The organism is Microbacterium sp. Root61, assembly GCF_001427525.1.
Taxonomy (GTDB): domain Bacteria; phylum Actinomycetota; class Actinomycetes; order Actinomycetales; family Microbacteriaceae; genus Microbacterium.
In genome coordinates this window covers 226,948-338,526 of record NZ_LMGU01000001.1, presented here as the reverse complement: position 1 = coordinate 338,526, position 111,579 = coordinate 226,948, and the positions used below count along the sequence as shown (strand labels likewise).

Genomic DNA, 111,579 nt, shown 5'->3' with positions numbered 1-111,579 from the left:
CCGGACCTGACGCATGACGTCGGTGAACTCCTCGGACAGCGGATCCCGCGGGTACTGGATCGGCACGCGAACCTCGGCGGGAGCGCCGGCGGTGCCGTGGCTGAGCGCGATGACGCGATCGCCGAGATACACCGCCTCCTCGAGGCTGTGCGTGATGAAGAGCACCGTGCTGTTGGTCTCCTTGCGGATGCGCGTCAGCTCGCGGTGCATGATGCCGCGCTGGATCGCGTCCAGTGCTCCGAACGGCTCGTCCATGAGGAGGATCGCCGGCTCAAGAGCGAGCGCGCGAGCGATCGACACGCGCTGCTGCATCCCGCCGGAGAGGCGGTACACCTCGCGGTCGGCGGCATGTCCGAGACCGACGACATCGAGGTAGTGGCGCGCCTTGGCGAGTCGCTCCTGCTTCTTCATGCCCGCGATGCGCAGGCCGACGGCGACGTTCTCCAGCGTGCTCAACCAGGGCAGCAGCGCGTAGTCCTGGAAGACGACCGCCCGGTCGGGGCCCGGCCGGGTCACCGGTGCCCCGGCGACGGTCACCGTTCCCGAGTTCGGCTTGTCGAACCCGGCGAGGATGTTCAGCAGCGTGGACTTGCCGCAACCCGACGGACCGATGATGACGACGCACTCGCCGCGCTGGACCTCCAGATCGACGCCCCGCAGCACCTCGTTGCGGGTTCCGTCTGCGGCGGTGAAGGTGCGCACGATATCGGCGCAGTGAACGATCGTGTCAGCCATTCTGAATGCTCGTCTCTCTGTGCCACTTCAGTACTCGGTGCTGGATCAGGACGACCAGCCGGTCGGAGAGGAATCCGAGCAGCCCCAGCGTGATCATCGCGGCGATGATGACGTCGTACCGCCCCATCGAGTACGCGTCCATGAGCGTGTACCCGATGCCCGCTCGTACGGACAGCATCTCGGCGACCACCACGAGCACCCAGGACAGGCCCACGCTGAGGCGGATGCCGATGAAGATGTTCGGGAGGGATGCCGGCACGACGAAGTAGCGCAGCAGCTGGAAGGTGCTGGAGCCGAGCATCTTGCCGACGCGCGTCAGCGAGCCGGTGACGCCGCGGATTCCTTCCATCGTGTTCAGGAAGATCGGGAAGAAGGCTCCCAGGGCGATAAGGAACACCGCACCCTGGAACCCGAACCCGAAGAACACGAGCGTCAGGGGCACCCAGGCCGTGCTCGGGATCGGCCGGAGCATCTGGACGAACGGATCCAGGATCTCCCCGAAGGGGGTGAAGTACCCGGCGAGGACGCCGAGGGTCACCCCCAGGACCAGGGCGACACCGAACCCGAGCAGGACGCGGCCGCCGCTCGCAGCGACCGCCTCCCACCAGGTTCCGTCATACGGGCCGCCGCCGGTGCCGAAGAGCCAGGTGCCGAGTGCTTCGACCACCTTCCACGGCGACGGGAGCGAGGTACGGGGAATCAGTTCGAGTGCCGAACTGATCGACCAGACGGCCAAGAGGGTAACGGGGAGGATCGCCCCGTACACCAGCCGTCGCGCAAGACCGGGTTTCATGCCAATACCTCTGCTCTGTCGGCGGCCCGCAGGTGCGGAACCGGGTGCTACTTGGATGCTTCGTAGAACGATGCGTCGACGTAGTCGTCGACCTCGCCGCTCAGGTCGCGCTCCAGATGTCCGAGGTCGTAGAAGATCTTGGCGAAGACCTTGGTCTCCTCCACCCCCAGGTCCATCTCATAGCGGTTGTTCGACAGCGCCATCTCCGCGGTCTCGCGATCGATGCCCATCAGCTCCATGCCGACCTCGATGTTCAGCTCGTCGTCATCCGCGAGAGCGTTCGACGCTGTCGCGATCGTGTTGACGAACGCCTGCACGGCCTCGGGGTTGGCCTCGGCCCACGTGCGGTTGGCCACGAAGATCGTGTTGATGTCGCCCGCGGCGGTGTCGTAGGGCGTGGCGAAGAGGTTCGCGTAGCCGCCCACCTGCATCAGCGTGGCGAACGTCTCCATCGTGAACGCTCCGTCGAACTCGCCGAGGCGGATGCCCTCGCCGTGCTGCGAGAAGTCGGTGACGTTGACCAGTTCGATCGAGTTCGCGACATCGATGCCGTGGTGCTCGAACGTCGCGATCGCGAGCGCCTCGTTGATCGAACCGCGGGATGCCGCGATCGTGAGCTTGCGCTCCTCCAGGACATCCTTCAGCGCGTCCCAGTCGCCGTTCTCGATGCCCAGTTCACTGCTCAGCATGATGCCGGAGTTGCCGCGGGTGTTCCCCGAGATCTGCACCAGGTCCTGCCCCTGCTCGATCCCACGCAGCAGATGGACGGGAGTCAGCATCCCGATGTTGATCTGGTTGCTGTTCAGCGCGGTCTGCACGTCGACGGCCGTCTTGAACAACTCGGACTGCAGGTTGATGGGCTCGTCCTCCGCGACCGTCTCGGCGTAGTAAGCCGCGAGGTCTGCCGTGGACTTCAGCCAGCCGAACACGACTGTCGGGTTCGCCTCGGGTGCGGCGGACTCCTCCGTGGCCGCACCGGGGGCGCACGCGATCAGTGCCAGGGCCATGGCGGTACCGGTGACGACGGCGGCCGCCGCCTTGATCAGTGACTTTCTCATGATGCTCCTTGCGGGATGACGCTCTCGAGGATCGATGACGTCGCGAATATGGATCTCGGGTGTATCTCTGTTTCTCCTGAGCGGGTCAGGACGTTGCGGGGGTGTAGATGATGACCTTCATGGGGGTCGGGTTGTGGTTGTTGGTGACGGCGCGCTCGGACGGGCACGCCGAGGCGGACACGATGATGCGTCGCTCGGCGATGAGCTCGAAGACGTCGCCCGGCTTGCTCGGCGAGGGGTAGAGACGGGTTGTCCCGTCGTGGTCGTGCTCGAGCTTGAGGAAAGCGGTGAAGCATCCTTCTTCAAGATCGTCGGGGGTCATCCCATACTCGGCCATCGAGGCGACCAGGTTCTGCTTGCAGTTCGGGCTGCCCTCGATGCCGTAGCGCAGTTCGTTCACCGCGTCGCTGCAGTAGCCGCCGTCCGCCGCCGCCACGCCTGCGGTGTCCAGACCGACCGTGGCGAGCTTCTGGCCGTTCTTCGCGTAGACCGTCACACCGGTCGTGAGCTTGTTCGTGCCTCCGGCCAAGATCGTGTTGCTCATCGAGGCCACGTTCTTGATGTTGTCGGCGTCGTAGAGCATGACGTCCATGACCTGCTGGCCCGCCACGTTGACGATGCGGATGACATCGCCTGCCTCGACGACGCGGGCCCGGAGGAACCCTCGGGCGGGCACGACCACATCGTGGACGATCGTTCCGGGCACGTCCGCCGAGCCGAACTCGCGCAGCTGCCGGTCCCACTCCACGTGTTCTCCGGTGGCCCAGTAAGTCTTCAGATCCTGCTTCATTTCCATGACTCCATCGCTTGACTCCATGTGTTCCTCAGTCAAGCGAGAGGTTCGTTTCGGTGATGTTTCGATTTGGGGGTTCCGGGCAATCCGTGTCCGGGATCCCGGACTGCGCTCTAGAATCGACCCAGGGCGACCCGCCCGATCGCGAAGCGGAGTGACATGAGCGAGTCCAAGGCTCCGGCGGCGAGCGCGACCTTGGCGATCCTGCGTGTCCTCTCCCGGATGCAGCGCCCCACCGGCGCGAGCGTCATCATCGACGAGACCGGACTCCCCCGGTCGACCGTCTACCAGCTGCTGAAGATCCTCGTCGACGAGGGCTTCCTGGTGCGCTTGGACGGAACGCACCGGTATGCGCTCGGGATCGCCGCCTTCGAACTCGGCGCAGCATTCTCGTACCATCAGCCCCTCACCCGTCTGGGGCGTCCGGTCCTGAACCGACTCGTGCAGCAGACCCGGTTCAGCGCCCACGTCTGCGTCCTGCATGGACGGGACGTGCTGTATCTGGACGAAGTGCGCGATCCGTCCCAGTCGCCGCTGATCACCGATGTCGGCGTCCGCCTCCCGTCGCACCTGACAGCGAGCGGACGCGCCATCCTCGCCGAGCTTCCTCCGGCCCAGGTGCGCGCCCTCTACCCGGACAGGGGCGCGTTCACCACGCGCCATGGCACCGGACCGAACGGCCCGTCCGCTCTGATGCGGATCCTGCGGCAGGTGCGCACCCTCGGGTTCGGCTTCGTGGACGACGACGTCACCCCGGGCATCTCCTCGGTCGCGAGTGTGGTGCGCGATCCGCATGGCCACCCGATCGCCAGCGTTGCCCTCACCTTCGCCACCGCCGAGGTCGACCGTCCTGACGACGACTCGCCCGCCGAGGGTCTCAGCCGACGGCGACAGTACGCGGCGATGACGGCCGAGTGCGCACATGTCCTCGAGGAGCGCCTGCACGGCCGTCGCTGGTGACCCGGCGGGAGTCCCCCACGCCCACTTTCACCCTCCTGGGGTGATCCATCACGCGCGACCGTCGGCTGGTATTGACACCACGGGTCTCGTCTGGGAACTTCCAGATGGAGCCACGCCATCCGGGAAGGGGTTCGCGGTGGTCAAGAATGCCGAGAAGGCGTCATACCGCCATCGTGCACGGATGCATCCGCGCACGCCGGCGTCGGGACTGGCCGAGCGCTGGACCATGGTCGACGGAGTCGACATCTTCTACCGGGAGTCCGCCAATCCACCCGACGCGCGTGTGATCACACACCTGCACGGCTTCGGCCTGTCCGGGCGCTACCTGCTGCCGACCGCCGAACTGCTGGCGGACGAGTTCCACACACTCGTGCCGGATCTGCCGGGATTCGGCCGCAGCGGAAAGGCCGGTGTCGCGCTCGACATCCCGGATCTCGCGCACGCCGCGGCACGGTTCCTCGACGACCGCGGGATCGAGAAGACGAGTCTCGTCGGTAACTCGATGGGCTGCCCTGTCATCCTCGAGTTCGCGCATCATTTTCCCGAGCGCCTCGAGCGCGCCATCCTCGTCTCCCCCGCCGGAGGCATCCACAACCAGCCGCTGCGGCGGGCGATCGGCCAGCTGTCCAAGGACGGCGGGCGCGAGCCGATCAAGATGATCTCCGTCGCCACGCCCGACTACCTGCGCTTCGGGGTCCCGAGCACCTTCAAGATGTTCAAGGCGCTCACGCAGTACCCGACGCTGCAGCGCCTGATGGAGCTGAAGGTTCCCACCCTCGTCGTCCTCGGCACCCGGGATCCGCTGCTCCCCCACCCGACGCGCGTCCAGGAAGTCGCCGCGCAGGATCCGAACCACGTCCTGATCGTCGTACTCGAGGGCGCCGCGCACGCGATCAACTTCAGCCATCCGCACGAGCTCGCGCACCTCATCCGTCTTTTCATGGACGACAAGCCGATCGTCGACGTTCCCGGCCCGCATGGCGCGAAGGTCTTCGAGATCCACCGCGGCGAGCACCACCCGCCCGCGCAGACCGGCTAGTGCGGCGATGCCTCGGGCAGCGGGTAACGCCACGACCGGCGCGACGACTCGTCCTGCGGCGACTCCGCCCACACGACGGTGACGGTCGCGTCGGTCGTCAACGGCCCGATCTCCGCGCGGAACGCGGCGCCCTCACCCGGAGGCACGTCGAGTGACGCGGGCAGTCCGTCCGGCGTGATTACCGAGGCATCCGTCGACACCGTCGTCGCATAGGCGACGGCGTCACCGGTGTTCGTCAGCCGATAGACGTCGCCCGCGTCGTGCGTCAGTGACCAGGCTGCCTTCCCCGCCCGCTGTGCGAGAAAACCATACTCGGCGCGCCTCCGCTCGAGCCCTTCGATGCTCTCCGCGATGCGAGTCAGCGCGTCGATTCCCAGCGCCGCCGCGTGTTCCGCCCGCTCGGCCCCGGCTCGGGCACGCTCCGCCTCCTGCTGGGTGCGCTCGCGCTCACGTCGTTCCGCACGCAGCGACAGGTAGAACGTGAGCGCGACGCCCGCGAGGGCGATCACGGTCGCCACCGCCTGGATCAGCGTCGCTGTCGCTTCCCAGCTCCAGGCCTGCATCAGCCCGCCCCCAGCACGTCCACGAAAGACTCCGGCAGCACCACATTCGGCGGTGCGTCCGCGAAGAACCCGGCGACCTGCGCAGGCGTGTAACCCGCGATGCCGCAGCCGACCTCGGTCATGACGAATCGAAGTTCCGGATGCTGCGCCGCGAAGTCGACGAACCGTCGCGCCTGCTCGCGGAAGACCTCGAGCCCCGACATCGTGTCGATGCCGTACGACTGCCCCTGCAGCCCCTCGGACTGTCCCCACACCGCGCCGAAGCACTCGTAGGCGAACAGCGCCGCGCCACCGCCGTGGGCACCGGACGCGTTCGAGCCGAAGACGAAGACCTCGTCCGGCTGCAGCGTCTCGATGCGCATGATCGGCCTCGTTCAGCCCACCGACACCGCATTGACGTGGGTGGACAGGTGCGCCCGATAGGTGGCGGCGTTGCGGCGGATGCCGGCGCGCTCCTCCTCGGTGAGTTCGCGGCGCACCTTCGCCGGCACACCGGCCACGAGCGAGCCGTCGGGAACCACGGTGCCCTCAAGCACGACCGCGCCGCCGGCCACGAGGCATCCCGAACCGATCACGGCACCGGAGAGGATAACGCTCCCCATCCCGATCAGGGTGCCGTCCCCGATCGTGCAACCGTGCACAACGGCGTTGTGCCCGACCGAGACGTTCTCGCCGATGACGACGGGCTGCCCCATGTCGACATGGACCGCGACGTTGTCCTGCAGGTTGCTGCCGGCGCCGATGGTGATCGTGTCGCTGTCCCCGCGCAGGACGGCGTTGTACCAGACGCTCGCGCCCTCGCCGAGGGTGACCGCTCCGATCACCCTCCCCCCGGTCGCGACGAACGCGGTGGGATGGATGTCGGGGGTCTTGCCCGCGACGGACAGTACGGAAGCGCCTTCGGCAATCGTCATGCTCCGACCCTATTGCCGAGCGGCCGCCAATGCCGCCTCGATGGCCGCGGTGTACTGCGGCACGAGGGTGTCGACGAAGGTCACCGTGAGGTGGTCCTGGTCGCGATAGACGTTCGCGCCCCCCACCACGGGGAAGCACGAACTGTCGTCGCAGAACACGTCGGTGAAGTCGAGCAGGGTCACGCCGTCGAGGCCGGCCGCGGCGGCGCGCAGCGGGTCGTTCTCGACGAGCAGCTCGCTGCGGGGACCGTCGCACGCGCTCATGTCGCGCGTGCGCAGGCATTTGTTCGGATCGGTCTCCCACACGGGGTTGTCCACGACGGTGATGACGGGGATGCCGCGATCGAGCACCTCGCTCCACGCATCCTGATAGCCCGCGACGGCCGCGTCGTATGACGAGTCGAAGCCGGCAGAGGAGTACGGGGTCGTCGCGATCGCAGCCGTGAACACGGCGTCGAAGTCGCGATCCTGCATCGAGCGGGTCACGCCGTCGCGCCACTCGGTGCACGCCGCACCGAACGCTCCGGGCGTGGACAGCGGCGTCGTGTTCCAGGGACACGCGCCCTTGAAGTACGTCGTCAGGTGCCAGCCGTTCTCATCCGCCATCCGCTCGAAGGTGGAGAGCAGCTGGTACGCGTGACTGTCGCCGACCAGCGCGATGCGGGGTGCGTCGTCGGCGTCCGAACCGAATTCGCACGACACGGGCCGCGAGTCGTTCAGCTGCACGAAGCACTGCGCGTCCTCGGGCCGGTCGATGCCGGCGAAACCCGGCGCCGGCAGGATCTCGTCGCCGAAGTCGGTGCCGGCGCAGTCCGCGTCGAGCACGACCGCCGCACCGAAGCACGGCGGCGGGTCGGTGCGCAGCTGCGACAACGCCTGCTCGCCGGCGCGGTAGGCCGGGGCGTTGATCGCCCACGCCGCACCCGCGGTGCCTGCCACGACCAGCATCGCTGCCAAGGATGCCCACAGGGTGACCTTGGCGGGCCGGGAGGTGAGCACCTTCCAGCCGCGCATCGGATCTTCGACGAACTTCTTCGTGAGCCACGCCAGCACGAAGCAGATCGCCAGCAGTGCGACGCGGTGGTAGATCGTGAGGCCCCAGAACGGCACCGACGGCGCGATGATGATCAGCGGCCAGTGCCACAGGTACAGCGAGTACGAGATGTCGCCGGTGAACTGCATCGGACGGATCGACAGGAAGCGCGTCGGGTACCACCAGCGCTGCGTGTTCGAGGCCATCAGGATCGCCGCCGCAGACAGCGTCGGCAACGCTGCCGCGTAGCCGGGGAAGGTCGTCTGTCCGTCAAAGGTGAATGCCGTGTACACGAGCCCGACGATGCCCGCCCAGCCGAGCACGAAGCTGCCGATCGCGTTGCTGATCCGCAGCATCGGGATCAGGGCCACCAGTGCCCCGACGCCGAACTGCCACATGCGGCCGAACGTCACGAAGTACGCCGGTGCCGGGTCGGTCAGCGTGAAGACGACGCAGAAGATGAAGGATGCCACGGTCACGACGCCGATGGCGACGATGACGGCGCGGCGCAGCCCGCCCTTGAAGTACTTCACCGCGATCCATGCCGCCAGCAGCATGATCAGCGGCCACATCACGTAGAACTGCTCCTCGAGCGACAGCGACCAGTAGTGCTGGACGGTGGTCGGGTCGCCGGAGTTGTTCAGGTAGTCGGCCGAGTTGAGCGCGAGGAACCAGTTCTCGACGTAGAAGGTCGACGCGATGATCTCGCGCACCTCGTTCGGCAAAGCAGAGAGCGGCGAGAGGTACGGCGAGCCCGCCACGATCGCGCAGAAGAGGAGGACGAGGAGGGATGCCGGCAGCAGGCGTCGGGCGCGCCGCGCCCAGAACTGGCCGAGCCGCACCGTGCCAGTGGCGGTCAGCTCGCGCATCAGGTGTGACGTGATCAGGAACCCGGAGATGACGAAGAAGACGTCGACACCGACGTAGCCGCCCGGGAGGCGCCCGGGCCAGAAGTGGTAGAGCACGACCAGGAGCACGGCGATCGCGCGCAGCCCCTGCACGTGCGGCAGGAAGCGTGCCGGTTCGGCGTGTTCCGGGGATCGATCCAGCGGCTCGCGGCGCACACGGCGGCGGGGCTCCGAGAGATGCTGCGGTCCGAGGTCATGATCGGCAGAAGGCACCCCTCGACGGTAGTCGCTGAGCGGCTCCATCCTGGCATTCACGGCACCTCCGAGCGCGATTTAGCCGAGCCTCAGCTTGCTTGCGGAATGCGACGGCCTGAGTAGCGTTGTTCCTGCAGACATCACCCGCACACCACGGAGGACGAACAATGACGAAGTCACAGACCATTCCCGCCACCACGGCAGACCCGACGGTCGCCGCAGGTTCAGCGCAGTTCCTCGCGCCCGTCGTCATCGGACTCCAGGCGCTCGTCGTCAACGGCAAGCAGGCGCACTGGAACGTCCGTGGCGCGAACTTCATCGCGATCCACGAGCTGCTCGACTCGGTCGTCACGCATGCCCAGGACTGGTCGGACACCGCCGCGGAGCGCATCGTCGCCCTCGGCCTGCCGATCGACGCACGCCTCTCCACCGTCGCTGAGAAGGCCGGCAAGAGCGCCGTGCGTGCCGGCTTCACGCAGTGGGACGTCATGGTCCGCGACATCATCGCCGACATCGACGCCGTGCTCGTGGATGTCAAAGCCGCCGTCGACGGCCTGGATGAGGTCGACCTCACGAGCCAGGACGTGGCGATCGAGATCATGCGCGGCCTCGAGAAGGACCGCTGGTTCCTCGTCGCGCACCTCGCCGAATAGTCATTGCACAGACGAAGCCCCCGCCGATCCGGCGGGGGCTTCGTCGTTCAGGCTTTGTCGTTCAGGCGAGCACGTCGCGAAGTCGCGCGGCGAACCCGTCGGGGTCGCTGGGGAATCCCGGCTGGACGGTGAAGCCGCCGTGATTGCTCGGGAACTCCGTCGCGGGGATGCCGACGGCCGCTGCGATCGCTCGCGCTCCGCGCGCCGCCATCGTTTCGCCCGACTCGACGCCCGCAGCCAGCACGAGCCGGTCGCCGAGAGCGCGTAGGGCCGCGATATCCGGGCGGTAGGCGAGGATCGACGGCATGTTGCGCATGAGCGGATTGGTGCGCGAGCCGTCGTCGTCGCCCGACATGCCGAACATCGCCGGATCGGGGGCGGGCTGGTCGAGGTAGTCGTCCGGCACGGGCCCGTCGAACATCACGAACCCGATGAACTTCGCCATCGCCGCGCCATCGCCCTGCTCGGCATAGGTCCGCTTCATGTCTGCCACAACCGCGAGCACCGTGTCCGCATCGGGCAGCTCGGGCGCGCTGGGCGGTTCGTGTGCCACCACCTTGCGCACATCCTCCGGGTGCGCGGCGGCCAGCGCCAGCAGGGTCACCGCACCGCCGCTGCTGCCGAACGCGTCGACCGGCCCGACGCCGAGGGCGGAGATCACCCGGTGCAGATCTTCGGCGTGCTGTTCGGCGGTGATGTCGGCCGTCCCGACGGGATTGCGTCCCGCGCCGCGCGGGTCGTAGGTCACCACCGGCCGGTCGCTGAAGTGTGCGGCCAGTACCTGGAAGCCCGTGGCATCCATCGGCGCCCCGAAGAGGAACAGCGCCGGTCGCTCCGCCGTCGCGTCGGCGAGGTCTCCGTGAACGTCGTAGGTGATCGCGTCGTCGCCTTCGCCCACCACGTGCGTGGTGATGGTCATTTCCGTCATGTTCTTCCCTTTCTCGCGCCCACCTCACACGGAGGCGAGCACCTCGCGCTCAAGGCGCTCGTAGCTGGTTTCCATGCCGTCGAGCATGCCTGTGGCGAGCACGATGTCGCGGGTCGCGGCATCCGGGTACTCGATGAGCAGCGTGAGCAGCGTCGCGCCGTCCTCTTCGAAGAGCTGCAGGTCGTTCGTCGTCGACGGGTAGTCGGTGCCGGTCATGTGCTCGGTCGTGACGCTGCGACGCGGCCCATCCATGACGAGGTTCTCGCCATCGAATCCGAATGCCTGACCCTCCGTGCCGTCGACCGGCTCCCACGCATAGCGGTAGTGTCCGCCGACCGCCGGGTCGACTTCGCACACCGTCATTCGCCAGCCGTCAGGTCCGAGCAGCCATTGGCGGAGCAGGTCGGGCTCTGTGTGCGCACGCCAGACGAGGTCGCGCGATCCTTCGACCAGACGCGTGATGCGCACGTGCTGGTCGTCGAGCACCTCGAGCCGCGTGCCCTTGCCCTGGGCATAGTCGCGCAGGCTCTGCAGCACGGTGTCGAGCTGCGACATCGCCATCCGGGTGCCCTCGACCATGCCCATCGCGACGGACTGCTCGAGCGCCTCGAGCGACTCGAAGTGCGTGACGCCGTGAAGCCGTGTGCGAGCACCCTCGTCGACGAACGAGAACACCATGCGCATGGGCGGCATCTCGGTGAGCAGCTCCCCCGCCTCGTCCGCAAAGCCGTCGAGCACCTCGAAGGAGTCGGGAGCGTCGATACGGAGGAACTCCCAGCGGGCGTGGTGCGTCTCGCCGTCCGGCCCCGTCATCGAGTACTGGGCGAGCCCTCCGGGCGTGAAGTCGAACCGCGTGAAGGTGGCGGGCCACCCGGGAGGGCCCCAGAACCGCTCGAGCTGGCGCGGATCGGTGAAGACAGACCACACGCGATCGACGGATGCGTCGAACTCGGCGTGGATGTTCATCGTCAGTGTCGCGGGGTCACTGATGATCTCAGTCACGGGCATGGCTTCCTCCTGGGGTGTCAGGTTTCGGATCTGGCGTCTCGACCGGCTCGGCGAGGATCTCGTCGATGCGACGGATGCGGTGACGCCAGAGGTCCTGGTAGCGCTCGAGCAGCAACTGCGCCCGGGCGATCATGGCGGGATCGGTGCGCACGAGTCGCTCTCTTCCCTCGGCCCGCTTGATGATCAGGCGGGCGGCCTCCAGCACGGCGACGTGCTTCTGCACCGCCGCGAACGACATGTCGTACGCAGCGGCGAGCGTCGAGACCGACTGCTCGGCCTCGATCGTGCGGCGCAGGATGTCACGCCGCGTCGCGTCGGCGAGGGCCCGGAAGATCCGGTCCACCTCGTCGTCGCTGAGTTCAAGTTCTACAACCATTTGGTTGTAGATTATGAGCGGCGAGCGCGCCTGTCAACCCCCTCCGCTGATCGATCTGCGCGGGGGTACTCCCAGTGTGGGCACCATCCCCCTAGCCGCGGGCGACCTCGCTCATCGAGCTCGCCTCCGCAGCAGCCTCGAGCCGTTCGACCAAGTGATCGAGGAAGCCGTCGTAGTCGCGCCATCCGATGGCGACGTGCGCCGTGCGGCCCTCCGAGGCTTCCGCCACGACCCCGTCCTCGTCCACCACGAGAGCCAGGTCCACGATGTCTGCGGCGTCGTGGCGGTATGCGAGATAGACGGCGAGTGTGTCGAAGAGCACCGAGGTGAGCTCCTCCGGCGAGGAGATGACGGTCGAAGCGGTCGGGAACTCGCCCCACCACTCCCGGTAGTCGCGCATCACGAGCTGCAGCAGCGGGCTACGGGAGTCGCGGATGCGTGCGAACCGCTCCCCCTGGAGCTCGATGTCCCCGCAGCTGTCTACCGGCGTCAGGGTGAGGTCCCACTCGGATGCGAGGAGTGTCCGGAAAGCCGGGACATCGAGGATGACGTTGTACTCCTTCTGCGGTCCGTCCACGCCGGAGAAGACCCCGCCGCGCAGATAGGCGGCCATGCTGATCACACGGGACCGCGACGTGATCGCCGGCTCGCGGACCACAGCGGCCGCCACGTTCGTCAGGGGTCCGATCGCGATCAGCGTCACCGGCTCCGGGCTCGCCATGATCGTGTCGATGATGGCCGCGACGCCGTCCTCATGCGCGATGCCCTCGTACGCGGACAGCGGCATGGCCGCCGCGCCCGCCGGGATCGTCTGCACGGGGATTCCCTCGGGCAGCGCCGTCGCCGGACCGATCCCGATCGGGATGTCGGTGCGACCAGCCGCACTGAGGATGCCGGCGAGCAGCTGCGCGCGGTACGTCGTGTCTCCGGACGCCGTGGTGATCAGGCGCACGTCGAGCTCCGGGCATCCGAGGATCATCGCCACAGCCCAGTGATCGTCGATGTCGGTGCCGAGGTCGGTGTCCAGGATGACGGGGATCATGGGCCGAATCTATTGCGCAAGAGCTCCGATTCCCCTGTTCGGACCGCCAACTGCACGGCGTAGGTTTTGGCGTACAGCTCAGTCGGCTCGAGAAGCCGCCGACTGAATGACGTTGGCGAGGTCGCCGGGACGGCTCCACATGGGCCAATGGCCGGTCGGGAGATCGATGACGTCGAGGTGCTCGAGGTTCGCGACTTCGGCGAACATGGCGTGGCCTGCACGGGACAGCTCGAGCACCTGCGCGCTCGGGATCGAGCAGCACACCAGGGTGGTCCGGACTTTGCGGCGAGCGTCGTTCGTGAGTTCGACGGGCTGACGAAGCACGGGGCCGGGCTCGGGGACGGCCCGGGCCCGAAAACGCTCGAGGATCTCTGCGCTCAGGCCTTCGAGGCTCGCCTGTTGTCCGAGGACGTCGAAGGGCGGCAGCGGAACCTCCTCCACCCCCTCCGGGAGATCTGGGGCGAAGACGCTTCCCGTCGCCACAGGGCCGGAGTCGACCCACATCACCCGACGAACAAGCTCGGGGTGCCGGTCAAGGACGAGGCTGACGGGGGCGTTGGCCCCACTGTGAGCGACGACGATCGCGGGCTGATCCCCGGGAACCCGGAGCCGAGTGAGACCGTCGAGGATTGCTGCGGCTTGATCGTCGAGAGTCTTCTCTGCACGCTCGGGATCGTCCCCATCGAGACCGGGCAGCGTGATCGCGATGGCGCGAGAGTGGTGGGTGTTCAGGTGTTCAAGGACTTCGTCCCACGCCCACGCGCCCAGCCAGTGGCCGGCGATGAGGATGACGGTCGGACTGCTCGTAGTACTGGTCATGTCACTAGCTTCGTGGGCGGTCCGGGCAGGTGTATGTCACTATTTGTGTCATGAATTTGCTGCGGGCTGAACGGTGAAGCGAGCAGAACGACTCCATGCCCTGTCCGAGATGCTGCGCCGGAACGGATCACGGGGATGCTCCGCCGAGCGGCTGGCGAGAGAGTTCGGCGTATCCGTGCGCACAGTCAAGAGAGACCTCGCGGCGCTCGAGAACAGCGGCGCGCCGATATGGTCGCGTCCCGGTCCGGGCGGCGGCTACGGATTGGCCATCGGTGCATCCCTGCCGCCTGTCAGCCTGTCTCCCGCGCAGGCCGTCGCGCTCATGTCGGCCGTGTCCGCTGCACCCGATGCCCCCTACGCCGATCTGGCAACGGCCGGCATCCAGAAGATCCTGGACGTTCTCGACCCCAGAACCCGAGCGAGAGCCGAAGATCTGGCCGGCCGGGTCTGGGTCAACGCGGTCCCCTCATCCTCTTCGCGCGCGATCAGGTCGGCACTGGAAGAGGCGATGGCCGAGCAGCGCGTGATCCGCATGCGCTACACATCGGGAGACGGCGTCACGACCACCCGGGACGTCGAACCCGTGCTGTTCGCCTCCACGAACGGCCAGTGGTACCTCGTCGGGTGGTGCCGACTGCGCGACGCGATGCGCTGGTTCACGGTGTCACGCATCGAGCGAGCCAGCGTGACCAAGACGGCGTGCGTCGGCCACACCGTCCACGAGGTCGGAGAGCCCCCAGCGAACGCCAGACCGGTGCACGGTCGGGGCGAGCGAGTCACCCGATAGGCCTCTCCGGTCCGTGCTGCCGGCGAGCCGCCCCCGGCTCTGAGACCGGGAATGCTCGGCCGTCAGGAGCGCTGCAGGAACGCGAGGACTGCGAGGACCCGCCGGTGATCGGAGCCGGACTCCTCGAGGCCGAACTTCTGGAAGATCGAGCTCACGTTCTTCTCCACCGCACCGACGCCGATGAACAGCCGGGCCGCGATCGTCGCGTTGCTGCATCCCTCGGCCATGAGCTCGATCACGTCGCGCTCGCGCGGGGTCAGCGCCGACAGCGGATCGGGCCGTGCGGCCAGCAGCTGCCGCACCACCAGCGGATCCAGGACCGTGCCGCCCTCCTGCACCCGTCGCACGGCGTCGGTGAACTCCTCGAGTGACGTGACGCGGTCTTTGAGGAGGTAGCCGACCCCGCCCTCTCCCCCGGCGAGCAGCTCTCGCGCGTACACGCCTTCGACGTACTGGCTGAGCACGAGGATGCCGATGTCGGGCGCCTCCGCGCGCAGCTGCAGTGCCGCCCGGATGCCCTCGTCGCGGAACGAGGGCGGCAGCCGCACGTCGAGGATCGCGACATCCGCTCGGGCGTCACGCACGCGCTCGAGGATGTCCTCGGCGTCGCCGAACGCCCCGGCCGTGACATAGCCGGCCTCGTCGAAGAGTCGGATCAGCCCTTCGCGCAGCAGCACCGAGTCCTCGACGAGGACGACTCTGAGGGGATGCTCCGGCACGGTCATCCCCCCAGAATAGGTGTCGCTCATCCGGCGGTCGGCAGTGGCACGTGGGCGCCGACGGTGGTCGGTCCGCCGAGCGGGCTCTCCACCTTCAGCACGCCGCGCAGACCGAGGATGCGGTCGCGCAAGCCCTCGAGACCGTGCCCGGGCGCCATGTGCGCACCGCCGCGACCGTTGTCCACGACCCACACATCGAGCATCTCGGGCACGCCGGTCTCGGAGCGGCGGAGCGAGGCCTTGACCGTCGCCGCGGTGGCCCCGGAGTGCTTCACGGCGTTGGTGAGCAGCTCCGCCACGGTGAAGTACACCGTGCGGGCGATCTCCGGGCTGACGGCCTCATCGATCTCCGGGTCGAGGTCGGCCTGCACGGGCAGGCCGGCGAGCTCTGCGAGGCTGCTCAGCGCCGCGGTGAGCCCACGGTCCTGCAGCAGCGGCGGAGCGACCCCGCTGGAGAGGGCACGCAGTTCGTCGAGCGCGGCCTTGGCGTGGGTACGCGCATCGCGGGCGAGGCCGGCCGCGGCATCCGCGTCTCCCGACTCCGCGCGCCGCTCGAGGGCGGCCAGGTCCATCTGCAGACGCACGAGACGCTGCTGCGGACCGTCGTGGATGTCGCGCTCCAGGCGGCGCAGGGCGACGTCCTCGGCGTGCACGGCGGCGCTTCTGGCCCTCGCCTCGGCCCGCACCTCGACGGCGAGGTCATCGGAGCGCGAACGACCGAGCATGGCTGCGGCGATCGCGTGGTGCACGCGGGCCAGCCCGCCGAGCACCCACGGCATGGTCACGGTGAAGATCACACCGGCCACGAGGTACAGCACGACCTCGACCGCCCACGACGACCAGCCGCCGAACAGCCACGGAAGTGCGTCGGCGACATACACTCCCCAGTCGCCGTCGCGCCCCGCGATGTCGCCCCGCGGGAGGAAGGCACCCCAGAACCAGTAGGTGAGCCCACCGAGCCCGACGCTGAGCCAGACGACCGTCAGCGTGAACGTGACGGTGCTCACGATCGGGCTGACGATCATGCCGTGCAGCAGCGACCACCAGTAACGCGCAGTGCGCACCGGGCGGGTGAGCGTCATCCAGAACCCGGTCTTGTCGGGCGTGTCGTGGTTCCATTCCGGCTCGCTGATGGGCGGCAGACCGGTCAGCAGCAGGAGGAATCGGTCGGCGATGCCGAAGCCGCGGGCGATGAGCAGAGAGAGCACCACGATGGGCAGACCCACGATGATGACGAGCATGCCGACGCCCGCCCAGAACAGCGATGCGAGCACGCTTACGCTGATCATCGCCAGCGCGAAGACCAGCAGCAGGTAGGCGGCGCTGCCGGGCGTGCGCTTCCACAGTTCGCCGTAGGACCTCCACCCGGTCGGGCGGGTCTCAGTGGCCGTGATTGTCATCGTCGTCTCCCTCGATACGGTTCAGGGCGGGCTGCTGGCCCGGCTGGACGACCAGGAACTGTCCCATCATGCCCTGGTCTTCATGCCACAAGAGGTGGCAGTGGTACATATACGGCGTGGTCGGATCCGCGTAGTCCTCGAAGCGGACGAGCAGCCGATACTCGCGCTGCGACTCGAGCGCGATCGTGTCCTTCCAGCCCGCCAGGCGCGCCGGGGGTGCTTGGCCATCGATACTGACGACCCGGAATTGCGTGTCGTGCACGTGGAACGAGTGCGGCAGCGGATTCTCGTTCCGCACCGTCCACAGTTCGCTCGTGTCGACCGTCGCGACGAAGTCGACGCGATTCATCTCCATCTGCCGGTCGTTGATGTTGTGACCCGACATCACGAAGTTGCGCTCCTGGGCGATGTCGCTCAGATCCGGGGCGGGCACGTCGGCGAGCACGGTCGGCAGTTCCGCAGAGCGAGCAAGGGATGCCGCGGCACGAAGTTCGAAGACGTCGAAGGCCGCCGACCCGGCGTTCAGTGCAGGGTCCGGGGCGAGCGATCGCATCGCGACCGTCTCGCCGGGTCGCAGCGTCACGATGATCTCGGCTCGCTCCCCCGGTGACAGGGGCACCCGGTCGGTCGGCACCGGTGCGCTCAGCAGTCCGCCGTCGGTCGCGATGAGGTCGAAGTCACGGCCGTCGGCGAGCGCGAAGTCGTACATGCGCGCGCTGGAGCCGTTCAGCAGCCGGAGCCGCACCTTCTCCGTCGACACGTCGAGATACGGTGTCGTCGCACCGTTCACGAGGATCGTGTCACCGAGCGCCCCGTCAAACTGCGTGCCCAATCCACCCGAGAACGCGCCGTCGGTGCCGAAGCTGCGGTCCTGCACGATCACAGGGAAGTCGTCGACCCCGTAGGTGCACGGCAGAGCCAAGGCGCTCTCCGTGTCGTCACGGAGCAGGAACATGCCCGCCAGTCCGGCGTCCACCTGTGCGCGCGTGCGCTCGTGCAGGTGCGGGTGGTACCAGAGCGTCGCGGCGGGCTGATCGATGGCCCACTCCGGGTGCCAGGTGTCCCCCGGCGCGATCGGGTTGTGCGGGCCGCCGTCCATGGCGGCGGGCAGGTGCATCCCGTGCCAGTGGACCGTCGTGCTCTCGTCGAGGCTGTTGCCGACATCGACACGCACGGTCTCCCCGCGCTGGGCCACGAGTGTCGGCCCGAGATAGGAACCGTTGTACCCGAGGGTCGGCGTGCTCCCCTCCGGCACGAAGTCGGTGGTCCCCGTCTGGGCCTCCAGCGTGAACACCCGCACGCCGTCCTCGACGCGGGACTCGGCCAGCGGCGGGATCGGCATCGGCTGGGTGAACTCGACGGCGCCGGTGGCCGGCGGTGTGGGGCGCCCGAACGGTACGAACACCGCGATCAGGATGCCGACGACGACCACCAGCAGCACGATCGGGAGGGCGATGAGCATCGCGATCAGCGCACCGCGGCGGCGCGGCGGACGCACAGGCGTGCGTGGCGGCGCCGTCGGCGCGGCGGGGAAGTCGGGTGTCGATGTCACCGTTCCAGCGTCGCGAAAACGCCGGCCCTGCGGCATCCGACCGCCTACCGAGACGACCGGGGGGATAACCCCCTACGCGCGGTGCGTGAGCCGCCCGCCGAGCAGCGTCGCCACCACGGCCATGTCCCGCATCTCGGGCTCGGTCGCCGTCAGCGGATCGCGGTCGCACAGAGCCAGGTCGGCGAGCGCGCCGGGTTCGATGCGCGCCCCGGCGGTGGACCCGCCGTACGTCGAGGCCGCGAGCGCGGTCGCCACGTCCACGCCCTGCTCCGGCTGCCAGGCTTCGCGTCCATCGCGCGTGCGGAACACCGCTGCCGCGATCGCCGCCCAGGGATCCAAGGGCGAGACGGGTGCATCCGAGCCGAACAGCAGGTTGGCGCCGGTGTCGGCGAGCGCTCGCAGGGGATACGGGAGTCCGGTCTGCTCCGCCCACACCGTGTCGGTCAGGTCACGGTCATCGACCGCGTGCTCCGGCTGCACGCTGGCCCCGATGCCCAGCCGGGCGAATCGCGGGATGTCGACATGTGCGACGAGCTGCGCGTGTTCGATGGTGCCCCACGCGCCGGTCGCGGCAAAGGCATCGAGCGCGTGCGAGTTCGCGACGTCGCCGATGGCGTGGATGGCGCACGCCAGCCCGCCCGCCGTCGCGTCCGTCATCAGGGCGAGCAGTCGCTCGGGCGCCACCGTCAGCATCCCCCGGTTCGCGGGGTCGTCCGGGTATGCGTGCGAGCAGGCCGCGGTCCGCGTGCCGAGTGATCCGTCGGTGATGACCTTGAGCGATCCGACGCGCGCGAGTTCGGAGCCGCGCACCGGATCACCCGTGCGCAGTCCGGCGGCGAGGGCGCGCGGGAGGTACTCGGGGTAGATGCCGAACTCGACCCGGAGCGCATCGAAGCCCGAGGCCAGTCGCCGCGCCCAGGACTCCTCGTTCCAGGCCATGTCGAAGTCGACGAGCCCCACCACACCGCGGGTCGCGGCATCCTGCGCCGTCTTCGCCACGAGCGCATCGCCGATGACCGGATCGACGGCATTGAGGCGCCGCGAGATCTCGAACGCCGGCTCCTCGCGCAGCAGACCACTCGCATCGCGCTCATGTCCCTCACGGCGCAGGGCCGCTGTGTTGAGCCATACGCTGTGCACGTCCGCGTTGATCAGGTACGTCGGAATGTCGCCGGTGGCGGCATCGAGCAGATCCAGCGTCGGGATGTCGCTCCAGAACGCATCGCGGAAACCCGTGCCGATGCGCCGCCCGTCGGGCAGGACAGGTGCGTCCGCCATGATGCGCGCGGCATGGGCGGCCGACGTGGCCTCGCCCAGCGGCATGCGCTGGGCCGACAGCGCCCACTGCACGACGTGGACGTGGTGATCCCACAGGCCGGGGATGAGCCAGGTGCCGTCGGCGTCGACGACCTCGCCGCGTGGGCGGATCGCTCCCGCGGGCGCGATGTCGGCGATGACCCCGCCGTCGAGGAAGACGTCGTAGACGGTGTCACCGTCGGGCAGGAACTCCCGCCCGGCGCCGGCGATGCGTGTCCGGGTGATCGTGCCGATCTGGGCGCCGATCCCGCTCACGGACGCACTCGCGCGTCCTCGGCGCGACGCATCTCGGCGGCGAGCGCCGGGTTGGCGTGCGGCCCTTCGGCGGAGAGCTGGGCGATCACGGTCTCGATGACCTCCGGGGTCTTGTTCTGACTGAGCTTGCGCTTGGCGACGACCTTGGTGGGCGTGAGGCGGAACCCGACGGTCCCCCGTTCCAGCCGCTCCACGAACGCGGGGTCGTTAGGCGCCTGCCACATCAGGCGCGGCTCCGGCATGGGCTTCTCGAACCGCTCCACCAGACGCTCGAGCACGCGCAGGTTCTCCTCAGGGGCGAGGACCTCGGGGACGCCGGTCAGGTGGGCCGAGATGAAGTTCCAGGTGGGCACGGCCGCGACATCGCCGTACCAGCCGGGCGACACGTACCCGTGCGGTCCCTGCACGACGACGAGCAGCTCGCGCTCGCCGAGTCCGTGAACGAGGTCGTCCGGCTTGCCGACGTGGCCGACGATCGTCAGGTCGTCGCGGTCGGCGTCCAGCAGCACGGCGTAGTGGGACGCGACAAGCCCGTCATCGGTCGCACTCACCAGGGTCACCCACGGGTTGAGGTCGATCAGTCGACGCAGCTCCGCGACATCCGTCATCGCAAAGGAAGGGTTCTGACGCATGGGTTCAGCCTACGAGTGTTCGCCTCGGCTCAGGCCTGACAGGAGGGACACCAATAGAGCTTGCGGGCGCCCATCTCCTCCAGCACGATCTCGGTGCCGCAGATCCGGCACGGCAGCCCGGCGCGGTGGTACACCCAGTGCCGGTCGTCGCGGTGCGCCATCGCCTTGCGGTAAGCGGTCGGATCCAGGTCGTCCATCGTCATCATCTGGCCGGTCTCGACGCCGATCGACAACAGCCGCACCCAGTCGCGCCACAGCTCGCGCACGACCTCCTCGCGCACCTGCTTGCCCGGAGTGTGCGGGTTCTGGCGCGCGCGGAACAGCAGTTCGGCCCGATAGACGTTGCCGATTCCGCTGACGACGCTCTGGTCCATCAGCAGCAGCCCGATCGGGGTGGGCTTGCGCCGCACCACGGCGGTGAAGCGCTCCTCGCCCTCGGCGATGTCGTCCACCAGCGGGTCTGGACCGAGCTTGGCGATCGTCGCGGCGACCTCGTCGGGCGTCTGCAATTCGCACGAGGTCGGACCGCGCAGGTCCGCACAGGTGGAGTCGGTCATCAGCCGCAGCCGCACCTGACCGACGACCGGCGGCGGCCATTCCAGGTCATCGCCGGCAAGACCGGTGGTCTGCTCGGACATGCGCACGTGCACGCGTGTGCGCCGCGGAGCACCGATCGAGCTCAGCGAGTTCTCGCCCGCAGCATCCAGGATCGCGGCCTCATCCGTGCCGCGCTGGTTGGTCTGCCCCATCCGCCCGTTCGCCGAAGCGATCGTCGGGTCCACGAGGATCTCGCCGGCGAAGTCCCAGGCGCCGTACATGCCCAGATGCACGCGCAGCCACAGGTCGTCCTCGAACTCGAGGAACATCTGCTTGCCGACCGCGCGGACAGCGGTCGCGCTCGTGCCGTCGATCATCGCCGCGCCCTCGACGAACCGCCCCTGCGGACTGGATGCCGCGACCTGCCGACCGACGAAGTTGCGGTCGAATTGGCGGGCGATCCGGTGGACGGAATGGCCCTCCGGCATCAGCCTGCCTCGGGGTCGATCTGATCGACGTCCTCGCCGCCGCGCGCCACGAGCACCCGCGGGTCGGGCTCGAGCGAGCCGTCCGCCTCGAACGCGGCGATCTGCGCGATGCGGCGCACGTGGCGCTCCTCACCGGAGAACGGCGTGGCGATGAAGCGGTCGATGAAGGATGCCGCCTCCTCGAACGTGTGCTGGCGGGCACCGATCGAGATCACGTTGGCGTCGTTGTGCTCGCGGGCCAGTTCGGCGGTCGCGATGTTCCAGACCAGGGCGGCACGGATGCCGTGCACCTTGTTCGCGGCGATCTGCTCGCCGTTGCCCGAGCCGCCGAAGACGACACCGAGAGCCTCGATGCCGGCGGCCTGGTCGCGCACGACGGCCTGGGCGGCACGGATGCAGAAGGACGGATAGTCATCGAGCGGTTCGTACTCGAGGGGTCCGTGGTCCACGACGTCGTGTCCCGCCTCAGCGAGGTGGTGCATGAGCTGCGTGGAGAACTCGAGGCCGGCGTGGTCGGTCGCGATATGGATGCGCATGGCCCAATCCTAGAGTCGAGTCACGGGGCGACCCCCGCCGCGGCGGGCTTGAACCCCGCACGGATGTTCTCGCAGCACGCGGGACGACACACGTCGAACCACGGTCCGAGGTCGGTCGAGTGCGGGCGCTCACCGGGCGCGGTGCCGTTCAACCGCTCCTGGATGAGGTCGACCAGTCCCGAGACGAAGGCGGGATCCACCCCGGGCGTCGGGGTGCGCACGGCCCGGAGTCCCGCCTCGGTGGCCGCATCCAGCGCCTCGGTGTCGAGGTCCCAGAGCACCTCCATGTGGTCGCTCATGAAGCCCAGCGGCACCACCGCGACGGCCTGCATCCCGCGGCCGGGGAGCTCGCCGATCACGTCGCACACGTCCGGCTCGAGCCAGGGCTGCGACGCCGGGCCCGACCGGGACTGGTAGACGAGCTCCCAGCGCACTCCGTCGGCAACGGGCACCGCCGCTGCGACCTCCGCCATGACATAGGCGGCCACGGCGCGGTGCTGCGCCGCATAAGCGCCGCCCTCGCCGAAGTCCTGGTCGCGCGGGCCGGAACGCTCGGCGTCGGCGGTCGGGATGCTGTGGGTCGAGAACAGCACCGTGATCGCCTCGGGGGCGATGCCGTCGGCGAGGAAGCCCTGCACGGCGTCACGCACGCCTGCGACGAAGGCCGAGACGAAGCCGGGGTGGTCGAAGAACTGACGCACCTTGTCGATCGTCATCGGGGCCGGCAGCGACGGGTCGCCGAGTCCGGTGTCGGTCAGCACCCGGGCGAAGTCCTCGCGGTACTGCCGGCAGCTGGAGAAAGAGCTGTACGCGCTGGTCGCGACGGCGAGGAGGTTCGTGTGACCGGAGGCCGCGGCATCCGTCACCGCATCCTCCAGGTACGGCGCCCAGTTGCGGTTGCCCCAGTACACCGGCAGGTGCAGGTCGCGGCCGGCGAGCTCGGCCTCCAGCGCGGCCTTCAACGCACGGTTCTGCGCATTGATCGGGCTGATGCCGCCGAAGTGGCGGTAGTGGTGCGCGACCTCTTCGAGGCGTTCGTCGGGGATGCCGCGCCCGCGTGTGACGTTGCGCAGGAACGGGATGACGTCCTCCTGCCCCTCGGGACCGCCGAAGCCGGCCAGCAGCACCGCGTCATAGGCGACCGGCACCTCGACGAACGGCGCCCCGCCACGGGCTTCGGGTGAGGCGAACGGCACCGCTCCCCCACCGTCGAGGTCGGATCCGGACGGCTGCACATCGCTTTCACCCATGCGTCCATCCTGACACCGCCGCCGCCGCGTCAGGTCCCACGGGCGTCGACCCGGCATCGATCGAGCGCGGACACCAAGCGATATGATGATTTCATCATGCCATCAAGCAATGCAGAACGTCCGCTCTACGAAGTGAAGGCCGGGTTGTTCAAAGGCCTCTCTCATCCGTTCCGAATCCGGATCCTCGAGCTGCTCTCGGCGAGTGATGAGCTCACGGTCGGCGCGCTGCAGGAGGAGACCGGCCTCGAGTCCTCTCACCTCTCCCAGCACTTGTCCGTCCTGCGGCGCCACCGGCTGGTGGAGTCGGAACGGCGGGCGAGTCACGTCTACTACCGCTTGAGTTCACGCACGATCGCTGACCTGCTGGTGGTGGCACGTCAGCTGCTCGGAGAGGTGATGGCGGCGGAGCGCGACCGTGCGGACGGCGTCGGCGAGTTGCCGACGCTCCAGGTCCGTCGTTGAACAGGCTGCTGGCTTCGGCGCGCGCCCTGCTCCCCTCACTCGCCGACTATCGAGGCGTTCGGCGGTCCTGGCGGAGCGACCTCCTGGCCGGGCTGACGGTCGGCATCGTGGCCCTCCCCCTGGCACTCGGATTCGGAATCTCCTCGGGAGCAGGAGCCGAGGCAGGTCTGATCACCGCGATCGTCGCGGGTGTCGTGGCGGCCGTGTTCGGCGGCTCGCACGTGCAGATCTCGGGTCCCACGGGAGCGATGGTCGTGGTGCTCGCGCCGATCGTGGCCTCGCAGGGCATCGCGGCAGTCGCCCTGGTGAGCGTCATGGCGGGAATCATCGTTCTGGTGGCCGGCGTCCTGCGGCTGGGACGCGCCGTGTCCTTCATCCCGTGGCCGGTGATCGAAGGGTTCACCGTCGGCATCGCGATCATCATCTTCCTGCAGCAGGTACCCGCGCTGACGGGGCCGGACAGCCACAGCTCCGAGACGAATGTCATCCTCGCCGCCGTGGACTCGCTCGTCCATGCCGACGTGGGGTATCTGCTCTGGGCGCTCGGCGCCGTCGCGATCGTCACGGCATGCATGGTCCTTCTGCCGCGGGTTCACCGCGCGCTTCCCGGTTCATTGATCGGGATCATCGCAGTGACACTGCTGGCCGTGGTGCTGCCCTCGCCGCTGACGGTGATCGGCGCACTGCCGACCAGCCTGCCCGGCCTCGCCCTGCCCTCCTTCGACCCGGCCACGATTGCCGCATTGCTGCTGCCCGCGCTGACCGTCGCGGCCCTCGCCGCGATCGAGTCCCTGCTGTCGGCTCGGGTCGCCGCCTCCCTCGCCGATACGGGTGGCTACGACCCCGATCGCGAGCTGGTGGGCCAGGGACTGGCTTCCGTCGCCGCCGGGCTCTTCGGCGGGATGCCGGCCACCGGGGCCATCGCTCGCACCGCCGTCAACGTGCGTTCCGGCGGCCGCACGCGCCTCGCGTCGATCGCACACGCCGTCGTCCTCCTGCTGGTCGTGCTCCTTGCCGCCGGTCCCGTCGGCAGGATTCCCCTCGCCGCACTGTCCGGGGTGCTCATGGTCACCGCGGTGCGCATGGTGCACATCGGCACCGCGCGATCGATTCTGAGGTCGACCAAGGCGGATGCCGCGGGGTTCGTGATCACCGCCATCGTGACGGTCTCGGTGGACCTCATCGTCGCCGTGATCATCGGCATGATCGTGGCCGGCGCCTTCGCGATCCGCAGCCTGTCCCGCTCCACCGGCGTGCACCGGGAGGACCTCCCGGGCCCGCCCGTCGCGGGCGATGAACGGATCGCGGTCATCCGCATCGACGGGCCGCTGATCTTCGCGGCGGCCGATCGGGTGCTCGAGAGCGTGACATCGCTGCAGGGGGTGTCCGTCGTGATCCTCCGCATGTCGCAGCTCGAAGTCGTCGACGCCACCGGGGCGCACGTGCTCAGCGAAATCGTGCGGCAATGGGAGCGCCGCGGGGTCACGGTGCTGATCAAGGGGGTGCAGGAAGGGCATGTCGATCTGTTCACGACGGTGGGAGTGCTGCAGTCGCTCCGCCACCACAACCACCTCTTCGACGACCTCCCGACCGCCGTCGAACACGCGCGCAGCCATGTCCTTCGCGAGGATGCCGCCGCCGCGTAGGCTGTACGGGTTGCCGTCGGCGCCAGCAGCGCCATGCCCCGGCATCCACCCTCACCCCTTGGGAGCATCGCAGTGCCTGGAGAGAACCTCACCCGCATCGAGGCGCAGGAGCGCCGCACGATCGTCGACACCCACTCGTATGACGTCTCGCTCGACCTCACGAAGGGCGACGAGGTCTTCTCCTCCCGCACCGTCGTGCGCTTCAGCGCCGTCGCCGGCGCGAGCACGTTCATCGACCTGATCGCCCGCGACGTCCGCTCGATCACCCTGAACGGTCGCGACGTGTCGGTCTCGGCCTTCGCCGATTCGCGCATCGCGCTGACCGATCTCGCCGCCGAGAACGAGCTCATCGTCGACGCGGACTGCCTGTACACGAACACGGGCGAGGGCCTGCATCGCTTCGTCGACCCCGTCGACGGCGAGGTGTACCTCTACTCGCAGTTCGAGGTGCCCGACTCCCGCCGCGTCTTCACGGTGTTCGAGCAGCCCGACCTCAAGGCGACGTTCCAGTTCACGATCACCGCGCCCGAGCCGTGGAAGGTCATCTCCAACTCCCCCACCCCCGAGCCGAAGAAGCACGGCGACGGCCGGGCCACGTGGACCTTCGAGCCCACCCCGCGCATCTCCTCGTACATCACCGCGCTCATCGCGGGCCCGTACGAGTCCACGTTCTCGGAGCTGACCAGCACCTCCGGCCGCGTCATCCCGCTCGGCGTCTACGGCCGCAAGAGCCTGTGGCAGCACCTGGACGCCGACTACATCTTCGACAAGACCCGCGAGGGCTTCGCGTACTTCGAGAAGAAGTTCGACTACCCGTACCCGTTCGCCAAGTACGACCAGCTGTTCGTCCCCGAGTTCAACGCGGGCGCGATGGAGAACGCCGGTGCGGTCACCTTCACCGAGACCTACGTCTTCCGCAGCAAGGTGACGGATGCCGTCAAGGAGCGCCGCGTCGTCACGATCCTGCATGAGCTGGCGCATATGTGGTTCGGCGACCTCGTCACCATGAAGTGGTGGAACGACCTCTGGCTGAACGAGTCCTTCGCCGAGTGGGCCTCCACCATCGCCACTGCCGAGGCCACCGAGTGGACCGAGGCGTGGACCACGTTCAACGCGATGGAGAAGACCTGGGCGTACCGCCAGGACCAGCTCCCCTCCACGCACCCGGTCGTCGCCGAGATCAACGACCTCGAAGACGTGCAGGTCAACTTCGACGGCATCACCTACGCCAAAGGCGGATCGGTGCTCAAGCAGCTGGCCGCCTGGGTCGGCATCGAGCAGTTCTTCGCCGGCGTCTCGGAGTACTTCAAGAAGCACGAGTGGGGCAACACCGAGGTCGGCGACCTGCTCGCCGAGCTCGAGAAGACGAGCGGCCGCGAGCTGTCCGGCTGGTCGAAGAAGTGGCTCGAGACGGCGGGCGTCAACACGCTCACGCCGCTCATCGAGGAAGGCGTCGACGGCAGGATCACGCGCTTCGCGATCGTGCAGACCGCGCCGGCCGACTACCCGACCATCCGCCCGCACCGCCTCGGTGTCGGGTTCTACAGCCTGAAGGACGGCGCCCTGGTGCGCGTGCACCACGTCGAGCTCGACGTGGACGGCGACCGCACCGAGGTCACCGAGCTCAAGGGCATCGAGCGCCCCGACCTCGTGCTGCTCAACGACGAGGACCTCGCTTACGCGAAGATCCGCCTCGACGAGCGGTCGCTCAAGACGGCGATCGACCACCTCGGCGCGATCAGCGACCCGCTGGCCCGCTCGCTGGTGTGGGGTGCCGCATGGGATCAGACGCGGGATGCCGAGGCATCCGCCAGCGACTACGTCGACCTCGTGCTGCGAAACATCGGCGCCGAGACCGAGTCCACGACCGTTCGCACCACGCTCGGTCAGCTGCTGCTCGCCGCCAACGCGTATGTCTCCCCCGAGAAGCGGCATGCGACGCGCGTCAAGGTCGCCGAGGGCCTCTGGGCGCTCGCGCAGGCCGCCGAGGCCGGCAGCGACAGCCAGCTCCAGTTCGTGACGACGTTCGCCAGTGCAGCGGCGAACCCGGCGCAGTCGGAGCTCGTCCGCCAGGTCCGCGACGGTGACGTGACCTTCGAGGGTCTCGATATCGATACCGACCTGTCGTGGCAACTGCTCGTCTCGCTCGCGACGGCCGGCGTGGTCTCCGCGTCCGACATCGACGCCGCGCTGGCTGCCGACAACACGGCCAAGGGCGGCGAGTTCGCCGCTCAGGCGAAGGCCGCGCTGCCGACCGTCGAGGCCAAGCGCATCGCGTGGGACTCGCTCGTGGAGAACGACGACCTTCCCAACACGATCGTGCGTGCCGCCGCGGCCGGACTCGTCCACCCCGCGGGCGTGGACGTGCTGGACGCGTTCGTGCAGCCGTACTTCGACATGCTGCTGCCGATCTGGACGTCGCGGACCTACCAGATCGCGCAGTACCTGATCGTCGGGCTGTACCCGGCAGCGCTCGCGAACACCGTGCTGCGCGACGCCACGCGTGCGTGGCTCGCGGCCAACGGCGACGCCGCCCCGGCTCTCCGCCGCCTCGTGCAGGAGAACCTCGCGGGCGTCGAGCGCGCCCTCGCGGTGCAGGAGCGCGACGCCCAGTAGTACCCCGGTACCACCCGCACCACGCGAAAGACCCTCCTCCAGGCTGATGTGCCGGAGGGGGGTCTTTCCGTAACGTCGAAGCATGATCGTTGCAGAGAACCTCAGCAAGAGCTTCGGCAGTAAACACGCCGTCTCCGATGTCAGCTTCACCGTGCAGCCGGGCCTGGTCACCGGCTTCCTCGGTCCGAACGGTGCGGGCAAGTCCACCACCATGCGCATGATCGTGGGGCTCGACAAGCCCACGCAGGGCGGGGTCACCGTCAACGGCCGCGACTACTCCGGGCTGCGCTCCCCCCTCACCGAGGTGGGTGTGCTGCTGGACGCGAAGGCTGTCCACACCGGCCGCAGCGCCACCAACCACCTCCGCGCGATGGCCGCCACGCACGGTATCCCCCGTTCCCGTGTCGACGAGGTGATCGACATCACCGGACTCGCCTCCGTCGCGGGCAAGCGCGCCGGCGGCTTCTCGCTCGGCATGGGGCAGCGGCTCGGCATCGCCGCGGCCCTGCTCGGCGACCCGCACACCCTGATCCTGGACGAGCCGGTCAACGGCCTCGATCCGGAAGGTGTGCTGTGGGTGCGCCGCTTCGTGCGGCACGCGGCATCCGAAGGCAAGACCGTCCTGCTCTCCAGCCACCTGATGAGCGAGATGGCCCTGACCGCCGACCACATCATCGTGCTCGGCCGCGGACGGGTGCTGGCCGACCTGCCGGTCGACGAGATCGTGCAGCGCTGGACCCTCAGCACGGTGCGCGTCCGCAGCCCGCACGCCCTCGCCCTGTCCGAGTCACTGGCCCGCGACGGCGTGACGATCACCAACCTGGCCCCCGATCTACTCGAGGTATCCGGAGTCGCGGCACCCGTCATCGGCGATCTGGCCGCGGCACGCGGATTCGCACTGCACGAGCTGACCCCGGCATCCGGCACCCTCGAAGACGCCTACCTGCGCCTGACCGGCGACGACGTCGAGTACAAGACGAAGGACATCGCATGAGCACCCTGACCGCCGGATCGACGGCCGCACGCACCCACACCGTGGATGCCTCGCCCTACCGCCTCTCGTTCGCCCACCTGGTGCGCGGCGAGTGGATCAAGCTCGTGACGCTGCGCTCGACCTGGTGGTCGTTCGGCATGGTCGCACTCATCTCGATCGGCCTCAGCCTCTTGATGGCGACATCGATGAGCGCCTTCCTGGGCGACTCGGGGCCGCTCAGCGTCGCCGAGATCAATGCGCAGGCCGTGATGGTCGTACTGTTCAGCACCGTGCTGACGCAGCTGCTCGCTGTCGTCATCGGCGCAATCTCCGTCACGGGCGAGTACTCGACGGGCATGATCCGCTCGACGCTCACGGCTGCTCCGCAGCGCATCCCGTCCCTCCTCGCGAAGGCACTCGTCGTCGGGGTGAGCCTGTTCGTCAGCACGTTCGTGGTGTTCGTGATCGCCGCGCTGGTGACCGGCCCGATCCTCCCGACCGGAGCGATGGACCTCAGCGACCTCAACAGTTCGCTGATGCCCCTGCTCGGAGCGTCGTTCTACCTCGCGATCATCGCCATCCTGGGCGTCGGCATCGGGTTCATCATCCGCAACGGACCGGGGGCGCTGGCCGCCGGCATCGGACTCGTGTTCGTCGCACCGCTGATCGTCGGATTCTTCCCGCGCATCCCCGACCTGGAGTGGCTGCACACCCTCGCCAGCTACCTGCCGTCCAATGCCGGCCAGTCGCTGTTCATGGGATCGCCGATGTCGGGCGACGTCCTGGAGACGGTCCCGGCCGTACTGACGCTCATCGCCTGGGCCGTCGTCGCACTCGTGGGCGGCAGCACCGTACTGAAGACGCGCGACGCGTAGAGTCGAGCGAATGGCTCGATCGCGCAGACTCGTCCTCGACCAGGGTTCTTCCCCGGTCGAGGACGAGTTGCGTCTGCCCCGTCCCCCCGGGGTCATCCGGCGGTTCTGGGGGCGGCATCCGCTCTTCGCCGACATCCTGATCGCGGTCTTCGCGCTCCTGCTGACCATCCCCAGCCTCACCGTGCGGGCGACGATCCCCGAGACTGTCAACGGCGCGGCGATCGCACTGCTCGTGATCTTGACCGTCGCGAGCTGCGTCGCGCTGGTCTGGCGCCGACGCTTCCCGCGCACCGTGTTCGCACTGGCCATCCTGCCGAGCATCCTCGTCGACACCGCCTTGGCCGCGGGTATCGGGTTCCCCGCGGCGATCGTCGCGATCTACACCCTCGCCGTCTACCGCAGCGCGCGCTCCTGCTGGATAGGCCTCGGAGTCGCGTGTCTCGCCCTCGCGCTGAGTTGCGTGGCGCGCATCGGGGCAGACCCCGACAGCCTCAGCCTGTTCATCAACATCGCGGTCAGCACCGCCGTGGCGCTGCTGATCGCCGCTCTGATCGGCATCAACGTCGGAAACCGCAAGCGCTATCTCGCCGCGCTGATCGAGCGCTCCCGCCAACTGCTGGTCGAGCGTGATCAGCGCGGACAATTGGCCGCCGCGGCCGAGCGCACGCGCATCGCGCGCGAGATGCACGACATCGTCTCCCACTCGCTGACCGTCATCATCGCGCTCGCCGACGGAGCATCCGCGACCGACGACGCGGACCGTTCGCGTCAGGCAGCGCAGGCCGCCGCTCAGACGGCACGCGAGGCCCTCGGCGAGATGCGCGACATGCTCGGGGTGCTGCGCGACGACACGTCCTCCGACAGCCCGCTCGCACCGTCACTCGACGGGCGCGCGCTCGACGCGCTCATCGAGAGCGCCCGCACGGCGGGCCTGCCCGCGACGCTGGTGCGCAGCGGCGGGCCGGTGACCGAACCGCATGCGCAGCTCGCGGTGCATCGCATCATCCAGGAGGGTCTGACCAACGCCCTGCGCTATGCCCGGCAGCCGACCTACGTGCGGGTCACCCTCACCAACGACGATGAGGTCGTGACCGTGACGGTCGACAACGACGGGTCACGGCCCGACGCACCCTCGACCGGATCCGTGCTCGGGCTCCGCGGCCTCCAGGAGCGGGTCAGCTTTCTCGGCGGCGAACTGAGCTACGGCATCACGAACGGTTCGCGATGGCGGCTGTACGCCCGACTTCCGAAGGAGACCACGTCGTGACCGACATCCGCGTCCTGCTGGTGGACGATCAGCCGCTGATCCGGATGGGCTTCCGCATGGTGCTGGATGCCGCCCCCGGCCTCAGCGTCGTCGGCGAGGCCGGCGACGGAGGGGCGGCCATCGCGGAGGTCGCGAGCCTCCGGCCCGACGTGGTGCTGATGGACATCCGGATGCCGGGAGTCGACGGCATCGAAGCCACCCGCCGACTGGTGGCCGCGCAGTCCCCGAGCCGGATCCTCGTGCTGACGACCTTCGATGCCGACGAGTACGCCTTCGCCGCGCTGCGCGCCGGTGCCAGCGGCTTCATGCTCAAGGACGCCCTGCCGGCCGAGCTGATCGCCGCCATCCGGGCCGTGCACGAGGGCGACGCGGTGGTCGCGCCTCGGGTGACGCGACGGATGCTGGATCTGTTCGGCGACCGTTTGCCCGACGCGTCGGCCACCGGACCGGAGGACACCGGGCTGACGGATCGCGAGCGGGACGTGCTGACGGCGATCGCCGCCGGCATGAACAACACCGAGATCGCCGCGCACCTGTGCGTGACGGAGTCCACGGTCAAGACCCACGTGGGCCGGGTGCTGGCCAAGATCGGTGCACGCGATCGCGTGCACGCAGTGATCTACGCGTACGAGAACGGGCTCGTCGCGTAGCGATCCGCCGAGCATCCGCCCGCAAATTCTTCCAGCCGTTGCCGAGGCGCCCGCGGATAGGATCGTCCCGATGATGATCCCGCTTGGCACCTCTCCCGTGACTGACCCCACCCTGTGGGACAAGGTCCTCGCGTTCCTGGTCGGCGCGGGCCTCAACCTGCTCTCCGTCGCCGGCATCATCGTCGGCGCGATCCTGCTCGCGTGGATCCTGCGCATCATCATCCATCGCGTCGTCACCCGGATCGTCTCGGGCGCGAAGAACAAGGCCAACGTCGACGACACGCAGGCGTTGGAGCGCTCCCCGCTGTCCGCGGTTCGGCTCGTGCAGCGTACGCGCACGCTGGGATCGATCCTGCGCAACATCGTCAACGTGACGCTCGTGATCATCTCGAGTCTGCTGATCATCGGCATCTTCGCGCCGAACGCGCTCGGCTCCCTGACGCTGCTGAGCGCCGCCATCGGCGCCGGGCTCGGTTTCGGCGCGCAGAACATCGTGAAGGACGTCCTCAACGGCATCTTCATCGTCGCCGAGGACCAGGTCGGCATCGGCGACGTCGTCGACCTCGGTCTTGCGACGGGAATCGTCGAGTACGTCAGCGTCCGCGTCACCCACGTCCGCGATGTCAACGGCACGCTCTGGTTCGTCCGCAACGGCGAGATCACCCGCATCGGCAACATGTCGCAGGGCTGGTCCCGGGTCATCATCGACCTCGCCGTGCCCGCGGATGCGAACATCGACGAGGTCGAGAAGGCGATGCTGGATGCTGCGAAGAGCCTTGCGAAGGACCCGAAGTGGCGCACCCGCGTCCTGGAGATGCCCGAGATCTGGGGATTGGAATCCGTGTCCGGCGATGCCCTCGTCATCCGTCTCGTCATCAAGACGCGCGCCAACGCGAAGGACGACGTCGCCCGCGAACTGCGCATGCGCCTCAAGCACGCGATCGACGAACTCGGTCTGACGCTGCCGCAGCTCAACTCGATCATGCTCACGGGTCTCGAGGCCGCCGGACGCGTCCGCGGCGCCAACCCGCCCAAGACCCGACCCACGCCGGTCTCCCCCGCTGCCGCGGAGGGCGCCGTGTGGAAGCCCAAGAAGGGCCGCGGACGCGGCACGACCCCAGAAACGGATACCCCCGCATGAGCACCCCGGATGCCTCGCCCCTGAGCTACTACGACGAGATCGGCGGGCACGAGGTCTTCGTCCGCCTCGTCGACGTGTTCTACGACGGCGTCGCCGACGACGAGGTCCTGCGCCCGATGTATCCCGAAGAGGACCTCGGCCCCGCCAAGGAGCGCCTCACGCTGTTTCTCGAGCAGTACTGGGGCGGACCGTCCACGTACAGCGAGAACCGCGGCCACCCGCGCCTGCGCATGCGGCACGCGGCCTTCCATGTCAATCCGGACGCCCGTGACCGCTGGCTCGCGCACATGCGCACCGCGGTGGACGCGATCGAACTCCCGCCGCTGCATGAGGCGACGCTGTGGGACTACCTGCAGCGCGCCGCGTTCGCGATGGTCAACACCTTCGAGCCCAGTGGCATCGGACCGGCCGCCGATGGCCGGGCCGAGGCATCCCTCCCCGTGACCGCACAGACGACGAAGGAGTCGCCATGAGCACAGCCCCCACCCACTCGACGGACGTCCTGATCATCGGCTGGGGGCTCGCCGGCCTCGTCGCCGCCGGCGAGGCGCTCGCCGCGGGAAAACGCGTGACGATCGTCGACCAGGAGCCGCGCACGAACCTCGGCGGGCAGGCCTGGTGGTCGTTCGGCGGGCTGTTCTTCATCGACTCCCCCGAGCAGCGCCGCTTCGGCATCAAGGACTCGATCGAACTCGCGCGCCAGGACTGGTTCGGCACCGCCGGCTTCGATCGCGAAGAGGATGCCTGGCCGAAGCGCTGGGCCGAGGCGTACCTGCAGTTCGCCGCCGGTGAGAAGCGCGCGTGGCTGCGCAGCAAGGACGTCGGGTTCTTCCCGGTCGTCGGCTGGGCAGAGCGCGGCGGCTACACCGCCACCGGCCCCGGCAACTCGGTGCCGCGCTTCCACATCACGTGGGGCACCGGCCCGGGCATCGTTGCGCCGTTCCGTGCCGCCGTGGAGCAGGGCGAGGCCGAGGGCCGCCTCACGATCTTGCCGCGACACAAGGTCACGGCGCTCTTGAGCTCCGGCGGAGCCGTCACGGGTGCCGCAGGCGACGTGCTGGCGCCCTCCGGCGCGGCGCGGGGCAAGGCGAGCTCCCGCGAGGTCGTCGGTGCGTTCGAGATCCTCGCCGGTGCGACCGTCATCTCGTCCGGCGGCATCGGCGGCAACCACGACCTCGTGCGCAAGCAGTGGCCCGCGCGGCTCGGCACCCCGCCCGAGACGATGCTCACCGGCGTGCCCGCCTATGTCGACGGCTCCATGCAGCCCGTCAGCGAGGCGGCCGGGGCCCGGCTGATCAACGGCGACCGGATGTGGCACTACGTCGAGGGCATACAGAACTGGGATCCGGTGTGGCCGGATCACGGCATCCGGATCCTCCCCGGCCCGTCCTCGGTCTGGCTGGACGCGACAGGCACCCGCCTGCCCGTCCCCCTCTTCCCGGGCTTCGACACGCTCGGCACGCTGGCGCATCTGCGCGCCACAGGTCACGACCACTCCTGGTTCGTCCTGTCGCAGCAGATCATCGAGAAGGAGTTCACGCTCTCGGGCAGCGAGCAGAACCCCGACCTGACCGGCAAGGACCTGCCGCTGCTGGTCAAGTCCCGCCTCGGCAAGGGTGCTGCCGGTCCCGTGCAGGCGTTCATGGACAAGGGCGCGGACTTCGTCGTGCGCGACTCCCTCGGCGAGCTGATCGCCGGCATGAAGGCGCTCCCCGGCGGCGATGTGCTCGATGCCGAACGCGTGCGATTCGAGATCGAGGCGCGCGATCGCGAGATCGACAACGACTTCACGAAGGACGCCCAGATCGCGATGCTGCGCTCGGCGCGCGCCTATCGCGGCGACAAGCTGATCCGCACAGCCGCACCGCACCGCATCCTGGATCCGAAGTCCGGTCCGCTCATCGCCGTCAAGCTGCACGTCCTGACGCGTAAGTCCTTGGGCGGCATCGAGACCGATCTGGACGCCCGCGCCCTCGGTGCGAACGGCGAGCCGATCCCCGGCCTGTATGCGGCGGGCGAGGCCAGCGGCTTCGGCGGCGGCGGCGTGCACGGCTACCGGGCCCTGGAGGGCACGTTCGTGGGCGGATGCCTCTTCTCCGGCCGCATCGCCGGTCGGGCCGTCGCAGCCGCCCTGTAGGGCGTCTCGAGGGCCGGCGGTCCTTCTCCGCGCTGTCAGGTGTGCGTCAGGCGTGCGTTCCAGTGCGCCGGACGGCGGTCAGGCCGGTCGCGAGCGGGCCGCGCACCAGGACGTGCCCGCGGCTCAGACTCAGTCTCGTCCATGGTCCGCTCACGCGCACCCGCACCGGTTCCGCGCCGCTGATGAACCCGAGGGCGAACGCGGCGAACGCGACGCCGAGCGGCAACCCGGCCAGGTCGTCGTCGTTCTCGCCCCAAACCCGGGCCCGGACTGCACGCACGACGTCTTCTCCGGCATCCGTCGGAACCGTCTCCGCCACCTGCGCGATCCCGTGCTGCGCCTTGGCCGCCAGGGTCGCCGCATCGAGATCGGGCCGGTCGGCCCACCCTCCTCGCGGCGCCGATATTCCCGCCCATGCCGGTGCCAGTCCCGTCGCGGGCAGCACGAGCGCCCGCCGGTCATCGTCGCTCGCGGCCAGCGTCGACGCGGTGACCACGACGTCGCAGACCAGCTCGGGATCGGCATGCAGCGTACGCATGCCCAGCACGGTCGGCGTGGAGTCCCCGAGTCCCTTGGGCGCTAGAGGTGCGGCTGTCATCGCGAGCACCCCGCCGGAGGCCTGCAACCGCACCGCGTCCTCGGCGAGCAGGCTCGCGCGGCGCGCGAACGTAAGGGCATCGACCGCGGAGTCCGCGTCGGCGAGAAGCAGGCGATCGGACATCGTTCTAAGCTACCAAGGGTGACGATCGGGTGGCTGGTGCCCGCGGACAGGAGATGACGTGCCCGAGGCCGAACCCGTCCAGGACTCGATCGATGCGCTGCTCGCCGTGCTCGATCTCGCATCCTCCGATGCGAGGACCACGGAGGACATCTTCACCGGAGTGTCCCAGTCGATGCCGTTCGGCCGGGTCTACGGCGGACAGGTGCTGGCGCAGTCCCTCATCGCCGCCGAGCGCACCATGCCGCCGCAGCGGATGGCGCACTCGATGCACGGCTACTTCCTGCGCCCGGGCGATTCCACGAGGAGCATCACGTTCTCGGTGGATCGCATCCATGACGGGCGATCCTTCTCGACACGGCGCACGCAGGCGTACCAGGACGGACTGCCGATCTTCTCGATGATCGCGTCGTTCCAGGACGAGCACCCCGGCCTCGAACACCAGGCGCCGATGCCCGAGGGGCTGCCGCAGCCGGAGGATCTGCCGGATGTCGAGCAGCACTTGCTCGCCGTCGACCCGGCCCGCAAGCAGTTCTTCACGAACCACCCCGTGGAGCTGCGTCACATCCCCTCCCCCATCTACTTCTCCGTCGAAGGAGATCCGGCGCCATCACAGGCCGTGTGGATGCGCACGCGCGGTCGCCTCCCTGACGACCCCGCGATCCACCGTGCGGCGCTGGCGTATCTCAGTGACCTCAGCATCCAGGAATCGATCCTGCGCGCCCACGGTGTGGCCTGGGTGACCCCGGGATTGAAGGTCGCGAGCCTCGACCACGCCATGTGGTGGCACCGTCCCGGACGGGTCGATGAATGGATGCTGTACGTCCAGGAGTCGCCCAGCGCCCGCGGCGGGCGCGGCTTGGGCACGGGTCGCATCTACGCGCGCAACGGCGCACTCATCGCCAGCGTCGCGCAGGAGATCATGGTCCGGGTCCCGGACACGAGCTGATTCGGGCGGCGCTCAGCGCCGGTGGGCGTACACGATCGGCGCGCCGAGGTACGGCGCCCAGGCGGCCCGTTCTTCGGTCGTCAGTCGCACGGGGCGCCCGGTCGTGGCATCCGTCTTGACGACCACGGTCGTCGCCCGCGCGTACACGGTCTGGACTTCGTCGACCGCGGTCTCACGAGGACTGCGCACCTCGTAGCAGACCTCGATGCTGGACCCGCCGAGCTTGCCGAACCACAGCTGCACGTCCAGCGGATGCCGCTGGTACGGCACCGGGAAGAGATACTCGATCTCCTGGCGGGCCACCAGCGTCAGCATGCCGCTGGTGATGCCGGCATCCATCACCGCTGTCGGCGGTGCGTCCTCGCCGGCGGCAGGCCGCCAGAACGCCCGCACGCGCACCTCTTCGAGGAGCTTGAGCATCGCGGTGTTGTTGACGTGGTTGTACGCATCCAGATCGCCCCAACGGAGCGGGATCGGGATGTGCAGGCGCGGTGCGGATGCTGCGGCCGCCGCCCTCTCGTCAGTCACGCGTGAGCTTGCGGTAGGTCGACCGGTGCGGCTTGGCGGCGTCCGCTCCCAATCGCTCGACCTTGTTCTCCTCGTACGCCTCGAAGTTGCCCTCGAACCAGTACCAGCTCGCCGGGTTCTCCTCGGTGCCTTCGTACGCCAGGATGTGCGTCGCGATGCGGTCGAGGAACCACCGGTCGTGCGTGATGACGACGGCGCAGCCGGGGAACTCGAGCAGCGCGTTCTCCAGGCTGCCGAGGGTCTCGACGTCCAGGTCGTTCGTCGGCTCGTCGAGGAGCAGGAGGTTGCCACCCTGCTTGAGCGTCAGCGCGAGGTTGAGGCGGTTGCGCTCACCACCGGAGAGCACGCCGGCCTTCTTCTGCTGGTCCGGGCCCTTGAACCCGAACTGCGAGACGTACGCGCGGGATGGAATCTCGACCTTGCCGACCTGGATCCAGTCGAGTCCGTCGGACACGACCTCCCACAGGTTCTTGTTCGGGTCGATGCCGCCACGGCTCTGGTCGACGTAGGAGATGTCGACCGTCTCGCCGACCTTCAGCTCGCCGCCGTCGAGGGGCTCGAGCCCGACGATCGTCTTGAAGAGCGTGGTCTTTCCGACACCGTTGGGGCCGATGATGCCGACGATGCCGTTGCGCGGCAGCGAGAAGGACAGTCCGTCGATGAGGGTGCGGTCGCCGAAGCTCTTCTTGAGGTTCTTCGCCTCGAGCACCAGCTGACCCAGGCGCGGTCCCGGCGGGATCACGATCTCGTCGAAGTCGAGCTTCCGGGCGCGGTCCGCCTCGGCGGCCATCTCCTCGTAGCGGGCCAGACGCGACTTGGACTTGGTCTGGCGACCCTTGGCGTTGCTGCGCACCCACTCGAGCTCGGACGCGAGGCGCTTGGCGAGCTTGGCGTCCTTCTTGCCCTGGACCTGGAGACGCTCCTGCTTCTTCTCCAGGTAGGTCGAGTAGTTGCCCTCGTACGGGTACAGGCGGCCGCGGTCGACCTCACAGATCCACTCCGCGACGTGGTCGAGGAAGTACCGGTCGTGTGTGACGGCGAGCACGGCGCCGGGGTACTTGGCGAGGTGCTGCTCGAGCCACTGGACGCTCTCCGCGTCGAGGTGGTTCGTGGGCTCGTCGAGGAGGAGGAGGTCGGGCTTCTGCAGCAGCAGCTTGCAGAGTGCCACGCGACGCTTCTCACCGCCGGAGAGGTTCGAGACGATCGCGTCGGGTGCGGGGGTGCGGAGCGCGTCCATGGCCTGCTCGAGCTGCGAGTCGAGGTCCCACGCGTCGGCCGCGTCGATGTCCTCCTGCAGTGTGCCCATCTCGGCCAGCAGCGTGTCGAAGTCGGCGTCGGGGTCGGCCATCAGCGCCGAGATCTCGTTGAACCGCTTGAGCTTGCCCATGATCGGGCCGACGCCCTGCTGCACGTTCTCGAGCACGGTGAGGTGCTCGTCGAGCTCGGGCTCCTGCATCAGGATGCCGACCGTGAAGCCGGGGGTCAGCTTGGCCTCGCCGTTGCTGGGCTGGTCGAGCCCGGCCATGATCTTCAGAATCGTGGACTTACCGGCACCGTTCGGGCCGACGACGCCGATCTTGGCACCGGGCAGGAACGACATCGTGACGTCATCGAGGATGACCTTTTCGCCCACAGCCTTGCGGGCGCGAATCATCTGATAGATGTACTCAGCCATAGTGTGTGTTGCTCCTCCGCGCGACGACTCCAGCCCCCCAGCCTACCCGGCTCGAGTCGCCTCGAATTCGCGGGCGCACGCCACCGTCGCTACCAGTCGATGGCGCGCGTCGTGCCGACGAGGCAGGCGCCTTCGGGCAGTGCGGGAAGGACCTTCGTGACGACACCGCCGGTGGCCGGTCCGACCTGGCCGACGAGGCACTGCTCACCCCACAGCACGGAGAACTGAATGCTCTCCGCAGCGTTGCCGACGGTCGTCATGTCGCTCGTGACCTGCATCGCGGCCTTGTCGAAGCCGACCACCACGAGGGCGTCGATGTAGGCACGGCCCGTGACGTTCTCCGGGCTCGCCCAGACGGCATCGACGACAGAGGTGAACAGAGGCAGATTGTCTTCGGCCGTGCCGTCCGGCACCAGGGTCGGCACAGGCGGCGTCGTCTCGGTCGGAGTAGGTGCCGCCGACGCCGTGCTCGAGGCCGTGTGCGTCGGCGACGGAGGACTCGACGGGGTGAGGTTCGAGCATCCGGCCAATGTGAGGGCGAGGCCCGCAGCGGCGGCGGCGATCAGCGTCAAGGGCAGCCGCGCCCCGAAGGCGAGGCGCGGCGGGCGGGGCTCGGAGCGACGGGACACGGGGAGAGTCTAGGCCGCCACTCCGAGCAGTCGCCCAGAACGCTCAGAACGGTGGCTCTGCGTCGGCGCCGGCCGACACCAGCGCGAGCCGGTCGGCATCCTCCAGCGGGACCGCCCATTCGCCCGTCGCCGCGGTGGCATCCGCGCCGCCCGGCACGGCAACCGCCCACTCGTCGCCACTCCCGGTACCGTCCGGTGCACTCCCGGGCAGGGCCGGCTGAGACCGGACCATCCGCTCGTCGCGCCGGAACGACGTGGTGCCCCACAGCAGGTCGTGCCCGATGGCGTCGGCGTCGATCTCGGCGGAGATGCCCTTCTTCACCGGGGTCTCCCACTCCCGGAGCTTCAGCCGTCCGGTCAGAATCACCCGATGCCCCTTCCGCAACGACTCGTATGCGTGTTCGGCGAGACCGCGGAACGTCGAGACGGTGTACCAATTCGTGGCGCCGTCGACCCAGGTGTCGGTCGCCTTGTCGTACCGGCGCTGGCTGCTGGCGATTCGGAAGCTGGTGATCGGCACGCCGCTCGGCGTGCGCTTCAGCTCGGGTTCGGTCGCGATGTTGCCCGTGACCGTGATCGTGTCGCTCATGTCGCATCCTTTCGATCCGGAGACCTTCCCCGGCTGCGTCGGTGCCCGAGTGCCCGTCGGGCACCGACGCTGCGACCATCGTGCGACCCTGTCCGCAGGATCCCGCCGTCACTTCGACGGGTGGGGAGAACACGCGCTCGCATCGAGGCTGTGGAGGAGAGGTCGGCGCACTCGAGGCTGGTCAGACGGCAAATGTCGGAGGTCGGGGATAGCTTTTCGACACGGAAAGGAACCGCCATGGCGACCACGATCGAATCCCGCGTGACAGCACCCCCGCGGGCGCTGTCCGCAGCCGCTCCGTACCGACTTCTGCCCGCGGGCGGGTCGCTGTGGCGCGTGGTGGATGCGAGAGGACTCGTCATCGGCCACATCCAAGAGTTCACGGATGGCGGCGACACGCGATTCCGTGCGCGGCGCTATCGCCCGGCGAGTCGCTCTTTCCTCGAACTCGGTGACTTCTGGTCACGCGAGCAGGCGGTGGAATGCCTGCGCTTCACGCGCTGACACCGGCATCATCGAGCCGGCTCAGACGAGCGCCTCGACATGGTCGACCATGGTCAGCGGCGCGCCCGCCCGCACACGGGGCCACGCCTCCGCCAGCACATCCGCGGCACGCACAAGCTCCTCCGGCGGCGCCGTGAACGGAATGCGCAGGTGACGGTCATGCCCGCCGTCGACGGAGAACCTCGGGCCGGCGGACAGGAGCAAGCCGCGGGATCGCGCTTCCATGACCAGGCTTGCGCTCAGCGGCGCATCCAAACCGACCCACAGCGACACGCCTCCCGCGGTGCACGGGACGCTCCATTCCGGGAGTCGCAGCGAGAGCGCTGCCGTGAGCGCATCACGCCCCTGACGCAGCAAGTGGGAGCGCTGCACCACGATCTCGGGCATCAGCGGGAACAGCGCCGCCGCAACGGCTTGCTCGAACTCCGGCGTGCCCAGGTCCTGCGTCGATCGAGCCGCGGTGAGCCGACGAATCAGGTCGCTTTCGGCCCGGATCCAGCCGACGCGCAGTCCACCCCACACGGTCTTCCCGAGCGACCCGATACGCACGATGGTGGTCGGGTCCTCGGCAACGATCGCGGGAGGTGCGGCGAGCCGATCGATATCGAGGTCCGCCGTCGTCTCGTCGACGAGAAGGATCGCCCCGATCCTCTCCCCGGCGCGGACGAGGCTGTCCCGCTCGTACGCCGACATGGATCGCCCGGTGGGGTTCTGGAAGTCCGGCATCAGATAGGCCAGGACGGGCAGCGTACGCGCGAATGCCTGCTCGGCCCGATCGATGTCCCAGCCATCCTCGGTCGTGACCGGCACCCCGACCAGACGGGCACCTGCACGGCGGAGGGCATCCGCGGCGTGCGGATACGTCGGCGTCTCGATCAGCACGCGGTCGCCCCGCCCGAGCAGTACGGAGGCGAGGAGGTGGATGGCGCTCTGTGCGCCGGTCGTGACGAGAATCTCGCTCGCGACTGTCGGGATCCCCCGCTGCGCGTAGTGGTCCGCGATCGCCTCACGCAGGTCGTGGCGGCCGATGACGTCGTAGCCCACCCTCGAGACCAGGGCCGCCGCGGAGCTTGCGACGTCGGCGAACACACCGGTCAATCCCGGCCAGGCGGGAGGACTGGCCTGCTGGAGATCGATCGTGCCCTCGATGGACGACGCCTTGCCCGGGTCTTCCCGGCGCAGCGGCAGCGTGACGCTGCCCGAGCCGCGCGTGCTCTCGATGTGGGCGCTGTCGCGCAGGCTGCGATAGGCGGCCGCCACCGTGGTACGGCTCAATCCGAGGGACGCGGCCAGTTCGCGCTCGGCCGGCAGGGCTGTGCGCGGGGCGAGGCGATTATCAAGACAGAGCAGACGGATGCCGTCGGCCAGGGCTTCGTACGCCGGCTCTCTGGTGCGCCATCCGCCCAGCGCTGCGGACAGCATCCGCGCCGAGATTCGGGAGTCCATAGGGCCAGCTTATCCAGATTGGCCACTTCGTAAAGATCCACTTTTGCGATTGGATATGAACATGCCTCGTCGCGTCATCCAGCTCCTCGTCGGTCTCGTCCTCTACGGCACGGGGTGCGCGCTGACGATCGAGGCCGGACTCGGGGTGGACCCGTGGACCGTTCTCGCGGAGGGCATCTCGATCCACACCGGGATCGGGATCGGCTGGGTGACGAACCTGCTCGGGTTCCTCGTCCTGCTGCTGTGGATCCCCCTGCGCCAGAAGCCCGGCATCGGCACGATCGCGAACATCCTGCTCGTGGGTACGAGCCTGCAGCTCGCGCTCGGCGTCATCCCGCCGATCTCCGGAATCATCGGCCAGTTCGCCGTCTTCGCGCTCGGGCTGGTCCTGGTGGCCGTCGCGTCCGGCCTGTACATCGGCGCGCATTTCGGGCCTGGACCGCGCGACGGCCTCATGACCGGCATGCACGCGCGCCTCGGCTGGCCGATCTGGCTGTGCCGCCTCCTCGTCGAGGCGACGGTCCTGGTCATCGGCTGGCTGCTCGGCGGCACGGTCGGCATCGGCACGGTGCTCTTCGCGGCCCTCATCGGCCCGCTCGTGCACCTCGCGCTCCCGCTGCTGGACACGCGCCCGCGCGCCTTGCGCGCCTCAGCCACCGCGCCGGCATCCTGAGCCCGCGGGAGTGCGATCTGTTCTCAGTGCTCCCGGAACTGCGGCCAATCGGCGCCCGCCGGCAGATGGGCGTGCAGCGCGTTCTTGGCGATCTCCATCGTCGGATAGACCCCGACGTGCGTATCCGCGCCCGCCATGGTGACGGTGTACCCCTGCGGATCCTTGCGAATCGAGCCGACCACTCCCCCGGAGCCGTATGCCACCCAGAGTGCCTGTGTGTTCGTGTCAGTCATGACAGTCCTTCCGACTCTCCCGACGCTACGCCGACGCGGTCCAGGAAGCCAGGGTGAAAGCGCGGCGAACGGGCGAGAGATCCAGATGGTCACGCGGATGCGGCCGTCGGTGCTGCCGCGTCTCCCGGTGCGCGCCCGACCACGGCGATGGCGACGGCGGGGACCAACGCCAACAGGGCAGCCGCACTGATGGCCATGAAGGTCATCGTGAAGCCCGCTTCCCCGCTGATCGCCAGCAAGGCTCCGCACACCTGAGCGCCGAATGCACCCCCGATGTTGCGCACGTTGGTGTTCATCCCGCTGACTGAACCGACCTCGTTCTCGGGCACGATCGCGACGATGACCGACGTGAGGTGTGCATTGATGAGCCCGATCCCCGCCCCCATCAGAGCCGTGGCGCCGATCATCTGAAGCGGGGCTTCGTGCCAGAGCGTGTAGCCGCTCGCACCGGCTATCGCCAGGAGCACTCCCAGCAGGATGCTCAGGCGCGAGCCCGGCCAGCGATACATCGTCGAGGCGAGCAGGCTCATCGCCAAGAACATCATCGGCTGCGGCAACAGGTAGATCGCCGTCTCCGCGATCGTCGCACCGAAACCGAAGCCCCCGTCCTTGGGCGATTGAACGAACGCCGGCACCGCGATCATCGCGGCGAACAGGAGGAATCCGAAGAGGAAAGCCAGCATGTTCGCCCAGGCGACCGTCGACGAAGCGAGTAGTCGGACATCGACGATCGGTACGACCGCGCGAAGCTCGACTACCGTCCACAGCACGAACGCCGCCACCGTAACCAAGGTCAACACGATCGTGATCGGCGATGTCCACCCCCAAGACCCGGCCTGCGTGATGCACAGCAGCAGTCCGGTGAGCCAGCCTGCGAGCAGGAGCGCACCCGTCACATCGATCGGTCCCCGAGCTGTGAGCTTGGCGCCGAGCGGCACGAACACCCACACCATGACGGTCGCCGTAGCGACCACGGCGGCAGCGATCACGAAGACACTTCGAAGACCCGCTCCGGCGACAAGGGGGCCTGCCGCCACCACGGCGATTCCGCTTCCGACGGCGATCATCGCCGATACGAACCCGATAGCGCCGACCATGGCTCGCGGGCTCAGACGTTCGCGGAGAATTCCGAACGCGAGGGGAAACATGGCACCGGCCGAACCCTGAATGACGCGCGCAACCACCATCATGGCGTAGGTGTCCGCCAGCGCGGCGAGGATGGTGCCGGCGGCGAAGACGATCATCACGATGCGCAGTACTCGAGCTCGACCGAACATGTCGCCGAGTCGCCCCGCGATCGGCATCGCGATCGAAGAGGCGAGCAGAAAAGCAGTCACCAACCACGCGATCGCGGCGGCATCGGTGTCATAGACATGCCGGAGAGTAGGCAACAGCGGATTGAGGAAGGCCTGCATCAACCCATGGCTGAACGCGGCGGCTGACAGGGCAGCGACCAATCGGACGCGGTCGATGCCGCTGGCGGGGGTGCCCGTCACTGGCGCCTTCCTGACACCGAAACGTCGAAGTTGCCATCCGTGCACCAGCGCATCGTCACCTTCACGCTGATAGAATATCTCTGATCAGATAGAAAGGGCATCCAATGGCGTATGCATCCACCAACCCATTCACAGGCGAGGTCATCGAGAGGTTCGACTACGCGACCGACGCGGCCGTGGACGCGGCACTCGATCAGGCCCACCGTGCGTTCGCCTCCTGGGCACGAACACCGATCGGTGAACGCGCAGCCTTGGTCGCGCGGGCAGCGGAGCTCATGCGGGAGCGCCATGAAGAACTCGCACGCCTCGCGACCCTCGAAATGGGGGTCACCACCGCGGTGTCCCTGATGCAGGCATCCACTGTTGCGCCGGGCATCCTCGACTACTACGCGACACACGCCGAGGAGTTCCTTGCGCCGCTTGATCTCGGCGGCGGAGCGAAGATCAGCCGGGAGCCGATGGGCATCGTGTTCGCCATCGAACCGTGGAATGTCCCGTACTACCAGGCAGCACGCGCGGCCGCGCCGAACCTCGTCGCAGGGAACGTCGTCGTGCTCAAACACGCCAGCATCGTCCCTCAGACGTCGGCGGCTTTCGAGTCGGTCTTCGTCGATGCGGGATTCCCCCCGGGCGTGTTCACCAATCTCTACGCGACCCATGAACAGACCGCACGGATCATCCAGGATTCGCGGGTGCGCGGCGTCACTCTCACCGGCAGCGATCGAGCCGGACGGATCGTGGCGGCGCAGGCCGCCGCCGCAGTGACACCTGCCGTGCTCGAACTCGGCGGTTCGGATCCGATGGTGATCCTCGATGATGCAGATCTCGAGTTGGCTCTGACGCAGGCCATGAACCGATTCCGGCTGTGCGGCCAGGTATGCGTATCCCCGAAACGGATCATCGTCGCGGAGACGCGCTACGACGAATTCCTCAGCCGCTACGTCGAACGCTGCGAAGCACTCACCGTGGGCGACCCGTTCGACCCCACAGTGGACATCGGGCCACTTTCTTCAGAATCGCAGGCGGAGACCGTCAGGGAGCAGATCGCCGCGGCGATAGCGGCCGGCGCGACGGCGATCGAGGTGGGAGCCGAGATTCCGTCCGTGGGTGCTTTCGTGCAGCCCACGATCTTGACGAACGTCGACTCGGCCAGTCCGCTTTACGGTGAGGAGATCTTCGGTCCTGTGCCGATGGTCTTCTCGGCATCGAGTGACGAGGAAGCAGTTCGCATCGCCAATGACACCGAGTTCGGGCTCGGCGGGTCCGTGTTCAGTACCGATCCCGATCGCGCCGAACGCGTCGCACGTCGGATCGACGCGGGAATGGTGTGGATCAACCGCGCGGCAGGCAGCGAGCCACGACTGCCCTTCGGCGGCACCAAGGCATCCGGCTACGGAACCGAGCTGGGGCGCGAGGGGCTCTATCAGTTCCTCAACAACAAGCTGATCAACCGCCCCTGACATACAGGCGGCACTTTTCAGCGAGAGCGAGCCGGAGCCTGTTCTCGAAGCGCGCGCATGTAACGGAGCGTAAACGGCGGAGCCTCCGTAAGGCCCGGGCTAGTCTGGGCGGGCGATGCCCAGCGCTCGCAATTGCTGGATGTAGCGGAGGTCGTCGCTGGCGTACGCTGCGTGGGTGTCGGCGATGAGCGTCACGTCGTCCCAGTCGGATCGGACGAGTTCGTGGAGGGCGATCCTGAGCGAAGAGCGTCCTGGGTCGACCGCGCGCCAATCGAGAGTGTGCGCGGCCTCCGCGGTGACGACGGCCTGGAGTTCGGGGTTTCGACGGATGAACCGTGACGGGTATCCGCGGATGGTGATGTCCCCGGTGGCGTCGGTGAGGTCGAGCATCCATTCGGGGTCCTGCATGCGTTCGCGGTGCCATTGCGAGTAACGAGCGGTCGTCGCGGAGTCGGGGTCGTCGAGGGTCGGGTTGAGGATGAGTCCGCGCACTCGTCCTTTCAGAGTGACGCGGCGGAGTTCGCAGCCGAAGAGGAAGCCGGCCCCATGCGGGCACCGCAGGCCGTCGACGGTGACGTCTTCGAGTACGGCGCCGTTGAGGGAGCTGGACTGGAACTCGAGGTCGGTGACGTGCACGCGAGAGATCCGGGGACGCTCGTGGCGTTGCGTGGATCGCGCCGCGACGCAGTTCTCCAGGGTGAGGCGACGTGCGGTCACATCGGCCAGTTCGTCCCCCGGTTCGAGCCGGTGGTCACGATGGATAGTGCGCGGCGGATTTCGGCGGGCACTCTTCTTCAGAAGGTTCGCGGCCGATTCGTTCGCTGTGTGCACCAGCGCGGTGAGCGGTCGGGCCTCCGAATCGGAGACGCGCGGGATCAACCCGGGTATCGCAGTGAGGCTGCGGGCGCGTCCGATGTCCGGCCCCGCGGCGATCAGCCCGTCACTGACGACGTTCGCACTGTTCAGACCGAGCGGGAAGTCGACGGAGGTGATCGCCGAGAGATCCTCCGCAGAGAGCACGAGGAGCCGTTGGGGAGCCGACTCGCGAGCCTGGGTGGCGGCGATCAGAAGTCCTGATCCGCGATGCAGGATGCGTGCAGCACCTTCCCGCGCCGCGTCCACTGGGATCGGTTCCTGCAGAAGCGGACTTTGGCGTCGCCGCTTCAACAGAGTCATCGACGACAGGGAGATCAGCGATTCCATGGCAGCGGCGGAGTTCCCGACCGCGACGACGTCATCTGCTTCGGCGCGGAGGTATGTGTTGTACTTTCCGATCTTCGCCGTTGACCGGCGAGTGACCTCCGGTACCGTCAGATCGACCTCGGTCAGAGCATGGTCGGTCAATATCAGCGCACGTTCATTGGAGAGGGCGAGCGCGTCGCGCAGCATCCCGCGGAGCCCCGGGAGCACTCGCCACTGTCCGGTGCGTAGATTGAGAATGCCGAGTCGGTGCGTTGCGCGGCCCTCGACCCAGGAGGCGAGCAGGACGCGGTCGTCCAGCAGCACCGTGGCCGTGGGGAAGTGACGCGCTGCGTCTTCTGGCACCGGAACGTAAAGCTCGTGTACTTCGACAGGTGTCACGCTTGTCCGGAAATCCACGGATCACAGATTATCGCAGCCGCGCTTTCCCCATTCCTTGCACCGGCGCGGACGCTCGTCAGCGCTCGGCGGTGAACCACGCCGTTGGGCCATTGGTGAGCAACGGAGCATCCTTCGCCCCGAAACGGGAGGCGGCGTCCGGCCACGCGACGAAGTTCCTCTCCGCGCGACGCGCGATGTCCTTTGCGAGCGGGTCGACGGCGAACACGCCCATCCCGCTGGCGCGCACCAGGTTCATCAGCTCGCGAATGTACTCGACGGTGCGGGTATCGCCTGCGGGCACGGATGCCCGCAACTCCCCGTTCCGCAAGCTGTCATCCTCGAGGCGTGGTCGTACGAGGCTCGCGAGGCCGGTGCCGACGATCGCGTAGACCCACCCCCGACCAGACGGGTGACGCACCACATAATCGCGATGGAACATGCTCTCGGAGATGATGCTCGTGTCCACGAGGGTGACGTGAGGGCCCGCGCACTCGCCGAGCGAATCACGAAACGTCGGGGTGTCGGTCGTGGGTTGTTGAGATATGTCGACGAACCTCACTGTGGGTAGCAGGGTCCGAATTTCAGTACTGAACTGCGCTTCATCGGCGGGCGTCATGAAGACGCAGAGCCGGTGGAGCTTCGATCGTGTGCTCATGATGTCAGTGGTGACGTGATCCTGGTCGCCCGGTAGGACTGCCCGTCTTTCGTGGCTCGCCACCGTCGCCAGTGCTTTGTCGACAGGCGGAAAGGCAGATGCTCCTGCACGTGCGCGGCGGCATCGTGCAGCCGGTCGTCGGCGGGGAACGCGAGCCAGAGGGAAAGAGAGGAGGCGGTCGTGCCGAATGTGGCGCGTGCCCCGGAGGCGCCGAGGAGGCGCCCGTAGCCGTCCACGGCGAACCGACCGAACGCATCAGTATCGATCCCCTCGTACGGCGTTCGTGTCACGGGGTCGATCAGAGTCGCCTGCGCGTTCCAGACCAGTGAGGCGAGCGGATGCCCGTGGGCGGTCAACGCCCGCGAATTGGCACCGCTCAAGGCCTCGAGCGTGACATCGACGTTCTCTGAGCGAACGCGCCACTGTGTGTGCGTGCGCTGCCGGCTCTGCGGTCCGCCGAGGTGCGCTGCCGCGAACGCTTCAAGGCGATCTGTCACGTCGCTCGGGCCTCCGGCCCATAGCTGGAAGGACACTTCCGGCGCACCGATCGTCAGCACGGCGGCATCGAGGAACGCCCGCACACTCTCGTACGCGGTGCGGGGGTTCTTGGTGCGAAGCGAATGCGCACCGCCCGCCGAGGCCGGCAACCCGTCGTAGGTCACGACCTCCTGATTCACCGTCACGCCACCCATTATCTCGGCTACCGGGACTCGCGCGACGCGTCCGCGTGTGCTCGGGACGTGCGGGGCGCAGCAGGAACGACGGCAGCACGCACAGCTAATCTGAGCTGTGTGGCGCGGACGACAGCCGGCGGAGCCAAGGGTGAACGGATGAGGGCATCATGAGCAAGCGGACCATGGTGTTGCACAGCACGCATCAGGACCAGTTCGACGTGCCGGACAGGGAACTTGTGTTCTACGACCAGCCCTACGACGCCGAGCAGCTGTCGCGCATCACCGATGTGCACCTGTGGTCTCCACTTGACGGGCCCATCGGCCGTCTCCCGGAGATCATCACAGCGATGACGAGCTTGAAGACCCTCAGCATCGGCCCGGGGAGGGTCCTCCCCACCATCGTCACCCAACTGCGGCAGGGCGATCTCCCCGAGAGTTTGGAAGAGCTCTCGGTGCACATCGGCGATCGGACCCTGGTGTGGCCGGAGGTGGTGGTGCCGAACCTGAAGACCCTCTACGTCGGCGAGCCCTTCCGCTTCAAGAACGAGCACTTCCCCACACTCCGGGCGCTCTCCCTCTACCCGCAGAGATCTCTGAACAATGTGCGGCAGGCGCTCGAACTGCCGCTCGAAGAATTGAACCTGCTGAATGTGCCCACTGACGAGGAGATCTTCCGCCTCATCGAACCGGTCGGGCTCCGCCGTCTCGGACTGATCGGTGGACGCACGCTGACGAGCCTCACCGGGATCAGCGCGCTCCCCCAGTTGGAGTCGTTGCGGCTGAAGAACCTCACCGCCCTGGGTGACATCTCGGAGCTGGCGGCTCTCCAGCTACTCGAGATCGTGAACATCCAGTACTGCAAGAAGATCACCGGTATCGCGTCCATCAACGACCTCCCCCGACTGCGCAAGCTCACCCTGGTCGGATGCGGGAACATCGGCCTCAAGACCATCGAGGCCAAGTTGTCGGCACTGGAATGGGCCAACACAGGCGCGACCGCGTGACCGTCTGCCCATAGAGACTGCTCGGTAACCTTGGGAGCATGACGGAACTCTTCCGAAGTGCCACCGGATGCTTGCAGGAAGCCGGTTGGACGCGCGAGCCGCCTCCGTCCACGCAAGACGGTGTTCCCTCCGCGCTGCACACGGCACCCGAAACGGTGATCCGCTGGGTGTCCTCGTTCTCACTTCTGTCGAGCTCAGACGAGACGGTGTGGTTCTTATCCCGCCGCGACTACTCGACCGGCGCGGAGGGTGCGTTCGCGTGGAACGAGTGTGAACAGCTGAGCATTCAGGCTGCGACAACGGATGATGAGGCGGTCGCGGTTTCGCGTTTTTGGAAGCGCCACTTACCCATCCTGCTTTCCGTTCGCCACGGATACGAGTACCTGGCAGTGCGAGACGATGGAGCAGTCGTCCACGGAACGGAGCCAGAGTTTGAAGAGGCGGTTGTCGTGTTCTCCCACTTCGAGGATCTGCTGAGGTACATCAACGCGCGGCCAGCCCGACGCGACCACGTCGTCGACAGGCTACTGTTCGATGCCTCCCGCATCCCTGACACGACGCTAGGCCACTGACTCTCGGACTTCGGGTCCCAAGGGCAGATCGTCCGCACGCCCAGCAGCAACGGCACGCGCGTGGCGCTGCGCGTACGCTTCACGCGCGGCGTCTGCTTGCTCCTCGCCGTCCCATTGGTCCGGCAGCGGCTCGCCGCGACCGCACCGCCCTCCCCCGCGCCGCCCTCGCAACGCAAGAGTCCGAAGCCCCCACACCATCCATTTGGCTGCATGTTGGAACTTCGGACGTCAAGTGCCCCCGGTAGGAATCGAACCTACGACCAAGAGATTAGAAGGCTCTTGCTCTATCCACTGAGCTACGGAGGCGTGAAGCATCCAGATTATCGCGTCCCCCCGAAGGTTCCGTGTCGGACGGCTCGTTAGGATGGGAAACATGGTGGGGGCTTCCGAAAACGACCGACTCGTGTGGATCGACTGCGAGATGACAGGACTCGATCTCGCGATCGACGAAATCGTGGAGATCGCCGTCATCGTGACGGACTTCGAGCTGCGCGTGATCGATCCCGGATTCCAGATCGTGATCAAGCCGGATGACTCGGCAATGGCGAACATGAACGAGTTCGTCACGAACATGCACAAGTCGTCGGGGCTGTTCGACGAGATCCCCAACGGGGTCAGCCTGGCGGAGGCCGAGTTCCTGGCCCTGGAGTACATCCAGCGCTTCGTGGCGCTCGAGGGCAAAGCGCCCCTGGCCGGCAACACCATCGGCACCGACCGGATGTTCCTGGCGAAGTACATGCCGCGCATCGATCGCTGGCTGCACTACCGCAACGTGGACGTCTCCAGTGTCAAGGAGCTGTCCCGCCGCTGGTTCCCGCGCGCCTACATCCACGCCCCCGCCAAGAACGGCGGACACCGCGCTCTGGCCGACATCCAGGAGTCGATCCGGGAGCTCGCGTACTACCGTCAGGCCGTGTTCGTGTCCGAGCCCGGACCGACCAGCGATGACGCGCGGGCAGCCGCTGCATCCGTCGTGTCGTCGTTCGCCTCGGGCGTGTAATAGACTTGTCGGGTTGCCGCGAGAGCGGATGACATGGTGGGTATAGCTCAGTTGGTAGAGCGCGGCCTTGTGGTGGCCGATGTCGCGGGTTCGAGCCCCGTTACTCACCCCAAGTACTTCTTCGAGAAGACGGGGCATCAGGTGAGCGAGTCCCGATTCGCTCCCGCCCCGGGCAATCGAGACGAGCGATCCCATGATTGAGATGGATGCCGCGGCGTTCGAGTCACTCGTGATCGCCGAGCTCGACCTGCTTCCGGACGACATGATCGACGGACTCGACAACGTCGTGTTCGTGGTGGAGGACCGTCCCGAGGACGGCAGCCTCGACCTGCTCGGCCTGTACGACGGCTGGGCCCTGACCGAGCGCGACCGCTACGGGGTCGGCGAGCTGCCGGATCGCATCATCGTGTACCGCGAGCCGCATCTGCACGCCTGCGAGACGGCGGAGGAGCTGCGCGACGAGGTGCACACGACCCTGGTGCACGAGATCGCGCACTTCTACGGCATCGACGATGACCGGCTGCACGAACTCGGATGGGCCTGAGCATGTCGATCGCACTCCCCGAGGTCCACGAAGAGGTCCGCCTGGACGAGGCGGAGCAGACCATGCGTCCGTGGCAGACCGTCGTGTGGAACGATCCCGTCAACCTGATGAGCTACGTGGTGCACGTCTTCCGCGAGTACTTCGGGTACTCCGAGGCCGAGGCGACCCGCCTGATGCTCGCCGTCCACCACGACGGCCACGCGATCGTCGCCGAAGGGGCGCGTGAGCAGATGGAGCTCCACGCCCAGGCCATGCACGACTACGGCCTCTGGGCGACCGTGCGTCAGGTGTCGTCGTGACCGGCGACCGCACCGTGGTCATCGAGATCACCCGCATCGAGGCCGCGCACCTGGTCGGCCTCGTCGAGCAGTTCGTCGAGCTGCTCGAGGACACCGATCGCTCCGGCGCGCCGGTGGAGGACCCCGCGATCGCGCGTCTCGTCCCCGCCGCCTACGCCGACGACGACGAAGCGGCCCGCGAGTTCCGGTCACTGACCCAATCCGACCTACTCTCCCGCCGCGACAGCGATGCCCGCATCGTGCTGGCATCGCTGGGCTCGGACGACCTTCTGGCCGAGGATATCGAGCTCGACGACCCCCGCTTCGTCGAGGTCATCACGGTGAGGCTGTCACCCGACGAGATGCGATCCTGGATGCGCACCCTCGCGGCGGTACGGCTGGTCCTGGCGACGCGCCTGGGCATCGATACGGAAGACACCCACGACGACCACGATGCCCGCTTCGGCATCTACGACTGGCTGGGCTACCGTCTCGACGGGCTCGTGCGGGCGGCGTCGGGCGCGAGCTGAGCCTCAGGGCATCGCGAACAGCAGCGTCGCGTGCTGGTGCGGCTCGTCGCGCACGAGGTGCGCCTCCTCTTGCCGCGCCCACTGCTCCCAGTGCGGACGGTAGGTGTCGCCATCGCGGGTCAGAGCGCGCTGCTTGCGCGAGGCCGCGGGCGATTCGAGCCACACGCGCACGTCGCTGAGACGGGCCGTGACCGGTGTGAGCAGCCCGGAGCCCTCGATGATGAGCGGCAGCGACGGATCGACCGCGTGCGCCTCCGCCGGTTCGCCGGCCGCCCAGTCCCAGCGCTCCCACACGCCGATCAGCCCGCGCGCGTGCGGCACCAGAATCTGCTCCCGCGCGCGTTCGACACCTTGGTCGAGACCGTCCCAGCCCGGATAGATCGAATCGAGGGCAACGAGCTGCACTCGACCCCGCATCGGCCACTGCGCGACCAGGTCGCGCGCCAGCGTCGACTTTCCGGCGCCGCTGCGCCCGTCGATCAAGACGACGGGATTGGCGGCGCCGACAGCGCGCACCGCCTCGATGAGGCGTGCCAGCGCGGCTGCGCGCGCCTGGGCGACGGGGTCGGCGCTACTTCTTGAGGGCGCGGATGACACGGCTGAGTGCTCGACCGGCAACCCAGACGAAGGGGATGGCGACCGCGAGGAAGGCGACGATGTTCGGCTCGAAGCGCAGATCGTCACCACGACGGATGTAGGCGCCGAGCGGGATGGCGTAGCCACCGGCTCCCCCACCGCCGTTGCCCTCTTCGTCGGAGCCCCCGCCGAAACCGGACCACGTCATCGCCACCGGAATGAGGTGGACGCCCTCCAGCTCCCGAGGTTCGCCGTAGGCGCTGTTCACGCCGAGCGAGGCCGACTGCTTGCCGAGTTCCAGTGCGAGATTGGGCATGTCTCCACGGTACCGCGCGTGGGCGGCGATTCCCAGGGCGGGCCGCCGAGCGTCACGGCTCGGCGGTGGGCAGGGGGTTGGACGGCAGGGCGCTGATGGCGGGGCCACGGCCGAGGTGCGCCGCACGCGTGACCGCACCGCGCCCGAAGCGGGCGGTCGCGTCATCCAGTGCGCCTTCGACACGGCGCCACTCCTCGTCGTCGTCCCACAGGGCCAGGGCGGCGCCACCGGCGTGCTGCAGCTTTTCGGCGCGGACGCCCACCAGGCGCACGGCGCCCCGCAGATCGATGGCGTCGAACAGCTCGTGCGCGGCATCCCCGATCCGCTGCCCGACCGCGGTCGGCGACTCCAGCGTCTGCGAGCGGTTCACCGTGCTGAAGTCGGCGAAGCGCACCTTGATCGCGATCGTCGAGGCCTCCCACCCGTTCTTGCGGAGCCGGGCCCCGACGCGGTCCGCGAGGCGCCGCAGTTCGACGCGCAGCATCCGCAGATCGGAGACGTCTTCGTGGAAGGTCTCCTCGTGGCCGATGCTCTTCTCGACGCGGTGCGTGGACACCTCGCGCGGATCGACCCCGCGGGCGAGGGACCAGACCCGCTCCCCCATCGCCGGGCCCAGGGCCCTCGCGAGGACGTCCTGGGGTGTGTCACGGACGTCGGCGATCGTGTGGATCCCGCGTCCCTCCAGCGACTCGGCCGCCTTCGGTCCGACGCCCCACATGGCGCGCACGGAACGCGGACCGAGGAACGCAGCGGTGTCGTGCGCGGCCACGATGAGCAGGCCGTCGGGCTTGCTGATCGTCGAGGCCATCTTGGCGACGTGCTTGGTCGCCGCGACGCCGACACTGCAGGTCAGGCCGGTCTCGGCGAGCACCCGCCGTCGCACTTCGTGGCCGATCGCACCGGGCGAGCCCCACAGCCGGCGCGCGCCGCGCACGTCGAGGAACGCCTCGTCGATCGACAGCGGCTCCACCAGCGGGGTGAAGGTGTGGAAGATCTCCATCACCTGCGCCGACAGGGCGAGGTACCGCTCGAAGTGCGGCATGACGACGATGGCGTGCGGGCACAGCCGCAGCGCCTGCGACACCGGCATCGCCGAGCGCACACCGAAGCGACGCGCCTCGTACGAGGCGCTGGAGACCACCGAGCGCCCCTCGGGCGCGCCGATGATGATCGGCTTGCCCTTCAGCGACGGGTTGTCGAGCACCTCGACCGAGGCGTAGAAGGCGTCCATGTCGACGTGCAGGATGCCCGTGCCGGAGTCGTCGGCGCCGTCGAGTGAGACGAGTCTCCCCGTGCCGTCCCCGCGTCCCATGGGTCCATCCTCCCCCGCACCACCGACATCTGCGCGAACATGCGGAACGGGCATGCCCCCCGCCGAAGCCGGATGGACATGCCCGTTCGGCTACATCACAGCTGGGCGGCGCGCTCCAGCACGAGCTCACGGACGCGGGCGGCATCCGCCTGTCCGCGCATCGCCTTCATGACGGCGCCGATCACGGCACCGGCGGCCTGCACCTTGCCGTCGCGGATCTTCGCGAGCACGTCGGGCTGCGACACGAGGGCCTCATCGATCGCGGCGATCAGCGCACCGTCATCCGACACCACGGCCAGGCCGCGCGCGTCGACGACTTCCTGCGGCGTGCCTTCGCCGGCTGCGACGCCCTCGAGCACCTGACGCGCGAGCTTGTCGGTCAGCGCGCCCGCATCCACGAGACCCTGCAGCGCCGCCACGTCGGCGGGCGTAACCAGATCGGATGCCTCGCGCCCCTGTGCGTTCGCGATGCGGGTGAGCTCGCCGGTCCACCATTTGCGGGCGGCGGCGGGCGACGCGCCGGCGGCGACCGTGGCCTCCACCTCGGCGAGCAGTCCACCGTTGGCGACGTCCTGGAACTCCAGGTCGGTGAAGCCCCACGCGTCCTTCAGGCGGCGACGACGCACGGCCGGCGGCTCGGGAAGGGCGGCGCGCAGCTCTTCGATCAGCTCGAGCGACGGCACCACGGGCAGCAGGTCGGGCTCTGGGAAGTACCGGTAGTCATCGGCGTCGGACTTGGGGCGACCCGGCGAGGTCGTGCCGGTGTCCTCGTGCCAGTGCCGCGTCTCCTGCGTGATCGTGCCACCGGCGGCGAGGATGGCCGCCTGTCGCTGGATCTCGTAGCGCACGGCCCGCTCCACGGAGCGCATCGAGTTGACGTTCTTGGTCTCGGTGCGGGTACCGAGCTTCTCCTGGCCGCGCGGGCGCAGCGAGACGTTCGCGTCGCAGCGCAGGTTGCCGCGCTCCATCTTCGCGTCGGAGATGCCGAGCGAGAGCACGATGTCGCGGATCGTCTGCACGTACGCCTTGGCGATCTCGGGCGCACGGTGCTCGGTGCCGTAGATCACCTTGGTGACGATCTCGACGAGCGGGACGCCGGCGCGGTTGTAGTCGACCAGCGAGTGCTCCGCACCCTGGATGCGGCCGGTCGAGCCACCGACGTGCGTGAGCTTGCCGGCATCCTCTTCCATGTGCGCGCGCTCGATCGGCACCGTGACGATCGTGCCGTCCGCCAGCTCCACGTCGACCGAGCCCTCGAAGGCGATCGGCTCGTCGTACTGGCTGATCTGGTAGTTCTTGCCCATGTCGGGGTAGAAGTAGTTCTTGCGGGCGAAGCGGCTCGACGGCGCGATCGAGCAGCCGAGGGCGAGCCCGAGCGAGATCGAGTACTTCACGGCCTCGCCGTTGACGACCGGCAGCGAGCCGGGCAGTCCCAGATCCACCGGCGCGAGATCGGTGTTGGGCTCGCGACCGAACGAGTTCGGCGCGGCCGAGAACATCTTGGTCTTCGTGTTGAGTTCGACGTGGACCTCGAAGCCGAGCACCGGCTCGAACAGCTCGAGGGCCTTGTCGAAGTCCATCAACTTGTCCTTCGCCATGTCAGGCCTTCCCTCCGAGCAGGGGTGCTCGGTCCAGGAGCGGTCCGCCCCACTGATCCACCAGCAGCGCCTCGAGCGCGGCGCCGACGCGATACAGGCGCGCGTCCTCGCGGGCAGGGGCGAGGAACTGGATGCCGACCGGCAGTCCGTCCTCCTCCGCCAGGCCCGACGGGATCGAGATGCCCGGAACACCGGCCAGGTTCGCCGGGATCGTCGTGACGTCGTTCAGGTACATCTGCAACGGGTCGTCGATCTTCTCGCCGAGCTTGAACGCGGTGGTCGGAGCCGACGGGGTCGCGATGACGTCGACCTGTGCGAACGCCTGGTCGAAGTCGCGCTGGATGAGCGTGCGCACCTTCTGGGCCGACCCATAGTAGGCGTCGTAGTAGCCCGCCGACAGTGCGTAGGTGCCGAGGATGATGCGGCGCTTGACCTCGTCGCCGAAGCCGGCGTCGCGCGTGGCGGCCATGACGTCCTCGACGGTGCCGCGGACGTCGGCCCGCATACCGAAGCGCACCGAGTCGAACTTCGCCAGGTTGCTGGATGCCTCGGCCGGGAGGATCAGGTAGTACGCGGCGACGCCGTACTCGAAGTGCGGGGCGCTGATCTCGACGATCTCGGCGCCCTGCGCCTCCATCGTCGCCAGAGCGGCGCGGAAGGATGCCGAGACACCCTTCTGGAAGCCGCTGTCGGGCAGCTCGGTGATGACACCGACCTTGAGCCCCTTCAGCACGTCGCCACGGGCGCCCTCGCGGGCGGCATCGGCGAACGAGGGCCAGGCGTCGGTGAGCGACGTGGAATCGCGCGGGTCGTGCCCGCCGATGACGTCGTGCAGCAGCCCTGCGTCCAGGACCGACCGGGTGACCGGGCCGACCTGGTCGAGGCTGGAGGCCAGCGCGATCGCGCCGTAGCGGCTGACGCCGCCGTACGTCGGCTTGATGCCGACCGTGCCGGTGACGTGTGCGGGCTGACGGATCGATCCACCGGTGTCGGAGCCGAGGGCCAGCGGCGCTTCGAAGGCGGCGACGGCAGCGGCGGAGCCACCGCCGGAGCCTCCGGGGATGCGGTCCAGGTCCCACGGGTTGTGGGTCGGGCCGTACGCGGAGTGCTCGGTGGAGGAGCCCATCGCGAACTCGTCCATGTTGGTCTTGCCGAGCGGGATCAGGCCCGCGGCACGGGAGCGCGCCACCACCGTCGCATCGAACGGGGACATGTAGCCCTCGAGGATGCGGGAACCGCTCGTGGAGGGCATGTCGGTCGTGACGAGCACGTCCTTGACGGCCAGCGGCACACCGGCGACGGGGCCGAGGTCCTCGCCGGCAGCGCGGCGACGGTCGACGTCGGCCGCGGCATCCAGCGCGTGCGCGTTGACGTGCAGGAAGGCGTGGATGTCGCCGTCGACGGCAGCGATGCGGTCCAGGTGGGCCTGCGTCGCCTCGACGCTGGAGATCTCGCGCGCGGCGAGCTTCTCGGCCAGCGCGGCGGCGCTGAGTCGGGTGATGTCGGACACTACTGCTCCTCCCCCAGGATCGCGGTGACGCGGAATCGGCCGTCGGAGGCGTCGGGCGCGTTCTGCAGCGCCTGGGCCTGGGTGAGCGTCTCGCCCACCACATCGGGACGGTAGACGTTCTGCAGCGGGATCGGGTGGCTCGTCGCGACGATGTCGGGCGTTGCCACCTCGGACACCTTGGCGATGTTGTCGACGATGGCGTCGAGCTGCCCGGTCAGGCGCTCGACCTCCCCGTCGCTGAGCTGGATCCGGGCGAGCACACCGAGATGGCGCACGAGATCAGGGGTGATTTCAGACACCACACCATTCTAGGCGGGCGGGCACCGGTCTCCCGGCGGGGCGGACCGGCCGGGCATAGGGTGAGGGAGTGACGACGACGTATGACCCGCCTCGCCCCTGGATCGCCAGCTACGCCGAAGGCGTCCCCGAAGACCTCGCACCCGTCAGCGGTTCGCTCGTCGACATCGTGGAGGCATCAGCTCGGGACTACCCCGATGCCCCGGCCCTGCAGTTCTTCGGCCGCGAGACGTCCTACCGCGACCTGCAGGAGGCCATCGAACGTGCGGCCGCCGGGCTGAAGACACTCGGCGTCGGCCCCGGCGACCCGGTCGCGATCGTGCTGCCGAACTGTCCGCAGCACATCGTGGCGTTCTACGCGGTGCTGCGGCTCGGCGCGATCGTCGTCGAGCACAACCCGCTGTACACACCGCGCGAGCTGCGCAAGCAGTTCGAGGACCACGGTGCGAAGACCGCCATCGTGTGGAGCAAGGTCGTCGAGACCGTGCAGAACTTCCCGGCCGACCTCGCCATGGGCAACCTCATCTCCGTCGACGTCACGCAGGCGATGCCGTTCGGCACCCGTATGGCGCTCAAGCTGCCGATCGCGAAGGCGCGCGAGTCGCGCGATGCCCTGCATGCCCGCGTCACCGGAACCATCCGCTGGGAGCAGCTGCTGCGCGCCGAGCGGATCCCGGCGACGCACCCCAGGCCCGCGACCGATAACCTCGCGATCATCCAGTACACGAGCGGCACCACCGGCACCCCGAAGGGCGCCGCGCTCACGCACCGCAACCTGCTGGCCAACGCCGCACAGGCGCAGGCCTGGGTGCCCTCGATCGTGCGGGGCAACGGATGCGTCGTCTACGCCGTGCTCCCGATGTTCCACGCGTACGGCCTGACCCTGTGCCTCACCTTCGCGATGTCGATGGGGGCACGGCTCGTGCTGTTCCCGAAGTTCGACCCCGACATGGTGCTCGCGGTCACGAAGAAGCACCCCGCGACCTTCCTCCCCCTCGTGCCGCCGATCGCCGACCGGCTGCTCAAGGCGGCCCTGGAGAAGGGCGTCTCGCTCGCGGGCACCGAGGTCGCGATCTCGGGTGCCATGGCGCTCCCGCACGAGCTCGTCGTGCCCTTCGAAAAGGCATCCGGAGGGTTCCTCGTCGAGGGCTACGGGCTGAGCGAGTGCTCGCCGGTCCTGATGGCCAACCCCGTCGCCGACAACCGCGTCGCCGGCACCGTCGGCCTCCCCCTTCCCGGCACGGAGTGCCGCGTCGTGGACCCCGACGATCTGACCAAGGACGTGCCGCAGGGCGAGCGCGGCGAGCTCATCGTGCGCGGCCCGCAGGTCTTCCAGGGCTACTACGGCAAGCCCGAAGACACCGAGGCCGTATTCACGAACGGCTGGTTCCGCACCGGCGACATCGTCACGATCGACGACGCCGGCTTCGTGCGGATCGTCGACCGCATCAAGGAGCTCATCATCACCGGCGGCTTCAACGTCGCACCGACCGAGGTCGAGATCGCACTGCGCCAGCACCCGCTGGTGCAGGACGCGGCCGTCGTCGGCCTGCCCAGCGAGCACTCAGGCGAGGAAGTCGTCGCCGCGATCGTCGTCGAGCCGGGTTCGGACGTCGATGTGGAGGCGGTCCGCGAGTTCGTGCGCGGCATCCTGACCCCGTACAAGGTGCCGCGTCGCATCTTCGTCGTCGACGAGCTGCCCAAGTCGCTCATCGGCAAAGTGCTGCGTCGTCAGGTGCGCGATTCGCTGATCGCGCTGAACGCCGGTTCCTGACCCGCCTCAGTCGGCGAGCCCGTCGCGGGCGACCGCGACGGCGTAGGGATGCAGCGTCGCCGCCATGACTCCGCCGGCGACGGCGGGATCATCGCGCATGATCACGAGAGCGGATGCCTCGTCCGGCGCCTCGAAGATCGTGAGGCCGAACGTGCCGACGTCCTCCTGCGTGCGCCCGGCGAGGATCAGGACGCCGCGCTCCTTGAGCGCGAGCAGGTATTGGAAGTGCGCGGACACGACCGCGATCTCATGCTCGGTGGCCTCCGCGACCATCTCCGGCCGGGTCGGCACGATCTTGTAGAGCCACTGACTCATGCCGCGATCATCCCGCGTCGGGGACGAGGGCGTCCAGCGCGGCGGGGCCTTCGGTGACGAGGATGTGGAACTGTGCGGCGTCGATGATGCGCACGCCCAGCGTTTCGGCCTTCTCCAGCTTGGATCCGGCACCGGGTCCGGCAGCGACGAAGTCGGTCTTCTTGGACACGCTCGACGCCGCCTTGCCACCGGCGTCGATGATCGCCTGCTGTGCCCCGTCGCGCGAGTAGCCCTCGAGCGAGCCGGTCGCCACGACCGTGAGCCCCGCGAGCACACCCCCGGCGGCCACGGCCGCGCCGGGACCCGGGTGACCGGGAGTCTCCCACTGCACGCCCGCAGCGGTCCAGCGCTCGACGATCTCCTGGTGCCAGTCGACGGTGAACCACTCGAGCAGGGAGTCCGCGATGAGCGGTCCGACGCCCTCGACCGCCGCGAGATCTTCGATGCTCGCTGTCCGGATGAGCTCGAGGCTCCCGAACCACTCGGCCAGCGCACGGGCGGCCACGGGGCCGACGCGGCGGATGTTGAGCGAGACGAGCAGCCGCCAGAGCTCCTTCGTGCGTGCCCGCTCGAGCTCGGCGATCAGCTTGGTGGCGGCCTCGGACGGCGACACGACGACGAAGTCCTTGCGGATGCCGGCGGCCCGGCGCTCGGCCGCGGTCATGCCTTCGCTGCCCGGCGGGTAGTCCCTGCGAGTCTTCTGGAACGGCGCCCGCAGCTTCACGGTGCCGTCGTCGTCCTCCTTGGGAAGACCGGTCTCGGCATCCCGCACGACGACCTGGATCGGCACGAGCTCATCGACGGTCAGCTCGAACAGGCGCGCCTCGGTGACGAGCGGCGGCGTGCTCGGCTCGGCCGGCTGGGTGAGGGCCGCGGCGGTGACCTCACCGAGGGCCTCCACATCCAGCGCGCCGCGCGACCCGATGTGCTCGACGCGCCCGCGCACCTGCGCCGGGCAGGCCCGCGCGTTGGGGCAGCGCAGGTCGATGTCGCCCTCTTTCATGGCGCGCAGCGTGTGCCCGCACTCGGGGCAGGCCTCCGGCATCCGCCATTCGCGTTCACTGCCGTCACGGCGCTCGACCACCGCTCCGAGAATCTCGGGGATGACGTCACCGGCCTTGCGCAGCACCACGGTGTCGCCGAGCAGCACGCCCTTGGCCTTGACCACCTGCTGGTTGTGCAGAGTCGCCTGACGCACGGTGCTGCCGGCGACCTTCACCGGCTCCATCACGGCGTACGGCGTGGCCCGGCCAGTGCGCCCGACGCCGACGATGATGTCGAGCAGCTTCGTGTAGACCTCTTCGGGCGGGTACTTGTAGGCGATCGCCCAGCGTGGGGCACGGCTGGTGGCCCCGAGTTCGTCGTGCAGCGCGAGGTCGTCGACCTTGACGACGATGCCGTCGATCTCGTGCTCGACGTCGTGCCGGTGCTGACCACGGTCGGCGATGTAGTCGACGACCTCGTCGACCGTGTCGAACACGCGGGAGTACGGCGAGACCGGAAGACCCCAGCCGGAGAGGAGATCGTAGATCTCGGACTGATTGCGCAGCGGCGGCCGGGCCCACGCGCCGATGCCGTGCAGGTACAGCGCGAGCCGCGACAGCCGGTCTCGCATCAGCTCGAACTGCTCGGGCGACTTGTTGTCGGCCCGTTGGCGGAGACTGCCTGCGGCCGTGTTGCGCGCGTTGGCGAACTCCGGGAATTTCGTCGGCACCGACTCCGGGTCGCGTCCACGGCTGACCTGCTCGGCGAGATACGCCGCCTGCAGGGCGTGCTGGCGCTCGTTGAGCGCCTCGAAGTCCTCGGGGCGGAGGAACACCTCGCCGCGGACCTCGAAGAACTCGGGGAAGCCGGTGCCCTCGAGTTGACGGGGGATCGCCGGGATCCACTGCACGTTCTCGGTGATGTCTTCGCCCGTGCGGCCGTCGCCGCGCGTGGTCGCGGTCTCGAGCACGCCGTTGCGGTAGGCCAGGCTGATCGCGAGACCGTCGATCTTGAGCTCGCTCAGCCAGCGGATCGGCGCGCCCGCGGCGGCCTGGGTCTTGTGCGCCCACTCGCGGAATTCGTCGGTGCTGAAGACGTTGTCGAGGCTCAGCATCCGCTCGGCATGCGTGTGCGGCGGGAATCCGACCGATACGATGCCGGCGCCGACCTGCTGGGTCGGGCTGTCCTGGGTCAGCAGTGCGGGGAACGCCTGCTCGAGCGCTTCGAGGCGGTGGATGTCGGTGTCGTACTCCGCATCGCTGACGAGACTGACGCCCTCGGAGTAGTACGTGACGCGATAGCGCTCGATCCGCTCGCGGAGTGCGAGCACTTCGTCCCGAGCCTGCTGGAAGTCCTCTGGCAACTCGTTCACTCCGCCAGTCTAGGAGCCGCTTCCGACACCGACGAGACGGATTCAGGCGTCGACGGGAACCGCGGAGACCGTCCGGTCGATCGTGAACTGGCCGAGCACCCGTGTGCCGTCGTAGAGCACGGCGGTCTGGCCGGGGGCGACGCCGTCGAGCGGCGTCTCAGGCGTCACGACGAGGAATCCGGATGCCTCGTCCATGCGCGCCATCGCCGGCACCGGGTCGGCGTGGGCACGGATCTGCACGTGGCAGGCGTACTCGGAGGACTCGGGGGCGCGGCCGGCCCAGGTGTGGCGCGCGCCGGAGATCTCGCCGATGGCCAGGGCCTCCTTGGGGCCGACGATCACGGTGTTGGTGACCGGGCGGATCTCCAGGACGAACCGGGGCTTGCCGTCGGGGGCGGGTACACCGAGGTGCAGTCCGCGGCGCTGGCCGACGGTGTACCCGTGCGCGCCTTCGTGCGAGCCGACGACGGCGCCGGATCGGTCGACGATCTCGCCGGTGGCCGTGCCGACCTTCTCGGCGAGCCAGCCGCGCGTGTCGCCGTCGGGGATGAAGCAGATGTCGTGGCTGTCGGGCTTCTGTGCCACCGTCAGGCCGCGCTCGGCGGCTTCGGCGCGCACGATCGCCTTGGACGGCGTCGATCCGAGCGGGAAGTAGGTGTGCGCAAGCTGCTGCTCGTTCAGGACGCCCAGCACGTAGGACTGGTCCTTCGCCTCGTCGGACGCGCGGTGCAGTTCACGCCCTTCGGGGCCGTCGACCAGCGTCGCGTAGTGGCCGGTGCAGACGGCGTCGAAGCCGAGCTCGAGCGCGCGCTCCAGGAGCGCGGCGAACTTGATCTTCTCGTTGCACCGCATGCACGGGTTGGGGGTGCGGCCGGCCTGGTACTCGGCGATGAAGTCGTCGATCACGTCGTCGCGGAATCGCTCGGAGAAGTCCCACACGTAGAACGGGATGCCGAGGAGATCGGCGGCGCGACGGGCGTCCATCGCGTCCTCGATCGTGCAGCAGCCGCGGCTGCCGGTGCGCAGAGTGCCACCGGCGCGCGAGAGAGCCAGGTGCACGCCGACCACGTCATGGCCTTCGTCGACGGCGCGCGCGGCCGCGACGGCGGAGTCCACTCCCCCGCTCATGGCCGCCAGAATTCGCATTCGACCAGTCTACGTTCGCGCGCCTGAACGGGGCCCGGATGCGCTCGCCCGTGCATAGGCCTCGGGCAGCGCCGCGAGGAACGCGTCGACCTCGCCGTCGTCCGAGGTACGACCGAGCGTGAGTCGCAGCACCCGGTTCGCCGCGGCATCACCCCGTCCCATCGCCCGCACCACGTGCGAGGGCTCGGGCACGCCGGCCTGACACGCCGATCCGGTCGAGACGGCCACACCGGCACGATCCATCAGGAACAGCAGCGCGTCGCCCTCGGCGGCCGGGAACAGGATGTGGGCGTTGCCGGGCAGCCGGTCGACGGGATCGCCGAGCAGTTCGGCCCCGGGGACCAGGTCACGTATGCCGCGGACCAGCCGGTCGCGCAGCGCGGCCAGTCGCACTGTCTCGGTCTCGCGCTCGGCCTCGGCGAGTTCCGCGGCCACCGCGAAGGCGGCGGCTCCGGCGACGTCCTGCGTGCCCGAGCGCAGCCCGCGCTGCTGCCCGCCGCCGTGCTGCAGCGCCTGCAGCGTCGCGTCGCGGGACACCACGAGCGCACCGACGCCGGCCGGTCCGCCGATCTTGTGTGCGGACAGGCTCATCGCGACGAGTCCGGCACGGCGCGACCGGGTCGCTGCGCGCACGGCGCGGAACCCCATCGGCACGTGACCGAAGGCGCTGGTGGCGTCCAGGTGCACCGGCACCTCGGCGAGCGCCGCACTCTCGACGAGGGCTTCGACGGACTGGAGCGTGCCGACCTCGTTGTTCGCCGCCAGGAACGTGGCGAGTGCGGCGCCGGCGACGGCTTCGGACCAGGCGTCGGGGCGGATGCGGCCGACCTCGTCGACGGGCACCCAGGTGAGCTCGGCGCCCTCCGCCGCCGCGAGCCACTCGACCGTGTCGATCGTGGCGTGATGCTCGGCCGTGGGCACGACGATGCGGCGCAGCTCGGAAGCGTGGCGCGCGGCATCCGCCCACCAGAGCCCCTTCACGGCGAGGTTGATGGATTCGGTGCCGCCGGATGTGAAGACGATCTCGATGGGGTCGCAGTCGACCACCGCCGCCAACCGCTCCCGCGATTCTTCGAGCAGGCGCCGGGCGTCCTGCCCGCCCCCGTGGATCGACGCGGGGTTGCCGACGAGATCCGCCGCGGTCAGCCATGCCTCCCGCGCCTCGGGGCGCAGCGGGGTGGTGGCCGCATGATCGAGGTAGGCGCGCATGCCCCGCCTTTCCGCTCGTAACGCGATGGACTCACGTCATAACTACTGTAGAACGCATGCTCAGCCCGGAGATCGTCAGTCAGGATGCCGTGCCGCCGCCCGGTCTCTACGCGTCGCACTTCGACGGACTGGGCGTACGGCTGCACGACGGCGTCGGAACGCTCCGCATATGGTCTGAGCGCGCGTCCTCGATCGAACTCGTCATCTTCGACGACACCGACCTGGACTGGATCACCGACACCGCGTCGCTCGAGCCTGCCGGATCCGGCATCTGGACGGTGACCACGCCGCTGCTGCAGCCCGGCGCGCGATACGCGATCCGGGTCGACGGACCGCACGCGGTCGGCAACACGTTCAACCCGCAGACACTGCTGATCGAGCCGTACTCCAAGGGGCTCGTCACCGGCGGGATCGACGACTGGCGCTCCGTCGTCCTGGACGGCACCTTCGACTGGGGCGGCGTCGCGAAGCCGAACGTGCCCCTGGACCGCACGGTCCTCTACGAGGGCCATCTGAAGGGCCTGACGAAGCGGCATCCGCTCGTTCCTCCCGCTTTGCACGGCACCTATGCGGGCCTGGCGCACCCGGCGATGGTCGAGCATCTGCTCACACTCGGCGTCACCAGCGTCGAGCTGCTCCCGGTGCACGCCTTCGCCTCGGAGGCGCGCCTGGTGCACCAGGGGTTGTCGAACTACTGGGGCTACAACACGCTCAACTTCTTCACGCCGCACTCTCCGTACGCCACCGAGGCGAGCCGTCGCGAGGGGCCCGAGGCGGTGCTGCGCGAGTTCAAGGGCATGGTGAAGCTGCTGCACGAGGCCGGCCTCGAGGTCATCCTCGACGTCGTCTACAACCACACGTCCGAGGAGGGCATCGGCGGTCCGCGCACGAGCCTGCGCGGCATCGACAACCGCGCCTACTACCGCCAGCAGGACGACGGCGTCTACATCGACGTCACCGGCTGCGGCAACGCGGTGGACACGTCGACGGATGCCGCGGCACGCCTCATCCTGGATTCGCTGCGGTACTGGGCGAACGACGTGCAGATCGACGGCTTCCGCTTCGACCTCGCCGCCACGCTCGGCCGGGACGCCGCACACACGTTCACGCCGGAGCATCCGCTGCTGCAGGCGATCCTGGAGGACCCTGCGCTTGCGGACGTCAAGAAGATCGCCGAGCCGTGGGATGTCGGGATGGGCGGCTGGCAGACCGGTAACTTCGGCGCCGGGTGGCACGAGTGGAACGACCGTTACCGCGACCGCGTCCGCAACTTCTGGCTGAGCGACGTGGACTACGCTCGCCGTGCCGCCACCGCCCCCGTCGGCATCGGCGGCTTCGCCACGCGCCTGGCCGGCTCGTCCAACACCTTCAGCCCCGACCGCGGCCCGCTGGCCAGCGTCAACTTCGTCACCGCCCACGACGGCTTCACGCTGCGCGATCTCGTCAGTTACGACGTCAAGCACAATGTCGGCAACGGCGAGCACAATCGCGACGGCGCCGACACGAACCGGTCGTTCAACCACGGCGCCGAAGGCCCGACCGATGACCCCGGCATCCTCGCCACGCGCCGCAAGGCGATGCGCAACCTGCTCGGCACGCTCCTGCTGTCCGCCGGCGTGCCGATGCTGACCGCCGGCGACGAGTTCGCCCGCTCGCAGCGCGGCAACAACAACGCCTACTGTCACGACTCCCCGCTCACCTGGCTGGCGTGGGAGCACGAGGACTGGCAGAAGGACATCCAGGCGCACGTGCAGCGCCTCACCCGGCTACGGCGGGAGAACCCGGCGCTGCGACCGATGCGGTTCGCGCACGAGGAGATGCGGGTGCCCAGCGCGTCGGTGATGGACTGGTACGACACGCACGGCGAGACCATGTCGATCGAGAGTTGGACGAGCCCCGCGAACCGCACCCTGCAGTACCTGGCGGCCTCGACCCCCGAGAACGAGGCGTTCAACCGCATCCTGCTCGTCGTGCACGGCACGGAGCAGCCGACGACGGTCACGCTCCCCCGCGTCGAGGGCGTGACGCGGTACGTGTCGCTGTGGTCCAGCGCCGACGAAACGCCCGACAACGCGTACGTCGCGTACGCCCCCGGCGAAGATGTCCCGGTGGTCGGGACCTCGATGCATCTGTTCCGGGCGGAGTAGGACTTCTGTCTGCGGGCTCGGCTGCGCGGTAGGTTCAAGACGTGGCCACGACGACCCGAACACCAACCCCGCCCGCGTGCCGGAGCGCATCCGTGATCCCGCTCCGCGCGGCCGCCGATTCGCAGCCGGAGCGGGAGTCGATCACGCCGCGCATCCCGCTCGCGCTGCCGTCGCCGGCAGTGCCCGGCGGGCTCTTCCGACCGAAGGCCTACGTGGGCGAGGCGGTGCCGTTCCGCGTCACTGCATTCCGCGAAGGGCATGACCGGATCGGCGTGCACGTGCGCCTGTTCTCGCCGTCCGGCGAGGAGTCGCTGCATCGCCTCACTTCGCTGGCCGACGGCTTCGACCGCTGGGCGGCCGTGATCGCACCGCTCGAGCAGGGCGTCTGGGCGTTCCGCTTCGAGTCCTTCGGCGACGACTTCGCCACCTGGGAGCACGCCGCCGAAGTCAAGATCGCGGCGGGAGTGGATGCTGCGCTCATGCGTGAGCTCGGCGCGCAGCTGTTCGACCGTGCCGTAGCGGAGAAGGCCCGTCCGATCGGCGAGCGCCGCGTGCTCGAGGCGGCAGCCCTCACCCTGCGCGACCCGGCGGCCGATGACGCCGCCGCCCTGCAGATCGTGCGCAACCCGGCCATCGCCGGCTACTTCGCCGCCCGCCCACTCATGTCGCTGGTCAGTCTCGGCGCGCGCCACGAGCTCCTCGTCGAGCGCGAGCGCGCCGGCGTCGGCGCCTGGTACGAGTTCTTCCCCCGCTCGGAGGGCGCCAAGAAGCTCAAGGACGGCTCGATCAAGAGCGGCACCTTCCGCACCGCGATGAAGCGCCTGCCGGCCGTGGCGGCGATGGGCTTCGACGTCCTGTACCTGCCGCCCATCCATCCCATCGGCACGATCAACCGCAAGGGCCGCAACAACACGCTCGACCCGCAGCCGTGCGACCCGGGGTCGCCGTGGGCGATCGGGTCCGCCGCCGGCGGGCACGACGCGGTCCACCCCGATCTGGGCACGCTGGCCGACTTCCGCGCCTTCGTGCGCAGCGCCCGGGCCGAGGGCATCGAGGTGGCGCTCGACCTCGCTCTGCAGGCGGCACCGGATCACCCCTGGGTGACCGAGCATCCGGAGTGGTTCACGAGCCTGCCGGACGGCACTATCGCCTTCGCGGAGAACCCGCCGAAGAAGTACCAGGACATCTATCCGGTCAACTTCGACAACGACCCCGAGGGCATCCGCGCCGAGGTGCTGCGTGTCGTGCGGCACTGGATCGCCCAGGGCGTGCGGATCTTCCGCGTCGACAACCCGCACACCAAGCCGCTGCAGTTCTGGGAGTGGCTGATCGCGACCGTGACGGCGCAGGACCCCGATGTGGTGTTCCTCGCCGAGGCCTTCACCCGTCCTGCCCCGCTGCAGGGGCTGGCGATCGCCGGATTCCAGCAGAGCTACACGTACTTCACGTGGCGCAACACCAAGCCGGAGCTGGAGGAGTTCCTCACGGGCCTGGCCGACGACACCGCCGACTTCCTGAGGCCGAACCTGTTCGTCAACACCCCCGACATCCTCACCGAGTATCTGCAGTTCGGCGGACGCCCGGCGTACAAGATCCGCGCGGCGATCGCGGCGACGGCTGCCCCGACGTACGGCGTGTACGCCGGCTACGAGCTGTACGAAAACGTCGCGCGACCGGGTTCCGAGGAGAACCTCGACAACGAGAAGTACGAGTACAAGGTCCGCGACTGGGCCGGCGCGGAGGCGCACGGCGACTCGCTCGCCCCGTACCTGCGGCGGCTGAACGAGATCCGGGCGCAGCATCCCGCGCTCCGTCAGCTGCGCAACCTGCGCGTGCACTGGAGCGACGACGACGGGATCCTGGTCTTCTCCAAGCACCTGCCGGCCGCGCTCTCCCCGACGGGCCGCGCCGACACCCTGATCGTCGTCGTGAACGTCGATCCGCACTCGGTGCGCCAGACCATGGTGCACCTCGACACGCGCGTGTGGGGCGTGGAGCCCGGCGACCCGTTCGAGGTCGAGGACCTGTTCACCGGCGCGACCTGGACCTGGTCCGAGCACAACTTCGTCCGACTCGATGCCTTCACCGAGCCGGTGCACATCCTGCACGTCAAGGAGTCCCGATGAACACGCCCGATGCCGCAGTCCTGGACGCCGTCGCCGCGGGCACCCACCACGATCCGCACGCGGTGCTGGGCATCCACGCCGGCATCGACGCGTCCGGGGCACCCGAGTGGGTCGTCCGGGCGCGTCGCCCTCTCGCGCGAAGCGTCACCGCGGTGTTCGACGACGGCACCCGCATCCCGCTGGAGCATGTGCGTGCCGGGATCTGGGAGGGTGTGCGCGCCGGGACCAACGGGCCGTACCGCCTCGCCGCCACCTATGTCGACGGCCCGGACTTCGTGGCCGACGACCCGTACCGCCACGCCCCCACGATCGGCGAGCTCGACCTGCACCTCATCGCCGAGGGCCGCCACGAGCAGCTGTGGCGCGTGCTGGGCGCGCACGTCCGCGAGGACGCCGGCGCCACCGGCACGGCGTTCACCGTGTGGGCGCCGAATGCACGCGCGGTGCGCGTCGTCGGCGGCTTCAACGGCTGGGACGGCACCGCGCACGCGATGCGGTCGATGGGTGGCAGCGGCGTCTGGGAGCTGTTCGTGCCCGCGGTCGGCGCCGGCACGGTCTACAAGTACGAGATCCTGACCCGCCGCGGAGAGTGGATCCTCAAGGCCGACCCGATGGCACGGTTCGCCGAGGTTCCTCCGGCGACCGCGTCGGTGGTCACCGACTCCGCCTACGCCTGGCAGGACACCGCCTGGATGACCCGGCGTGCGGCCTCCCGGCCCGTGTCGGAGCCGATGTCGATCTACGAGCTGCACTTCGGCTCCTGGCGGCCGGGACTCTCCTACCGCGACGCCGCGGACGAGCTCATCGAGTACGTGACGGGTCAGGGGTTCACCCACATCGAGTTCCTGCCGTTGGCCGAGCATCCGTTCGGCGGGTCCTGGGGCTACCAGGTCACCGGCTACTACGCACCCACGAGTCGCTTCGGCCAGCCCGACGACCTGCGCTACTTGATCGACCGCCTGCACCAGGCCGACATCGGCGTGATCATGGACTGGGTGCCCGGGCACTTCCCGAAAGACGCGTTCGCGCTGGCCAGATTCGACGGCGAAGCGCTCTACGAGCATCCGGATCCCCGTCGCGGCGAGCACAAGGACTGGGGCACGTACATCTTCGACTACGGCCGCAACGAGGTCCGCAACTTCCTCGTCGCGAACGCGCTGTACTGGTTCGAGGAGTTCCACGTCGACGGGCTGCGCGTGGATGCCGTCGCCTCGATGCTGTACCTGGACTACTCCCGCGAGGACGGCGAGTGGTCGCCGAACATCCACGGCGGCCGCGAGAACCTCGAGGCCATCCGCTTCCTGCAGGAGGTCAACGCGACCGCGTACAAGCGCTACCCGGGCATCGCCATCGTCGCGGAGGAGTCCACCAGCTTCCCCGGTGTCACCGCGCCCACCGACCGCGCCGGACTCGGCTTCGGCTTCAAGTGGAACATGGGGTGGATGAACGACTCGCTGCAGTACATCGCGCGCGATCCGATGTACCGCTCGCACCATGAGGGCGAACTGTCGTTCTCCTTCGTGTACGCGTTCACCGAGAACTTCATCCTGCCGATCAGCCACGACGAGGTCGTGCACGGCAAGGGCAGTCTGTTCACCCGGATGCCGGGCGACCATTGGCAGAAGCTCGCCAACATGCGCGCCTTCCTGGCATATATGTGGGGTCACCCCGGCAAGCAGCTGCTGTTCATGGGCCAGGAGTTCGGTCAGCTGTCCGAGTGGTCCGAGGGCCGCGGACTGGACTGGTGGATCCTCGAGCAGCCGTCCCACGCGCAGCTGCAGAGCTTCGTCGCGGTGCTGAACCGCACCTACCGCGCCGAGCCGGCGCTGTGGGCGCGCGACGGCGAGGCGGCCGCCTTCACCCGGCTGGGCGCGCCGTCATGGAACCCGAACGTCATCGCGTTCGCCCGCCGCGATACGCACGGCCATGCGGTGGTGGTGGTGTGCAACTTCTCCGGCGAGCCGGTGCACGGGTACGAGCTCGACCTGCCCGAACCGGGCGTGTGGCACGAGATCCTGAATACGGATGCGGTCGCCTACGGCGGATCGGGTGTCGGCAACCTCGGACTGGTTCACACCCATGACGGTCGGCGGGCGTCGATGATCCTGCCGCCACTGGGCGTCCTGTGGCTGCGCCACGATCCCGAGGCGCACATTCCCTCACCGACGCAGGGTTAGCGCGTCAAACGCGCTGTGAGCGCGCCGCGGGGCTAGAAGAGCAGCGAGGTGAGGCGGCCGCGGGCGCGCAGGACGCGCGGGTCGCTGTCGCCGATGAGGCCGAACAGCTCCACCAGGCGCTCGCGCACCGGGGCACGCTCGTCGTTCGGCAACGCGGCGAACAGGTCGAGCAGGCGTCCGAACGCGTCCTCGACATGGCCGCCGGCCAGATCCAGATCCGCGGCGGCGAACTGCGCCTCCTGGTCGAGCGGGGCGGCGGCAGCAGCGGCGCGCACGGCCTGCAGATCCAGTCCCTGCACGCGGGCGAGCAGGCGCACCTGACCGAGCCCGGCGCGGGCGTCCTCGTCGCGAGGGTTCTCGGCCAGCGCCTGCTCGTACGCGGTCGCGGCGCGGGCGTAGTCGCCCGCCTCGATCGCGTCGAAGGCCTCCGCATGCAGCGGGGGAAGTTCCGGCTCAGCGGGTTCCGCCGCCTCGTCGGGCGCGGCCTCTCCCGTCACGTCGACCGTGCCGGTCACGCCGTTCTGCGCGGCCATCTGCAGCAGCTGGGCGAAGACCTCGCGCACCTGCTGCTCGGGCACGGCACCGGTGAACAGCGGCACCGGCTGACCGGCCAGGAGCGCGACGACCATCGGGATGGACTGCGCGCGGAACGCCTGCGAAAGCTGGGGGTTGGCGTCGACATCCACCTTCGCCAGGACGACGCGACCGCCGAGCTCGGCGACGACCTTCTCCAGGACGGGGCTGAGCTGCTTGCACGGTCCGCACCACTCGGCCCAGAGGTCCACGACGACGGGCACAGTGCGGGAGAGTTCGAGGATCTGCGCGAACGAGTCGTCGGTGACATCCATCACGAGCGAGTTCACGGCGGTCGGGGCGGACGGTGGCGCACCCCCGGCCGGTGCGGCCGGTGTCTGCGGACGGTTGCGCAGCGACGAGAGATCGACGGCGCCGCGCATGACGGCTCCGGGAGCGGAATCGGTCACTGGATCACCTTTGCGTCGAGGACATTGGAGGAGTACCCGAGCAACCGGATCTTCTCCTTGGAACCCGGACCCGGGACGTAGAAGAACAACTGGTCGCTGTAGGTGGTGGTGAAGCCGGTCGAGGACTGCTCCGCACCGGCGAGAGCCTTCACCGTCGGGTTGTTCGTGAGCTTGATGACGGCATCTTCATTCGTCGGCTTCACGGTGTCGGACTCGTTCAGGTTGATCGCGACGATCGCCCCACTGTCCAGCGTAGCCAGAGCCATGGGGGGCTGGGCGCCGGGAGCCGACTCGAAGGTGAGGCTTCCGGTGGATGCGGCGGTGGTGTTGAACTCGTCCAGGCGGCGTTGGCGGTCTTCGGCGACGCTCACCCGGAAGTGATCCGCGTCGGTGTCGAACTGACCGAAGAACTCGCTGTCGGCGCCCTTGTTCAGGATATCGGCGTACGCGGCGGCCAGCTCGTCGGGCGCCATCGCGAGGAACGAGGAGTCCGGCGGAACCTGCGACGCGCCGACGTACACGGCCGCGAGATCCGGCATCTGCGTCGAGGCCTCGAGGTTCGCGATGTACGACAGCTTGTACGGCGACCAGGCGTCCTGCTGCGTCACCATCATGATGCTGGAGACCTTGTCGGTCGGGTCATCGACCACGGCCATGAAGCTGCGCGGCCATTCGTCGTAGGTCTGCGGAAGCACGATCTTCAGAGGCTTGGTCTCGATCGCAGCCGGGGCCGCAACGTCGGGAACCGCGGCGCGCAGCGTGTAGTTGGTGGTGCGCTCGGCGAGCACAGCACCGTCCACGCGCGTGGCGGCCAGCGCCGGGTCGCTGGTCTCGTCCGCGGTCGCGACCGTGTCGGAGATGCGGGCCAGGATGCGGGCGGCCTGCGCTTCGGTCACGGCCGGCGCCATCTGCCCCTCGGGGACGATGACGGATGCCGTGGGCGTCGGTGTCGGCGATCCGGCGAAGCTCGGCCAGGAGTCTGCGGAGCAGCCCGTGAACAGGAGGGCGGAGACTGCGACGACCGGCACGACGGCGAACGCACGACGACCGGTGACGGAGCGGCGCGAGGACGGGCCGGAGCTGATGACGCCCTTGTCGGCGCCCTCCACGGCCAAGTCGATCGGCTCGGTCACGGGCAACGGGAGCCCCTTGCGACGGGGTCCGCGCGAGCGGCGGGCGTGACGGATGCCGAGGATGTACAGGAACACGCCGATCGCCATCAGGACGCCGCCGGCGACGATGAGGGGTCCGGCCCAGGGCGTGCCGTTGCCGATGGGCCACGACACGGAGATCTTCGCGGGGGCGGCGGCCGTGCCGTCCGAGGCGACCAGCACGCTCATCGTCTCGGGGAGCTGCAGCGGAGCGATCAGCAGGTCATCCTGCTGGAACTCGTCGAGCCACAGGTCGGAGCCGACCGGGCTCAGCGCGGGTGCGGCGTCTTCGGATCCGGCGGCCGGATCCGCGGCGGCATCGCCGGCTGCGGAATCCGCGGTCGCCTCAGGACTCGGCGCGGCGGTCGGGGCGACCTCGTCGGTGACGATCTCGCCCTTCTTGTCCAGGGAGACGTGCGTGAAGTCGGACTCGGCCAGCCACGCGGTCATGTCGTCCGTCCGACCGTACGCCGCGAAGATCGTGCCCTCCCCCTGCGCACGCAGGGTCTGAGCACCGGGCAGCTTGTTGAGGACCGCGCCGTCGATCATGACGTACGGAGCATCCTCCGTGACGGAGATCGCGGCGGTCTCGGTCTTCGGCCCTTGGAAGACCGTGCGTTGGGCGATGCCCGCACCGATCATCAAGGCGGCCAGGAAGAAAGCCGCCACGGCCCACACGAAACGCACGAATAACACCTCTCAGTGGTCCGTCTGCACACGCACGGACCCTTATCTCGACATTTCAGACTAGCGAACACCGCCTGAAAGGCCACCGGGAGGAGCCAATCACGCACCTGAGTCTCCGGTGTGCGTATCCTGACCTGACACCGATCCACGCCCGTGGAGACAGTCAGGAGCAGTTGTGAAGGTCCACAATCCATTCCGCGTGGCGTTCGTCGCGACGTTGGGCGTCGGCCTGGGGCTTCTGTTCATCGACAGCCTCGCGACACTGTCCACGATCCTGCTCTACATCGGCACCGCGCTGTTCCTCTCGCTCGGCCTCGAGCCGCTGGTCTCGTGGCTGGAGCGCCGCAAGCTCCCCCGCTGGGCGGCGGTGCTGGTCACGATCCTCGCCGTGCTCGCCGTGTTCGCCGGCATCGTGCTGCTGGTGGTGCCGATCATCGTCGAGCAGGTCGGCCAGCTGGTGGCTCAGCTGGAGAAGGTGTTCCAGAAGCCTGAGACGTTCTTCCAGGACGCGATCCAGTGGGTCAAGGACACGTTCCCCCTGCAGCCGCAGTTCGTGGACGACACGGTCAGCAATCTCCAGGACTGGATCCTGGGGCTGGACTGGGCCGCGGTCGGCGGCGGTGTGCTGCAGGCGGGCATCGCCGTGGTCGCCGGCATCGGCGGCGCGTTCATCGTCTTGATCCTGACGATCTACTTCACGGCCTCCACACCGAATCTGAAGGCCGCGGTCTACCAGCTGGTGCCGGCCTCCAAGCGGGAGCGATTCATCGACCTGGCCGAGCAGATCTCGGATTCCGTGGGCTACTACGTCATGGGCCAGGTCAGCATGGGTGTCATCAACGGTGTCCTGAGCGCGATCTTCCTGACGATCATCGGCGCGCCGTTCCCCGCCGTGCTCGCGGTCATCGCCTTCTTCTTCTCGTTGATCCCGCTCGTCGGAACTCTGACCGGGTCGGCGATCATCGTCCTCACGTGCCTCGGGCTGGGGTCACCGACCACCGCCCTGATCGCGGCGATCTACTACCTGATCTACATGCAGATCGAGGCGTACGTGATCTCGCCGCGCATCATGAACCGTGCGGTCTCGGTACCCGGCGCCGTCGTGGTGATCGCGGCGCTGGCCGGCGGATCACTGCTCGGACTGCTCGGCGCGCTGATCGCCATCCCGGTGGCCGCCAGCATCCTGATCATCTACCGCCAGGTCGTCATCCCGCGGATGAACGAGAAATGACGCTCAGGATGCCGCGGCCGCGGCATCCCACTCCGTCGGCAGCGGGAGCGCATCGGGGTTGACCGCGGCGACGATCTCGGTGAGCACGCGACGCGTCTGCGCCTCGCCCACCCAGAGGTGCTTGCCGCCCTCGACCGGGATCAGCACCGCCTCGGGGACAGCCGCGAACCGCTCCGCTGCGGCATCCGGGCGCAGGTAGTCGTCGAACTCCGGGATGAGCGCGATCAGCGGCGCGTCATGACCCGACCACGCCGCCACTTCGGCATCCGAGGCACGGTGCAGCGGGGGCGACAGCAGGATGGCGCCGGCGATGTCGTGATCGCGGCCGTACTTGAGGGCGATCTCGGTGCCGAACGACCAGCCCACCAGCCACGGGTCGGGCAGACCGCGGTCGCGCACGAAGTCCATTGCCGCGGCCAGGTCGAACGCCTCGGCGCGGCCGCCGTCGAAGGCACCCTCGCTCGTCCCCCGAGGAGAGGTCGTGCCCCGCGTGTTGAAGCGCAGCACGGCGAGGTCGGCCAGGGCCGGCAGGCGCGCCGCCGCCTTGCGCAGGATATGGGAGTCCATGAAACCGCCCGCGGTGGGCAGCGGATGCAGCGTCACGAGGGTCGCGACCGGCTCCCGCTCCAGCGGCAGCGCCAGCTCTCCGACGAGCGTGAGCCCGTCGATGGTGGTGAGCTCGATGTCCTCCCGGCGGGCGGGCAGCATCACAGGTCCGCGAATCTCCACGTCAGCCGATCCTCCAGCAATGGGTGTGCCAATGACGACGGGCCGCGATGTCGGCTCCGTCCCCCAGAACGCCGTCGGCGCGCCAGGCGACCAGGTGCGCAACGGAGGGCCCGATGCTGCGACCGCAGCCCGGGCAGGTGTAAGACTTCTGCGCCTGGGCGCCGGAGACGGGCTGCACGGTCCACTCCACGCCACGGCGGGTCTCGACGCGCTTCCATCCGGCCATGAGTCGCTCGAGGGGGTCGTCGCCCCCCGAATCGGAGCGACGCCGATTCGACCTCGGCATGAGCTCAGTACCAGCCGACGCGGTTCGAGTGGTCCCACGCCCCGCACGGCGAACCGTAGCGACCGCCGATATAGCCGAGGCCCCACGCGATCTGTGTCGCGGGGTTGGTCTCCCAGTCGGCACCCGCGCTACCCATCTTGCTGCCGGGCAGGGCCTGCGGGATGCCGTACGCACCGCTGCCGGCATTGTAGGCGTTGACGCGCCATCCGGATTCGCGGTTCCACAGTGCGACGAGGCAGGCGAACTGATCGTCACCCCAGCCGCGACCGAGCACCATCTGGTACGCGATGGACTGGGCCGTCCCCGGGTCGGGGGTGACGAACGGCGGGCGCCATCCAGAACCCGATCCGCCGCTGGAGCTGGCCGGGACCGCAACGGGCGTCGGGGTCGGCTTGGGCTTCACATACACGTCGTAGTTGCCGCGCGCCAGGGCCGGCGTCTCGGCATCGTCCGCCGCCTCGACCGCGACGTGGCTCTGCGCGTCGACGAGCGTGCTGGCGTACAGCGAGATGGGCGGCTCGACCGCCTCTGCCTGGGCGATCGCCAGACCGGTCGGTCCCACATAGGCGGCGACGAACCCCACGGCGGCGAAGGCGGCGAAGACGCCGAGCACACCGCGCCGGCGCGACCAGCGCGCGGGAACCGTGCGCTTCTTGCGGGCGACCTCGATGGTCGTGGTGGGGCTGAACTCACGCAGGGACGCCTGATGCCCGGTGCGCTCGGGCGCGGGAATCATCTCGTCTCCGGAAGTCACAGTGGGCCCGAGTCTACCCGGCACGGCCTACGCGTGCCATCCGGCGTGCCGCCGCGTGTCATCCGACCGCGAGCATGACCTCGACGACGGCGTCGAGAACCGCGTCGACCTGCACCTCGCGGTACCCACCGCGCTGCATGCGGAACGCGACACCGCGCACCTGCTCGACGGTGACCGCATCGCCGGTCTCGAGGTACCGGGCGACCTTGTCGCTGACCAGATCCACCTCGTCGATGCGGTAGCCGTACCGCAGCACGCTGACGCGCTGGAACCGCTTGCCGTGCGGACGGGCGAGCCGGTCGAGGATCACCTGCGCGGACTCGCGCGTCTGCTCCACCCACTCCGTGGCGCCCGCTGCGCTGACCGCCTGGGCGCGTTCCCGCGCGGCGAAGGCATCCTCGATGCGCGACAGGGCCGCGTCCACGGAGGCGATCACGTACCCGTGGCGCACCAGCGGGAAGGCTGCGTGGCGGATCTCGGCGGCGCCGATGGCCGGGGCATCCTGCGCCGTCTCGAAGGCCGTGCGCGCGTGGGCGAGGAACGCGTCGACGGCGCGCTTCTCGTAGCCCTTGGTGCGACCGGAGGTCTCGGGGAAGGCTGCCGCCTGTGCGGCCGCCGTCGAGGAGTCGTCGGAGGCCAGGTCTGGTGCGATGTCGCGAATGGTCATGATGCCGCCAGGGGTGAGAGCAGGTAGTAGAGCGCCAGCGCGCCGATGGTAGAGGGAAGGATCGAGTCGAGGCGATCGAGGACTCCCCCGTGCCCCGGGAGCCAGGAACTCATGTCCTTGATGCCGAGATCGCGCTTGACCATCGACTCGCCGAGATCGCCCGCGGTGGCGGTCAGGAGGATGACTGCGCCGCAGATCAGACCGGTCCACCACGGGAGCCCGAGCATGAACAGGGCCAAGAGCACACCGGCGATCAATGCCGCGACCGCGGCGCCACCGAAGCCCTCCCAGGTCTTCTTCGGGCTGATCTTGGGTGCCATCGGGTGCTTGCCGAACGCGAGCCCGGTCGCATACGCGCCCGTGTCGGAGGCCACGGCGATGATGATGAAGGACAGCACCCACCACTCGCCGCCGTCCTGTCGCAGCAGGACGATGCACAGCGCGGTGAGGAACGGCACGTAGAGCTGGATGAATCCGGCAGTCAGGACGTCCCGCAGCACGCCGCCGTACGTGCGGCCGTCCTTGACGAACATCTGCGCCACCAGGCGCCAGACGACGACGAAGGCGACCGCCGCGAACACGGCGACCCACAGCAGCCACAGCTCGAGGAACCAGCCACCGATCACGAGCAGGGTGCCCGCGATCAGCTGCGGGATCACATCGACCCGGCGACCCGCCCCCTGCAGCGCGCGACTGAACTCGAAGATGCCGAGCACGCTCGCCGCCACCGCGAAGATGACGAACACCCACTTCAGGAAGACCAGCGAGGCCAGCAGCAGCAGCCCGATCGCCAAGCCGATCAGCGTCGCGAGGATCAGGTTGCGACCGGTGCGCTCCTTGATGCGCTCGTTGGCCTGATCGAACTCGGCGCGGGCGTGCGCGACCTGGCTCTCGAACTCGTTCCGCGCGGCGCGGATCTGCGCGTGCAGCTCCGGTGCGATGGGCGTGGTGCGTCGGGTGTCGGCGGCGTCCCGCCTGGTGAGCGGCGCGTCCGGGTCACCCGGGGAGTCCCCGACCGGTTCTGTACCGGATGCGTCGGTCATGTGCGGTCCTCAGACTTCGAGGAGCTCGATCTCTTTGCGCTTGAGCGCCTCGTCGATCTGGTCGACGTGGGCCCGGGTGATGACGTCCAGCTCCTTCTCGGCGCGAGCCAGCTCGTCCTCGCCGATCTCGCTCTTGAGCGCGTCGAGCTCGTCCTTCGACTTGCGACGCAGGCCGCGCAGGTGCACCTTCGCGTCCTCACCCTTGGAGCGGACGATCTTCACGAACTCCTTGCGTCGCTCGGCGGTCAGTTCCGGGAACGTCACGCGCACGATGGTGCCGTCGTTCGTCGGGTTGACGCCGAGGTTCGGGGTGTCGCGGATGGCCTGCTCGATCGCCTTCAGCGCCGACTTGTCGTACGGCGTGACGATGATCGTGCGCGCCTCAGGGGTGTTCAGCGACGCGAGCTGGGCGAGCGGGGTCGGGGTGCCGTAGTAGTCCACCGCGATCTTCTGGAAGATCTGCGGATTTGCCCGCCCCGTGCGAATCGTCGCGAAGTCATCCTTCGCGGCTTCGACAGCGCGATCCATGCGCGATCCGGCATCAGCCAAGACGTCGGCGATCACAGTTGCTCCATTCGGTAGACGTACGCGTCACAGTCTAGTCGGGGGGTGCCCGTCAGGCTGTGACGAGCGTGCCGATCGAGTCGCCCAGAAGTGCCCGGGTGACGTTGCCCGCCGGCTCCATGCCGAACACCCGCATGTCCATGCGGTTGTCCATGCAGAGGCTGAACGCGGTCGAGTCGACGACCTTGAGGCCGCGCTGCAGCGCATCGAGGTAGGTGATGCGGTCGATCTTCGTCGCCGTGGGGTCCTTGTGCGGGTCGGCCGTGTAGACGCCGTCGACGCCGTTCTTGGCGACCAGGACCTCGGAGGCTCCGATCTCGAGCGCACGCTGTGCGGCGACCGTGTCGGTGGAGAAGTAGGGCAGACCTGCTCCGGCGCCGAAGATGACGACGCGACCCTTCTCCATGTGGCGCTCCGCACGACGCGGGATGTAGGGCTCGGCGACCTGGGTCATCGAGATGGCGGACTGCACGCGGGTGGCGGCGCCGGCCTGCTCGAGGAAGTCCTGCAGGGCGAGCGCGTTCATCACCGTGCCGAGCATTCCCATGTAGTCGGCTCGACCGCGGTCCATGCCGCGCTGGCTGAGCTCGGCCCCGCGGAAGAAGTTGCCGCCGCCGACGACGACCGCGATCTCGACCCGGTCCACCGCCGCCGCGATCTCGCGCGCCATCTGGCCGATGACGTCGGGGTTGACGCCCAGCTGCCCTCCGCCGAATGCTTCTCCGGAAAGTTTGAGCAGGACGCGCCTGCGCCCGGTCATTTCATCGATCACGTGGGAGTCCTCTCGTCGCGTGTACAAACTATCGAAGCCGGAGCTTCATGTGGGCATGGGAAAGGCCCGCATCGAAACCGATGCGGGCCTGTCCGAAATGTTACGCGCCGACCTTGAAGCGTGCGAAGCCGGTGAGCGTGAGCCCAGCGTCCTTCGCCACCTGCGCCACGGACTGCTTGTTGTCCTTGGCGTAGTCCTGGTCGAGCAGAGCGACCTGCTTGAAGAACGCGTTCACGCGTCCCTCGACGATCTTCGGCAGAGCAGCCTCGGGCTTGCCCTCGCCGCGGGAGATCTCGGTGACGATCTCGCGCTCCTTCTCGACGTCGGCCGCGGGGACCTCGTCGCGCGAGAGGTAGCTCGGGTTGGCGAACGAGATGTGCTGCGCGAGGCTGCGAGCGGTCTCGGCATCCGTACCCGAATACGCCAGGACAACGCCGACCTGCGGGGGCAGGTCCTTGCTGGTCTTGTGCAGGTAGACCTCGAAGTTGTCGCCGGTCAGCGTGCGCACGCGGCGCAGTTCGACCTTCTCGCCGATGATGGCGGCCTCGTCGGAGATGAGCTGCTCGACCGTGCCGTTGCCGGCGGGGGCAGCCAGGGCTGCCTCGACCGAGTCGGCGGCGACGGCGGCTGCGGCATCCGCGACCTTGTCGGCCAGGTTGATGAAGCGCTCGTTCTTGGCGACGAAGTCGGTCTCGCAGGCGAGCTCGATGAGCGTGACCTTTCCGTCCAGCTCGCGAGCGGCGATCAGGCCCTCGCTGGTGGAGCGGTCGGCGCGCTTGGCGTTGCCCTTCGCACCCTTCAGACGCAGGATCTCGACGGCCTTCTCGACGTCGCCGTCGGCCTCTTCGAGAGCCTTCTTGGTGTCGACCATTCCGGTGCCGAGCTGCTCGCGCAGCGCCTTGATGTCGGCGATGGTGAAGTTGGCCATGGTGGCGGCTCCTTGATGTGTAGAACGTTCGTGAGGATGCCTCGGCGGGGACGCGTTATGCGACCCCGCCGAGGCGAATGCTGTGTCCTGCGACTGCTACTTGGCAGCCTCGTCGGCGGCGACCTCTTCGGCCGTCTCGCCCGCGGCGGCGGCGATGGCCTCGTCGTGAGCCTCGGCTCCGGCCTCGTCAGCGGCGGTCTCGTCAGCGGCGACCAGGGCGACCTGCTCGTCGGCGACGATCTCGGCTGCGTCAGCCTCGGCGATGCCCAGGTCCGCGACCTTCTCGGTCTCGGCGGAGGACTGCTCGGGGGTGCTCTGCTCGAGCAGCTCGCGCTCCCAGTCGGTCAGCGGCTCGGCGACCTCGGCCTCAGCCTCGTCGGAGGGCTGGTGGCGCTGGATGAGGCCCTCGGCGGCGGCGTCGGCGATGATGCGCGTGAGCAGGCCCACGGAGCGGATCGCGTCGTCGTTGCCGGGGATCGGGTACTGGAACTCGTCCGGGTCGGCGTTCGTGTCGAGGATGCCGATCACGGGGATGCCGAGCTTCGAGGCCTCGTTGATCGCGAGGTGCTCGCGCTTGGCGTCGACGACCCAGATCGCGGAAGGCGTCTTGGTCAGGTTGCGGATTCCACCGAGCGACTTGTGAAGCTTGTCGAGCTCGCGCTTCTTGATCAACAGCTCCTTCTTGGTGAAGCCGCTGTTGGCCGGGGTCTCGTAGTCGAGCTCTTCGAGCTCCTTCATACGAGCGAGGCGCTTGGAGATGGTGCTGAAGTTGGTCAGCAGCCCACCGAGCCAGCGCTGGTTGACGTAGGGCTGGCCCACGCGGGTCGCCTGCTCGGCGATGACTTCCTGCGCCTGCTTCTTGGTACCGACGAAGAGCACGGTGCCGCCGTGGGCGACCGTCTCCTTGACGAATTCGTACGCCTTGTCGATGTACCCGAGCGACTGCTGCAGGTCGATGATGTGGATGCCGCTGCGCTCGGTGAGGATGAAGCGCTTCACCTTCGGGTTCCACCGGCGGGTCTGGTGTCCGAAGTGGACGCCGCTGTCGAGCAGCTGGCGAATGGTAACGACGGCCATGGTCGTCTCCTGTTCTCGGCGCCGAAGCGCCGTTTTGCGGTAATCCGCCGCGTCTGTTGACCGGCGAGCCTGGTGCCCGGCACACTCCCGCTCCCTCGAATGAACGAGTGAGACCGATGGGAGTGGATGCCACGCTCGATGAGCGCTGTGGGCACGCGTAGTCACCCCGACAAGCGAGGTGCAGGATCCAGTGTATCAGGAGCACTCGGTTCCCGACGTCGCACGGCTCCTCCCCATCGAGGGGCCGAGACGCCCACTCCCCCGGTGCGAGCGCCGCGGCGTCGCGGGCACCCGCTGACCCCCACACTCGGCGGATGCCTCGTCCTCCCGCGTCCCGCGCGCGCACCTGGTGTGCCGTGGCGGTGATCCTGCTCGTCGCGGCGCTCGTCGGACCGGGCGACGCGTCGGCCGGGGCCGCGATCGGTCCCCCTGTCGCGACACCGCACGTCGCTCCCGGCGACGACGACCTCGTTCGACGCGACTGGGTGTGGCCGCTTGCCGGGTTCCGCATCGCACGTGGGTATGCGGCTCCGGCGCATGAATACGGTCCAGGCCACCGCGGCATCGACCTGGAGGCGGTCGGCGGGCCGGAGGTCCGTGCGCCGGCGGCCGGAGTGGTGGCGTTCGTGGGATCGATCGCCGGGCGGGGCATCGTCACGATCGATCACGGCGACGGGCTGGTGACGACCCTGGAGCCGGTCGTTCCGGGCGTGGAGGTCGGGGCGTCGGTCGAGCGCGGTCAGGAGGTCGCCGTGCTCTCGGTCGGCGGACACGCGGCCACCGGGACCCTGCACTTCGGAGTGCGGCGGGATGGGGAGTACATCAATCCACTGCTCCTGCTCGGCGGGATCCCGCGGGCCGTGCTGCTGCCCTGCTGCGCCGACCTGCCGTGAGCGGCGGGCCGGTCAGGCGCGGGGTGCGCGGGTTCGTCCGTCCCAGTGACGCGACGTCAGGCGCGGGGGTGCGCGAGCTTGTACGTCGCGGTCAGTCGCTCGCTCGAGACGTGGGTGTAGATCTGGGTCGTGCCGAGGCTGGCGTGACCGAGCATCTCCTGCACCGCGCGGAGGTCGGCTCCGCCGTCGAGCAGGTGGGTCGCGGCCGAGTGGCGCAGGGCGTGGGGCCCGACGGCGCTGGACCCGATGACGGGACCGATCGTGCGTGAGACGACGTCGTAGGCGGTGCGCTGCGACAGCCGTCCACCGCGTGCGCCGAGGAACAGCGCAGGTGTCGCGGCTACGTCGGCTGCCGCGCGCGTGAGCAGAGCCGGTCGGCCGATCCTGAGGTACGCGTCCAGCGCCCGAGCCGCGGGTGCGCCGTACGGAACCACGCGCTCTTTCGCGCCCTTGCCGAGCACGCGGGCGGTGGCACGGGACGGATCCACGTCGTTGAGATCGAGGCCGCACACCTCCGAGACACGCACCGCGGCGGCGTAGAGCAACTCGAGCAGAGCGTGGTCGCGCAGCGCGATCGGATCCTCGGTCGCGGCCCGTGCGGCCGCGGCATCCAGCACCAGCGTCATCGCATCCGCGGTGGCCACGCGCGGCAGGGTGCGGCCGCGCTTCGGCGCGATGAGGCGCAGACTCGGGTCGGTCGGAATCTGCTCGGTTTCCAGCAGCCAATCGAAGAATGCCCGGGCAGATGCCGTGCGCCGCGCGATCGTGGAGCGCGCCTTCCCCGCCTTCGTGGCGCTCCACAGCCATTCGCGCAGATGCTCGAGATCGACCTGCTCGACCGGGAGGTCGCCGATCGTCTCGATCAGGTCTACGAGGTCCGACCGGTAGGCGCGCACGGTCGCGGGCGAGAGACGGCGGACATCGCTCAGATGCCCCGTCCATGCCGCCACGGCCGCGCTCATCTCCATGCCCCCAGCATGCCCTGCTGTGCCGACAGCGGAGGGCAGCCGCTCCGCGAACCCACGCGCGGCTCTCGCACCCACCACGGTCTCGCGCTGCGGCATTCCTCCGATTCAGCCTCGAGCGCGGGGTACAGGCGTCATTCGCCGCCAGCCCTGCACGCCCCCGTCGACCTCTCCCTCGAGTCGCAGCAGCCCGAGATGCGATTCGACCTCGCTCCGCGACATCCCACTGCGGCGGGCGAGGTCCTCGGCGTCGCGCCAGACCCGCACGCTCAGTGCATCCCGCACGCGGGTCCGATCGTCGGTCGCGGGCCGGGCCGACGCCTCAGGATCGACTGCCGCCGCCCGCACCGCCCCATCGAGCCCCAGAAGTTCGCGCACGTCATCGGCGCTCGTGATGCAGCGGGCATCGAACTCGCGCAGAAGACGGTGGCATCCCGCGGAGGCGGCGCTGGTGACCGGGCCGGGAACGGCGCCGAGTCCTCGGCCCAGAGACGCGGCGTGCCCTGCGGTGTTGAGCGAGCCGCTGCGCCAGCCCGCCTCCACGACGACCGTCACGTCGCTGAGCGCGGAAATCAACCTGTTCCTCTGCAAAAACCTCCATTTGGTGGGGGTCGACCCGCAGGGGACCTCGCTCACCGCGGCGCCGCTCAGAGCGATCCGCTCGATCAGCTCGGCGTGACCCGACGGATACGGCCGGTCGACACCACCCGCAAGCAGTGCCACCGTCAGTCCCCCGGCAGCCAAGGCGGCGCGGTGCGCCATCCCGTCGATGCCATACGCGGCGCCCGACACGATCGGAATGCCGCTTCCGGCGAGCTCGGCGGCGAGCTCCATCACGACGTGTTCGCCGTACCCGGTGGCCGCGCGGGCGCCGACCAGCGCGACGGACGGCTGCAGCCGCGCGAGCACGCCGGGATCGCCCTTGACCCACAGGCACAGCGGACCGTGCGCGCCGAGGTCGTCGACCTGCGACGGCCACTCCGGATCGTCGGGGACGACCAGCCTGACGCCGGTTCGGCGGGCGGCGGCGAGCGAGGCGTCGATCGCGGCACGCTGCATCCGCAGCCGCCATCGGGCCACCCCCTTCACGTACTCCTCGGACGCGACGCCTGCGTGGGCCGCTGCGGCAGGCGCACCGCCGTCGCGCACGATCGCGCGCAGCGCTTCCACAGGTCCGAGAACGCCCACCAGCCGCCCGGCGACCCCATCGCCGGGCTCCGTGAGCGCGTTCCAGACGACCGTCGCGAAACGTCGCAGGACGGCATCGTCATCCAGCCCGTCATCCACGACGCCGGACAGCGACGCGCGCAGCACACGCGGAGACAGATCGCCCACGCTCATGAGGTGATCCCCTTCTTCAGATAGAGCGCACGACCGATGTCGTGCACCGTCGGGGCGTCCCGGGCGTCCAGGTCGCTGATCGACCACGCCACGCGCAGCACTCGGTCATATCCGCGCAGCGTGATGGCACCACGATGCAGCGCGGCATCCAGCGGTCGTCGCGCGATCGGCGGGGGTGCATACGGCCCGTGGCGCAGCCATTCGCCGGAGACATCCGCGTTGACCCGCCACGGCGTCGACCGCAGCCGCCGTGCGGCCCGGTCCCGGGCCGCGAGCACTCGCTCGCGCGCCACCAGCGTCGACACGCCCGTGACTCCGGCGCCCGCGTGAGCAGACGAGACACGCGTCATCGCCAGCTCGATGTCGATGCGGTCGATCAGCGGGCCGGAGAGTCGTCCGAGGTACCGCCGGATCGCCTGTGGCGGGCAGATGCACGCGCCGCCGGGTACTCCGTAGTTGCCGCACGGGCACGGGTTGGTCGCGATCACGAGCTGGAACCGGGCGGGGAAGGACGCTGTCGCCCCGGCGCGATGGATGGTGATCGACCCCGTCTCCAAGGGTTGTCGGAGCGCGTCGAGCGCGGGCGCGGCGAACTCGCCCGCCTCGTCCAGGAACAGCACTCCCTCGCTCGCGCGGGCGATAGCGCCGGGGCGGATGACCCGGCTCCCCCCGCCGACCAGCGCCGCCACGCTCGCGCTGTGGTGCGGAGCTTCGAAGGGAGGGACGCGGGGCAGCGCGTCGATCGACTCCCCCGCCAGCGAGCGGATGGATGCCGCGGCCAGAGCCGCGTCGTCGGCCAGTGGCGGCAGGATGCCCGGGAGGCGCCGCGCCAGCATCGTCTTTCCCGCACCCGGTGGTCCGCTCATGAGGAGGTGGTGCCCGCCGGCTGCGGCGACGACCAGCGCCTCGACCGCATCCCGCTGGCCGATGACCTCGGCGAGCTCCAACGGCGAGGACGGCGATGCCGGGCGCCACGGCCCCGGCACGACGGCTTGCTCGCGCGCCTCGATATCGGCGCCGTGCCACCGGGCGACGTCGGCGAGACTGATCGCCCCGAGCACCTCGATGTCGTCGACCAGCTCGGCTTCGTCCAGGTTGGCGCGCGGCACCACGGCGCGGCGTTTGCCCTCACGGAGTGCGACGAGCACGGCCGGCAGCACGCCAGGGACCGGACGCAATCGACCGTCCAGTCCGAGCTCGCCGATGTGCACCGTCGCGGCCAGGGACGCGGCATCCATCGGGACGTCCGTCGCCAAGGAGGCGATCGCGATCGCGACGTCGAACCCCGAGCCGTTCTTGGGCAGGCTCGCCGGTGAGAGATTCACGGTGAGTCGCCGCCGCGGCAGCGGGAGGTCGCTGTTCGCGCATGCGTTGCGCACGCGCTGCACGGCCTCACCGAGGGCCTTGTCGGGCAGACCGATGAGCCGGAACTCGGGGATCTGACTGGACAGATCGGCTTCGACCTCGACGAGTTCGCCGGCGATGCCGGACAGGGCCACCGCCCACGTGCGCGCGACGGTCATGCGATGTCCTTGAGATGCTCGAGTTCGGCCGTCGCCGGATCCGGGCCGAGCACCGCGATCGCGTCGATGCGAAGCCGTCGGCCCTGCACGGCGTCGGGATGGGCCGCGATCCACGCGAGGGCCAGTCGCTGCAGACGTCGCTGCTTGCGCACGTCGATCGCCTCGAACGGATGCCCGTACCCGTCGCTGCGGCGCGTCTTCACCTCGACGATCACCAGCTCGTGCGCGGTCGCGACGACGATGTCGAGCTCGCCGTCGACGCCGCGCCAGTTGCGATCCAGCACCGTGTAGCCGCCGGCCGCGAGGTGTCGCGCCGCACGCTCTTCACCGGCTCGACCGAGCGTGTCCTTGTCTGCCATGACAACATCGTCGCGGCCGCGCACAGCACGATTCCGACCGGGTCAGCCGACGGGGATCACTCTGTCCCGCCAGCGCCCTGGGGAGGAGCCGAACTCAGTTGTCGAGGGACAGTTCCTCGGGCAGGTGGAAGTCGCGCCGCGTCAGCTCTTCGACGTTGACGTCCTTGAACGTGAGCACGCGCACGGACTTCACGAACCGGTCGGCGCGGTAGATGTCCCACACCCAGACGTCGGTCATCGAGATCTCGAAGTAGAAGTCGTGCTCGGTGTCCCGACGCACGACATTGACCTCGTTCGCCAGGTAGAACCGGCGCTCGGTCTCGATCACGTACTGGAACTGCGAAACGACGTCGCGGTACTCGCGGTAGAGCGCGAGCTCAAGCTCGCGGTCATAGTCTTCGAAGACTTCGTCATCCATGGTGCTTCCATCCTAGGTGCGCGGGAGCACGTCGTGCCTCAGTCGGGTGGGTGCGGGCTCAGAACAAGGTCGGGGCGTCGGCGATCGCCCACGATGCGCGGTGATGCACGCTGATGCCGAACGCCCGGATCGCCTCGCGATGGTCGGGGCTGGCGTACCCCTTGTTGCGCGCCCAGTTGTAGGCGGGCAGCTCTTGATGCAGGTCGGCCATCAGATCGTCGCGCGCCACTTTGGCGATGACGGATGCCGCGGCCGCACTCGCGCAGTCACGGTCGGCCTTGATCACCGGGCGCACGTTCAGACCGGTGCCGCCGGCCGGCGAGATGTAGTCGTAGTTGCCGTCGAGCAGGACAATGGCGTCCTCGACGATGACGCCCTGCCCGCGCAGGTCGGCGATGGCCCGGATCGCGGCGTTGCCGAGAGCGCGCATGATGCCGACCTGGTCGATCTCCGCGGAGCTCGACCAGCCGACCGCGCTGGCCTGCACCCAGGAGGCGGCCCGCGCGGCGACGTCGGCACGCTTCGGCTCGGGCACCAGCTTCGAGTCGCGCAGACCCTGCGGGATCCGGCGCCGAGCCCCCGAGGCATCCATCACCGCCGCTCCCACTGCGACCGGCCCGGCCAAAGCGCCACGCCCGACCTCATCGCACGCGATGACGAGCGTGTGCTCCTTCAGGAGCCGGCGCTCCAGAGTCAGCCGCGGCTCGACGACGGTCATGGCGCAGTGGCGGCCGGGGTCGGCACTGCGGACGCGGACGGTGCCGGCACTCCCGCGAACACCTCGTGGTGGAAGTCGAGCGTGCCGAAGCGGTTGAACGGCCACGTGATCAGGAACGCGCGGCCGACGAGGTTGTCCACCGGCACGAAGCCCTTGCCGGGCTGATCCGTGTTGAAGCGCGAGTCCTTCGACTGGTTGCGGTTGTCCCCCATGACCCAGAGCGAGTGCGGCGGGACGACGACATCGAAGGCGACGGCGGATGCGGGATCGCCTGGGCTGAGCTTGAGGTAGTCGGATTCATCGACGGGCACATCGTTCACGGTGAGCTGGCCGATGCCGTTGCAGCAGACCACGTGGTCACCGGGCAGCCCGATGATGCGCTTGATGAGGTGGTCGTCGCTGTCCGGTGCGGAGAGCCCCACCAGGGAAAGGAGCCAGTCGCCCGCCTCGAGGATCGGAGAACGCGCTGGCGCCGTCGACGGCGGCAGCCATCCGCCCGGGTCGCGGAAGACGACGATGTCGCCACGCTCGTAGTCGCCGAACCGCGGGGTGATCTCGTCGACGAGGATGCGGTCCTTGATGAGGAGGGTATCCTCCATCGATCCGGACGGGATGTAGAACGAGCGCACCAGGAAGGTCTTGACCAGGAAGGACACCAGCACCGCGATCAGGATGATCACGAGCACATCCCGCAGGAACACCAGCCAGCCGCGCTTGCGGGGTGGTGCCTTGGCGGCCGCCACCGGTGCGGAGCTCGGTTCGGCGGGGGCCGTCTTCTCGGTCGTCATCTGGGTCCTTCACAGGGCACGCCGCGAATCGGAGGGCCGCACCGTCAAGGGTCGCACACTCCACCCGCCGCGGAAGCCTGCGCGCGAGCGATTCCAAGGCACTTCGCGGCCCGGGATGCAGAAAACCCCACGACTGCTGTCGTGGGGTTCTCTCGGAGCGAGCGACTAGCGGTCGCGCTTCTCCTTGATCTTGGCCTTCTTGCCGCGGAGCTCGCGGAGGTAGTAGAGCTTCGCGCGACGCACGTCACCGCGGGTGACGACCTCGATGCGCTCGATCACCGGGCTGTGCACCGGGAAGGTGCGCTCGACGCCCACCTGGAAGCTGATCTTGCGAACGCAGAAGGTCTCGCGCACGCCGTCGCCCTGGCGGCCGATGACGACACCCTGGAAGACCTGGACACGGGAGCGGGTGCCCTCCGTGATGTTGACGTGAACCTTCACGTTGTCGCCGGGGGCGAAGTTGGGGATGTCGGTGCGGAGCGAAGCCGCATCGACGGAGTCGAGGATCTGCATGATCGTCACTTCCTGCAGCCGCCACAGGTCGACCGCGAGAGAGAGGGAAAAGGATGGAGCGTGCCCGATGCCGATCGAATCCGATCAGCGGAACTCCCCTGAGGCAGAGCCGGGTCAGGGCACAAACAACCATTCTGCCATGAATGCCGCAACCGGCCAAAACGGTCAGGGAGTGGGCGGGCTCTGCTTCTCGCTGATCACGAAGAAGTCCTGCTCCGCGGACGACGAACGCGGTCTCTCCGCGGCCGGCGGCGGGATGTACCCGACGCCCGCGGCGGTGTGCAGCACCATCGCGGAGGGCTTGGCCTCACGCCACAGCTGCCACAGCTCGAGCCAGAACAGTGCGACCGCGACGAAGATCGTCAGCACCATCACGGGGGCCCACCAGGCCTGGTTGAAGAAGCCGAGCGAGATCGTCAGCCCGTGCCACACGGTGAAGCCGAGCACATCCCACCAGGAGACCGCCCGTTCGACGCGAACCGTGCCCCGTGCGCGCACCAGCAGAGTCAGCGCCAGTTGCCCCAGGAAGACCGACGGGATGGCCAGGAAGAGAACCCAGAGGAACGCCCAGCCGCCCGCGTTGAAGACGCCCCAGCCGACCAGCAGCCACAGCGGCAACAGGAAGGCGGCAGGAAAGAGCCAACCGAAGAAAGCACGCCGCAACCACATGCTCCCGATCGTACGCCGATGGCGGCCGGACCGGTCGGTATCGGAGGTCCACGCGAGGCATCTTCACAGCCGCCACGGCGCTGCCCGGGCACCGCACGGGCGCTTCACGGGCCGCATCCGTCAGAATGGACTCGACGAGAGGATTCCGATGATCGAGCTGCGCACCCCCGCCGAGATCGAGGCGATGCGCCCGGCCGGTCGCTTCGTCGCCGAGACGCTGGCGACACTTCGCGACGAGACCAAGGTCGGCACCAACCTGTTGGCGATCGATCGCCGCGCCCACGACCTGATCCGTCGCGCCGGCGCGGAGTCCTGCTACATCGACTACCACCCGTCCTTCGGCGCGAGCCCGTTCGGCAAGGTCATCTGCACCTCGGTCAACGACGCGGTGCTGCACGGACTCCCCCACGATTACGTCCTGCGCGACGGCGACCTCGTCTCGCTCGACTTCGCGGTGTCCGTCGACGGCTGGGTCGCCGACTCCGCCGTCTCGTTCGTGGTCGGCACCCCGCGCGACGAGGACCTCGCGCTGATCGACACCACCGAGCGGGCGCTGGATGCTGCGATCGCGGCGGCGACGGTAGGCCACCGGATCGGCGACATCTCGGCCGCCATCGCCGAGGTCGCACACGGCGACGGCTACTCGATCAACACCGACTTCGGCGGCCACGGCGTCGGGCGCATCATGCACGGCGACCCGCACGTGCCCAACGACGGCCGCGCCGGCCGTGGGTACCCGCTGCGCCCCGGTCTGGTCTTCGCCTTGGAGCCGTGGTTCCTGGCGACGACGGACGAGCTCATCACCGACCCGGACGGCTGGACCCTCCGCAGCGCCGACGGCTCACGCGGCGCACACGCCGAGCACACGGTCGCCGTCACCGCCGAGGGCCCGATCATCCTCACCGATCGATCGTTCCTCGGGGTCCGCTGACCTCGCGGGTCACGCCGCCATCGCGAGGCTGCCGTAGCCGAGCGCGATCAAGAAGCTGAGGATCGCGAGCACGATCGAGATCGGCACCATGGCGTACCGCTCGGGCTTGCTGCGCGAGAGCGCGTTCATGACGATGCCCAGCGCGAAGTACGCGACGACCACCCACATCGCAACGATCGAGAAACCCTCGGGGAACACGTCGATCGCCCCGAGCCGGTCGTACGCGATGACCACGACGGCCGCGTAGATCACGATCGCGACGAGGCTGCCGATCCGCAGCCGGGTCGGCAGCACGCGGTGCTGACCTCCCCAGGCGAAGCGCCCCCACGGCGCACCGAGTGCCAGGGCGAGCTGGAAGATCGCGAGCAGGCCGAGGATGACGGTCAGCGCAAGAGCGAAGGGCATTCCGCCAACCTAGCGGGCGCGGCCTCGGCCGTGCCCGCCGCGATCTCACATCCGCGGCATCCGTGATGTGAGAGAAACGTTCGTTCGGGGTAATCCTTCGCACCCTCGAGCCGAAACACCGCGGACCTACCGTCGGAGAGCACCGGACCACCCGCTCGATCGGCAGGAGATGCCATGTCCTCCGCAGCTGCCCCCCGCTCCGCACCGACTGTCGAACAGTCGAAACACGATGCTGACAGCCCCGCAACATCCGCCGATTACGGTGACGACATGCTCCACCCCCGCTCCGTCTCCCACGATGTGGTCGTGGTGGGCGCCGGGATGGTGGCGCATCGGTTCATCGAAAGCCTGCTGAGCCGCGCCGGCGAAGACTGGCGTGTGACGCTCATCGGCGAAGAGGGACGCCATCCCTACGACCGCGTCGCCTTGACCTCCGTGTTCGGCGACGCCACCCCGGAAGGACTCGCCCTCGATCGGAGCGTGATCGATGACGACCCGCGCGTGCGATTCCTCCCCGACGCGACGGTCACGCGCGTCGACCGTGCGGGGCGGCGGGTCATCACGGCGGATGGCGCCGCGCTGGGCTACGACCGACTCGTGCTGGCCACCGGGTCGTATGCCGCGCGGCTTGCCGTGGAGGGGTTCGGGTTGGAGGGATGCTTCGTCTACCGCACCCTCGAGGACCTCGAGCGCCTGCGCGCCTTCGTGGTCCGGCGGTCGGCCGAGCTCGGTCGTCCCCTCAACGGCATGGTGATCGGTGGAGGCCTCCTGGGTCTGGAGGCGGCCGGCGCCCTGCAGGGCCTCGGTGTGGACAGCACCGTCGTGCAGTCCTCGGACCGTCTGATGAGCGCCCAGCTCGATCAGCCCGCGGGCGCGGCCCTCCGCCGACTCATCGAGTCGCGCGGCATCGGCGTGCGGACGGACAGCGTCACAACCCGCCTGGATGCCGACCGCAGCGGCCAGGTGGCCGGGCTCGAGTTCCGGGACTCGAGCTACGTCGCAGTCGACGTCGTCGTGTTCACCGTCGGCGTGCGGCCCCGCGATGAACTCGCCCGTGATGCCGGGATGACCGTGCACCCGCGCGGAGGTATCGTCATCGACGACGGATGCCGGTCCTCCGATCCGCACATCCTCGCGATCGGCGAAGTCGCGAACTTCGAAGGACAGTGCGTGGGCCTGGTCGCCCCCGGTTACGCCATGGCGGAGGTCGCCGCCACCCGTCTGCTCGGCGGCGCCGCGTCCTTCCCGGGCTACGACCTGTCCGCCAAGCTGAAGTTGTCCGGCGTCGACGTGGCGAGCTTCGGCGACGCGTTCGCGACGACCCCGGGCGCGCTGGACGTCGTGTACTCCGACCCCGTCGCCGGCGTCTACAAGAAGCTCGTCCTGTCGGACGATGCGCGCACGCTCCTGGGCGGGATCCTCGTCGGGGATGCCTCGGCCTACGGTTCGCTGCGGCCGTTGGTCGGCAGCGCGCTCGGCGCCGATCCCGCCGCCTACCTGATGCCCGCCGACGGAGTCGCCCCACCGACCGGCGACCTCCCCGACGACGCGCTGGTGTGCTCCTGCAACAGCGTCACTGCCGGCGCCATCCGCCACGCGGTGACCGACGACGGCTGCCATGACGTGGCTGCGGTGAAGGCGTGCACCAAGGCGGGAGCGGCCTGCGGCTCGTGCGTGATGATGGTCAAGAAGATCGTCGGCGGCGAGCTGGCGAAGTCGGGCGCGACGCTGAGTACCGCGCTGTGCGAGCACTTCGACCTGTCCCGACGCCAGCTCTTCGACGCGGTCCGCGTCGCCGGCCTGACCACCTTCAGCGCCGTGATCGAACGGTTCGGACGGGGGCGCGGCTGCGACATCTGCAAGCCGGCACTCGCCAGCATCCTCTCGACCCTCGTCGGCAAGCACGTGCTCGACGGCGAGAACGCGGCTCTGCAGGACACCAACGACCACGTCATGGCGAACCTGCAGAAGGACGGCAGCTACTCGGTCGTCCCCCGCATCCCCGGTGGCGAGATCACACCCGCCGGGTTGCTGGTCATCGGGCAGGTCGCGCAGGACTTCGGGCTGTACACGAAGATCACCGGCGGCCAGCGCATCGACATGTTCGGCGCACGCCTCGAGCAGCTCCCCGACATCTGGCAGCGCCTGGTCGAGGCCGGCTTCGAATCCGGCCACGCGTACGGAAAGTCGCTGCGCACGGTGAAGTCCTGCGTCGGATCCACGTGGTGCCGCTACGGCGTGCAGGATTCGGTCGGCATGGCGGTGCAGCTCGAGTTGCGCTACCGCGGGCTGCGCTCCCCGCACAAGATCAAGCTCGGTGTCTCCGGCTGCGCGCGCGAGTGCGCTGAAGCCCGCGGCAAGGACGTCGGAGTCATCGCGACGGAGGCGGGGTGGAACATGTATGTGGGCGGCAACGGCGGCTTCACTCCCCGACACGCCGTCCTCTTCGCCGAAGGGCTGGATGATGCCGCCCTGCTCCAGGCCATCGACCGGTTCCTGATGTACTACATCCGCACGGCCGACCGGCTGCAGCGCACGGCGCCCTGGTTCCAGGACATGGACGGCGGCATCGACGCCCTCCGCTCCGTCATCCTCGAGGACTCCCTCGGCATCTGCGTCGATCTGGACGCCGACATGGCCGCACACGTCGAGACCTACGAGGACGAGTGGAAGGCGACGCTGCAGGACCCGGAGAAGCTGCGCCGTTTCGCCTCGTTCGTCAACGCGCCGACGACCCCCGACCCGTCGCTGGCGTACACCGCCGAGCGCGGTCAGGCCCGACCCGCCACCGCCCAGGAGCGTGAAGACTCGCGCGTCCTCATCGCCGGATCGATCCTGGAGGTGCGCCGATGACCGATGTCCTGCTCTCACCGACCGCGACGGTCGAGCACGCGCCCTCGCCGTGGGTACGGCTCTGCGCCGCCGCGGACCTCGAGGTCGAGCGCGGACGCGCGGCCCTGCTGGGCTCGACGCAGCTCGCGCTGTTCCTCACACACGAGGGGCGCGTCTACGCGGTGTCGAACCTCGACCCGTACAGCGGCGCGCACGTGATGGCGCGCGGCATCGTCGGGACGCGTCAGGATGCCCCGACCGTGGCGTCGCCGATGTTCAAGCAGGTCTTCGACCTGCGCACCGGAGAGTGCCTCGACACGCAGGGCAAGGACGCCAGACCGCTGCGCTCGTGGCCGATCGCGGTGCGCGACGGCGACGTGTTCGTACGGTGGGAGGAAAGCACATGACGACGCTGCTCGGAGTCAGTCTGGCGGGGCGCGATGTCCTGATGGTCGGCGGCGGCACCGTCACGGCGCGCCGCATGGAACGCCTGCTGGAGGACGGCGCGGCCGTGCGTGTGGTCGCGCCGGACGTGTGCGACGCCGTCCGGGAGATGATCGACGCCCACGATCTCGACTGGGTCCGTCGCCGCGCCGACGTCGACGATGTCGCGGGCGCATGGCTGGTGCACACCGCCACGGGCGACCCGCACGCCGATGCCGCCATCGCCGCCGCGTCCGAGCGCCACCGCATCCTGTGCGTGAGCGCGTCCCACGGCGCCCATGGCACCGCGCGGCTGGCCGCGGAGACCCGCTCCGGTGATGTCGTGGTCGGGGTCGTCTCCGACGCGGGGGTCGACCCGCGTCGGGCCGGCGGCGTGCGGGACGCGATCGCTGACCTGATGGCGGCCGGCCGGCTCCCCCTGCGGCGCCGCCGTCGGTCTGCGCGTGGCCGCGTGGATCTGGTCGGCGGCGGCCCCGGACCCGTCGACCTCCTCACGGTGCGCGGGCGGCGTCTGATCGCCGAGGCCGACGTCATCGTCGTCGACCGCTTGGCCCCCGTCGGGGTCATCGCCGAGCTCGACCCCGACGTCGAGGTCATCGATGTCGGGAAGCGCCCCGACCATCACCCCGTGCCGCAGCACGAGATCAACGCCCTCCTCGTCGCGCACGCGCGCGCCGGACGCCGCGTCGTCCGTCTCAAGGGCGGGGATCCGTTCGTGTTCGGACGCGGCGGCGAGGAGGTCGCGGCGTGCCATGCCGCCGGCATCCCCGTCGATGTGGTGCCTGGCCTCAGCAGCATCGTCTCGGTCCCGGAGGCCGCCGGCATCCCGGTCACCCATCGGGGCACAGCGAGCGCGCTGCACGTCCTGAACGGGCAGGGAGAGCTCGGTGCGAGTGCGCTGGCCGCGCTCGCGGACGACACCGTGACCACGGTCGTGCTGATGGGTGTGGCGAGCATCGCCCGTCTGACCGCCGCCGCGCTCGCCGCAGGGGCCCCCGCCGATCGCCCCGTCGCGATCATCGAGAGCGGGCACACTCCCCAGCAGCGCACCACGCGCACGACACTTCAGCATGCCGTGGCGGATGCCGTAGCCGCAGGAGTGCGCAACCCCGCCGTGATCCTGATCGGCGAGGTGGCGCGCGAAGGCCTGCTGCTGCCCGACTCCGTGCACGACATCGTCGGAGCGGGGGCGCTCTGATGGCCGATCGCCCGAATCTCTCCGCCGCGATGGACGGCTGCACCGTCGTCATCGCCGTCGACCGGAGATCGGGCGAGCTCGCCGCCGCGCTGGAGCGCCACGGCGCCGTCGTCCGACACGCGCCGGCCCTGACGATCGTCCCCCACATCGACGACGAGTCCCTCATCGCGCGCACGCACGAGCTCATCGCCCATCCGCCGGAGATCGTCGTCGTGACGACAGGAGTCGGCTTCCGCGGCTGGATGGAGGCGGCCGACGAAGAAGGTCTCGCCGACGAGCTGCACGCGGCGCTGGTCGGGGCGCGCCTCGTCGCGCGCGGCCCGAAGGCGCGGGGCGCGATCCAGCAGGCCGGGCTCGTCGCCGACTGGGTGGCCGAATCGGAGACCTCGGTCGAGCTCGGCGAGTTCCTCGTGGCTGAGGGGATCTCCGGGCGCCGGGTCGCCGTGCAGCACCACGGATCCGGAGCCGATGGACTCGATGAGCTGTTCGCTTCGCACGGTGCCGACGTCGTGAGCCTCACGGTGTACCGGTGGGGTCCGCCGCCGGATGCCGCGGCCGTCAGCCGCTCGGTCATCAGCGCGGCCGGGGGCGAGATCGACGCGGTGCTGTTCACGTCCGCGCCCGGCGCACACGAATGGCTCGCCGCCGCCTCCCGCGAGGGGATGCTGGAGGGCATCGTCGACCTGAGCCGCTCCGGTCGCCTGCTGATCGCCGCTGTGGGGCCGATCACGGCCGGACCGATCCAGGACGCCGGGATCACCCCGCTCATCGCCGAGCGTGGCCGCCTGGGCTCGCTGGTGCGCGCCGTGGTCACCCATTTCGGGGGCGGCCGCGCCGTCGCCCTCCCCACCTCCGGTGGCAGACTCGAGCTGCGCAGCGGCGGCATCGTGCTGGACGGCTCCCTCATCCCGCTGTCCCGCTCCGGCACCGACCTGGTCGCCCTGCTCTTCGCCGCGGCCGGGGGCGTCGTGCCTCGCGCGCAGCTGCAGAGCGCGCTCCCCCGGTCCGGCGAGAACACGCATGCCGTCGAAATGGCCGTCGCACGTGTCCGTGAGGCGCTGGGCATGCCCGACCTCATCAAGACCGTCGTCAAGCGCGGCTATCGCCTCGACGTGCTCGACCCGATCGAGACCATCTCATGACCTCGATCGCCGACCGCTGCCGGCCGACCCTGACGCGCTACTCGAGCAGGTCGGGACGGCGCTCGCGCGTCCGCGCGATGCTCTCCTGCTTGCGCCAGGCCTCGATCGCTCCGTGATTGCCGCTCAGCAGCACGGCCGGGACCTCGAGGTCCCGCCACACCGGCGGCTTCGTGTAGATCGGATACTCCAGCAGCCCGTCCTCGTGCGATTCCTCGACCAGGCTCTCCGGGTTGCCCACGACTCCCGGCACGAGCCGCGTCACAGCCTCGATCATCGCCATCGCGGCGACCTCGCCGCCGTTCAGGACGTAGTCGCCGAGGCTGACCAGTCGCACGTTCGCACGCTCGGTGAAGTGGTCGACGACGCGCTGATCGATGCCCTCGTAGCGTCCGCAGGCGAAGACGATCTGCTCGCTCTCGGCGAGCTCGCGCGCGAGACTCTGGGTGAACAGCTCGCCGGCCGGCGATGGCACGATGAGGACGGCGTTCTCGCCGAGCACCTCGTCCAGGGCCTCGCCCCAGGGCTCCGGCTTCATGACCATGCCGGCCCCACCGCCGTAGGGCGTGTCATCCACGGTGCGATGACGGTCGCGGGTCCAGTCGCGCAAGTCGTGCACGCGGAGATCCAGGATGCCGCGGCCACGGGCCTTGCCGATGAGCGAGACATCCAGCACATCGAAGAACGCCGGGAAGATCGTGACGATGTCGATGCGCATGCTCTCAAGTCTAGAGAGGCTGCGATGTTTCGACCGTGTGACGGCGGCCTCACCGACCTCGGTCGGCCGCGGTGACGCGGTGGTGATCAAGAGGTAACCCTCCAGAGGCTCGACCCGAAACACGGGATCCGTAGCGTCGAAGCACACCATCCGGACGGCCTTCGAGGAGTCGGCATGACCATCTCAGAGACATCCCCCCGCACCGCCCCGCCCGCCGAGGAGACCTCGGCGCCCAGCGCAGACACGGTGGTGCTGAGTCATCGATCCGGACGGTGGGTCGACGGATGGAATCCCGAGAACACCGCCTTCTGGGAGGCGAGCGGACGCGTCATCGCACGCCGCAACCTCGGCTGGTCGATCTTCGCCGAGTTCCTCGGGTTCATCGTCTGGCAGTTGTGGAGCATCGTGGTCGTGATGCTTCCGGAGGCGGGCTTCGCCTTCACCAGCTCCGAGGCGTTCTGGCTGATCTCGCTCCCGAGCCTGGTGGGCGCGACGCTGCGCTTCCCGTACACGTTCATGGTCGCCAAGTTCGGCGGCCGCAACTGGACGATCATCTCGGCCGGCCTCCTCCTCATCCCGTCGGTGCTCCTGGGCATCGTCGTCGGCAGCCCCGAGACGCCGTTCGGCGTCATGCTCGCCGTCGCCGCGCTCGCCGGCGTAGGCGGGGGCAACTTCGCCAGCTCGATGGCGAACATCACCTACTTCTTCCCGCACCGCGAGAAGGGCTGGGCGCTGGGCCTGAACGCGGCCGGAGGAAATCTCGGCACCTCCGTCGCGCAGTTCGCGGTCCCCATCGTCGTGACCCTCGGCGCCGGCGCGACGCTGAACATCTCGCTCGCCGGCTGGATGTGGATCCCGCTGATCCTCGTCGCGATGTGGGGCGCCTGGCGCTACATGGACAATCTCTCCTCGGCGAAGGCGGATGTCGCGGGGTCGGCAGCGGCGCTGCGCGAGCCGCACCTGTGGCTGCTCGCTCTCCTCTACATCGGCACGTTCGGCTCGTTCATCGGCTTCGCGAGCGTCTTCCCCAAGCTCATCGCCGATCAGTTCCCCGCGTTCTCGACCATCCAGGTCGGCTCGGCATCCGTCTCCCTCGCCTTCCTCGGGGCGCTCATCGGATCGCTCGCCCGACCGTACGGCGGCAGACTCGCCGATCGTCTCGGCGGCGCGCGGGTGACCGTCGCGGCGTTCGCCACCATGGCGCTCGGCGCCCTGGCGTTGGTCTGGATCCTCCCGCTGCAGAACTTCTGGGCGTTCCTCCTGTGCTTCCTCGTGCTGTTCGCCGCGACCGGGGTCGGCAACGGCTCGACGTACCGGATGATCCCGAGCGTCTTCGCCGCCCGCGGGCTCGCCCTGGGCATCGATGCCGACGACGCCGCCGGGATCGCGCTCCGGCGCAAGGCCGCGGCGGCCCTCGGACTCATCTCCGCGATCGGCGCTTACGGCGGCTTCCTCGTGCCCCAGGTGCTCAACCTGTCGCAGACCGCATCCGGCAGCTACGTCCCGGCGTTCTACGGGTTCGTCGGCGCCTATCTCGCGCTGCTCATCCTCACGGCCACGGTGTACCTGATCCCCCGCCGCTCGCTCGCCGGACAGCGGATCTGAGCGCCATGATCGCGTCGGCACCGCTGAAGGTAGTGCTCATCGGGCTCGGGCCGGTCGGCGTGCGCTTCGCGGAGGAGCTCCTCCCCGCCGTCGCGGCCGGCTCCGTCGCGCTCACCATCGTCGCCGCCGAGGACGCCGACCCTTACAACCGCGTGCTGGTCGCGGAGTACGCGGTCGGAGCGGTGGCGCGCGAGGACCTTGCCATCGCGGACACGGACTCGCTCACGGACGCCGGTGTGCGGGTGCTCCGCGGACTGCGGGCCCGACACATCGACCGCGACAACCGCCGCGTCCTGCTGTCCGACGACTCGTCGCTGCCCTACGACCGCGCGGTGCTGGCCACCGGAGCACGGGCGAACGTCCCCGTCCTCGACGGACTCGAGCGCTGGAGCACCGGCGAAACCGTCGGCGCCGAGGGTCTCGACGACGGCACCACCGCCGGGGTCTGTGTGCTGCGGACCGCGGCGGATGCCGAGCAGGTGCGCGACGTCGTCGCGGCCGGTGGACGCGTCGTCATCCTGGGTGCCGGAGTCCTGGGCATCGAGCTCGCGCTGCTGCTGGCCGCCGCCGGGGTGGAGCCGACGATCGCGCACTTCGGCCCCACCCCGATGCCGCGTCAGCTCGATCGAGGAGCGGCCACGGTGCTCTGCGCCGCCCTCGAACAAGCCGGGGTCCATGTCGTCCCGCACATGCGCGCCGAGGCGATCATCGCGCGGACGGATGCCGACGGTGTGCGTCGCTTCCGCGCGCTGGTGGCCTCGGACGGCCGATCATTGGAGGGAGATCTGCTGGTGCTCTCCTGCGGCGTCACGGCGCGTACGGAGCTCGCCCAGGGCGCGGGCCTGCGCGTCGGCGGCGGTGTGCTGGTGGATCACCGGCTGCGTTCGTGGACGGACCCGTCGATCAGCGCGATCGGCGATTGCGCGCACGTCGCCGTTGCGGAGCTCCACGCGCACGATCGCGACGTGCCCGGCGGGCCGAGCGGGCTCGTGGGACCCGGCTGGCGCCAGGCGGAGTGGCTGGCGAAGGATCTGCTCGCCGGACTGGCAGGGCTCGGGCATCCGGTCTTCGAGGAAGATGTGCCCGGTGTCGTGATGCTGAAGGACGACCGCATCGGTCTCGTCGCGGCGGGCGACGTCTCTCCGGAGCCGTTCGCACCCGTCGTGCGCGGCGAAATCCCGGCCAGGGTCGCGCTGTGGGCCGACCTCGAGCACGGCACCTACACGAAGATGGTGACCCGGGAGGGCGTGCTGACCGGTTTCGTCAGCATCGGGATGCCGCGCGCCGCCGCCGAGCTGAGCGTGCTGTACAGCCGCCGCGGCGAGCTTCCGGCTGATCGCTCGCTGCTGCTGCGTCTGGATGCGGCAGACGACGGGGCGCCACGCGCAACGGGCCGGGACGCACCGGTGTGCCTCTGCAACGCTGTCACCGCCGGAGCGATCGAGGATGCCGTGGCGCACGGCTGCAGCACCGTTGCCGAGGTCGGCCGCGCCACGCGAGCCGGTACCGGCTGCGGTGGCTGTCGTGCGCGCATCGCGGAAATGATCGGGGACTTCGGCGCACTCGAGGGAGCCGCGGCATGATCCCGTCGACACCCACGGCGACCCACTGCCCGTACTGCGCGTTGCAGTGCGCCATGTCGCTCACCCTCCGCACCGACGCGTCGGTCGCGGTCGACGGGCGCGACTTCCCCACCAACCGTGGCGGGCTGTGCAAGAAGGGCTGGACCTCCGCCGACCTGCTCACCGCGCCGGGGCGTCTCACCGCCCCGCTGGTACGCGACGATGCCGGAGTTCTGGTGCCGACGTCGTGGCCCGACGCACTGGACCTCATCGCGACCCGGCTGCACGGCATCCGCTCGGAATCCGGCCCCGATGCGATCGGCGTGTTCGGTGGCGGCGGACTCACCAACGAGAAGGCGTACGCACTCGGAAAGTTCGCTCGCGTCGCGCTGGGCACATCGCGCATCGACTACAACGGCCGGTTCTGCATGTCATCCGCGGCCGCCGCCGCCAATCGTGCGTTCGGAATCGATCGCGGGCTCCCCTTTCCGCTGACCGACCTCGACATCGCCGACACGGTGCTGATGCTCGGCTCGAACGTCGGCGACACGATGCCGCCGTTCCTGTCGCACCTGCAGAGCGCACGGGCCGCCGGCGGGCTGATCGTCGTGGATCCGCGGCGCAGCAGCACCGCGCGTCTCACCGCGGACGGCGCTGGAATGCACATCCAGCCCGTCCCCGGCACCGACCTCGCCCTTCTACTCGGTCTCGCCCACATCGTGCTGACCGAAGGCCTGCACGACACTGCGTACCTGGCCGCGCGCGCCACCGGGTTCGATGCAATGCGACGGTCGGTGAGCGGCTGGTGGCCCGCCCGCACGGCCTCGGTCACCGGTGTGCCCGCCGACAGCCTGCGGGCGCTCGCACGCCGGCTCGCCGCCGGTCGATCGGTGTACATCCTCACCGGTCGCGGCGTCGAGCAGCACATCGACGGCACCGACACCGCGACCGCCGCGATCAATCTCGCGCTGCTGCTCGGTCTGCCGGGAACACCGGGCAACGGGTACGGCACACTGACAGGGCAGGGCAACGGGCAAGGCGGGCGCGAGCACGGACAGAAGTGCGACCAACTGCCCGGATACCGCAAGATCACGGATGCCGCCGCCCGAGAGCACGTCGCGCGCGTCTGGGGCATCGACCCCACGACCATTCCGGGGCCGGGCCTACCCGCCGTCGAGCTGCTCGCCTCCGCAGGCGAAACCGACGGCATCCGCGCACTCCTCGTGCACGGCTCGAACGTCGCGGTGTCCGCTCCGAACGTCCAGTCGGTGCGTGCCGCGCTCGGGAAGCTCGAGCTGCTCGTCGTCAGCGACTTCTTCCTCTCCGAGACCGCGCAGCTCGCCGACGTCGTTCTCCCGGTGCTGCAATGGGCCGAGGAGGAGGGCACGATGACCAACCTCGAGGGTCGCGTCATCCGCCGTCGTGCGGCCGTGGTGCCGCCGGCTGGAGCCCGCAGCGAACTCTGGATCTTCGCAGAACTCGCCAGGCGCCTCGATGCACCCGGCATCTGGGACACGGTGCCCGCCGACGTGTTCGACGAACTCGCGCGCGCGTCCGCAGGCGGCCCGGCCGACTATTCGGGTCTTAGCCACGCACTCCTGGACACCGGCATCGAGGCCCACTGGCCCTATCCCCCGCAGAGCTCGGGGACGCCGCACCTGTTCCTGGAGAGCTTCGCGCACGACGACGGGCGGGCACGGCTGATCGCCGTCCGCGCGCGGGCGTCAACAGACGTCGCGCACGGCGACACGCTCCTGCTGGTCACGGGACGGCTGCTGGAGCACTACCAGTCCGGCACGCAGACCCGCCGCGTCCCGGAGCTTCAGGATGCGCGCCCCGCACTCGTGGTACAGCTGCATCCGGACTCGGCGCGGGCGCGCGGGATCTCCGACGGAGATCCGGTCGCGGTGCGCAACCATCGCGGAGTCGTGCGGGCGATCGCCGGCCTGAGCGGTGACATCCGTCCGGATACCGTCTTCCTGCCGTTCCACTACCCCGGCGACGCGAGCGCGAACCTGCTCACGAGCGACGAGACCGATCCGATCTCAGCGATGCCCGAGTTCAAGCGTGCGACCGTGTACGTGACGCGGTCAGCATCTGCTCACGCCTCAGCGGTGTCCTGATCGGACTCGTCGCTGTCGGTTTCGTCAGCGTCGCCTTCGGGAGCGTCATCCCCGCCGGGGAGCTCTTCGAACAGCCCGGGCGGCGGCGTCACGACGACACGGCCGGTAGCGACATCCACCTCGGGCACGATCGCCTTGACGAACGGAACCAGTACCTCGCGGTCGCCGACCTTGACGGTGAGCAGATCCTGAGCCGGGAAGTGATCGATGCGGAGGATGCGACCGACGACGACGTCATCGCGCACGACATCGAGTCCGACGAGCTGGTGGTCGTACCAGGCGTCGTCCTCGGGGGTGGCTTCGTTCTCGTCCTCGTCGATCCAGAGGATCGCCTTGATGAGCTCTTCGGCGGTGGAACGGTCATCGATGCCGTCGAAGAAGGCCACCGGGTGGCTGTTCATCCAGCGGAATTCGCGGACCGTCAGCTGCTTGCCGTGCCAGGGCGAAGCCTCCGGCACCTGCAGAGTGAAGGTCGACCCCGGCGCGAAACGCCCATCGGGATCGTCGGTGTACAGCTCGATCTTGATCGCGCCCTTGAGGCCGTGGGCCTTGACGAGGCGCCCGACGCGCAGCTGATTGCGCGCGGTCTTGGTGCCGTCGGCTTGCGCATCCGACTGCTCGGTGTCCGCCTCCGAGGCGCCCGAGTCTTCCACAGTCACCACGTCAGTCGTCAGCGACATCGACGCGGACGCGTCGACCATCGGCGAGGGCGGTGATGAGAGTGCGCAGTGCCTTTGCCGTGCGCCCACCGCGCCCGATCACGCGACCCCGGTCATCGGGGTGCACGCGGACCTCCAGGACGTCGCCACGAGGGGACGAGCTGGAATGAATGGACACATCGTCCGGGTGATCGACGATCCCCTTGACGATGTGCTCGAGCGCGGCGGACAGCAACGGTCTACTACTCTGCGTCGGTCGCGTCGGCGGCGGGAGCCTCGGCCTCGGGCTCGTCGACCTTGGCGGCCTTCTTCTCAGCCTTGGGCTGAAGGACCGACTTCTTGGCGGAGTCGATCTCGAAGGGGACCTTCGGGGCGGCGACGCGCACGGTCGAGACCGCATCCTTGTCGCCCTTGAACTTGCCCCAGTCACCGGTGAGCTTCAGCAGTGCGGTGACCTGCTCGGTCGGCTGGGCGCCGACGGACAGCCAGTACTGGGCACGCTCGGAGTCAACCTCGATGAACGAGGGCTCCTCGGTCGGGTGGTACTTGCCGATCTCCTCGATGACACGACCATCGCGCTTGGTGCGCGAGTCGGCCACGACGATGCGGTAGTAGGGCGCACGGATCTTGCCGAGGCGCTTGAGACGAATCTTGACAGCCACGATTCTCCTGAATTGTGTGAAGTGAGACGAACCGATCGCCTGGAGAGTGGGGTGCACACCCGGCGGAAGCTCAAAGGGAGGACGACGATGCTGGATAGAGGGTCGAGCACCACGTCCGACCCTCTATTCTGCCAGATGACGAGGGATGCCGCGAACCAGTCGGTTTCGGACGCTCTCGTGCGACACTTGCCCGATGACGGTGCCCTTCGCCACGTCCGACCGCTCCTCCGTGGGATTGGAGTGGGAACTCATGCTGGCCGACGGCACCAGCGGTGACCTCGTCCCCCGCGCCCCCGAAGTGATCGACGCCCTCGAAGCCGACACGGCGCTCGAGCGCTTCACGGTCACCGGCGAGCTGCTGACGAACACCGTAGAGGTGACCAGCGGTATCGGTGACACCGTGGCTGCTGCAGTCGACGACATCGCCGACGCGATCGCCGCCGTACGGAGCGTCACGAATCCGATGGGGGTCGAGCTGCTGTGCGCGGGCAGTCATCCGTTCGCACAGTGGTACGACCAGGCGGTCACCGACAAGACCCGCTATCACACGCTCATCGAGCGCACCCAGTGGTGGGGACGAAACATGATGATCTGGGGCATCCACATCCATATCGGAGTGGATGACGTGAACAAGGTGTTCCCGATCATCAATGCCCTCGCGGTCTACCTCCCCCACCTGCAGGCGCTGTCCGCCTCCAGCCCGTTCTGGGCGGGCGAACGCACCGGCTATTGCTCGAACCGCGCGCTGGTGTTCCAACAGTTGCCCACGGCGGGGCTCCCCTGGCCGCTGCAGTCGTGGTCCGAGTTCGAGGACTACCTCGACGACATGACCTCCACCGGAGTGATGAAGGATGCCTCGGAGGTGCGGTGGGACATCCGCCCGGCGCCGCGCTGGGGCACCATCGAGGTCCGGGCCTGCGACGGGATGTCCACACTGCCGGAGCTCGCCGCCGTGGCCGCCCTCGTGCAGGTGCTCGTGGAGCACTTCTCCCGCGAGCTGGACGCAGGAAACGCCCTGCCCACTATCCAGCCCTGGTTCCTGCGGGAGAACAAGTGGCGCGCGGCGCGGTACGGCCTGGACGCCCGCGTGATCGTGGACCACGACGGCACCCAGGTCGAGGTCGCGCGGCACCTGCGCGCGACGATGGAGCGGCTGTCCGACATCGCGGTCGACATGCACTGCGCGCGCGAGTTCGCCGGCCTGGAGTCGATCCTCACGCAGGGCTCGAGCTCCACCCGGCAGCTGATGGTCGCCGACGCCGCCGACGGCGATCTCCGCGAGGTCGTGCAGCACCTCATGCGCGAGTTCCGCGCCGGCCCCACCCTCCGCGAGCACCTCGCCTCGCTCGGGCACTGAGACGGGGACCGCCCGGGCAAACGAAAAGCCCCCGGCGAACCGGGGGCTTTCGAAAGGCGTGCTCAGCTGTTGGAGCCGCCGAAGTTCTTGAAGCGCTGGTTGAACTTCTCGACGCGACCGGCCGAGTCCATGATGCGCTGCTTGCCCGTGTAGAACGGGTGCGATGCCGACGAGATCTCGACGTCGATGACGGGGTACTCGACACCGTCGAGCTCGATCGTCTTGTCGCTGGACACCGTCGAGCGGGTGAGGAAGGTCTCGCCCGAGCCGAGGTCACGGAAGACGACGGCGCTGTAGGTGGGGTGAATGTCAGTCTTCATAGGAAGTCCTTAGTAAGCGTGCCCTGGATTTTGCCAGGGCGGACAAAGTCTGCGGTGCGAGTGCACCAAGGATCGATTCTATCAGCCGAACGACCAGTCGCAGAATCGGGTTCAGTGGGCCGCGCGCGCGGCGTGTCGGCCGTCCTCGGACGAGAGCGTGATCGGCATGCCGAACGTGTCCGTGAGGTTCTCGGCGGTGAGCGTCTCCTCGATCGGGCCGGCCGCCACGATCGCGCCGTCGCGCATCAGCATGACGTGGGTGAAACCGACCGGAATCTCCTCGACGTGGTGCGTGACCATCACCATTGCCGGGGTAGTCGGGGCCTGCGCGTACCCGCTCAGCAGCGTCAGCAGCTCTTCGCGCGCACCCAGGTCGAGGCTCGCGGTCGGCTCGTCCAGGAGCAGCAGCTCGGGGTCGGTCATGACCGCCCGCGCGATCTGCACGCGCTTCTGCTCACCGTCGGACAGCGTCCCGAAGGTGCGGTCGGCGAGGTGGTCGAGGCGCCACTCAGCGAGCACGCGCAGCGCACGTCGCTCGTCGATGTCTTCGTAGCTCTCGTTCCAGCGACCGAGCACGGAGTAGGCGGCGGTCAGCACGACGTTGATGACGTGCTCCTCGGGCGGCACCCGCTTGGCCATCGCCGAGGACGCGAACCCGATGCGGGGACGCAGCTCGAAGACGTCGGTGCGCCCCATCCGCTCCCCCAGGATCGTCACCGCGCCCGAGGTGGGGTGCAGAAGCGTGTCGGCGAGCTGGAGCACTGTGGTCTTGCCCGCGCCGTTGGGGCCGAGGATCACCCACCGCTCGTCGTCATTGACCGTCCAGTCGATGGAATCGACGATGTTTCTGGCATTTCGGCGGACGACGACATCGGAGAACTCGAGCACCTGCGGCATACAGCTAGCCTATCGGCCGTCGCCGGTGACCTCCGCGTACAGCGCCGCCGTGGTCGCCGCGATCTTCGCCCAGCTGAACTCGGTCGCCGCCCGCTCGCGCCCGGCTGCGCCGTAGGCGCGTGCCCGCTCCGGGTCCGAGACCACCTCGGTCAGTACGCGGGCGAGATCGTCGACGAACCGTTCGGGATCGATCGGGGTCCCGGTGCCGTCCTGCATCTGCTCGATCGGCACGAGACGTCCGGTCACGCCGTCGGCGACGACCTCGGGGATGCCGCCGGTCGCGGTGCCGACGACGGCCGCGCCGCACGCCATGGCCTCGAGGTTGACGATGCCGAGCGGCTCGTACACCGACGGGCACACGAAGGTCGTCGCGGCCGACAGGACGGTGCACAGCTCGTGCCGGGACAGCAGCCTGTCGATCCACACGACGCCCTGCCGGGTCTGCTGCAGGCCGCGCACCAGCGCCTCGACCTCGGCCATGATCTGCGGGGTGTCCGGCGCGCCGGCGCACAGCACGAGCTGCACGTCCGGCGGCAGCTGCTCGGCCGCGCGCAGGAGGTACGGCAGCCCCTTCTGACGGGTGATGCGTCCCACGAACACGACCGAAGGGCGCGAGGCGTCCACACCGAGCGAGGCCAGCAGGTCGGGATCCTCGACGGGATGCCACGCCTCGACGTCGATGCCGTTGTAGATCACCCGCACCTTGGCCGGGTCCAGCGCCGGGTAGCTGCGCAGGATGTCGGCGCGCATCCCCTCGCTGACGGCGACGACCGCGGTCGCGCCCTCGTACGCGGTCTTCTCGATGAAGCTGGAAACCGCGTAGCCACCGCCGAGCTGCTCGGCCTTCCACGGTCGGAGGGGTTCGAGACTGTGCGCCGTCACGATGTGCGGAATGCCGTGCAGCAGGGACGCGAGGTGTCCGGCGAAGTTCGCGTACCAGGTGTGCGAGTGCACGACGTCGGCGCCGGCGACATCCGTCACGATCTCCAGATCCGTGCCCAGCGTCTGGATCGCGCCGTTCGCGGAGGCCAGTTCGGCCGGCACGCCGTACGACGTGGTGCCCTCTTCGTCGCGCTCGACCCCGAAGGCCCGCACTCGCACATCGAGGGTCTCGCGCAGTGCGGAGACGAGCTCCGTGACGTGCACCCCGGCCCCGCCGTAGATCTCCGGCGGGTACTCCTTGGTGACGATGTCGACGCGCATGTCTTCACGCTAGTCCCCGGGCTGAAGTGCGGCATAGTGTGGTGCCATGCCAGCAGCGCCGAAGATCTTCGGAATCATCCTCGCCGGCGGTGAGGGCAAGCGACTCATGCCGTTGACGGCCGATCGCGCGAAGCCCGCCGTCCCCTTCGGCGGGCAGTATCGCCTGATCGACTTCGCGATCTCGAATCTCGTCAATTCGGGGTTGAGACAGCTCGTCGTGCTCACGCAGTACAAGTCCCACAGCCTCGACCGGCATATCTCGCAGACGTGGCGGATGTCGCCGCTGCTGGGGTCGTACGTGACGTCGGTTCCTGCGCAGCAGCGCCTCGGCAAGCGATGGTTCTCGGGTTCCGCCGACGCGATCCTGCAGAGCCTCAACCTCATCAACGACGAGAAGCCGGACATCGTGGTGGTGATCGGCGCCGACCACGTGTACCGGATGGACTTCCAGCAGATGCTGGATGCCCACATCGAGTCCGGCGCACGTGCGACCGTCGCCGGCATCCGCCAGCCGATCTCGTTCGCCAACCAGTTCGGCGTGATCGACGTCGACTCCGCAGATCAGTCGAAGATCAACGAGTTCCTGGAGAAGCCGCAGAACCCGACGGGACTGCTCGACGCCCCGAACGAGGTCCTGGCCTCGATGGGCAACTACATCTTCGACGCCGACGCCCTGATCGAGGCCGTCGAGTCCGACGGCGAGCTTCCGACGTCCAACCACGACATGGGCGGCGACATCATCCCGTACTTCGTCGGCCGATCCGAGGCCGGCGTCTACGACATGAAGCGCAACGACGTGCCCGGGTCCACCGATCGCGATCGGGACTACTGGCGCGACGTGGGTTCGATCGACTCGTTCTTCGATGCCCACATGGACCTGATCTCGACGCTGCCGGTCTTCAACCTCTACAACACCGACTGGCCGATCCATGCCCAGGCGCTGAACTCGCCCCCTGCCAAGTTCGTGCGCGACTCGGTAGGCCGCATCGGCAACGCGATCGACTCGATCGTGTCGCTCGGATCCGTGCTCTCCGGCACACATCTGGAGCGCAGCGTCGTCGGGCCGTGGACGCTCGCGGGCGGGGGTTCCACGATCACCGATTCGGTCCTGTTCGATCACGTGCACGTCGGCCCCGGCGCGCGGATCCATCGCGCGATCCTCGACAAGAACGTCGAGCTCGCGGCCGGTGCGACAGTGGGCGTCGACCGCGAACGCGACCTCGAGCGTGGTTTCACCGTCACCGATTCGGGCATCACGATCGTCGGCAAGAACGTCCGCGTCGAGGCTTGACGGCCCGCACGGACGCGGCATCCGCTCCCGCTACGGTGGAGGGATGCCTGCCGCTCCCGCCCGTTTCGTCGTCGTTCTCGACGCCGATTCCACGCTCATCCGCAACGAGGTCATCGAGCTGATCGCCGATGAGGCCGGGCGCGGAGCCGAGGTCGCCGCAGCGACCGAGGCCGCGATGCGCGGCGAGGTCGACTTCGCCACCAGCCTGCGCTCACGCGTGCAGGCGCTCGAGGGCGTTCCGGTCGCGCGTTTCGCCCGCGTCCTTGCCCGCATCGAACCCACCCCCGGCGTGCGCGAGCTGATCGCCGAGGTGCACGCGCGCGGCGGACGCGTCGGCGTCGTCTCCGGCGGGTTCCACGAGATCCTCGACACCGTCGCACCCGACCTGGGCGTCGACTTCTGGCGCGCCAACCGCCTGCACGTCACCGACGGCGCGCTGACCGGCACCGTCGACGGCGAGATCGTGGATGCCGAGGGCAAGGCCACGACGCTGCGTCAGTGGGCCGACGAGTGCGGCGTACCGCTGTCGCGCACCATCGCGATCGGCGACGGGGCGAACGACCTGCGCATGATGGCGACCGCCGGCCTCGGTCTCGCGTTCAACGCGAAGCCCGCCGTGCGGGCTCAGGCCGATCTGGTCATCGCCAAGGTCGACCTGCGCGAAGTGATCCCCCTGCTGCCGTAGCGCGCGCGGGCGGGGCTCAGTGCCCCATGCCCAATCCCCCGTCGACCGGGATCACGGCGCCGGAGATGTACGCCGAGGCATCCGATGCCAGCCAGGTGACGACTCCGGCGACTTCGTCGGCGGTCGCGAAGCGCCCCGCGGGGATGTTGCGCTTGTACTCGGCCTGCGTGTCTTCAGGCAGCGCGGCGGTCATGTCGGTCTCGATGAAGCCGGGCGCCACGACGTTGGCCGTGATGCCGCGGGCACCGAGCTCGCGCGTGAGCGAGCGGGCGAAGCCGACCAGTCCGCTCTTGGAGGCGGCGTAGTTGATCTGCCCGGCGGAGCCGTACAGGCCCACCACACTCGAGATCAGGATGACGCGGCCCCAGCGGGCGCGCAGCATGCCCTTGGAGGCCCGCTTGACGACACGGAACGCGCCACCGAGGTTGGTGTTCACGACGCTGTCGAAGTCGTCCTCGCTCATGCGCAGCAGCAGCGTGTCCTTCGTGATGCCCGCATTCGCGACGACGATCTCCACCGGCCCGAGCTGCTGCTCGACCTGGGTGAAGGCGGCGTCGACGGACGCGGCATCCGTCACGTCCGCACGCACCGTGAGCGTACCCATGGGGCCGTCGCCCGAGCGCGCGGTCACCGCGACCTTGTAACCCTCGGCGACGAACCGCTCCGCGATCGCGCGGCCGATCCCCCTGTTGCCGCCGGTGACGAGTACGACGCGATCGCTGGACATGAAGGACTCCCGGAGGACGACGGACGGAACCGCACCAGCCTACCGGCGCGCGCGTTTGACACCCGGTCCCACCGCTGAAACGCTGGACCTACACCACCGCCGGCGAAA

The 111,579-nt window shown here is 68.9% G+C and carries 112 protein-coding genes and 2 tRNA genes (1 of these 114 only partly in view); 42 read left to right on the top strand and 72 right to left on the bottom strand.

The genetic code is table 11. The features are described from left to right. The 4 genes from ASD65_RS01680 to ASD65_RS01665 form a co-directional block, all read right to left on the bottom strand. On the bottom strand, window positions 1-735 hold the 5' portion of the coding sequence (locus ASD65_RS01680; protein ID WP_056217557.1) for an ABC transporter ATP-binding protein. The gene continues 21 nt to the left of window position 1, outside the view; only the first 735 of its 756 coding nucleotides appear in the window; the start codon lies at window positions 733-735; its stop codon lies beyond the left edge, outside the window. After that, window positions 728-1,528 carry an ABC transporter permease gene (locus tag ASD65_RS01675; protein WP_082561531.1) on the bottom strand — a complete coding sequence of 267 codons (801 nt, stop codon included), beginning with the start codon at window positions 1,526-1,528 and terminating at the stop codon, window positions 728-730. The genes ASD65_RS01680 and ASD65_RS01675 overlap by 8 nt, the downstream gene beginning before the upstream one ends. A 47-nt stretch (window positions 1,529-1,575) precedes the next feature. After that, a complete protein-coding gene (locus tag ASD65_RS01670) occupies window positions 1,576-2,586 on the bottom strand; it encodes an ABC transporter substrate-binding protein (protein ID WP_056217552.1) in 1,011 nt (336 codons plus the stop codon). Between the two features lie 85 nt (window positions 2,587-2,671). Next, on the bottom strand, window positions 2,672-3,376 hold the full coding sequence (locus ASD65_RS01665; RefSeq protein ID WP_056217549.1) for a DUF1989 domain-containing protein: 705 nt from the start codon (window positions 3,374-3,376) through the stop codon (window positions 2,672-2,674). Between the two features lie 162 nt (window positions 3,377-3,538). Between ASD65_RS01665 and ASD65_RS01660 the strand changes: the two genes are divergently transcribed. Together ASD65_RS01660 and ASD65_RS01655 are read left to right on the top strand one after the other, a co-directional pair. Beyond that, window positions 3,539-4,339 carry an IclR family transcriptional regulator gene (locus tag ASD65_RS01660; protein WP_082561529.1) on the top strand — a complete coding sequence of 267 codons (801 nt, stop codon included), beginning with the start codon at window positions 3,539-3,541 and terminating at the stop codon, window positions 4,337-4,339. Between the two features lie 136 nt (window positions 4,340-4,475). Then, window positions 4,476-5,378 (top strand): alpha/beta fold hydrolase, encoded by a 903-nt coding sequence (locus ASD65_RS01655; protein WP_235566573.1) that lies wholly within the window; start codon window positions 4,476-4,478, stop codon window positions 5,376-5,378. On the opposite strand, the gene ASD65_RS01650 is transcribed toward ASD65_RS01655, so the two are convergent. Genes ASD65_RS01650 through ASD65_RS01635 form a run of 4 tightly spaced genes read right to left on the bottom strand, consistent with a single transcriptional unit; the run spans window position 5,375 to window position 9,009 of the window. After that, window positions 5,375-5,941 (bottom strand): hypothetical protein, encoded by a 567-nt coding sequence (locus ASD65_RS01650; RefSeq protein WP_056217546.1) that lies wholly within the window; start codon window positions 5,939-5,941, stop codon window positions 5,375-5,377. The genes ASD65_RS01655 and ASD65_RS01650 overlap by 4 nt on opposite strands. After that, on the bottom strand, window positions 5,941-6,303 hold the full coding sequence (locus ASD65_RS01645) for an A1S_2505 family phage non-structural protein (protein ID WP_056217544.1): 363 nt from the start codon (window positions 6,301-6,303) through the stop codon (window positions 5,941-5,943). Before ASD65_RS01645 ends, ASD65_RS01650 begins: the two co-directional genes overlap by 1 nt. A gap of 12 nt (window positions 6,304-6,315) precedes the next feature. Next, entirely contained in the window at window positions 6,316-6,855 is a 540-nt protein-coding gene (locus ASD65_RS01640) for a gamma carbonic anhydrase family protein (protein WP_056217541.1), read from the bottom strand. 9 nt (window positions 6,856-6,864) lie between these two features. Continuing rightward, entirely contained in the window at window positions 6,865-9,009 is a 2,145-nt protein-coding gene (locus ASD65_RS01635) for an acyltransferase family protein (RefSeq protein ID WP_056224369.1), read from the bottom strand. A 149-nt stretch (window positions 9,010-9,158) separates the two neighbouring features. On the opposite strand from ASD65_RS01635, the gene ASD65_RS01630 reads away from it, so the two are divergent. Beyond that, window positions 9,159-9,644, top strand: a complete 486-nt coding sequence (locus tag ASD65_RS01630) for a Dps family protein (protein ID WP_056217539.1) — start codon at window positions 9,159-9,161, stop codon at window positions 9,642-9,644. 61 nt (window positions 9,645-9,705) lie between these two features. Here the strand turns inward: ASD65_RS01630 and ASD65_RS01625 are convergent, their stop codons facing one another. The 5 genes from ASD65_RS01625 to ASD65_RS01605 all read right to left on the bottom strand — a co-directional run bounded on the left by ASD65_RS01625 (window position 9,706) and on the right by ASD65_RS01605 (window position 13,817). Continuing rightward, window positions 9,706-10,563 (bottom strand): alpha/beta fold hydrolase, encoded by an 858-nt coding sequence (locus tag ASD65_RS01625; protein ID WP_235566572.1) that lies wholly within the window; start codon window positions 10,561-10,563, stop codon window positions 9,706-9,708. Window positions 10,564-10,596: 33 nt separating this feature from the next. Next, window positions 10,597-11,580, bottom strand: a complete 984-nt coding sequence (locus ASD65_RS01620) for an SRPBCC family protein (protein ID WP_056217533.1) — start codon at window positions 11,578-11,580, stop codon at window positions 10,597-10,599. Further along, window positions 11,567-11,956, bottom strand: coding sequence for an ArsR/SmtB family transcription factor (locus ASD65_RS01615; protein WP_056217530.1), 390 nt, complete (start codon window positions 11,954-11,956; stop codon window positions 11,567-11,569). The genes ASD65_RS01620 and ASD65_RS01615 overlap by 14 nt, the downstream gene beginning before the upstream one ends. Before the next feature lie 91 nt (window positions 11,957-12,047). Beyond that, a complete protein-coding gene (locus ASD65_RS01610) occupies window positions 12,048-12,998 on the bottom strand; it encodes a nucleoside hydrolase (protein WP_056217527.1) in 951 nt (316 codons plus the stop codon). A gap of 78 nt (window positions 12,999-13,076) precedes the next feature. Next, complete coding sequence (locus ASD65_RS01605; protein ID WP_056217524.1) at window positions 13,077-13,817, bottom strand: alpha/beta fold hydrolase; 741 nt, start codon at window positions 13,815-13,817, stop codon at window positions 13,077-13,079. A 73-nt stretch (window positions 13,818-13,890) separates the two neighbouring features. Between ASD65_RS01605 and ASD65_RS01600 the strand changes: the two genes are divergently transcribed. Further along, the gene (locus ASD65_RS01600) at window positions 13,891-14,604 is read left to right on the top strand and encodes a helix-turn-helix transcriptional regulator (RefSeq protein WP_056217520.1); all 714 of its coding nucleotides are present in this window, start codon (window positions 13,891-13,893) and stop codon (window positions 14,602-14,604) included. A 62-nt stretch (window positions 14,605-14,666) separates the two neighbouring features. On the opposite strand, the gene ASD65_RS01595 is transcribed toward ASD65_RS01600, so the two are convergent. From ASD65_RS01595 to ASD65_RS01560, 8 genes are all read right to left on the bottom strand, one after another. Beyond that, window positions 14,667-15,329 carry a response regulator transcription factor gene (locus tag ASD65_RS01595; protein ID WP_056217517.1) on the bottom strand — a complete coding sequence of 221 codons (663 nt, stop codon included), beginning with the start codon at window positions 15,327-15,329 and terminating at the stop codon, window positions 14,667-14,669. A gap of 20 nt (window positions 15,330-15,349) precedes the next feature. Beyond that, window positions 15,350-16,723 (bottom strand): sensor histidine kinase, encoded by a 1,374-nt coding sequence (locus ASD65_RS01590; protein WP_056217514.1) that lies wholly within the window; start codon window positions 16,721-16,723, stop codon window positions 15,350-15,352. Beyond that, window positions 16,704-18,275 carry a multicopper oxidase family protein gene (locus ASD65_RS01585; RefSeq protein ID WP_235566571.1) on the bottom strand — a complete coding sequence of 524 codons (1,572 nt, stop codon included), beginning with the start codon at window positions 18,273-18,275 and terminating at the stop codon, window positions 16,704-16,706. Before ASD65_RS01585 ends, ASD65_RS01590 begins: the two co-directional genes overlap by 20 nt. Window positions 18,276-18,347: 72 nt before the next feature. Then, window positions 18,348-19,847: an amidohydrolase gene (locus ASD65_RS01580; RefSeq protein ID WP_056217512.1), complete on the bottom strand. Its 1,500-nt coding sequence runs from the start codon at window positions 19,845-19,847 to the stop codon at window positions 18,348-18,350. Then, entirely contained in the window at window positions 19,844-20,479 is a 636-nt protein-coding gene (locus ASD65_RS01575; protein ID WP_056217508.1) for an FMN-binding negative transcriptional regulator, read from the bottom strand. The genes ASD65_RS01580 and ASD65_RS01575 overlap by 4 nt, the downstream gene beginning before the upstream one ends. Before the next feature lie 29 nt (window positions 20,480-20,508). Further along, window positions 20,509-21,504 carry an Fpg/Nei family DNA glycosylase gene (locus ASD65_RS01570; protein ID WP_056217506.1) on the bottom strand — a complete coding sequence of 332 codons (996 nt, stop codon included), beginning with the start codon at window positions 21,502-21,504 and terminating at the stop codon, window positions 20,509-20,511. Continuing rightward, the gene (locus tag ASD65_RS01565) at window positions 21,504-22,040 is read right to left on the bottom strand and encodes a ribose-5-phosphate isomerase (RefSeq protein WP_056217503.1); all 537 of its coding nucleotides are present in this window, start codon (window positions 22,038-22,040) and stop codon (window positions 21,504-21,506) included. Before ASD65_RS01565 ends, ASD65_RS01570 begins: the two co-directional genes overlap by 1 nt. A 20-nt stretch (window positions 22,041-22,060) precedes the next feature. Continuing rightward, the gene (locus tag ASD65_RS01560; protein WP_056217501.1) at window positions 22,061-23,290 is read right to left on the bottom strand and encodes a ferrochelatase; all 1,230 of its coding nucleotides are present in this window, start codon (window positions 23,288-23,290) and stop codon (window positions 22,061-22,063) included. A 96-nt stretch (window positions 23,291-23,386) separates the two neighbouring features. Between ASD65_RS01560 and ASD65_RS01555 the strand changes: the two genes are divergently transcribed. The 10 genes from ASD65_RS01555 (at window position 23,387) to ASD65_RS01510 (ending at window position 35,057) form a co-directional block, all read left to right on the top strand. Further along, window positions 23,387-23,752 carry an ArsR/SmtB family transcription factor gene (locus tag ASD65_RS01555; RefSeq protein ID WP_056217498.1) on the top strand — a complete coding sequence of 122 codons (366 nt, stop codon included), beginning with the start codon at window positions 23,387-23,389 and terminating at the stop codon, window positions 23,750-23,752. After that, window positions 23,749-25,398: a SulP family inorganic anion transporter gene (locus ASD65_RS01550; protein ID WP_442922430.1), complete on the top strand. Its 1,650-nt coding sequence runs from the start codon at window positions 23,749-23,751 to the stop codon at window positions 25,396-25,398. The genes ASD65_RS01555 and ASD65_RS01550 overlap by 4 nt, the downstream gene beginning before the upstream one ends. 72 nt (window positions 25,399-25,470) lie before the next feature. Then, window positions 25,471-28,014: an aminopeptidase N gene (gene pepN, locus ASD65_RS01545; RefSeq protein ID WP_056217496.1), complete on the top strand. Its 2,544-nt coding sequence runs from the start codon at window positions 25,471-25,473 to the stop codon at window positions 28,012-28,014. Between the two features lie 82 nt (window positions 28,015-28,096). Then, window positions 28,097-29,008: an ABC transporter ATP-binding protein gene (locus ASD65_RS01540; RefSeq protein WP_056217493.1), complete on the top strand. Its 912-nt coding sequence runs from the start codon at window positions 28,097-28,099 to the stop codon at window positions 29,006-29,008. Next, window positions 29,005-29,862 (top strand): ABC transporter permease subunit, encoded by an 858-nt coding sequence (locus ASD65_RS01535; RefSeq protein ID WP_056217489.1) that lies wholly within the window; start codon window positions 29,005-29,007, stop codon window positions 29,860-29,862. Before ASD65_RS01540 ends, ASD65_RS01535 begins: the two co-directional genes overlap by 4 nt. A gap of 10 nt (window positions 29,863-29,872) precedes the next feature. Beyond that, complete coding sequence (locus ASD65_RS01530; protein WP_056217486.1) at window positions 29,873-31,129, top strand: sensor histidine kinase; 1,257 nt, start codon at window positions 29,873-29,875, stop codon at window positions 31,127-31,129. Continuing rightward, window positions 31,126-31,779, top strand: coding sequence for a response regulator (locus tag ASD65_RS01525; protein WP_082561528.1), 654 nt, complete (start codon window positions 31,126-31,128; stop codon window positions 31,777-31,779). Before ASD65_RS01530 ends, ASD65_RS01525 begins: the two co-directional genes overlap by 4 nt. Window positions 31,780-31,849: 70 nt before the next feature. Further along, window positions 31,850-32,920 carry a mechanosensitive ion channel family protein gene (locus ASD65_RS01520; protein ID WP_056217482.1) on the top strand — a complete coding sequence of 357 codons (1,071 nt, stop codon included), beginning with the start codon at window positions 31,850-31,852 and terminating at the stop codon, window positions 32,918-32,920. Beyond that, window positions 32,917-33,393 (top strand): globin, encoded by a 477-nt coding sequence (locus tag ASD65_RS01515; protein ID WP_056217480.1) that lies wholly within the window; start codon window positions 32,917-32,919, stop codon window positions 33,391-33,393. The genes ASD65_RS01520 and ASD65_RS01515 overlap by 4 nt, the downstream gene beginning before the upstream one ends. Continuing rightward, the gene (locus ASD65_RS01510) at window positions 33,390-35,057 is read left to right on the top strand and encodes an FAD-binding dehydrogenase (RefSeq protein WP_056217477.1); all 1,668 of its coding nucleotides are present in this window, start codon (window positions 33,390-33,392) and stop codon (window positions 35,055-35,057) included. Before ASD65_RS01515 ends, ASD65_RS01510 begins: the two co-directional genes overlap by 4 nt. A 46-nt stretch (window positions 35,058-35,103) precedes the next feature. Here the strand turns inward: ASD65_RS01510 and ASD65_RS01505 are convergent, their stop codons facing one another. After that, window positions 35,104-35,778: a hypothetical protein gene (locus tag ASD65_RS01505; RefSeq protein ID WP_056217474.1), complete on the bottom strand. Its 675-nt coding sequence runs from the start codon at window positions 35,776-35,778 to the stop codon at window positions 35,104-35,106. Window positions 35,779-35,836: 58 nt separating this feature from the next. Here ASD65_RS01505 and ASD65_RS01500 point away from each other — a divergent pair, with 58 nt between their 5' ends. Next, complete coding sequence (locus ASD65_RS01500) at window positions 35,837-36,724, top strand: acyl-CoA thioesterase (RefSeq protein WP_056217473.1); 888 nt, start codon at window positions 35,837-35,839, stop codon at window positions 36,722-36,724. Window positions 36,725-36,736: 12 nt separating this feature from the next. Here ASD65_RS01500 and ASD65_RS01495 read toward each other — a convergent pair whose 3' ends face one another. From ASD65_RS01495 to ssb, 4 genes are all read right to left on the bottom strand, one after another. Further along, window positions 36,737-37,252, bottom strand: a complete 516-nt coding sequence (locus ASD65_RS01495; protein ID WP_056217471.1) for an acyl-CoA thioesterase — start codon at window positions 37,250-37,252, stop codon at window positions 36,737-36,739. Beyond that, a complete protein-coding gene (ettA, locus tag ASD65_RS01490) occupies window positions 37,245-38,927 on the bottom strand; it encodes an energy-dependent translational throttle protein EttA (RefSeq protein ID WP_056217469.1) in 1,683 nt (560 codons plus the stop codon). The genes ASD65_RS01495 and ettA overlap by 8 nt, the downstream gene beginning before the upstream one ends. Before the next feature lie 89 nt (window positions 38,928-39,016). Beyond that, window positions 39,017-39,556 (bottom strand): DUF6993 domain-containing protein, encoded by a 540-nt coding sequence (locus tag ASD65_RS01485; protein ID WP_235566570.1) that lies wholly within the window; start codon window positions 39,554-39,556, stop codon window positions 39,017-39,019. A 43-nt stretch (window positions 39,557-39,599) separates the two neighbouring features. Beyond that, window positions 39,600-40,145: a single-stranded DNA-binding protein gene (gene ssb, locus ASD65_RS18655; RefSeq protein ID WP_082561527.1), complete on the bottom strand. Its 546-nt coding sequence runs from the start codon at window positions 40,143-40,145 to the stop codon at window positions 39,600-39,602. A 237-nt stretch (window positions 40,146-40,382) separates the two neighbouring features. Here ssb and ASD65_RS01475 point away from each other — a divergent pair, with 237 nt between their 5' ends. Beyond that, window positions 40,383-40,649 (top strand): hypothetical protein, encoded by a 267-nt coding sequence (locus tag ASD65_RS01475; protein ID WP_156378762.1) that lies wholly within the window; start codon window positions 40,383-40,385, stop codon window positions 40,647-40,649. A gap of 21 nt (window positions 40,650-40,670) precedes the next feature. Here the strand turns inward: ASD65_RS01475 and yczR are convergent, their stop codons facing one another. Beyond that, window positions 40,671-42,095 (bottom strand): MocR-like transcription factor YczR, encoded by a 1,425-nt coding sequence (gene yczR, locus ASD65_RS01470; RefSeq protein WP_056217467.1) that lies wholly within the window; start codon window positions 42,093-42,095, stop codon window positions 40,671-40,673. Window positions 42,096-42,156: 61 nt separating this feature from the next. Here yczR and yczE point away from each other — a divergent pair, with 61 nt between their 5' ends. Further along, window positions 42,157-42,768, top strand: a complete 612-nt coding sequence (gene yczE, locus ASD65_RS01465; RefSeq protein WP_056224359.1) for a membrane protein YczE — start codon at window positions 42,157-42,159, stop codon at window positions 42,766-42,768. Between the two features lie 23 nt (window positions 42,769-42,791). Here yczE and ASD65_RS01460 read toward each other — a convergent pair whose 3' ends face one another. Both ASD65_RS01460 and ASD65_RS01455 read right to left on the bottom strand, forming a co-directional pair. After that, the gene (locus ASD65_RS01460; RefSeq protein WP_056217464.1) at window positions 42,792-43,001 is read right to left on the bottom strand and encodes a hypothetical protein; all 210 of its coding nucleotides are present in this window, start codon (window positions 42,999-43,001) and stop codon (window positions 42,792-42,794) included. A gap of 89 nt (window positions 43,002-43,090) precedes the next feature. Beyond that, complete coding sequence (locus tag ASD65_RS01455; protein ID WP_056217459.1) at window positions 43,091-44,497, bottom strand: MFS transporter; 1,407 nt, start codon at window positions 44,495-44,497, stop codon at window positions 43,091-43,093. A gap of 104 nt (window positions 44,498-44,601) precedes the next feature. On the opposite strand from ASD65_RS01455, the gene ASD65_RS01450 reads away from it, so the two are divergent. After that, window positions 44,602-45,957, top strand: coding sequence for an aldehyde dehydrogenase family protein (locus ASD65_RS01450; protein WP_056217456.1), 1,356 nt, complete (start codon window positions 44,602-44,604; stop codon window positions 45,955-45,957). A 99-nt stretch (window positions 45,958-46,056) separates the two neighbouring features. On the opposite strand, the gene ASD65_RS01445 is transcribed toward ASD65_RS01450, so the two are convergent. From ASD65_RS01445 to ASD65_RS01435, 3 genes are all read right to left on the bottom strand, one after another. Further along, window positions 46,057-47,502 (bottom strand): hypothetical protein, encoded by a 1,446-nt coding sequence (locus ASD65_RS01445; protein WP_056217452.1) that lies wholly within the window; start codon window positions 47,500-47,502, stop codon window positions 46,057-46,059. 112 nt (window positions 47,503-47,614) lie between these two features. Next, on the bottom strand, window positions 47,615-48,154 hold the full coding sequence (locus ASD65_RS01440; protein WP_156378761.1) for a hypothetical protein: 540 nt from the start codon (window positions 48,152-48,154) through the stop codon (window positions 47,615-47,617). Between the two features lie 35 nt (window positions 48,155-48,189). Beyond that, on the bottom strand, window positions 48,190-48,876 hold the full coding sequence (locus ASD65_RS01435; protein ID WP_235566569.1) for a hypothetical protein: 687 nt from the start codon (window positions 48,874-48,876) through the stop codon (window positions 48,190-48,192). Window positions 48,877-49,034: 158 nt separating this feature from the next. Between ASD65_RS01435 and ASD65_RS01430 the strand changes: the two genes are divergently transcribed. Beyond that, window positions 49,035-49,871: a hypothetical protein gene (locus ASD65_RS01430; RefSeq protein ID WP_056217442.1), complete on the top strand. Its 837-nt coding sequence runs from the start codon at window positions 49,035-49,037 to the stop codon at window positions 49,869-49,871. Between the two features lie 38 nt (window positions 49,872-49,909). Then, window positions 49,910-50,443 carry a hypothetical protein gene (locus ASD65_RS01425; protein WP_156378760.1) on the top strand — a complete coding sequence of 178 codons (534 nt, stop codon included), beginning with the start codon at window positions 49,910-49,912 and terminating at the stop codon, window positions 50,441-50,443. 233 nt (window positions 50,444-50,676) lie between these two features. Here ASD65_RS01425 and ASD65_RS01420 read toward each other — a convergent pair. Continuing rightward, window positions 50,677-50,749: transfer RNA gene (locus ASD65_RS01420), tRNA-Arg, on the bottom strand. A 67-nt stretch (window positions 50,750-50,816) separates the two neighbouring features. Between ASD65_RS01420 and orn the strand changes: the two genes are divergently transcribed. The 5 genes from orn (at window position 50,817) to ASD65_RS01395 (ending at window position 52,795) form a co-directional block, all read left to right on the top strand. Then, window positions 50,817-51,443, top strand: coding sequence for an oligoribonuclease (orn, locus tag ASD65_RS01415; protein WP_056217437.1), 627 nt, complete (start codon window positions 50,817-50,819; stop codon window positions 51,441-51,443). Between the two features lie 36 nt (window positions 51,444-51,479). Continuing rightward, window positions 51,480-51,555: transfer RNA gene (locus ASD65_RS01410), tRNA-His, on the top strand. Window positions 51,556-51,636: 81 nt separating this feature from the next. Then, window positions 51,637-51,987, top strand: a complete 351-nt coding sequence (locus ASD65_RS01405) for a metallopeptidase family protein (protein ID WP_056217434.1) — start codon at window positions 51,637-51,639, stop codon at window positions 51,985-51,987. Window positions 51,988-51,989: 2 nt separating this feature from the next. Beyond that, on the top strand, window positions 51,990-52,286 hold the full coding sequence (gene clpS, locus ASD65_RS01400; protein WP_235566568.1) for an ATP-dependent Clp protease adapter ClpS: 297 nt from the start codon (window positions 51,990-51,992) through the stop codon (window positions 52,284-52,286). Continuing rightward, window positions 52,283-52,795, top strand: a complete 513-nt coding sequence (locus ASD65_RS01395; protein ID WP_235566567.1) for a DUF2017 family protein — start codon at window positions 52,283-52,285, stop codon at window positions 52,793-52,795. Before clpS ends, ASD65_RS01395 begins: the two co-directional genes overlap by 4 nt. 3 nt (window positions 52,796-52,798) lie before the next feature. On the opposite strand, the gene ASD65_RS01390 is transcribed toward ASD65_RS01395, so the two are convergent. From ASD65_RS01390 to gatC, 6 genes are all read right to left on the bottom strand, one after another. Beyond that, window positions 52,799-53,392: a hypothetical protein gene (locus ASD65_RS01390; RefSeq protein ID WP_082561525.1), complete on the bottom strand. Its 594-nt coding sequence runs from the start codon at window positions 53,390-53,392 to the stop codon at window positions 52,799-52,801. Next, the gene (locus tag ASD65_RS01385; RefSeq protein ID WP_056217428.1) at window positions 53,367-53,687 is read right to left on the bottom strand and encodes a hypothetical protein; all 321 of its coding nucleotides are present in this window, start codon (window positions 53,685-53,687) and stop codon (window positions 53,367-53,369) included. Before ASD65_RS01385 ends, ASD65_RS01390 begins: the two co-directional genes overlap by 26 nt. A gap of 52 nt (window positions 53,688-53,739) precedes the next feature. Continuing rightward, window positions 53,740-54,999, bottom strand: coding sequence for a DNA polymerase IV (gene dinB, locus ASD65_RS01380; RefSeq protein WP_056217426.1), 1,260 nt, complete (start codon window positions 54,997-54,999; stop codon window positions 53,740-53,742). Between the two features lie 95 nt (window positions 55,000-55,094). Then, complete coding sequence (gene gatB / locus ASD65_RS01375) at window positions 55,095-56,597, bottom strand: Asp-tRNA(Asn)/Glu-tRNA(Gln) amidotransferase subunit GatB (protein WP_056217423.1); 1,503 nt, start codon at window positions 56,595-56,597, stop codon at window positions 55,095-55,097. A gap of 1 nt (window position 56,598) precedes the next feature. After that, window positions 56,599-58,107, bottom strand: a complete 1,509-nt coding sequence (gene gatA / locus ASD65_RS01370; RefSeq protein ID WP_056217417.1) for an Asp-tRNA(Asn)/Glu-tRNA(Gln) amidotransferase subunit GatA — start codon at window positions 58,105-58,107, stop codon at window positions 56,599-56,601. Continuing rightward, entirely contained in the window at window positions 58,107-58,406 is a 300-nt protein-coding gene (gatC, locus tag ASD65_RS01365) for an Asp-tRNA(Asn)/Glu-tRNA(Gln) amidotransferase subunit GatC (protein WP_056224353.1), read from the bottom strand. Before gatC ends, gatA begins: the two co-directional genes overlap by 1 nt. Window positions 58,407-58,474: 68 nt before the next feature. Here gatC and ASD65_RS01360 point away from each other — a divergent pair, with 68 nt between their 5' ends. Next, window positions 58,475-60,178 carry a long-chain-fatty-acid--CoA ligase gene (locus tag ASD65_RS01360; RefSeq protein ID WP_056217414.1) on the top strand — a complete coding sequence of 568 codons (1,704 nt, stop codon included), beginning with the start codon at window positions 58,475-58,477 and terminating at the stop codon, window positions 60,176-60,178. 6 nt (window positions 60,179-60,184) lie between these two features. On the opposite strand, the gene ASD65_RS01355 is transcribed toward ASD65_RS01360, so the two are convergent. From ASD65_RS01355 to ASD65_RS01340, 4 genes are read right to left on the bottom strand one after another with little or no spacing between them, the layout of a single operon-like run. Continuing rightward, complete coding sequence (locus ASD65_RS01355) at window positions 60,185-60,493, bottom strand: YciI family protein (protein WP_056217411.1); 309 nt, start codon at window positions 60,491-60,493, stop codon at window positions 60,185-60,187. Window positions 60,494-60,500: 7 nt separating this feature from the next. After that, entirely contained in the window at window positions 60,501-62,840 is a 2,340-nt protein-coding gene (gene ligA / locus ASD65_RS01350) for an NAD-dependent DNA ligase LigA (protein WP_442922443.1), read from the bottom strand. Between the two features lie 51 nt (window positions 62,841-62,891). After that, entirely contained in the window at window positions 62,892-63,995 is a 1,104-nt protein-coding gene (gene mnmA / locus ASD65_RS01345) for a tRNA 2-thiouridine(34) synthase MnmA (RefSeq protein ID WP_082561524.1), read from the bottom strand. 9 nt (window positions 63,996-64,004) lie between these two features. Then, window positions 64,005-65,204, bottom strand: a complete 1,200-nt coding sequence (locus ASD65_RS01340; protein ID WP_056217402.1) for a cysteine desulfurase family protein — start codon at window positions 65,202-65,204, stop codon at window positions 64,005-64,007. A gap of 56 nt (window positions 65,205-65,260) precedes the next feature. Here ASD65_RS01340 and glgX point away from each other — a divergent pair, with 56 nt between their 5' ends. From glgX to glgB, 3 genes are read left to right on the top strand one after another with little or no spacing between them, the layout of a single operon-like run. After that, window positions 65,261-67,351 carry a glycogen debranching protein GlgX gene (glgX, locus tag ASD65_RS01335; protein ID WP_056217399.1) on the top strand — a complete coding sequence of 697 codons (2,091 nt, stop codon included), beginning with the start codon at window positions 65,261-65,263 and terminating at the stop codon, window positions 67,349-67,351. A 41-nt stretch (window positions 67,352-67,392) separates the two neighbouring features. Beyond that, window positions 67,393-69,477 carry an alpha-1,4-glucan--maltose-1-phosphate maltosyltransferase gene (locus ASD65_RS01330; RefSeq protein WP_082561523.1) on the top strand — a complete coding sequence of 695 codons (2,085 nt, stop codon included), beginning with the start codon at window positions 67,393-67,395 and terminating at the stop codon, window positions 69,475-69,477. After that, the gene (gene glgB, locus ASD65_RS01325) at window positions 69,474-71,654 is read left to right on the top strand and encodes a 1,4-alpha-glucan branching protein GlgB (RefSeq protein WP_056217397.1); all 2,181 of its coding nucleotides are present in this window, start codon (window positions 69,474-69,476) and stop codon (window positions 71,652-71,654) included. The genes ASD65_RS01330 and glgB overlap by 4 nt, the downstream gene beginning before the upstream one ends. 32 nt (window positions 71,655-71,686) lie before the next feature. Here the strand turns inward: glgB and ASD65_RS01320 are convergent, their stop codons facing one another. Continuing rightward, window positions 71,687-72,610 (bottom strand): tetratricopeptide repeat protein, encoded by a 924-nt coding sequence (locus tag ASD65_RS01320; RefSeq protein ID WP_442922442.1) that lies wholly within the window; start codon window positions 72,608-72,610, stop codon window positions 71,687-71,689. A 23-nt stretch (window positions 72,611-72,633) separates the two neighbouring features. Beyond that, entirely contained in the window at window positions 72,634-74,475 is a 1,842-nt protein-coding gene (locus ASD65_RS01315; protein WP_082561522.1) for a glycosyl transferase, read from the bottom strand. Between the two features lie 175 nt (window positions 74,476-74,650). On the opposite strand from ASD65_RS01315, the gene ASD65_RS01310 reads away from it, so the two are divergent. Then, entirely contained in the window at window positions 74,651-75,706 is a 1,056-nt protein-coding gene (locus tag ASD65_RS01310) for an AI-2E family transporter (RefSeq protein WP_056217387.1), read from the top strand. Window positions 75,707-75,709: 3 nt separating this feature from the next. Here the strand turns inward: ASD65_RS01310 and ASD65_RS01305 are convergent, their stop codons facing one another. From ASD65_RS01305 to rpsB, 9 genes are all read right to left on the bottom strand, one after another. Continuing rightward, window positions 75,710-76,435, bottom strand: a complete 726-nt coding sequence (locus ASD65_RS01305) for an alpha/beta hydrolase (RefSeq protein ID WP_056217374.1) — start codon at window positions 76,433-76,435, stop codon at window positions 75,710-75,712. Window position 76,436: 1 nt separating this feature from the next. Beyond that, window positions 76,437-76,721 (bottom strand): hypothetical protein, encoded by a 285-nt coding sequence (locus ASD65_RS01300; protein WP_056217372.1) that lies wholly within the window; start codon window positions 76,719-76,721, stop codon window positions 76,437-76,439. 4 nt (window positions 76,722-76,725) lie between these two features. After that, window positions 76,726-77,475, bottom strand: coding sequence for a lytic transglycosylase domain-containing protein (locus ASD65_RS01295; protein ID WP_056217369.1), 750 nt, complete (start codon window positions 77,473-77,475; stop codon window positions 76,726-76,728). Between the two features lie 58 nt (window positions 77,476-77,533). Further along, window positions 77,534-78,142: a DivIVA domain-containing protein gene (locus ASD65_RS01290; protein WP_082561521.1), complete on the bottom strand. Its 609-nt coding sequence runs from the start codon at window positions 78,140-78,142 to the stop codon at window positions 77,534-77,536. After that, window positions 78,139-79,185 (bottom strand): phosphatidate cytidylyltransferase, encoded by a 1,047-nt coding sequence (locus ASD65_RS01285; protein WP_056217365.1) that lies wholly within the window; start codon window positions 79,183-79,185, stop codon window positions 78,139-78,141. Before ASD65_RS01285 ends, ASD65_RS01290 begins: the two co-directional genes overlap by 4 nt. 9 nt (window positions 79,186-79,194) lie before the next feature. Then, entirely contained in the window at window positions 79,195-79,749 is a 555-nt protein-coding gene (frr, locus tag ASD65_RS01280; RefSeq protein ID WP_056217363.1) for a ribosome recycling factor, read from the bottom strand. Window positions 79,750-79,801: 52 nt separating this feature from the next. Then, the gene (gene pyrH / locus ASD65_RS01275) at window positions 79,802-80,521 is read right to left on the bottom strand and encodes a UMP kinase (protein ID WP_082561520.1); all 720 of its coding nucleotides are present in this window, start codon (window positions 80,519-80,521) and stop codon (window positions 79,802-79,804) included. Window positions 80,522-80,621: 100 nt separating this feature from the next. Then, complete coding sequence (gene tsf, locus ASD65_RS01270) at window positions 80,622-81,449, bottom strand: translation elongation factor Ts (RefSeq protein WP_056217357.1); 828 nt, start codon at window positions 81,447-81,449, stop codon at window positions 80,622-80,624. Between the two features lie 96 nt (window positions 81,450-81,545). Beyond that, on the bottom strand, window positions 81,546-82,526 hold the full coding sequence (gene rpsB / locus ASD65_RS01265) for a 30S ribosomal protein S2 (protein WP_056217355.1): 981 nt from the start codon (window positions 82,524-82,526) through the stop codon (window positions 81,546-81,548). A 314-nt stretch (window positions 82,527-82,840) separates the two neighbouring features. Here rpsB and ASD65_RS01260 point away from each other — a divergent pair, with 314 nt between their 5' ends. Further along, a complete protein-coding gene (locus ASD65_RS01260; RefSeq protein ID WP_056217351.1) occupies window positions 82,841-83,419 on the top strand; it encodes a murein hydrolase activator EnvC family protein in 579 nt (192 codons plus the stop codon). A gap of 56 nt (window positions 83,420-83,475) precedes the next feature. On the opposite strand, the gene ASD65_RS01255 is transcribed toward ASD65_RS01260, so the two are convergent. From ASD65_RS01255 to ASD65_RS01215, 9 genes are all read right to left on the bottom strand, one after another. Further along, a complete protein-coding gene (locus ASD65_RS01255; RefSeq protein WP_056224349.1) occupies window positions 83,476-84,387 on the bottom strand; it encodes a tyrosine recombinase XerC in 912 nt (303 codons plus the stop codon). Between the two features lie 105 nt (window positions 84,388-84,492). Beyond that, window positions 84,493-85,725, bottom strand: coding sequence for a DNA-processing protein DprA (gene dprA / locus ASD65_RS01250; protein ID WP_056217348.1), 1,233 nt, complete (start codon window positions 85,723-85,725; stop codon window positions 84,493-84,495). Further along, window positions 85,722-87,248: a YifB family Mg chelatase-like AAA ATPase gene (locus ASD65_RS01245; RefSeq protein ID WP_056217345.1), complete on the bottom strand. Its 1,527-nt coding sequence runs from the start codon at window positions 87,246-87,248 to the stop codon at window positions 85,722-85,724. The genes dprA and ASD65_RS01245 overlap by 4 nt, the downstream gene beginning before the upstream one ends. Next, window positions 87,245-87,607: a YraN family protein gene (locus tag ASD65_RS01240; RefSeq protein WP_056217343.1), complete on the bottom strand. Its 363-nt coding sequence runs from the start codon at window positions 87,605-87,607 to the stop codon at window positions 87,245-87,247. The genes ASD65_RS01245 and ASD65_RS01240 overlap by 4 nt, the downstream gene beginning before the upstream one ends. Before the next feature lie 94 nt (window positions 87,608-87,701). After that, window positions 87,702-88,025 (bottom strand): DUF2469 family protein, encoded by a 324-nt coding sequence (locus ASD65_RS01235; protein WP_056217341.1) that lies wholly within the window; start codon window positions 88,023-88,025, stop codon window positions 87,702-87,704. Window positions 88,026-88,083: 58 nt separating this feature from the next. Then, window positions 88,084-88,743: a ribonuclease HII gene (locus ASD65_RS01230; RefSeq protein ID WP_056217339.1), complete on the bottom strand. Its 660-nt coding sequence runs from the start codon at window positions 88,741-88,743 to the stop codon at window positions 88,084-88,086. Continuing rightward, window positions 88,740-89,531, bottom strand: coding sequence for a signal peptidase I (gene lepB, locus ASD65_RS01225; RefSeq protein ID WP_056217337.1), 792 nt, complete (start codon window positions 89,529-89,531; stop codon window positions 88,740-88,742). The genes ASD65_RS01230 and lepB overlap by 4 nt, the downstream gene beginning before the upstream one ends. Before the next feature lie 165 nt (window positions 89,532-89,696). Next, complete coding sequence (gene rplS, locus ASD65_RS01220; RefSeq protein WP_056224347.1) at window positions 89,697-90,044, bottom strand: 50S ribosomal protein L19; 348 nt, start codon at window positions 90,042-90,044, stop codon at window positions 89,697-89,699. 165 nt (window positions 90,045-90,209) lie between these two features. Next, the gene (locus tag ASD65_RS01215; RefSeq protein ID WP_056217335.1) at window positions 90,210-90,713 is read right to left on the bottom strand and encodes a hypothetical protein; all 504 of its coding nucleotides are present in this window, start codon (window positions 90,711-90,713) and stop codon (window positions 90,210-90,212) included. A 148-nt stretch (window positions 90,714-90,861) separates the two neighbouring features. Here ASD65_RS01215 and map point away from each other — a divergent pair, with 148 nt between their 5' ends. Further along, complete coding sequence (gene map / locus ASD65_RS01210; RefSeq protein WP_056217333.1) at window positions 90,862-91,644, top strand: type I methionyl aminopeptidase; 783 nt, start codon at window positions 90,862-90,864, stop codon at window positions 91,642-91,644. 9 nt (window positions 91,645-91,653) lie between these two features. On the opposite strand, the gene ASD65_RS01205 is transcribed toward map, so the two are convergent. After that, entirely contained in the window at window positions 91,654-92,049 is a 396-nt protein-coding gene (locus tag ASD65_RS01205) for a hypothetical protein (RefSeq protein WP_056217330.1), read from the bottom strand. Window positions 92,050-92,319: 270 nt separating this feature from the next. Here ASD65_RS01205 and nirB point away from each other — a divergent pair, with 270 nt between their 5' ends. The 4 genes from nirB to ASD65_RS01185 are packed head-to-tail and all read left to right on the top strand — an operon-like array spanning window position 92,320 to window position 97,665. Further along, window positions 92,320-94,902 (top strand): nitrite reductase large subunit NirB, encoded by a 2,583-nt coding sequence (nirB, locus tag ASD65_RS01200; RefSeq protein WP_200948609.1) that lies wholly within the window; start codon window positions 92,320-92,322, stop codon window positions 94,900-94,902. After that, window positions 94,899-95,288, top strand: a complete 390-nt coding sequence (nirD, locus tag ASD65_RS01195; RefSeq protein ID WP_056217327.1) for a nitrite reductase small subunit NirD — start codon at window positions 94,899-94,901, stop codon at window positions 95,286-95,288. The genes nirB and nirD overlap by 4 nt, the downstream gene beginning before the upstream one ends. Beyond that, window positions 95,285-96,523: a uroporphyrinogen-III C-methyltransferase gene (gene cobA, locus ASD65_RS01190; RefSeq protein ID WP_056217324.1), complete on the top strand. Its 1,239-nt coding sequence runs from the start codon at window positions 95,285-95,287 to the stop codon at window positions 96,521-96,523. The genes nirD and cobA overlap by 4 nt, the downstream gene beginning before the upstream one ends. Continuing rightward, window positions 96,523-97,665, top strand: coding sequence for a uroporphyrinogen-III synthase (locus tag ASD65_RS01185; RefSeq protein ID WP_056217321.1), 1,143 nt, complete (start codon window positions 96,523-96,525; stop codon window positions 97,663-97,665). The genes cobA and ASD65_RS01185 overlap by 1 nt, the downstream gene beginning before the upstream one ends. Before the next feature lie 37 nt (window positions 97,666-97,702). Here the strand turns inward: ASD65_RS01185 and trmD are convergent, their stop codons facing one another. After that, window positions 97,703-98,380, bottom strand: coding sequence for a tRNA (guanosine(37)-N1)-methyltransferase TrmD (trmD, locus tag ASD65_RS01180; protein ID WP_056217318.1), 678 nt, complete (start codon window positions 98,378-98,380; stop codon window positions 97,703-97,705). Between the two features lie 174 nt (window positions 98,381-98,554). Between trmD and ASD65_RS01175 the strand changes: the two genes are divergently transcribed. Genes ASD65_RS01175 through ASD65_RS01165 form a run of 3 tightly spaced genes read left to right on the top strand, consistent with a single transcriptional unit; the run spans window position 98,555 to window position 103,670 of the window. Next, the gene (locus tag ASD65_RS01175) at window positions 98,555-99,985 is read left to right on the top strand and encodes an MFS transporter (protein WP_056217312.1); all 1,431 of its coding nucleotides are present in this window, start codon (window positions 98,555-98,557) and stop codon (window positions 99,983-99,985) included. Between the two features lie 5 nt (window positions 99,986-99,990). Continuing rightward, window positions 99,991-101,568 carry an FAD-dependent oxidoreductase gene (locus ASD65_RS01170; protein ID WP_056217309.1) on the top strand — a complete coding sequence of 526 codons (1,578 nt, stop codon included), beginning with the start codon at window positions 99,991-99,993 and terminating at the stop codon, window positions 101,566-101,568. After that, window positions 101,565-103,670, top strand: a complete 2,106-nt coding sequence (locus tag ASD65_RS01165; protein WP_056217305.1) for a molybdopterin oxidoreductase family protein — start codon at window positions 101,565-101,567, stop codon at window positions 103,668-103,670. Before ASD65_RS01170 ends, ASD65_RS01165 begins: the two co-directional genes overlap by 4 nt. Here the strand turns inward: ASD65_RS01165 and rimM are convergent. The 3 genes from rimM to rpsP form a co-directional block, all read right to left on the bottom strand. After that, window positions 103,649-104,242, bottom strand: coding sequence for a ribosome maturation factor RimM (gene rimM, locus ASD65_RS01160; RefSeq protein WP_056224343.1), 594 nt, complete (start codon window positions 104,240-104,242; stop codon window positions 103,649-103,651). The two genes, ASD65_RS01165 and rimM, sit on opposite strands and share 22 nt — an antisense overlap. 91 nt (window positions 104,243-104,333) lie before the next feature. Further along, window positions 104,334-104,564 carry an RNA-binding protein gene (locus ASD65_RS01155; RefSeq protein ID WP_056217302.1) on the bottom strand — a complete coding sequence of 77 codons (231 nt, stop codon included), beginning with the start codon at window positions 104,562-104,564 and terminating at the stop codon, window positions 104,334-104,336. 7 nt (window positions 104,565-104,571) lie between these two features. After that, window positions 104,572-104,991, bottom strand: a complete 420-nt coding sequence (gene rpsP / locus ASD65_RS01150; protein WP_056217299.1) for a 30S ribosomal protein S16 — start codon at window positions 104,989-104,991, stop codon at window positions 104,572-104,574. A gap of 193 nt (window positions 104,992-105,184) precedes the next feature. On the opposite strand from rpsP, the gene ASD65_RS01145 reads away from it, so the two are divergent. Continuing rightward, the gene (locus ASD65_RS01145; protein WP_056217296.1) at window positions 105,185-106,348 is read left to right on the top strand and encodes a glutamate--cysteine ligase; all 1,164 of its coding nucleotides are present in this window, start codon (window positions 105,185-105,187) and stop codon (window positions 106,346-106,348) included. Window positions 106,349-106,410: 62 nt separating this feature from the next. On the opposite strand, the gene ASD65_RS01140 is transcribed toward ASD65_RS01145, so the two are convergent. From ASD65_RS01140 to glgA, 3 genes are all read right to left on the bottom strand, one after another. Further along, window positions 106,411-106,668: a type B 50S ribosomal protein L31 gene (locus ASD65_RS01140; protein WP_056217293.1), complete on the bottom strand. Its 258-nt coding sequence runs from the start codon at window positions 106,666-106,668 to the stop codon at window positions 106,411-106,413. A gap of 111 nt (window positions 106,669-106,779) precedes the next feature. After that, a complete protein-coding gene (locus ASD65_RS01135; RefSeq protein WP_056217290.1) occupies window positions 106,780-107,565 on the bottom strand; it encodes an ABC transporter ATP-binding protein in 786 nt (261 codons plus the stop codon). Window positions 107,566-107,574: 9 nt separating this feature from the next. After that, on the bottom strand, window positions 107,575-108,768 hold the full coding sequence (glgA, locus tag ASD65_RS01130; RefSeq protein WP_056217287.1) for a glycogen synthase: 1,194 nt from the start codon (window positions 108,766-108,768) through the stop codon (window positions 107,575-107,577). Between the two features lie 46 nt (window positions 108,769-108,814). On the opposite strand from glgA, the gene ASD65_RS01125 reads away from it, so the two are divergent. Further along, window positions 108,815-110,059 carry a glucose-1-phosphate adenylyltransferase gene (locus tag ASD65_RS01125; RefSeq protein ID WP_056217285.1) on the top strand — a complete coding sequence of 415 codons (1,245 nt, stop codon included), beginning with the start codon at window positions 108,815-108,817 and terminating at the stop codon, window positions 110,057-110,059. Window positions 110,060-110,102: 43 nt separating this feature from the next. Further along, complete coding sequence (serB, locus tag ASD65_RS01120; RefSeq protein ID WP_056217282.1) at window positions 110,103-110,744, top strand: phosphoserine phosphatase SerB; 642 nt, start codon at window positions 110,103-110,105, stop codon at window positions 110,742-110,744. A gap of 16 nt (window positions 110,745-110,760) precedes the next feature. On the opposite strand, the gene ASD65_RS01115 is transcribed toward serB, so the two are convergent. Then, entirely contained in the window at window positions 110,761-111,471 is a 711-nt protein-coding gene (locus ASD65_RS01115) for a beta-ketoacyl-ACP reductase (protein ID WP_056217279.1), read from the bottom strand. Window positions 111,472-111,579: the final 108 nt, after the last annotated feature.

What these genes read in the sequence shown, in the direction of transcription:
- rpsB (WP_056217355.1), bottom strand. Translation starts at nt 82,526, where the DNA reads ATGGCCGTCGTTACCATTCGCCAGCTGCTCGACAGCGGCGTCCACTTC.
- ASD65_RS01570 (WP_056217506.1), bottom strand. Translation starts at nt 21,504, where the DNA reads ATGCCGGAGGGCCATTCCGTCCACCGGATCGCCCGCCAATTCGACCGC.
- tsf (WP_056217357.1), bottom strand. Translation starts at nt 81,449, where the DNA reads ATGGCCAACTTCACCATCGCCGACATCAAGGCGCTGCGCGAGCAGCTC.
- ASD65_RS01675 (WP_082561531.1), bottom strand. Translation starts at nt 1,528, where the DNA reads ATGAAACCCGGTCTTGCGCGACGGCTGGTGTACGGGGCGATCCTCCCC.
- ASD65_RS01625 (WP_235566572.1), bottom strand. Translation starts at nt 10,563, where the DNA reads ATGACCATCACCACGCACGTGGTGGGCGAAGGCGACGACGCGATCACC.
- ASD65_RS01505 (WP_056217474.1), bottom strand. Translation starts at nt 35,778, where the DNA reads ATGTCCGATCGCCTGCTTCTCGCCGACGCGGACTCCGCGGTCGATGCC.
- serB (WP_056217282.1), top strand. Translation starts at nt 110,103, where the DNA reads ATGCCTGCCGCTCCCGCCCGTTTCGTCGTCGTTCTCGACGCCGATTCC.
- ASD65_RS01555 (WP_056217498.1), top strand. Translation starts at nt 23,387, where the DNA reads ATGCCATCAAGCAATGCAGAACGTCCGCTCTACGAAGTGAAGGCCGGG.
- ASD65_RS01245 (WP_056217345.1), bottom strand. Translation starts at nt 87,248, where the DNA reads ATGACCGTCGCGCGCACGTGGGCGGTGGCCCTGTCCGGCATCGCCGGC.
- ASD65_RS01615 (WP_056217530.1), bottom strand. Translation starts at nt 11,956, where the DNA reads ATGGTTGTAGAACTTGAACTCAGCGACGACGAGGTGGACCGGATCTTC.
- clpS (WP_235566568.1), top strand. Translation starts at nt 51,990, where the DNA reads ATGTCGATCGCACTCCCCGAGGTCCACGAAGAGGTCCGCCTGGACGAG.
- ASD65_RS01670 (WP_056217552.1), bottom strand. Translation starts at nt 2,586, where the DNA reads ATGAGAAAGTCACTGATCAAGGCGGCGGCCGCCGTCGTCACCGGTACC.
- ASD65_RS01575 (WP_056217508.1), bottom strand. Translation starts at nt 20,479, where the DNA reads ATGCGTCAGAACCCTTCCTTTGCGATGACGGATGTCGCGGAGCTGCGT.
- ASD65_RS01660 (WP_082561529.1), top strand. Translation starts at nt 3,539, where the DNA reads ATGAGCGAGTCCAAGGCTCCGGCGGCGAGCGCGACCTTGGCGATCCTG.
- gatB (WP_056217423.1), bottom strand. Translation starts at nt 56,597, where the DNA reads ATGGCGAAGGACAAGTTGATGGACTTCGACAAGGCCCTCGAGCTGTTC.
- rplS (WP_056224347.1), bottom strand. Translation starts at nt 90,044, where the DNA reads ATGCAGATCCTCGACTCCGTCGATGCGGCTTCGCTCCGCACCGACATC.
- ASD65_RS01260 (WP_056217351.1), top strand. Translation starts at nt 82,841, where the DNA reads ATGCCTCGTCCTCCCGCGTCCCGCGCGCGCACCTGGTGTGCCGTGGCG.
- ASD65_RS01230 (WP_056217339.1), bottom strand. Translation starts at nt 88,743, where the DNA reads ATGACCGTCGTCGAGCCGCGGCTGACTCTGGAGCGCCGGCTCCTGAAG.
- ASD65_RS01425 (WP_156378760.1), top strand. Translation starts at nt 49,910, where the DNA reads ATGACGGAACTCTTCCGAAGTGCCACCGGATGCTTGCAGGAAGCCGGT.
- ASD65_RS01540 (WP_056217493.1), top strand. Translation starts at nt 28,097, where the DNA reads ATGATCGTTGCAGAGAACCTCAGCAAGAGCTTCGGCAGTAAACACGCC.
- ASD65_RS01135 (WP_056217290.1), bottom strand. Translation starts at nt 107,565, where the DNA reads ATGCCGCAGGTGCTCGAGTTCTCCGATGTCGTCGTCCGCCGAAATGCC.
- glgX (WP_056217399.1), top strand. Translation starts at nt 65,261, where the DNA reads ATGCTCAGCCCGGAGATCGTCAGTCAGGATGCCGTGCCGCCGCCCGGT.
- ASD65_RS01565 (WP_056217503.1), bottom strand. Translation starts at nt 22,040, where the DNA reads ATGCGCATCCATATCGCGACCGACCACGCCGGCCTCGAGTTCTCCACG.
- ASD65_RS01355 (WP_056217411.1), bottom strand. Translation starts at nt 60,493, where the DNA reads ATGAGTCAGTGGCTCTACAAGATCGTGCCGACCCGGCCGGAGATGGTC.
- trmD (WP_056217318.1), bottom strand. Translation starts at nt 98,380, where the DNA reads ATGCGCATCGACATCGTCACGATCTTCCCGGCGTTCTTCGATGTGCTG.
- ASD65_RS01440 (WP_156378761.1), bottom strand. Translation starts at nt 48,154, where the DNA reads ATGACGCCCGCCGATGAAGCGCAGTTCAGTACTGAAATTCGGACCCTG.
- glgA (WP_056217287.1), bottom strand. Translation starts at nt 108,768, where the DNA reads ATGCGCGTCGACATCGTCACCAAGGAGTACCCGCCGGAGATCTACGGC.
- ASD65_RS01215 (WP_056217335.1), bottom strand. Translation starts at nt 90,713, where the DNA reads ATGTGGTTGCGGCGTGCTTTCTTCGGTTGGCTCTTTCCTGCCGCCTTC.
- yczR (WP_056217467.1), bottom strand. Translation starts at nt 42,095, where the DNA reads ATGGACTCCCGAATCTCGGCGCGGATGCTGTCCGCAGCGCTGGGCGGA.
- ASD65_RS01300 (WP_056217372.1), bottom strand. Translation starts at nt 76,721, where the DNA reads ATGCCGAGGTCGAATCGGCGTCGCTCCGATTCGGGGGGCGACGACCCC.
- ASD65_RS01320 (WP_442922442.1), bottom strand. Translation starts at nt 72,610, where the DNA reads ATGCGCGGCGCCGTCGATCTCTCGTCGCTGCGCAACCGTCCGCAGACA.
- ASD65_RS01450 (WP_056217456.1), top strand. Translation starts at nt 44,602, where the DNA reads ATGGCGTATGCATCCACCAACCCATTCACAGGCGAGGTCATCGAGAGG.
- ASD65_RS01520 (WP_056217482.1), top strand. Translation starts at nt 31,850, where the DNA reads ATGATGATCCCGCTTGGCACCTCTCCCGTGACTGACCCCACCCTGTGG.
- ASD65_RS01510 (WP_056217477.1), top strand. Translation starts at nt 33,390, where the DNA reads ATGAGCACAGCCCCCACCCACTCGACGGACGTCCTGATCATCGGCTGG.
- ASD65_RS01240 (WP_056217343.1), bottom strand. Translation starts at nt 87,607, where the DNA reads ATGGCAGACAAGGACACGCTCGGTCGAGCCGGTGAAGAGCGTGCGGCG.
- map (WP_056217333.1), top strand. Translation starts at nt 90,862, where the DNA reads ATGATCGAGCTGCGCACCCCCGCCGAGATCGAGGCGATGCGCCCGGCC.
- ASD65_RS01405 (WP_056217434.1), top strand. Translation starts at nt 51,637, where the DNA reads ATGATTGAGATGGATGCCGCGGCGTTCGAGTCACTCGTGATCGCCGAG.
- ASD65_RS01605 (WP_056217524.1), bottom strand. Translation starts at nt 13,817, where the DNA reads ATGACCAGTACTACGAGCAGTCCGACCGTCATCCTCATCGCCGGCCAC.
- ASD65_RS01475 (WP_156378762.1), top strand. Translation starts at nt 40,383, where the DNA reads ATGGCGACCACGATCGAATCCCGCGTGACAGCACCCCCGCGGGCGCTG.
- nirD (WP_056217327.1), top strand. Translation starts at nt 94,899, where the DNA reads ATGACCGATGTCCTGCTCTCACCGACCGCGACGGTCGAGCACGCGCCC.
- cobA (WP_056217324.1), top strand. Translation starts at nt 95,285, where the DNA reads ATGACGACGCTGCTCGGAGTCAGTCTGGCGGGGCGCGATGTCCTGATG.
- yczE (WP_056224359.1), top strand. Translation starts at nt 42,157, where the DNA reads ATGCCTCGTCGCGTCATCCAGCTCCTCGTCGGTCTCGTCCTCTACGGC.
- ASD65_RS01610 (WP_056217527.1), bottom strand. Translation starts at nt 12,998, where the DNA reads ATGATCCCCGTCATCCTGGACACCGACCTCGGCACCGACATCGACGAT.
- ASD65_RS01560 (WP_056217501.1), bottom strand. Translation starts at nt 23,290, where the DNA reads ATGGGTGAAAGCGATGTGCAGCCGTCCGGATCCGACCTCGACGGTGGG.
- ASD65_RS01665 (WP_056217549.1), bottom strand. Translation starts at nt 3,376, where the DNA reads ATGAAGCAGGATCTGAAGACTTACTGGGCCACCGGAGAACACGTGGAG.
- ASD65_RS01630 (WP_056217539.1), top strand. Translation starts at nt 9,159, where the DNA reads ATGACGAAGTCACAGACCATTCCCGCCACCACGGCAGACCCGACGGTC.
- ssb (WP_082561527.1), bottom strand. Translation starts at nt 40,145, where the DNA reads ATGAGCGACACGATCACGGTCACGGGCAACATCGCGACCGAACCCGAG.
- ASD65_RS01140 (WP_056217293.1), bottom strand. Translation starts at nt 106,668, where the DNA reads ATGAAGACTGACATTCACCCCACCTACAGCGCCGTCGTCTTCCGTGAC.
- ASD65_RS01385 (WP_056217428.1), bottom strand. Translation starts at nt 53,687, where the DNA reads ATGCCCAATCTCGCACTGGAACTCGGCAAGCAGTCGGCCTCGCTCGGC.
- orn (WP_056217437.1), top strand. Translation starts at nt 50,817, where the DNA reads ATGGTGGGGGCTTCCGAAAACGACCGACTCGTGTGGATCGACTGCGAG.
- ASD65_RS01340 (WP_056217402.1), bottom strand. Translation starts at nt 65,204, where the DNA reads ATGCGCGCCTACCTCGATCATGCGGCCACCACCCCGCTGCGCCCCGAG.
- ASD65_RS01645 (WP_056217544.1), bottom strand. Translation starts at nt 6,303, where the DNA reads ATGCGCATCGAGACGCTGCAGCCGGACGAGGTCTTCGTCTTCGGCTCG.
- mnmA (WP_082561524.1), bottom strand. Translation starts at nt 63,995, where the DNA reads ATGCGAATTCTGGCGGCCATGAGCGGGGGAGTGGACTCCGCCGTCGCG.
- ASD65_RS01460 (WP_056217464.1), bottom strand. Translation starts at nt 43,001, where the DNA reads ATGACTGACACGAACACACAGGCACTCTGGGTGGCATACGGCTCCGGG.
- ASD65_RS01170 (WP_056217309.1), top strand. Translation starts at nt 99,991, where the DNA reads ATGATCGCGTCGGCACCGCTGAAGGTAGTGCTCATCGGGCTCGGGCCG.
- ASD65_RS01145 (WP_056217296.1), top strand. Translation starts at nt 105,185, where the DNA reads ATGACGGTGCCCTTCGCCACGTCCGACCGCTCCTCCGTGGGATTGGAG.
- ASD65_RS01650 (WP_056217546.1), bottom strand. Translation starts at nt 5,941, where the DNA reads ATGCAGGCCTGGAGCTGGGAAGCGACAGCGACGCTGATCCAGGCGGTG.
- ASD65_RS01290 (WP_082561521.1), bottom strand. Translation starts at nt 78,142, where the DNA reads ATGACCATTCGCGACATCGCACCAGACCTGGCCTCCGACGACTCCTCG.
- ASD65_RS01185 (WP_056217321.1), top strand. Translation starts at nt 96,523, where the DNA reads ATGGCCGATCGCCCGAATCTCTCCGCCGCGATGGACGGCTGCACCGTC.
- ASD65_RS01205 (WP_056217330.1), bottom strand. Translation starts at nt 92,049, where the DNA reads ATGCCCTTCGCTCTTGCGCTGACCGTCATCCTCGGCCTGCTCGCGATC.
- ASD65_RS01530 (WP_056217486.1), top strand. Translation starts at nt 29,873, where the DNA reads ATGGCTCGATCGCGCAGACTCGTCCTCGACCAGGGTTCTTCCCCGGTC.
- lepB (WP_056217337.1), bottom strand. Translation starts at nt 89,531, where the DNA reads ATGACGACCGAGAAGACGGCCCCCGCCGAACCGAGCTCCGCACCGGTG.
- dprA (WP_056217348.1), bottom strand. Translation starts at nt 85,725, where the DNA reads ATGAGCGTGGGCGATCTGTCTCCGCGTGTGCTGCGCGCGTCGCTGTCC.
- glgB (WP_056217397.1), top strand. Translation starts at nt 69,474, where the DNA reads ATGAACACGCCCGATGCCGCAGTCCTGGACGCCGTCGCCGCGGGCACC.
- ASD65_RS01165 (WP_056217305.1), top strand. Translation starts at nt 101,565, where the DNA reads ATGATCCCGTCGACACCCACGGCGACCCACTGCCCGTACTGCGCGTTG.
- ASD65_RS01595 (WP_056217517.1), bottom strand. Translation starts at nt 15,329, where the DNA reads ATGACCGTGCCGGAGCATCCCCTCAGAGTCGTCCTCGTCGAGGACTCG.
- ASD65_RS01255 (WP_056224349.1), bottom strand. Translation starts at nt 84,387, where the DNA reads ATGGAGATGAGCGCGGCCGTGGCGGCATGGACGGGGCATCTGAGCGAT.
- ASD65_RS01175 (WP_056217312.1), top strand. Translation starts at nt 98,555, where the DNA reads ATGACCATCTCAGAGACATCCCCCCGCACCGCCCCGCCCGCCGAGGAG.
- ASD65_RS01640 (WP_056217541.1), bottom strand. Translation starts at nt 6,855, where the DNA reads ATGACGATTGCCGAAGGCGCTTCCGTACTGTCCGTCGCGGGCAAGACC.
- ASD65_RS01620 (WP_056217533.1), bottom strand. Translation starts at nt 11,580, where the DNA reads ATGCCCGTGACTGAGATCATCAGTGACCCCGCGACACTGACGATGAAC.
- ASD65_RS01125 (WP_056217285.1), top strand. Translation starts at nt 108,815, where the DNA reads ATGCCAGCAGCGCCGAAGATCTTCGGAATCATCCTCGCCGGCGGTGAG.
- dinB (WP_056217426.1), bottom strand. Translation starts at nt 54,999, where the DNA reads ATGGGACGCGGGGACGGCACGGGGAGACTCGTCTCACTCGACGGCGCC.
- ASD65_RS01590 (WP_056217514.1), bottom strand. Translation starts at nt 16,723, where the DNA reads ATGACAATCACGGCCACTGAGACCCGCCCGACCGGGTGGAGGTCCTAC.
- ASD65_RS01285 (WP_056217365.1), bottom strand. Translation starts at nt 79,185, where the DNA reads ATGACCGACGCATCCGGTACAGAACCGGTCGGGGACTCCCCGGGTGAC.
- ASD65_RS01115 (WP_056217279.1), bottom strand. Translation starts at nt 111,471, where the DNA reads ATGTCCAGCGATCGCGTCGTACTCGTCACCGGCGGCAACAGGGGGATC.
- ASD65_RS01515 (WP_056217480.1), top strand. Translation starts at nt 32,917, where the DNA reads ATGAGCACCCCGGATGCCTCGCCCCTGAGCTACTACGACGAGATCGGC.
- ettA (WP_056217469.1), bottom strand. Translation starts at nt 38,927, where the DNA reads ATGGCTGAGTACATCTATCAGATGATTCGCGCCCGCAAGGCTGTGGGC.
- ASD65_RS01535 (WP_056217489.1), top strand. Translation starts at nt 29,005, where the DNA reads ATGAGCACCCTGACCGCCGGATCGACGGCCGCACGCACCCACACCGTG.
- nirB (WP_200948609.1), top strand. Translation starts at nt 92,320, where the DNA reads ATGCTCCACCCCCGCTCCGTCTCCCACGATGTGGTCGTGGTGGGCGCC.
- ASD65_RS01235 (WP_056217341.1), bottom strand. Translation starts at nt 88,025, where the DNA reads ATGGATGACGAAGTCTTCGAAGACTATGACCGCGAGCTTGAGCTCGCG.
- ASD65_RS01430 (WP_056217442.1), top strand. Translation starts at nt 49,035, where the DNA reads ATGAGCAAGCGGACCATGGTGTTGCACAGCACGCATCAGGACCAGTTC.